Origin of the sequence: Glycomyces albidus (genome assembly GCF_009451885.1) — a bacterium.
GTDB lineage: Bacteria > Actinomycetota > Actinomycetes > Mycobacteriales > Micromonosporaceae > Glycomyces > Glycomyces albidus.
Window position 1 is genome coordinate 227,822 of sequence record NZ_WIAO01000002.1, and the last position, 114,445, is coordinate 342,266.

Here is a 114,445-nt window from a genome sequence, read left to right on the forward strand (position 1 = left end):
CAGCCCGGCCTCGCGGGCCTTCGTGATCACCTCGAGCGACCGCTCGTAGCGGAACGCGGGGCGGATGCGCTTGAAGATGCGCGGCACCGTCTCGACGTTGTGCGCGAGCACCTCGGGACGGGACGAGAAGACCTCGGCGAGCTGGTCGGGCTCGGCGTTGAAGTCGGGGATGAGCAGCTCGACGCCGCAGCCGGGGATCGCCGCGTGGATCTGGCGGACGGTCTCGGCGTAGAGCCACGCGCCGCCGTCGTCCAGGTCGTCGCGGGCGACACCGGTGACCGTGGCGTACTTCAAGCCCATCGTCTTGACCGACTCGGCGACCTTCATCGGCTCGAGCCGGTCGAGCGGGCCGGGCTTGCCGGTGTCGATCTGGCAGAAGTCGCACCGGCGCGTGCACTGGGAGCCGCCGATGAGGAACGTCGCCTCCCGGTCCTCCCAGCACTCGTAGATGTTGGGGCACCCGGCTTCTTGGCAGACCGTGTGCAGCCCCTCGCTCTTGACGAGGCCCCGCAGCTCGGTGTACTCGGGTCCGGTCTTGGCCTTGACCTTGATCCAGGAGGGTTTCTTCTCGATCGGGGTCTCGGCGTTGCGCACTTCGAGGCGCAGCATCCGGCGTCCTTCAGGCTGTACGGAAGTCACGGCACCAGCGTACGCCGCGGCGCCGCGGGGCGGCAGGTGTCGCTCGGCACAGCGGCGCCGCGCGCCAGACGTAGGATGACGTTCCCGCTGGTCTAATGGGCCCGTACACCAAGTGGGGGAGCAGCAGTGGAACTCATTCACCAGGGCAAGGTCCGCGACGTCTACGCCGACGGCCCGGACCTGATCCTCGTCGCGTCCAACCGCGTCAGCGTCTTCGACGTCATCCTCCCCACCGAGATCCCGGGCAAGGGCGCGCTCCTGACCGCGCTGAGCCTGTGGTGGTTCGAGCGGCTCGCCGACATCGTCCCCAACCACGTCGTCTCCGCCGAGGACGTGCCCGCCGAGTTCGCCGGCCGCGCCGTCCGCGTCAAGCGCCTCGACATGGTCAAGGTCGAAGCGGTCGTCCGCGGCTACCTCACCGGCTCGGGCCTCGCCGACTACCGCGAGACCGGCGCCGTCTGCGGCATCGCGCTCCCGGCCGGGCTCGAGGACGGCTCCCGCCTGCCCGAGCCGATCTTCACCCCGACCACGAAGGCCGACGTCGGCGAGCACGACGAGCCCGAGACGTTCGAGCAGACCGCCGCCCGCCTCGGCCCCGACCTCGCCGGCCGCGTCCGCGACCTCACCCTCGAGGTGTACCGGCGCGGCTCCGAGATCGCGCTCGCCAAGGGCATCATCATCGCCGACACGAAACTCGAGTTCGGCCTCGACGAGGACGGCGTCCTCACCCTCGCCGACGAGGTCCTCACCTCCGACTCCTCCCGCTTCTGGGACGCCGCCGCCTGGAAGCCCGGCCGGACGCAGCCGTCCTTCGACAAGCAGTTCGTGCGCGACTGGGCCATCTCCACCGGCTGGCGCCCCGACGACCCGGAGGCCCCCGAGATCCCCGAGCACATCGTCGAGGCCACGCGCGACCGCTACATCGAGGCGTACGAGCTCCTCACCGGCCGGCGCTGGTCCTAGCCCGCCCGGATTCTCAGGCAGGTCGTAGGCCTGTCCTGAACACCGGACCGGTCGTCCTCCGCCCGTCTGCGCGCTCGGCGGGCGCTGCCGAACGACCCGCTCACCGCACCGGTAGCCGGGTCGCCCGGCGCCTTGCGAGCGAACGGACTCGAGACCCACTCTCCCACCGGCCCTAGCCGCCCGCCGGCGGCAGCGTGAGGCGCAGCCGCCAGCCGCCGTCCCCGTCGGGCCCGTACTCGATCTCGCCGTCCAGCAGCTCGGCCCGCTGCCGCAGGCCCAGCAGCCCCACGCCGGAGCTCGGCAGCTCCACGACCGGCCGCGTCGCCCGCGTGTTCGCGACCTCCACGACCACCGAGCGGCCCGCGGCCGCCAGCCGCACCGACGTCGTCGCGCCCGGCGCGTGCTTGCGGACGTTCGTCAACGCCTCCTGCACCGTCCGGTACACCGCCCGCTGCGCCGGCGGGTCGAGCTCGGGCAGCGGACCGATCTCCAGCCGCGCGTCGATCCCCGAGCCCTCGACGAGCCGCTCGAGCTGCGCGATCGACGGCTGCGGCACCGGCTCCTCCCGACGGCGCCCGCTCGCGTGCAGCACCCGCACCATCTGCCGCAGCTCTTCCAAGGTCGTCACGCTCACCTCCCGGATGGCCTCCGCGGTCGTCCGCGTCCGCGCGTCCGGCGCCTGCAGCTCCAGCGCCCCGGCCTGCACCGCGATCAGGCTCACCTGGTGCGATACGACGTCGTGCATCTCCCGGGCGAGCTGCGCCCGCTCCGCCGCCAGCGCCTGCTGCGTCAGCAGCCGCTGCTCGTGCTCCCGGGCCTCGCCGATCTCCACGAGCCGGCCGGCCAGGCGCCGGCGCGTGAGCCGGCTGTACCCGAACAGCGTCGGCACCGCCGCCATCGCCACGTAGTACAGCGACGCGCGCAGGAAATGCCCGAGCGGCGAGACGAACTCCGGCAGGTACGCCACCGCCTCGTCGAACGGCGCCCGCCACTCGCCCAGAAACAGGTAGTGCAGCTGCATGCCCTGGAACACGAAGCAGACCGCGAGCATCGCCGTCGCGGCAATCGGCTTCCACGGCCGGCGGGCGGTGCTGGTGAGCGTGTAGAGCGCGATCATCGACGCGACCTTCTCGAACACCAGGAACGCCGCGGGGAGCGTCACCAGGAACACCAGGAATGGGTACCGCCTGCGCAGCAGCAGCGCCGCGACGCCGGCGATCGCGAACCCCGCGACCGGCTGGTTGTCCATGTCGATCACGAGCGCGAGGTGGACGACCGCGACCAGCATGACGCCGGCGTCCCAGGCCCACTGCGGGATCTGCGGCAGCTTCATCGCGTCCCGCGGTCCCCGGGCCCGTCCAGCAGCGCGGACCGCTCCGCGATGAGCGCCGCCTGGACCCGGTTCGACACCTCCAGCTTCGCGAAGATCGAGCTGACGTGGTCCTTGACGGTGCCGACGCCGAGGAACAGCTCTGCCGAGATCTCGCCGTTCGAGCGGCCCTCCGCGAGCAGGACCAGGATGTCCCGCTCCCGCTCGGTCAGCCGCTCCAGCCGCGGATCGGGCTCGGGGGCGCGGGCGGCCTCGAGGTACTTCGCGACGATCGAGCGCGTCACCTGCCCCGACAGCGCCGACCCCTCGGTGACCAGCGCCCGCACCTGGTGGATGAGGTGGGTCGGCTTGGTGTCCTTCAACAGGTAGCCGGCGGCGCCGAGGCGCAGCGCCGCGTCCACGTACTCGTCGGAGCCGAAGGTGGTGAGCACCGCGACCGCGGGCGGGCGCGACAGCTCCCGCATGCGCCGCAGGATCGTGAGGCCGTCGATGTCGGCCATGCGGATGTCGAGCAGGACCACGTCGGGGCGGAGCGCGACGATCCGGTCGAACGCGTCGCCGCCGGAGACGGCGTCGACCACCTCGATGTCGTCGGCGGTCCCGAGGATGTGGGTGAATCCGGACCGGATCAGAGCCTCGTCGTCGACGATGAGGACGCGGATCATGAGGCGCCTCCTCTCCTGTATGGGGCTTGTACGGGTCGGGGCCTGCCGGGAATACACCCCGGGCGGCACCATCGGTTGCATCCGAAGGTCGGGAACCGAACCCGCCGAAGGTCCGGGGCGGCCCGCCGATGGTCGGGCAACCGCCGCCGCCCGGCGGCGGTGCGACCGGAGACCTGGGCGGCCGGGTCGCGGACCTTCGGCGGAGGCGACGCCGCTCCGGCCGCACGAGCATGGGAGCCACTGACCCTTCCCAGCCTCTAGGAGCGCTCATGTGCGGATTCGTCGTCTGCGCGGGGGACCCCGCCGCACCGCCCGGCGGCGACCTGCCGGCCCTGCTCGAACTGCTCGACCACCGCGGCCCCGACGAGACCGCGTGCGACCCGCCCGGGCGGCGCGTCCGCATGGGCTTCAAACGGCTCGCGATCATCGACACCGCCGGATCCCACCAGCCGATGCGCAGCGGCGACGGGAAGCTCGCCATCGTCTTCAACGGCGAGATCTACAACTACCTCGAACTGCGCGACGAACTCGTCCGCGAGACCGGCGCGGTCTTCGCGACCCGCGGCGACACCGAGGTCGTCCTGGCCGGGTACCGGCACTGGGGCCCCGACGTCGTCCACCGCCTCCGCGGCATGTTCGCGTTCGTCGTCCACGACGCCGAAGCCGACCTGCTCTTCGCCGCCCGTGACCCCTTCGGGATCAAACCCCTCTACTGGACCCGCCGCGGCGGCACCCTCTGGCTCGCCAGCGAGAAGAAGGCCCTCCCCGGGCTCGACCGCGAGCGGGTGGAACCCGACGCGCTCGCCCACTACGCGACCTTCCAGTACGTCCCCGAACCGGCCACCCTCCACCGCGGCGTCCACCGCTTCGAAGCCGGCTGCAGCGCCCTGTTCCGCCCCGGCGCCGAGCCCCGGCCCACCCGGTACTTCCGGCCCCTGTTCCACCCCCGCAGGATCGACGACGAGCAGCGGCTCCACCGCGAGATCGAAGCGGCCCTGCGCGAGTCGGTGCGCCTGCACATGCGCTCGGACGTCCCCGTCGGGACGCTCCTGTCCAGCGGCATCGACTCGACGGCGGTGACCGCGCTGGCCCGCGAGGTCGACCCGCGGCTGCTGACGTTCACCGCCCGGTTCACCGACCCGGGACTGTACGACGAGCTCGAAGTGGCCTCCCGCTCGGCGGCCGAGCTCGGGGTCGTCAACATCCCCGCGCCGGTCTCGGCCGAGGACGTCATGGCCGAGCTGCCGCGGATCGTGTGGCACCTGGACGACCCGGTCGCCGACCCGGCGCTCGTGCCGCTGTACTTCGTCGCGAAGAAGGCCGCCGAGCACGTGACCGTCGCGCTCGGCGGCGAGGGCGCGGACGAGTTCTTCGGCGGCTACACGATCTACCGGGAACCGAAGTCCCTCAGGGCGGTCACGGCCCTCCCCGGGTCCGCGAAGCACCTGCTGCAGCGGGTCTCGCGGGCGCTGCCGGAGGGCGTCAAGGGCCGGGGCTTCCTCGAACGCGGCACCGCCGAGATCGAGGAGCGCTTCGTGGGCAACGCGAAGATCTTCACCGGCGACGCGAAGGAGCGCCTGCTGCGCCGCCCCGGTCCCGACGTCCGCGAGGTCACCGGTCCCGTCTGGGACGAGTCGGCACACCTCGACCCGGTCTCGCGCATGCAGTACCTGGACCTGTGCACCTGGATGCGCGGCGACATCCTCGTCAAGGCCGACCGGATGTCCATGGCGCACAGCCTGGAATTGCGCGTCCCGTTCCTCGACCGCGGCGTCTGGGAGGCGGCCTCCCGCATTCCCGCCGAGCACCGGCTCTCCGGCCCGCAGACGAAGGTGGCCCTCCGGCGGGCGCTCGCCGGGATCGTGCCGCCCTCGATCGTCGAGCGCCCCAAGCTCGGCTTCCCGACCCCGCACCGGCAGTGGCTCGCCGGGCCGATGTTCGCCTGGACCGACCAGGTCCTCGCCGAGGCCGCCTGCGGCCACCTCCTCGATCTCGAGTACGCGCGCGGCCTCCTGCGCGAGCACCGCGACGGCGCCGACCACGCCCGCAAAGTGTGGGCGGTCCTGGTGTTCTGCCTCTGGTACGGGCAGATCGGGGCCGAACCGCCGCCCCGGGCCGCCGCAGCGGTCCCGAGGCGGCTCCCTCCGCAGACGGCCGCAGCGCTGCTCGCAGCCTCCGCGATGCCCGAGGCGCCCGCCCCGGCGGCTCCGGTCACCGATCCGCCGGTTCCGCAACTGCCGGTGAGCGAAACGCCCGGGTTCGAAACGATCGGGTTTGAAACGCCTGGATTCGGAACGCCGGTTCCTGAAGCGCCGCAGACTGATTCGCAGCCGCAGCCGCAGCCGCAGCCGCAGCCGCAGCCGCAGCCGCAGCCGCAGCCGCATTCCCTTCAGCCGGCCCCGATCGCGGGAGCCCCCGGCACGGCCGTGGAGGTCGTGCCCGACTATGTGCCCGCGCCGCAGCGGGACTCGCCCGACGGGCTCGTCCCCGGCTTCTGACCGGGCCTCCGACAGGGGCGGGCGCCGTTCGGCGCCCGCCCCTTCGGCTCACGCCCGGAACAGGTCCGCGGCGACGAAGCCGCCTTCGGCCGCGCCCGGCGGGACCGCGAACACCCCCGAGCCCTCGGCGGTGATGAACTCCGTGAGCCGGTCCGAGGCGGCCATCTTCTCCTGCGCGTCGATGAACACCTGCGGGTCCGCCTGGAACGACACGAACAGCATCCCCGCGTCGTACGGGTGCTCGGCGTGCATGTGCCCGTCGAGGTGCCCGTCCGTCGCCGCGTCGGACGACACGTCGCCCTGGGTCAGGAACCCGTAGTCGTAGTTGAAGCCGCGCCGCACCATCGCCGCGTCGTGCACGACCGCGATGTGCGAATCGGCCGGAACCGCGGGCAGGCCCGAGGCGTCCAGGGCCGTGAAGTCCGGGTGGTCGAACTCGCCGCCGCCGCTGAGCGGCACCCCCGAGTCCCGCTCCCGCCCGAACGTCAGGTTCTGGTCCTCCGCGGACAGCATCGACCAGTCCGGCAGGCGCATCCGGATCTTGCGGAACACCAGGTACGTGCCGCCTTCGAACCACGACGGCTCCGCGTCGACCGCCCACACGCGGGCGTCGAACTCCTCACTGCCCGCCTTCGGGTTCGCGCTGCCGTCCTTGAACCCCATGAGGTTCCGCGGCGTCCCGCCGTCCGGCGCCGACGAGAACCCCTGCTGCACCCACCGCAGCGACCCCCGGCCCACGGCCCGCTTCCGCAGCTCCAGGAACGCGTTCGACACAACCTGCTGGTCGTCGCCGCACACCTGGAGCAGCAGGTCGCCGCCCGACCACGCCGGATTCAACTTGTCGCCGTCGAACTCCGGCAGCTCCGCGAGCTTCGACGGCCGCGCCGCCTCCAGGCCCGCCTTCGCGAACGCCGCCGGGCCGATCCCGAACGTCACCGTCAGCCGCGCCGGGTCCAGGCCCGCCGCCACCGCCTCCGCGTCGAACTGGTCGGGCCCGTCGATCGCGGCCTTCGGCGGCGCCTCACCGGCCGCCAGCGCAGCCGCGACCGCCGACCAGTCCTGAAGCAGCGCTCGCAGATTCGCGGCCACCGCGGCAGGGTCGAGCGCCGCACCGGACGCGAGATCCGCCGCCGCGAGGTCGAACGACGCGAACAGGGCGTGCCTCTGGCCCGGCGTCGCGATCCCCGCCTGCCGGTCCCCGTAGAACGGCTCCACGTCCGGGCCGCGGTCCTCGGCGCCGGACCCGTCGCCGCCGGTGCCGTTCGCGACCGCCATCCCGGCGCCCGCGCCGACCGCGGCCGAGACCGTCGCCGTCGCCAGCGCCGTCCGCCGCGTCACCGTCGCCTCGCCGGTCCCGTCCCCGGCGGGCGGCCTCCGGAATCGCCGCCACAGCCCGACGGCGACATCGACGGCCACGAACGCCGCCAACGAGATCCCCAGCAGCGGGAAGAACCAGCCGACCCCGGCCGCGACTGCGACGACCGCCGCGGCCACCGGCCACGGCAGCCGCCGCAGCCCGCCGCCCGGGTACGGCCGGCCCATGAGTGCGCCCTGCGGCCGCCGCTGCCACCACATCCGGTAGCCCCACACGACCATGAGGACCACGAGCACCATCGCGGCCGCCAGGACCACCTGGTTCGCCAGGCCGAACAGCAGGCCCATGTGCGCGGCGATGAGCACGTTCGTCGCCTGCGCCATCGCCGGCCAGTCCGCGAACCGCAGCTCCTCGGCCGCTTCCGGTGCGCCCGAAGCGGTGTCGACGATCATCTGGTCCTGCTCCAGCGGCAGCGACCGCCGCTGCTCGGCCACCAGGTACTGCGTGTCCGACCCGGTCGGCAGCGTGATCTGCATCGGGTCGCTCATTCCCGCGTCGAGCGCCGCGGCGTACACGCCGTCGAGGAGCGCCACCGCGAACGGCGACGCGCCCGCGGCGCCCGAGTGGTCGTGCTCGGCATGGTCGCCCGAACCCGCGCCCGAATCCAGCGTGAGCGACGGCGTCGTCCAGTTCAGCGCCTCCCGCAGCTCCGCGACGTTCTCGCCCGCGAACCGCGACCAGGTCACGCCCGTGACCGACAGGAAGAGCAGCACCGCGACGAGCCAGAGCCCGACCGGCCCGTGCCACGCGAGCGTCCGGTTCCGCCCCGAGCCCTGCGGTCTCGGCCGCCAGAAGCCGCCGCCGCGCCGCCGCCGCGCGATCCACAGGACCAGGCCGCCGAGCGCCACCACCCACAGCCAGCTCGCCGCCAGCTCCGAGTAGATCCTGCCCGGCTCGCCCAGGTGCAGGTTCCGGTGCAGCGTCGAGACCCACTCGCGGACCGGCCCGGCCTGCGAGGACCCGTACGTCGTCGAATCGCCGAGCACCTCACCGGTGTACGGGTCCACATAGACCACGGCGACGGCGCCCGACTCGCGGACGACCCCGTCGTCCACCAGCACCGCGGTCGACGCGGCGGCCTCGGCCGCGGGCCGCACCGCCGTCACCGTCCAGTCGGGGTGCGCTTCGGACACCGCGTCGACCTGGGCGGCGAGCGTCAGCGCCTCGCCGGCGGGCTCGACGGTCCGCAAATCCTCGTACAGGAAGTCCTCCAGCGGGTAGGAGAGTGCGTACGCCAGCCCGGTCAAGGCCGAGACCAGCAGGAACGGTGCGATCAATATCCCGGCGTAGAAATGCAGCCGGAGCAGCGGCCGCCGCAGGGCAGCCGAAATCCTCGGTGTAGACATGCTTCGCTTTCTGAGCAGCCCGGAGCAGCCGTGCACCGGGCAGGGGGTGGCGCCGGACGGCGCCGGGGGACGACAGGGATCAGAAAGCGAACCGCGGCGGACCGCGCCGCGAGATGGCCGCCGAGGCGACCGGGGCGGGACGCGGCGCGCGCGTCCGAACCGGGAACCGGCGCGGCCGGACCGCGACCGGGGCGTTCAGGCCCGTGATGCGCACCAGGCGCGCGAACCACAGCGTCAGCAGATCGAGCAGCGACGCGAACGCGGCGTCACCGCGCGACAGCCACGACGCCTGCGCCAGGGCCGCGGCGATGTGGACCAGCCACATGCTCACCCCGGAGCCGTGCGCGTGCGCGGCGGTCTCGGCCGCGCCTTGGAGCAGCGTCTCGTTGAAGAGCGCGCCTTGGAACAGCTCGTGCAGGCCCCACTGCGCCGCCAGGCACAGCGGTGCGAGGGCCGGGAAGCCGCGCTGGCGGCCTCCGGCGGCGAAGGCGACTCCGAAGACGAGACCGAACGCCGCGGCCGCCTGGAGCGGACCTGGGGCGTGCCCGCCGCTCCACAGGTGCAGCAGGAGCGAAGCCGACCCCGAGACCGCTGCGAACACGGCGGCCCGCAGCAGTCGGAACGGAATGTCGCTCACTTGCACGGCCGTATTCTGTCACGGGCCGGGACGCGCGGACGCCCCCGCGTCGGCGATCCGATGCGGGGGCGTCGCGGTCGGCGGTCAGGACCGCTTGCGGCCGTAGGTGAGGCGCCGCAGCAGCACTTCGAACGGCCCGCGCTTGCCGGCCCGGTCGAGCAGCACCGCGATGACCACGGTGGCCGCCCAGGTGCCGAAGGCGACGCCGAACGCGCCCAGGTAGCCCAGGTCCTCGCCGAGGCCGAGGCCCCAGGCGGCGAGCAGCGGGGCCATGATGAACGACTGGAGCAGGTAGCTCGTCAGCGACCGCTCGCCGACCGCGGCCAGTGCGCCGGGGACGCCGCGGCGGCCGTACCCGCGCAGCTTGTGCGCCAGCAGCCCGAACCCGCAGATGTAGCCGAACCCGGCGTACATGCCGCCGAGGAGCGTCAGGTAGACCGCGCCGATCCACACGCCGCGCGAGGGCTCCCAGGCGCCGAGGCCGACGAGCGCCACGGGAAGGGAGCTGAGGACGTTCACGACCATGCCCGAGATGAAGTACTTCTTGAGCTGCGGCAGGTGGTCCTCGGGGTGGTTGAGCCAGCCCGAGCGCTGGAGCATCATGCCGCCGATGATCGACGGGAAGAACGCGCCGACGAACACGGTCGCGACCGCGCCGACGGGCGAGACCATGGCGCCGGTGAGCATCTGGCTCAGGTAGGGCGGCAGGCTGTCGTCGCCGGGCGGCTGGGCGCTGCCGGTGAAGAAGAACGCGAACATCGTGTTGCCGATGAGCACGACGTAGGCGACGGTCGCCCAGAACCACCGCTTCAGCGCCTTGTCGGAGAGGTTGACGAAGAACAGGGCGATCAGGCCCATGGCGCCGTACGGGGCGAGGATGTCGCCGTAGAACAGGAACACGGCGTGCAGGAAGCCGAACGCGAGCAGCCACCAGGAGCGGCGGCGCAGGACCTTGCGGACGCCCTTGGGCTCCATGCCGCGGGCGAACATGCGCGAGGCCATGACGGCGATGCCGAAGCCGTAGAGGAGCGCGAACATCGGGCGCGAGCGCTCGGCGATGAGGAGCTGCTCGATGAAGTACGCGACGTGGTCGGCGGTCGACTGGCCGGTGAAGTGGTTGTACTTGTCGCGGTCCATGCCCCACAGGTGGACCGGGACGTTGGCGAGCGCGATGAACAGCAGCATGCCGCCGCGCGCGATGTCGGGCGCGAGCGAGCGCTCCGCCTTGGTGATCGGCGCCGGCGGGCCGGCCGGCCTCGGCGGGTCCTCTGTGGCGTAGGGGGTCGCGGTCACGGTGGGCTCCTTCGGGATCTTTTGTTTCCTCTGATGTGCGCGGTGGGGTCCGCTTTCAACAGTGTAGGAAAATGGCGCCCTCTTCACGGTAGTGCTGGCCCCCGGTTTCGGCTGCCGACCGTGGTACCGGGCGAGTCGTTCTGAGGGCGGATCACGTTCGATGGAATGTCGTACCCCGGGCGTATTTTTGATCCAGGGGACCCTCGTCCGTCCGATTTGTGGTAGGCGCTCCGAGACCCGCCGAGACACTCCCGATTCCCGTGGCACACGGAAAGGCCCCGCCGCTTTCGCGACGGGGCCTCCGATGTCGTTGCGTCACTTACGCCTTCGTGCTAGACCGCTGGTTCACTACGGCTACGCCTTCGGGCTAGACCGCTAGTTCACTACGGCTACGCCTTCGTCCTGGACCGCTAGTTCACTACGGCTACGCCTTCGCGAACAGCAGCGCCGCGTTGTGGCCGCCGAAGCCGAACGCCGTGTTGAGCGCGGCCTTCAGCTCCACCTTGCGGGCCTCGTTCGCGGCCACGTCCAGGTCCAGGGCGGGGTCGGGGTTCTCGAGGTTGATCGTCGGGGGGATGACCCCGTCGACGATCGCCATGATCGCCGCGATCGACTCGACCGCGCCCGCGCCGCCGAGCAGGTGCCCGGTCATGGACTTGGTCGCGGTGAGCACCACGTGGTCGCCGACCACGCGCTTGATGCCCTTGACCTCCGCCATGTCCCCGACCGGCGTCGAGGTGGCGTGGGCGTTCACGTGGCCGATGTCCTTCGGGTCGATGCCGGCCTGCTTGATCGCCGCCGCCATCGCCCGGCCGCCGCCCCGGCACTCCGGGTCGGGCTGGACGATGTCGTAGCCGTCAGAGGTCAGGCCGGAGCCCGCCACGACCGCGTAGATCTTCGCCCCGCGCGCCTCGGCGTGGTCGCGGCGCTCGAGGATCAGCGCGCCCGAGCCCTCGCCCATGACGAACCCGTCGCGGTCGCGGTCCCAGGGCCGGGAGGCGTGCTCGGGGTCGTCGTTGCGGGTCGACATGGCCTTCATCGAGGAGAACCCGGCCATCGGCAGGCCGCCGATGACCGCCTCGGCGCCGCCAGCCACGACCACGTCGGCACGGCCGGCGCGGATCATGTCGGCGGCCCAGGAGATCGCCTCGGCCGAGGTGGCGCACGCGCTGGTGGGGGCGTGCACGCCTGCCTGGGCGCCGAACTCCAGGCCGACCACGGCGGCGGGGCCGTTGGGCATGAGCATGGGCACGGTGAACGGGGAGACCTTGCGCGGACCGCTCTCCTCCAGGATGTCGTCCTGGGCGAGGAGGGTCAGCGCGCCGCCGATTCCGGAGCCGAAGACGACGCCGAGCCGTTCCTTGTCGAGGTCGTCGCTCAGCCCCGCGTCGTCCCACGCCTGCTGAGCCGCGACCAGCGCGATCTGCTCGGAGCGGTCAAGACGGCGCAGCCGCACCCGAGGCAGGACCTCGGACGGCTCGACCGCCAGCTCGGCGGCGATCCGGCAGGGGAGCTCCTTGGCCCACTCGTGCTCGAGCAGGTGGACACCCGACCGTCCGGCCACGAGTGCTTCCCAGGTCGACGCCACGTCCCCGCCGAGGGGCGTGGTCGCGCCGAGCCCGGTCACGACTACCTCAGTCACATTAACCCTTCTCGATGTAGGAGACGGCGTCGCCGACGGTCTTCAGGTTGGCGACCTCGTCGTCGGGGATCTTCACGCCGAACTTCTCTTCGGCGGCCACGACGACCTCGACCATGGCGAGCGAGTCCACGTCCAGGTCGTCGGTGAAGGACTTGCCGTCGGCGACATCGTCGGGGTTGACGCCCGCGACCTCTTCGAGAATGTCCGACAGACCTTCGCGGATCTCGTCACGAGACAGAGCCATGAGTTAATTTCCTCTCGATAGTTACGGGCAGCGGATGACCTGCCCGGCGTAGGTGAGCCCGCCGCCGAATCCGAACAGGAGGATCGGGGCGCCGGAGGCCACCTTGCCACTTTGTACCAACTTCGACAGCGCCAGCGGCACCGACGCCGCGGAGGTGTTGCCGGAGTAGACGATGTCCTCGGCGACGATGCACTCGTCGCTGAAGTCGAGGCGTTTGGCGATGCCCTGGATGATCCGCAGGTTCGCCTGGTGCGGCACGAAGGCCGCGAGGTCCGCGATCTTGACGTCGGCGCGCTCGGCGACCTTCTCGATGAGCGGCGCGAGCTGGGTGGTGGCCCAGCGGAAGACGGTCTGGCCGGCCTGCTTGATGTAGGGGACGTCCTCCTCGATGCGGATGACGTCGGCCATGGACGGCTCCGAGCCCCACACGACCGGGCTGATCGCCAGGGCGGGGTCGTCGGTGCCCTCGACCACGACCGCGCCGGCGCCGTCGCCGAAGAGGACGCACGAGGTGCGGTCCTCCCAGTCGGTGACCGCGGTGAGCTTCTCGGCGCCGATCACGATGGCGCGCTTGGCGCTGCCGACCCGGATGGCCATGTCGGCCTGGGCCAGCGCGTACTCGAAGCCGGAGCAGGCGGTGTTGACGTCCATCGCGGCGGGCGCGTCGATGCCGAGGGCCTCGGCGACGCGGCAGGCGGTGTTGGGGCAGACGTCCTTGGCGGAGACGGTGGCCACGATGACCATGTCGATGTCGCCGGGCTGGAGGCCGGCGTTCTCCAGGGCCTGCCGGGCGGCGTGGATCGCCATGTCGGCGACCTTCTCGTCGTCGGCGGCGATGCGGCGCTCCTTGATGCCGACCCGGGAGACGATCCACTCGTCGTTGGTGTCGACCATCTTGGCGAGGTCCTCGTTGGTGAGGACCTTCTCCGGCTGGTAGTGGCCGACGCTGACGACTCGCGTTCCGTTGACGCTCACTCGACTCCTTCGTTCCCTGCGAGTACGGCGGCCGCCGCGAGGTCGTCGGGGGTGTTGACGTTGTGTCGCTCCACGCCCTTGAGCGCCCGCTTGGCCAGTCCGGTGAGCGTCCCTGCCGGCGGCAGCTCGATCACCGCCGTGACGCCCAGTTCTCCAAGCGTACTCATGCAGGCGTCCCATCGGACCGGTGAGGTGACCTGGGCCACGAGCTGCTGCAAGGCGGTGGCGCCGGTGGTCACGGGCCTGCCGTCCCGGTTGGACAGGAGCGTCCGGGTCGGGTCGGCGGTCGCGATGTCGGCGGCGACGGCTTCGAGGGCCTCCTGGGCGGGGGCCATGTGCGGGGTGTGGAAGGCGCCGGCGACGCTCAGGGCGATGATCCGGGCCTTCTCCGGCGGGTCGCCGGCGAGCTTCTCGATGGCGGCCACGGGCCCGGCGGCGACGATCTGGCCGGCGCCGTTGCGGTTGGCGGGCCAGGCGCCGGACGCCTCGATGCGGGCGAGGACCTCGTCCTCGACGCCGCCGAGGACGGCGGCCATGGTGGTCGGCTCGATGTTGCAGGCGGCGGCCATCTCGCGGCCGCGGACGGCGGCGAGCCGGACGGCGGCCTCGGGCGTGAGCACCCCGGCGATCGCGAGCGCGGTCAGTTCGCCGACCGAGTGCCCGGCGACGACCGTGGCGGCCGCGTCGACGGCGGGGTCGGCGAGGAGCCGCTCGGCCGCGAGCAGGCCCGCGGCGACGAGCAGCGGCTGGGTGTTCGCGGTGTCGGTGATCTCGTCCTGGCCCGCTTCGGTGCCGAGGCGGACGAGGTCGAGGCCGATGAGATCGGACCATTCGCGCAGCCGCGAGGCGGCTGCCGGGTCTTCGATCCACGGCGTCAGGAACCCGGGCTTCTGCGAGCCCTGCCCGGGAGCGAGAATGGCAAGCACACTAGAACTTTCGCATCGATGGCATGGGATACGGGAGCAGTCAGAGGACTGAATGCCCGCGCGGTTCTTGTGGAGAATCTACAACACTCGTTGTCAACTGCGAGAACGCCGGGTCCCCGGCGAGCTCTCCAGGCGCCCTATGGTCAACCCCACACGCAGCACGAAGGCCTCATGCGGATCGGTGGGGGAGAAACCGGTCACCTCCTGGATGCGGCGGAGCCGGTACCGGACGGTGTTGGGGTGGACGTAGAGCTCGCGCGCGGTGCCTTCGAGGACGCCGCCGGAGGCGATGAACGCGTCCATGGTCTCCAGGAGTTCGCCGCCGGCGCGGCGCAGGGTCATGAAGACCCCTTCGCGCAGGCCGAGGCGGGCGGCCTCGTCGCCGGCGATGGCGCGCTCGGGGAGGAGCTGCATGGCGGTGACGGGCCGGGGCGCGTCGGGCCAGGCGGGGGCGGCGCGGTGGCCGGCGACGGCCGCGAGGGCCGACGAGGAGGCTTCGGCGAGTCCGGTCACGGTGGGGCCCACCACGATCGGGCCGTCGCCGAACTGGCCGGTGAGCTTCTCGACGATCTCGACGGGTTCCTTGACGCCGCCGAGGAGGAGCACGAGGCGGGCGCCGTGGACGCCCGCGAGGATGTCGAGCCCGAGCCGGCGGGCGGCCCGCTGGACGGAGTGGAGGACGAGGGTGGCCTCGCCGCCGGGGGTGGCGCCGCAGACGACGGTGATGGTCTGGGTCTCGGACCATCCGAGGGCGGCGGCGCGGCTGATGAGCTCGTCGGAGTTGTCGCCGCGCAGGAGGGCGTCGACGAGCATCGCCTGGAGGCGGGCGTCCCAGGCGCCGCGGGTCTCGGCGGCGCGGGCGTACACGCGGGCGGCCGCGAAGGCGATCTCGCGGCTGAAGCGCAGTACCGATTCGCGGAGCTGGTCCTCTTCGCCGTCGGCGGCGAGCTGGGGGACCTGCTCTTCGACGACGTCGATGACGACCTGGATGAGCGCGACGGTGTGCTGGAGGCTGATGGCGCGCGCCAGTTCGACGGGGGCGGCTTCGAACACCATGTCGGAGGAGCCGAGGTCGTCGCCCGAGGAGCGCAGCCACTCCAGGAATTGCCTGACGCCGGCCTGGGCCACCAGGGTCACCATCGAGCGCTGCTCGGCGGGGAGGTCGCGGAACCAGGGGAGGCGTTCGTCCATCCGGGTGAGCGACTGGGTCGTCAGCGCCGACGAGGAGCGTTCGATGTTCTGAATGGTCGTGGCCAGGTCCATGCCCTATAGCCTGCCAGACGTGGCGCGCGCCGCGCATCGACGTCGGGCGGAATACCGGGGGCGCCACTACTGTTGCGCGTGAGAGCACGAAATCAGCGAAGACAGAGAGGCGGTCCCATGGCCACCGTTGAACTGACCAAGGGCAACTTCGAGGAGACCGTCACCGGCAACGACATCGTGCTGGTCGACTGGTGGGCCGACTGGTGCGGCCCGTGCAAGATGTTCGCGCCCACGTACGAGGCCGCGAGCGAGAAGCACTCCGACGTCGTGTTCGGGAAGATCGACACCGAGGACCAGCGGGAGCTCTCCGCCGAGGCCGGGATCCAGTCGATCCCGACGCTCATGGCCTTCCGCGAGGGCATCCTCCTGTACAGCCAGCCGGGCGCGCTGCCGCCGGCCGCGCTGGAGGAGATCATCGGCAAGGTCAAGGAGCTCGACATGGACGCCGTGCGCGCCGAGATCGAGAAGGAAGAGGCCGGGGACCACTCCGGCCACGACCACTAGGTCTCCAGGGGCCCCGGGCGAGGGCGCTCGGGCACTGACTCGGACGGGCGGGACGCATCGGCGTCCCGCCCTTCGCCGTCCCCGGGGACGGCGAAGGGCCGCGGGCGCATCGCCCGCGGCCCCGTTTCGCTTGCGCGCGTTACGAGTCGCCGCCCGCTTCGCCGGCCTCGGCGGCCGTCGGGTCGGTGATCTGGTACTTCGCCGCGGCCTGTGCGGCCAGGCCCGCCTCGACCTCGCCGCGGGCGGCGAGCTGCTGGAGGGCGGCCACCGTCACGGACTCGGCGTCCACGTTGAAGTGGCGGCGCAGCGCCCCGCGCGTGTCGGAGTGGCCGAAGCCGTCGGTGCCCAGCGAGGTGTAGTCGCCCGGGACCCAGCGGCTGACGAGGTCCGGGACGGCCCGCTGGTAGTCGCTGACGGCGATGAACGGCCCGGTCGAACCCGAGAGCTTCTCGGTCACGTACGGGACGCGCGGCTCGGCCTCGGGGTGGCGCAGGTTGTGCCGCTCGGCCTCGATCGCGTCGCGGTTGAGCTCGGACCACGAGGTCACCGACCACACGTCGGCGGCCACGCCCCAGTCGTTCGCGAGCAGCTCGACGGCCTTCTGCGCCCACGACATCGCCGACCCGGAGGTCAGGATCTGTACTCGCGGACCGGTGCCCTCGGAGGCCGTCACCTTGTGGATGCCGCGCAGGATGCCCTCGACGTCCACGTCCTCCGGCTCGGCCGGCTGGATGATCGGCTCGTTGTAGACGGTCAGGTAGTAGAAGACGTGCTCGCCTTCGCCGTACATGCGCCGCAGGCCGTCCTGCACGATGTGCCCGATCTCGTACCCGTACGCCGGGTCGTACGAGATGACCGCGGGGTTGGTGTGCGCGATCAGGAGCGAGTGGCCGTCCTCGTGCTGGAGGCCCTCGCCGTTGAGCGTGGTGCGGCCGGCGGTGGCGCCGATGAGGAAGCCGTTCGCGAGCTGGTCCGAGGCGGCCCAGATGGCGTCGGCGGTCCGCTGGAACCCGAACATCGAGTAGAAGATGTAGAACGGGATCATCGGCTCGCCGAGGGTGTCGGCGGCGGTGCCGGCGGCGGTGAACGCCGCGACCGAGCCGGCCTCGTTGATGCCCACGTGCAGGAGCTGGCCCTGCTCGGACTCCTTGTACGACAGGAACAGGTCGCGGTCCACCGACAGGTACTGCTGCCCGTGCGGCGAGTAGATCTTCGCCGTCGGGAACATCGCGTCCATGCCGAAGGTGCGGGCCTCGTCCGGGATGATCGGGACCCAGCGCTTGCCGATCTCCTTGTCCCGCATCAGGTCCTTGAGCAGGCGCACCAGCGCCATGGTGGTGGCGGCCTTCTGCTTGCCCGAGCCGCGGCGGGTGGACTTGTACGCGTCCTCGCCCGGCAGGTTCAGCGGGATGACCGTGTTCCGGCGCGACGGGATCGACCCGCCGAGGGCCCGGCGGCGCTCCTGGAGGTACTCGTACTCGGCCGAGCCCTCCTCGGGGCGGATGTACGGCGGCAGGTACGGGCTCTTCTCGAGCTGCTCGTCGGGGACGGGCATCTCGAGCGCGTCGCGGAAGCCCTTGAGGTCCTCGAGCGAGAGCTTCTTCATCTGGTGGGTCGCGTTGCGGCCCTCGAAGGTCGAACCGAGCTTGTAGCCCTTGACGGTGTGGGCGAGGATCACCGTCGGCTGGCCCTCGTGCTCCATGGCGGCCTTGTACGCGGCGTAGATCTTGCGGTCGTCGTGGCCGCCGCGGCGCAGGTCCCAGATCTGGTCGTCGGACATGTTCTGGGCCAGGGCCTTGGTGCGAGTGTCGCGGCCGAAGAAGTGCTCGCGGATGAACGCGCCCGACTCGGCCTTGAACGTCTGGAAGTCGCCGTCGGGCGTGGTGTTCATGAGGTTCACCAGCGCGCCGTCGTGGTCGGCGGCCAGGAGCGGGTCCCACTCGCGGCCCCACATGACCTTGATGACGTTCCAGCCCGCGCCGCGGAAGTACGACTCGAGCTCCTGGACGATCTTGCCGTTGCCGCGGACCGGCCCGTCGAGGCGCTGCAGGTTGCAGTTGACGACGAACGTGAGGTTGTCGAGCTCGGCGCCGGCCGCGAACTGGAGCGCGCCGCGCGACTCGACCTCGTCCATCTCGCCGTCGCCGAGGAACGCCCACACCTGCTGCTGCGAGGTGTCGCGGATGCCGCGGTCGTGCATGTAGCGGTTGAACAGGGCCTGGTAGATCGCGTTGATCGGGCCCAGGCCCATCGACACGGTCGGGAACTGCCAGTAGTCCGGCATCAGGCGGGGGTGGGGGTAGGAGGGCAGGCCGCCCTGCGGGCGCGAGACCTCCTGGCGGAAGCCGTCGAGGTGGTCCTCGGTCAGGCGTCCCTCCACGAAGGAGCGGGCGTACATGCCGGGGGAGGCGTGGCCCTGGAAGAAGATCTGGTCGCCGCCGCCGGCGTGGTCGCGGCCGCGGAAGAAGTGGTTGTAGCCCACCTCGTACAGGTTCGCCGCGGAGGCGTAGGTGGAGATGTGGCCGCCGACGCCGATGCCGGGACGCTGCGCGCGGTGGACGGTCATCGCCGCGTTCCAGCGCACGTAGGCGCGGATGCGGTGCTCGACGGCCTCGTCGCCGGGGTAGTGGGGTTCGGCCTCGACGGGGATGGTGTTCACGTAGTCGGTGCTCGTGGACGCCGGTACGCCGATCTGGCGCTTGCGGGCGTGCTCGAGCAGCCGCTGCATGACGTAGCGGGCACGGGTGCGCCCGCCGGCGTCGAGGAGGCCGTCGAGGGATTCCAGCCATTCGCTGGTCTCCCCGGGGTCAGTGTCCGGCACTTGGGTCGGCAAACCGTCACTGATGGGCGGCCGGTTCTGTTCCGTGGTCACGGGCGATCCCTCGTTCTAAGACTGCGGCTGTGCAGGGTTTCTTTAGGCAGCAGAGTGTCATCGTTTTCTACCATCCTCCCTCGAATCTACCGCGCCCCTCGCCCGCCCACCCGGCATGATGCGACCGCGCCCACACTCCCTGCTACCTGCCACCGCGCTCACCTGCGCCGTCGCCCGCGGACGCGGCCGGCTTGAGATCACGACCACGTGAACGTTCCCTCACGTTCCCAGGTCGCGGGCGTGCGACCGCTTTCCGAGGCGGGTTCGCGAACGGGCGCGCGACTGCGCCATATGCCCCACCGAATATGCTCTACTTCATATGCTGTGGACTACAGGGCGGCGAGCTCTGGCATCCGACCTATGGAGGGGACAAGGTGAACGCTCCGAGCAGCCCGGCGGACGTGTCGAGCGTGGTGCAGCGACTCGGACTCGAAGGAGTCGAGGCGGTCATGGAGATCGGATTCGACACCGACGTGGACGCCGCACTGCGGACGGCCGTGATCGAGGCGGTCGGGGAGCTCCTCGACGAGGACTCCGACGAGATCGTCGGCGCGGTCCTCCTGTGGTGCCGGGTGGAGGACGGCGACCTCGTCGACCTCCTCCTCGACGCCCGCGATCCCCTCGCCGACGACGGCGTGGTGTGGCTCCTGACACCGAAGGCCGGCCGGCCCGGGCACATCGACCCGGCCGACATCGAGGAGTCGGCGGCCCTCGCGGGCCTGAAATCGACCAAGACGCTGAACGCCTCCCCGGACTGGGTCGCGTCGCGGATGGTCGTCGCCCGCCGCTAACGTACAGCGCGACAGACACCCGCGGCCCTCGCGCGAGGGCCCAGTGCAAGGAGCGCGCATGCCCATCGAGACCGGGGCCAAGGCCCCCGCCTTCACCCTGAAGGACCAGAACAACCAGGACGTCGCGCTCGCCGACTTCCTCGGCGAGAAGCACGTCCTCCTCGTGTTCTACCCGTTCGCGTTCACCGGGACCTGCGAGGGCGAGCTGTGCGGCATCCGCGACAACCTCGACGCCTTCCAGTCCGACGAGGTCCAGGTCCTCAGCGTCTCCGTCGACTCGCCGTTCGCCCACAAGGTGTGGGCCCAGCGCGAGGGCTTCGAGTTCCCGCTGCTGAGCGACTTCTGGCCGCACGGCGCGGTCGCCCAGGCCTACGGCGTCTTCAACGACGAGAAGGGCATGGCCAACCGCGGCACGTTCGTCATCGACAAGACCGGCGTCGTCCGCTTCGCCGAGATGAACCTGCCCGGCGAGGCCCGCGACCAGTCCCGCTGGCAGAAGGCCCTCGCCGAACTCCAGGGCTAGCCTTCGCAGCGCTCCGGGCGCGCCGATCTCCGGCGCGATTCCCCGGTCGCGCCGATCTCCGCGGGCGCACCGTGCAACCGCGCGGTGCGCCCGCGGCGTATAGGCGGGCATCAGCCCCTGAGAGAACGGGTTCCCATCGTGCCGCCGAAGACCCGAATCGCCGCCGCCCTCGCGATCCCGCTGGCCGCCGCCGGCTGCTCCTGGTTCGAGCCCGAAGCGGAGGACCTCGACTTCGCCGAGTACGAGCAGCAGCTCACCGAGACCTACAACGAGAGCGTGCGGCTGTCGGCCGAACTCGACGCCGCCGAACACCGGATCATCCAGTCGTGCCTGGAAGCCCAGGGCTTCACCGTCCACGACCCCTCCGAGTTCATCGTGTTCGAGGAGGAGCGGGACTCCTTCATGGACCAGCCGCCGTACCTGTGGTTCCTGCCCACCGCCGAGGAGGCCGAGCGGCGCGGGTTCTGGCAGTGGGCCGAACTCGGGACCGAGGACGTCGAGGACGGGGAGGCGCTGGCGGCCGAGAACGAGGCGTTCAAGACCGGGATGGGCTGGCTCGTGTTCGACGCCGAGGACCTGGAGCCGCAGGAGGGGCCGGAGTTCGACACCCTGTCCGAGGACGAGCGGTTCGCCTGGTACGTGGCCTACGGGGGCGAGGCGTGGGCGACGGCCATGCAGCCCGAGCTCGCCGGCGTCGAGGAACCCGAGACCGGCGAGGACGACGAGGGGGAAGCGGGCAACCCTCCGCTCGGCGGCTGCAAGCTCGAGATGATCGAAGCCGTCTACGGCGGCCTCGAGGAGGGCGAGGACGAGTACTCCGTCCGGCCGGACCAGCCCGACGGCAACTGGTCCGCCATGAACGAGCGGTACCGAGAGGGCACCGCCGAGGCCGAGAACGCGTTCCTCGACTGCCTCGACGGGCGCGGCCACGCCGGCTGGGAGTTCTACGAGGGCCAGATCCTCGTCCACTCCTACCTCGTGGAGGCCGGCGACGGCGAGTACCCGCTCACCTCCTACCCCGACGCCGGCGTGCGCTGGCCCGACCCGCCGACCGACGTCCCCGACGAGGGCGATGCCCAGGGCTGGCTCGACTTCGAGCGGGCCCTCGCCGTCGACTTCGCCGAGTGCGGCGACGAGTCCGGCTTCCGCAAGGCCGCCGAGCACGCCTGGCAGCAGGCGCAGCTCCGGTACTACCTCGACATCGAGGGCGCGACCTTCGCGTGGCAGGCCGAGATGAGAGACCTCATCGAGCGAGCCCAGGAGGTCATCGGGGGCTGAGTCCCGCGTCGCCGCCGTGCTCTGGTGAGGCATTGCCTCCGTCCACCGAGGGGGAGTCGCCGCCGTCCTGCAGAGGGGCGTCGCCCCAGGGGCTCAGGTACACGTACGTGATCTGCGGGTAGCGCTCGCGCAGTCGCGCTTCGGCGGCGCGGCTGGCCGCTTCGATCGCGGCGCCGTCGGCGCTGTCGCGGTAGTCGATCTTGGCCGCGACCAGCACCGAGGTCGGCCCGAGCTGGAGGGTCAGCAGCTCCTGGACGGCCGCGATCTCCTCTCCCGCTTCGAGCTGCGTCCGCACCGCCGCCTGGAAGCGCGGCGGCAGGCTCCGTCCGATCAGGAGCGACAGGTTGGCGTGGCCGAGCATCACCGCGACCACCAGCAGCAGCACCCCGATGAGGATCGAGGCGCCGCCGTCGAAGAACGGGTCGCCGGTGATCTCGGTGAGCGCCAGCCCGGCCGCGGCCAGCAGCAGGCCGATGAGCGCGGCGAGGTCTTCGAGGAACACGGCCTTCAGGCTGGTGTCGGGCGTGTGCTTCAGGAACCGGCTCGGGCGCACGTTCCACTGCCGCGACTCGCTGCGGAGCTGGACGATGGTCCGCCCGAACGAGACCGCCTCGAGGACGAACGAGATCCCCAGGACCACATAGGAGACGAGGAAGTCGGTCTCGCCCTCCGCGTCCATCGAGTGGAAGCCGTGCGTGATGGAGAACAGGCCGCCCGCGACGAACGTGAAGGCCGCCGCCAGCGCCGCCCACATGTACGCGGTCGAACCGTACCCGAACGGGTGCGCCTCGTCGGGCCGCTTCACGCTGTTGCGCAGGGCGATGTAGAGCATGATCTCGGTGACCGTGTCGGCCGCCGAGTGGGCGGCCTCGGAGACCATCGCCGCCGAGCCCGACAGGATCCCGGCGACGAGCTTCGCGACCGCGATGGCGAGGTTCATCAGGCCCGCCAGGAGCACGGTCAGGACGCTCTCCGACTTCACTTCGGTCGCATCGCTCATCCTCGGAAGCCTAGTGCGCGCCCGGGCCCGATGCGCCGGGCCGCGACGAGCGCTCGGCCCGGAGCTTGCTTGAGATGCCCGGGGCGGGGGAGGTGCACCGCGTCGGCGGCGGGCTTCAGCGGAGCTGGTCGAGGTGGAGGCGCAGGGCCGAGCCGGTGCGGGCCGTGTCGCCGGTGGCGAGGAGGTCGAGGATCGCGCCGCGCAGGACCGCGAGGACGAGGGTGCGCCGGGCCGGGTCGGCGCCGGGGTCGCACGCGGCGAGGACGCCGAGCCAGTCGTCCACTGTGGCTTTCGCGAAGCCGGCCCAGGGGCCGTCCGGTTCGACCAGGGAGCGGCCGTACGCCTCGACCCACAGCCGCAGCAGCGGGCGGTGCTCGGGAGCGGCGGCCCAGGCCCAGAGGCGTTCGGCGGCGGCCGCGAGGCCCACGGGCCCGTCGAGGCGGTCCAGGAGCACGAGCTCGTCGGCGCGGGCGCGGGCCAGCAGTTCGCGGATGAGGCCGTCCTTGCTGCCGAACAGGAACAGCAGCACGCGGGGGCTGGAGCCGATCGCGGCCGCGAGCGGGCGCAGCGACAGGTCGGTGAGGCCGCGGTCGAGCACGTACCGGTAGGCCGCTTCGAGGAGCTCGGTCCGGCGGGCGGAGGGGCTGGCGCTGTCCTGGGTCATGGCGCTAGCATAAAGGCACTGAAACAGTCGTTTCAGTTCCTTGTGAAGCCTGGAGGACTCCCGATGGCGCACATCGACATCCGCCGTGCCGACCGGCCCGGCGACCTCGGCTGGATCGTCATGGCCCAAGGTGCGGCCTACGCGGCCGAGTACGACTGGGACGCCGAGTACGAGGGCCTCGTCGCGCAGATCGTCGCCGACTACGCGGCCGCCCGCGCCGGCCGGGTCCCGGGGCGCGACCCCGACCGGGAGGCCGCGTGGATCGCCGAGGTCGACGGCGAGCGCGCCGGGAGCATCGCCCTCGTCGCCGACGGCCAGGGCGGGGACCGGACCGCGGCCCGGCTCCGGATCCTCTTCGTGTCCCGCGAAGCGCGCGGTCTCGGCCTCGGGTCGCGCCTGGTCGCGCAGTGCCTCGACTTCGCCCGCGCCGCCGGGTACGAGCGGGTCGTCCTGTGGACCTCGAGCCACCTCGGCGCCGCCCGCCGCATCTACGAGGCGAACGGCTTCACGCTCGTCGGAGCGGAGCCGCTCCACCGCTTCGGCCACGACCTCGTCGGCCAGGACTGGGTCCTCGAGCTCAAGCCTCGGTAGACGTTCCGCGCCTGCTGCGCGGCGCCTTCGTGGCTCGCGTCGACGCGCGCGCGGCCTCCGGGGTCCCGGATGCGGGCCCGAGGACCTGCCGCGGGCTCGGCGGCGCTTGCAGGACGCGAATCCGCGCCGCACGTCGTCGCACGGACTCGGAAGGCGCTTCCCGAGCGCATCGTTGCTCGACGCGCTTCAGTAGACCTTCCGTTCGCGGCGGCGCGGCGGGCGCCGGTGGTCGGCGATCCGCAGGTGCGGCCGGAACCGCGCCACCGCCGCCTCGATGTCCTTCATGCCCGAGGCGCTGATGGGCACGCTGCAGCGAGCCAGCGCCGTCGAGATGTGCGGCGGCACGCCCATGCGCACCCGCTCCTCGGCATACGCGCCCTCGAGCGCGTCGACCCGGCCCTCGCCGACCCGGGGTGGCCGCGGCGACGACCGCACCGGCTCGATGCCGGCCATGGTGACCAGGTGCGCGCCTTCGCGCTTGCGCCAGAAGACGATCGACCGGATCTCGGACCACTCGTACTCGACGGCGGGCCGCAGCTCCCGTGTATGGACGCCGGGCGCGGTCTCGCGGTACAGCCGCGCACCGTACCGGTCGAACTCGGCGGCCACGGGCCGCTTCGCCAGCCGCCGCCAGCGGCCTCCGGCCCACCCGACCGCTCCGGCCGCGGCCAGGATCGCCATCGGCCACCCGACGCTCGTGCCCGCGGCTCCCGCGGCGATCGCCCCGGCCGCGACCGCCGCACCCGCCCCGGACCGCACGCCGTCGCGCCAGTTGGGACGGTCGGTGACCTGCTCGATGTCGGGCATGCGGTCTCCTTCGGGCCGAAGGGCGGGGCCGGTTCCATGCTCCCACGGAACCGGCCCGCGGGGCCGGCGCCGAGGGCGCCGGGCCACCCGCCCGCCCCGGCCCGCCGCCGGCGAACGATACTGTCCGCTGACCAGGCAGGCGATTCGAGAGGACGGTGCCCCCATGGTGGAGGCGAAGCGCTGGCGGGTGCCGATGGCGACCCGCGACCACACGGAGGGCCACCGGCAGGCGACCTGGCTCGAACTGTTCTTCGACCTCGCGTTCGTCGTCGCCGTCGCGCAGGCGGCGGGCCAGTTCGAGCACGCCGCGGCCGAAGGCCACCTCGGCGAAGGGCTCGTCGGCTACCTGTTCGCGTTCGCCGCGATCTGGTGGATCTGGGTCTCGTTCACGTGGTTCGCGAACTTCTTCGACACCGACGACGTGCCCTACCGGCTCCTCATGATGGTCATGATCGCCGGATCGCTCGGCCTCGCCGCCGGCGTCCCGGCGGCGGCGCACCTCGACTTCCGCATCTTCGTCGTGTCCTATGTGGTCATGCGTCTGGCGTACGTCGCCCAATGGGCCCGCGTGTACCGCACCGGCGAGCCGGTGATGCGCCGGCTCGCCGGGCGCATCATCGTCCTCACCGTGCTGGTCCAGGCCGGCTGGGTCGCGTTCCTCCTCGTGCCCGCGGAATGGCGGGTCGAAGCCTGGATCGCCTGGTTCGCCCTCGACCTCGCCGTCCCGGCCCTCTCCCGCTGGAACCCGCGCCTGGGCGGCCACTGGGGCCACATCAAGGAGCGCTACGGCCTGTTCACGATCATCGTGCTCGGCGAGACCGTCGCCGCCGCCACGATCGCCGTCTCGCACGCCGTCGACTCCGGGCTCGACTTCGACACCGCGCCGCTGCTCACCCTCGCCGCCGCCGGGCTCGTCACCGTCTTCTGCCTGTGGTGGATCTACTTCGACTTCAGCGGCGGCCACGCCTTCGAGCGCGGCCCGGTCACCGTCTACGTGTGGGCGTACGCGCACTACTTCGTGTTCGCGGCCATCGCCGCGCTCGGCGCCGGCATCGCGCTGGCGGTCGCCCGGATCACCGATCCCGACCACGTCCACCTGAGCGACCGGGCGGTCGCCCTCGTCCCCGGCGTCGCCGTCGCGGTCCTGCTCGTCGTCGTCGTGGTCATCGAGTCGGTGAGCGAGCGCGGCATCGGCACCCGCCACCTGGTCTCCAAGCTCCTCGCCGCCGCCGTCTGCGTCGGCGCCGCGCTCCTCGCGCCGGTCCTCACCATCCCGGGCGCCGCCGTCGTCGGCTCGCTCGCGCTCGCCGGCCTCGTCGTGTACGGCGTGATCGAGCAGCACCGCCGCTACCGCCGCTCGCCCGGGACGGAGGCGGGCGCCGACGCATTACGATCGACCGACCACCGCCCTACGACCCCCGGGGAAACGACGTGACCGCCACCGCCGAAACCGAAGCACCAGTCCGCAAGCGCCGCAAGGGGCTGCGCGGCGCGATCATCGCCGCCGCGGTGGTCCTCGTGCTCGCCGCCGCCGGGCTCGCCGGCGCCGGCTGGTACTTCTCGAACGAGGTCCTCAAGCCCGACCACACCGGCACCGAGCCCTACCTGACCGTCGAGGCCGTCGACGCCGGCACCGTGACGCTGCCGCGCGACGAGCACACCGAGAAGCCCGGCACGTGGGGCCTGGCCTGGGACGACGGGCAGGCGCTCATCGGCGGCATCGTCGACGAGGACGACGACTCGGTGACCCGCGTGCTCGACCGCGTCCTCTTCGGCGACCTCACCGAGGGCACGAAGGTCCGCGTCGACACCTACGCCTACGGCGGCGACCCGCAGACCGCGCTCGGCCTCGCCTTCGAAGAGGTCCAGGTGCCCACCGAACTCGGCGACGCCCCCGCCTGGCTCATCCCCGGCGAGCGCGACACCTGGGTCATCACCGTCCACGGCCGCAACGCCTCCCGCGCCGAGACGCTCCGCGCCGACGAGGTCTACAGCGGACTCGGCTACCCGGTCCTCGCGGTCACCTACCGCAACGACGAGGGCGCGCCGGCCGCCGAGGACGGGCTGATGAGCCTCGGCGAGTACGAGAGCGACGACGTCCTCGCCGCCGTCGACTACGCGGTCGACAACGGCGCGCAGGACGTGATCCTCCACGGCATCTCCATGGGCGGGTCCACCGTGGCCATGGCCGCGCGGAAGATCGAGGACCGGTCGCTCATCCGCGGCGTCGTCCTCGACTCCCCGTGCATCGACTGGAACTCGACCCTCGACATGCAGGCCGCCGACCGGGACGTCATCCCGCCGATCACCTGGGCCGCCAAGCGCGTCGTCGAGTTCCGCGCCGACATCGACCTCGACCGGCTCGACCAGCGCAACCACGCCGACGAGTTCTGGATGCCGATGCTCCTGTTCGTCGACACCGCCGACGCCACGGTCGACCACACCGCGACCCTCGAGTTCGCCGAGCTCCTCGACCCCGAGCGGACCACACTCGTCGAGTCCGCCGCCGGCCACACCGCGACCTGGAACGAGGACCCGGCGACGTACGCGGCCGAACTCGAGACCTACCTCGCGTCGCTGTCCTAGCGGGCGTCGTAGAGCGGGTTCGCCCCGGGCGGCCGCTCCTCGGCCGCCACGGGGCCCGGCGGGGTCCCGTCGCCGAACGGCGAGCCGCCGAGCCGCTCGCGGCCGTGCTCGGACAGCCAGTTCGCGAGGTCGGGCCCGGCCGGGACGACCTGCGTCGGGTTGACGTCCTCGTGGACCACGTAGTAGTGCCGCTTGATCTGGTCGAAGTCGACGGTGTCGCCGAACCCGGGGGTCTGGAACAGGTCCCGCGCGTACGCCCACAGGTTCGGCATCTCGGTGAGCTTGTTCCGGTTGCACTTGAAGTGGCCGTGGTAGACCGCGTCGAACCGGACCAGGGTCGTGAAGAGCCGCACGTCGGCCTCCGTGAGGTGCGGGCCCATGAGGTACCGGCTGCCGGCGAGGCGGTCCTCCAGCCAGTCGAGGGCCGCGAACAGCCGCTCGTACGCGCGCTCGTAGGCGCGCTGCGACCCGGCGAACCCGGCCCGGTAGACGCCGTTGTTGACCTCCTTGAAGATCCGCTCGATCACCGGCAGCATCTCCTCGACCAGCGCCTCGGGCACCAGGTCCGGGGCGCCGTCGCGGTGGAACGGCCGCCACTGCGTCGACAGGTCGAACGTGATCTGCGGGTAGTTGTTGGTGACCACCTGCCCCGAAGGGACGTCGACGATCGCGGGCACCGTGATGCCCCGCGGATAGTCCGGGAAGCGCTTGAAGTAGTGCTCCTGGAGCCGCTCGGTCCCCAGCACCGGGTCGCGCCCGTCCGGCCCGAGGTCGAACGTCCACGACCGCACGTCGTGCACCGGTCCCGGCGTCGCCAGCGAGATCGCGTCCTCCAGGCCCAGGAGCCGGCGCACGATGATCGACCGGTGCGCCCACGGGCACGCCCGCGCCGCCACCAGCCGGTACCGGCCCGGCTCGACCGGCCACGCCTGCGCGCCCTCGGTCAGTCCCGCGATCCGCGGGTCGCCGATCGGCGAGTGCGCCTCCGGTCTCGCGGCCCGCGCCGCCGCCGGGTCGGCCACGATCCGGTCCTCGATGTAGTTCGTGTCCCGAGTGAACTCGCCGCCGGTCACGTAGGCGCCCTTGGTCGAGTGCTCGGCCTCCTTGCTCTGCTCTCCCATGGCTCCAGCCTACGCAAGTAGGCTCGGCGGGTCATCGAAGAGAGGAACCGCCTTGGACGACTTGACGATCGACGATGCGCTCGTGCGCTCGCTCCTGCACGACCAGCACCCCGACCTCGCCGGCCTCGAGCTGCGGCCCGTCGACGGCGGCTGGGACAACCGCATGTGGCGCCTCGGCGACGGCCTCGCCCTGCGCCTGCCCCGCACCGATCGCGCCCCGGTCCTGCTCGAACGCGAGCACCGGTGGCTCCCCGGCCTCGCCGCGGACCTGCCGCTCCCGGTCCCCGTCCCCGTCCGCCTCGGCGCACCCACCGAGCGCTTCCCGAAACCGTGGCTCGTCACCACCTGGGTCCCCGGCACGCCCGCCGACCTCGCGCCCGTCACCCGGGCCGAGTCCGCCGGGGCGCTCGCGGGATTCCTCGCCGCCCTGCACCGGCCCGCGCCCGCCGGCGCCCCCGAGAACCCCGACCGCGGCGTCCCCCTCAGCGCCTTCGCCGACACCATGGACGGCCTCGACGCGCCCCTGCGGGAGGTCTGGGACGACGCGCTCGCCGCACCCGCATGGGACGGGCCGGCGCTCTGGCTCCACGGCGACCTGCACCCCGCGAACGTCCTCACCGCGGACGGCGCGCTCACCGGCGTCGTCGACTTCGGCGACCTCTGCTGCGGCGACCCCGCCACCGACCTGTCCGCGGCCTGGCTGCTCCTCCCGGACCCGGAGGCGCTCTTCGAGCACTACGGGACCGACGACGCGACGGTCCGCCGCGCCCGCGGCTGGGCCCTCCGGCGCGCCCTCGGCCTGCGCCAGATCGGCCTCGCCGGCGAAGCGGGGAAGCACTGGGGCAAACCGACCTGGAGACCTGCGGGCGACGCGGCGCTGGAGCGGGTCCTGGCGTCCGCCGCCCGGTAGCGACGGCATGAGGGGGACGGGTCGTCGCCCTCGGCTCCCCGCGTCTCCCGGCCGACGAGTTCCCTTCCGGCGCACCGCTCCTCCCGGTCGCCGGCGATCACTGAGCCGCGATCACGCGGTCCTGCGGCATTGCCGGGACGCTTCGGCGGACGACCTCGATCTGCCGCCGCCGGCCTATCGGGGCGCCGGCCGCGCCCGAGTCGCCGAAAGACCGCTCAGCCGTCGGCGGCGCGGGCGGCGAGGATCGCGAGCGCGCCCGCCGCGTCCTGGATCTGCTCGTCGTCGACGTCGCAGCCGTGCTTCTCGAGCACGTCGAGCAGGTCCGCCACCATCGGCCCGGCGGCCTCGATCGCCCAGGACCGGTCGACCGGGTGCGCGTGGTCCGCGCCGCCGAGCCGCATCCCCTCGTGGTTCCACACCGCCGCGGCGGCCGCCGCGATCCGGCGCGCCCGCAACTCCGTGTCGCCGAAGCGCCCTTCGGATTCCGGTTCGTCGCGGACCAGCCGCGGCGCCGCGTACGTGGGCCGCGCAGGGGTCCGGTAGCGGTCGTCGCCGAACGACTCCCGGAAATCGCCGATGCCGTGCATGCCGCGCTCGCCTCCCCCCGCCTCTGACGGGTGATCCGTTCCTCTATTTGTACCGGTCGCTCTCCGGACGTCCCCCAGGGGAGTCCCCCGACCGGGTAGAACCGGGTTCGTGTTCCGCCCGAACATTGCTAGTCTTCCTCGTCGACCGAGGATTCTGGAGGGCCCATGGCCGCCGCACCGCGAACGTCCCGCGACATCCGCAGCGAGTCGCGGCTCATCGTCATGCGCGCCCTGCTCGCGGCGGGGGAGTCGACCCGGAGCGAGCTCGCCGAGGTCACCGGCCTGAGCCCCGCGACGGTCTCGACCGTGGTCGGCGACCTCCTCCAGTACGGCATCGCCGCCGAGACGCGACTGCTCAACGGCGCCGTCGGGCGGCCGACGACCGGCCTGCGCCTCAACGCGGACCGCGGCCGCGTCGTCGGCGTCTACGTCGAGGACCGGTACCTCCAGGCGACCGTGTTCGACACGGGGCTCGGGCGCCTCGCCACGGTCGAAGCGCGCGCCGACGAACCCGTCGAAGCGGCGGACGACGTGATCGACTGGATCGTCCGCGCCCTCGACTCCGCCCTCGAACGCGCCCAGGCGAACCGCGGCGACGTCCTCGGCGTCGGCATCCTCCTGCCCGGCGGCATGCAGCGCCCCGTGAAGGCCGCCCTCGTGCCTGACGCGATCTGGCTCCACCTCGACCGCCTCCGCGACCGCCTCGGCCTCCCGGTCGTCGTCGACAACCCCCTCAAGGCCGTCGGAACGGCGGAGCTGTGGCTCGGCGCCGGGCGCCGCGCCGCGAACGTCGTCGCCGTCAACCTCGGCTTCGGCGTGGGCGCCGGCATCGTCCAGGACGGCGCGCTCCTGCGCGGCGCCACGAACGCCGCCGGCGAATGGGGCCACAGCCTCCTCGTCTTCGACGGGTGGGAATGCGAATGCGGCCGCAGAGGATGCGTCGAGGCGTACATCGGCGTCCCGGGCATGCGGCGGACCCTCGCCGAGCTCGCCCCCGGCCATCCGCTCACCGAAGGGCCCGACCGGTTCACCTTCCTCGAGGCGCTGGCCGACGCCGCGCAGGCCGGCGACCCGGCCGCCGCCGCGACCATCGAGCGCACCGCCCACTACCTCGGCGCCGCGCTCACCGACCTCGTCGCCGTCCTCAACCCCGAGGTCCTCGCGCTGGCCGGATGGACCTCGTTCCCCGCGGCCGGCGAGCTGGCCCTGCCGATCGTCCGGCAGCGCATCCGCGACGACGCCCCAGGCGACGCCGCGGCCCACCTCGCGATCGAGCGCTCCACCAGCTCCGGCATGGAAGGGATCGCCGCGATCGCCTTGGAGCGCTTCATGAGAGACCTCGGCCTGGTCACCACCAGGGTCCTGCCCGCCTTGTTAGCGGGCGGCGGACCGGCGGCCGCCGAGCGCCGAGAAGCCGAGCAGCACGGCCCCGGCGAGGACTGCGGTCGCCGCGGCGGCGACCGCCGAGGTCGCGAGCGTCAGCGCCCCGCCGGCGACGGCCAGGCCGACGAGGATCCATCCGAGCGGCGTGAACACCGGCGCCGCGAAGGCCCGGGCGAACGGCAGGAAGTGCGCGCCGACGACCAGCACGACCCAGCAGACCGTCAGGTCCGGCTGCTCGAGCACGTTGTTGATCACCGAGGCACCCAACGGGATCGCGACGACTTCGGCCGCGACGCAGATCCAGTACGTCCGCAGCGCGCTCCGCGACGGCGGTTCGCCGGCCGCCGGCGGGCGGCGGAGCACGAGCCAGAGGACGAGCGCGAACGCCGCGGCCCCGGCGATGCGTGCGTGCACCGGCAGCGGGCCGGGGAGCCCGCCGGCGTTCACCAGGATGAAGACCAGTCCGCCGACGGCGCCGATCATCGCACCGATTCGCTCTCCTTGCACCGGGGCATTAAAGCACGCCTGTTCGAATCGTCGCTCTGTCGCGCCCCGGGCGCGCCGAAAGGCCCGGCGGCGGTCGCCGAGCCTTCGGGTCCGTTGCGGGCGTTAGTTTCCCGCGATGGCGCGGCCGGCCTCGCGCGCGGCCTCCAGCGCCTGCCGGTGCTGCTCGGCGGCGAGGTCGAGCAGGCCTTCCATGCCGGGCGTCGTGGCGGCGAGGGTGAGCTCGCGCTTGACGACCGTCAGGTCCGCGCCCCACAGGTCGCCGACGACGCGCTCGAGGTACGGCGTGGAGTGGTCCCAGCCCTCCCGGGGCGCGCCGGGGCCGTAGCCCCCGCCGATCGAGGTGACGAGCACTGCCGGCTTGCCCTTGAGGACCGGCGTCGTCGCCCCGGCGCCGGAGATGACCAGGTCGGCCCAGGTCTTGAAGTGCTGCGAGACACCGTAGTTGTAGAGCGGGACGGCCAGGATCGCCGCGTCGGCGGCCTGGACCTCCTCGGCGAGCCGGGCGGCCAGGTCGAGGGCCCGCCGGTGCGGCTCCTCGCGCTGGTCCTCGGGGGTGAACCCGGCGGCGACGGCGTTCGGCCACGCGTCGGCGGGCAGCGGGTCGGTGCCGAGGTGGCGGCGGACGACGGTGCCTCCCGGGTGGGCGGCGGACCATTCGGCCTCGGCCAGGTCGGCGATCTCGGCGCTGGTGGAGGTGCCGGGGAGGATGCTGGCGTCCAGGCGGAACAGGTTCATGAAAACGGCTCCTTGAAGCGGGTGGACCGCGCGGGGCGGTCGGGCGGGAAGGGCGCGGCGTCGGGCCCGTCGCCAATTAAACGGACTTTACCCCGCTTATATTTCCGCCAGGTAGATTGATGCCGTGGACCGACCCGTCGTACCTCTGGGCAGACCGCGCGCCGAACGCGCCGACGCCAAGCGGAACCGCTTGCGCCTCTTGGCGGTCGCGCGCGAGATGATCGCCGAGGGCGGCGTCGGGTCTGTGACGATGGACGCACTCGCCGAGCGGGCCGGGCTCGGCAAGGGCACCGTCTTCCGCCGCTTCGGCACCCGCGCCGGCATCTTCAAGGCCCTCCTCGAGGAGGAGGCCCACCGGTTCCAGGAGCAGGTCCTGAACGGCCCGCCGCCCCTCGGCCCCGGCGCCCGCGCCGAAGCGCGCCTCGTCGCCTACGGCCGGGCGCGCATCGACTTCCTCATCGACAACCTCGACGTCGCCCGCGCCGCGACGGACCGCGGCTTCGTCGCGGGCCCGCCCGCCGCCGTCGACATGACCCTGACGCACTTCCGGGTGCTCCTGCGCGAGGCCGGCCTCGGCCTGCGCGACCCCGAGATCCTCGCCGTCCAGCTCGCGGCCGCCCTCGAGGGACCCCTTCTCGGCTACCAGGCGCAAGGAGCCGGACTGCCTGCGCCGGAAGCGGGTCCGCGCCTCGCCGACGGCTGGCGGGACCTCGTCGAACGACTCTTCCGCGGCGAGCCGAATTAGCTCTCGATCCGGTCTCGCTTTTCCCCGCCCGCGGCGCTAGGCTGAGCGAGTTGCGTGTGCAATCCGACAACCCACATGAGCGGACTGCCCGTCACGGTCGAGGCCTGGAGCCACCCGTGAGGCAGGAGCACCGAACTTCCCGAAAAGCGCGGTACGCCTTTCGTCCATGATCCGACATCACCCGTAGTGAGTAATGTGACACTCACTTTGCGGATTCCTCCATAGGATTCGATCATGGTCCCCGCCATGATTCCCCCGCCGCACCCGGTCCCCGGACCGGCCGACACCAACACCTCCGCCGGTTCACCCGGCCGGACTCTCGCCGGAACACCGGCGCCCCCCACCGCCGCGGCACCGACCGGTGGCACCACCTGGACCCAGGAGGTCTAGACGTGGAACTCAGTTTCGACGGCGACTTCGTCCGACAGGCCGTCGCCATCCTCCTCAGCGCGAACCAGCTCATCGCCTACTGGCTCGCGGGAAACAAGAACAACCTCGGCTGGCTCCTCGGCGTGCTCGGCGGCGTGCCCTGGGCCGTGTTCATCATCGTCTGGGACGTGTGGGGCCTGGCCCCGCTCGTCATCGGGCTCCAATTCATCTACATCCGCAATCTGATGCGCTGGTGGCGTGAAAGCCGCAGCGCCGAACCGGTACTCGACCCGCCCGTGGTGGCGCCGGCCAAGGTCGGAGCGCCGTCCGCCACGTGACACGAGTCCGCCGGAGACGGCTGCGGAGGGACGGTCCCCGGACCGTGCAGCCGCCCCCGGCGCACTCGTGCCGCCGCCCGATCACCAGGGCCGCAACCGGTCCAGGAACGACCGCAGCGCCGCCGCCACCGCCTCGGGCGCCTCTTCCGCCATGTGGTGGCCCGAATCCACCACCGCCGTCCGCACCGGCAGCTCGCACCACGGCTCCCACACCGCCGCCGGATCCCCGTACAGCTCCTCCATGTCGTCGAACCGCGACCACATCACCAGCGCCGGCGCCCGCACCCGCCGGCCGGCGGCCCGGTCGGCCGCATCGTGCTCCCGGTCCCTCGTGAGCCCGGCCCGGTAGTCCTCGAGCATCGCCCGCACCGTCCGCGGATCCGAGACCGCGGCGACCGCGTCCTCGTAGTTCCCGCCGCCCATCGCGGCCTCGTCGAACCGGTACCACGCGAACGGATCCGCGTTGATCACGCGCTCGGCATGCGGCGAGGCCCCGAAGAAGAACCAGTGCCACCACTTCGCCGCGAACCGCGCGTCGGCGCGCTCCAGCGCCTCGACGATCGGCACGCCGTCGCACACCGCCAGGGCCGCAACCCGGTCGGGAAAGTCCATCGCGGTCCTGAACGCGGCGTAGGCGCCCCGGTCGTGCCCGGCGACCGCGAACCGGTCGTGCCCGAGCGCCGACATGAGCGACGCGGTGTCCGCCGCCATCGCCCGGTCGCAGTACACCAGGTGGTCGGGATCGGGTTCGGGCTTCGCCGACCGCCCGTAGCCCCGCAGGTCGGGGCAGACCACCGAGAACCCGGCCGCGGCAAGGGCCGGCGCGACCCGGTACCAGGTGGCGTGCGTGCGGGGATGCCCGTGCAGCAGCACCACCGCCGGGCCGTCCCGCCGGAGCGGCCGTGCAGCACGATCCCCGGGGAGACCTCGAGGTCCCACTCGTCGAATCCGGCGAACCAGTCGTCCATCCCGCCCGATTACCCGCCGATCGTTTCGACACACACCCGGCGCTGTGGCATCATCGCCTGATGCTCAAGCTCACCGATTTCATCATCGACTGCCCGGATCCGATGAAACTGGCGGCCTTCTACGCCGAGGTGACCGGCCGGGCACCCAAGCCCGACAGCCACGACGACTGGGCCGGCATCGTCTTCGGCGAGGTCGAGCTCGCCTTCCAGCGGATCGGCGACTACCGCCCGCCGACGTGGCCCTCCAGCGAACACCCCAAGCAGTACCACCTCGACTTCGAAGTGGACGAATTCGAACCCGAGCAGCGCCGCGTGACCGCCTTGGGCGCCACGCTGAAGCAGGAGTTCATCAACGACGAGGGCTACGGCTGGCAGGTCTACACCGACCCGATCGGCCACCCGTTCTGCCTGTGCCGCAACAAGGGCACCGTCTGGCCGTAGACGCGGGAAGCACCAGGGCGGCGGCCGCGCCGCTCGGGGCGGCCGCCGCCCCCGCCGGGGGGCCGGCCGCCCCCGCGCCCGCGTAGCGCGGGGGCGTCGCGACCTCGTGCTCGAGCTCCTGCCGGGTCAGGCGGAGCTGCTCCTCGGCGACCTCGACGGCCTCGAGGAAGCTGCGGGCCCGCACGAGCTGCCTGATCCGGTCCTCCGCAGCGCTGTCGCGGCGGCCCTCGTTCTCCCGGCGGTACTCGGCGACGGCCCGGTCGGCCTCCTCCTTGGCGCGCGCCTGCGTCTGTCGCATGAGCTCGGACGCCTGCGACCTCGCCTGGGCGATGATCTGCCGCGAGTAGTGCTGCGCCTGGTTGACGTAGCTTTCGGCCTGCTGCTGCGCCTGCGAGACCAGGTTGACCGCCGTCGAGGTCGGCGTCGCCGGGACCGGGGACTGGAGCCGCTGCGAGTTCTGCTGCGACTGCCAGGACCGCAGCGCCTCCTTCAGCTTCTCCGCGTCGGTCCGCAGGGCGGCCTCGCGCTGGTCGCGGCTGGCCAGTTCGTCGGCGACGAGCTCGAGGAAGCGGTGGACCTCGTCAGGCTGGTAGCCGCGCCGGGTCAGGCTCGTCATCGAGAACCTGGCGTTGTTGACCTGTCCGACGGTGACTTTCACATCGCGCGAACGATAGTTGTACATGATGGAACGTCCTCTCTCACGCGCCCGAGGGCTCGAAGTGGATGGCCTCCGACCGGATGCCGGTGTCGGCGAGGTACTTCCTGCTCGACTCCACCATCCCGGGCGGCCCGCACATGTAGATGTCGGCGCCCGCGCAGCGCCCGTGCGCCACGGCCAGGTCCGCCGGGGAGCCCACGCGGATCCCGGAGCCGAACAGGTCCTCGTCGACGCACGGCACCAGTTCGAGCCACTCGTACCGGGCCGACAGGGCGCGCATCTGGTCGAGGCAGTACAGGCCCGAGGGGTTTCGCGCGCCCCAGTACAGGCTGACCGGCCGCGGAGTGGCGGCGATCTGCTCGATGAGCGCCTTCATCGGGGCGACGCCGGTGCCGCCCGCGATCATCGCGACCGGGCCCGAGCCGGGGCGCAGCGTGAGCCCCGAGCCGAAGGCCGGTCCGACCCGGAGCGTGTCGCCGGGCCGCAGCAGGGACACCAGCGCGGTCGAGACCTCGCCGCCGTCGACGGCGCGGACGTGCAGTTCGATGGTGCCGTCGGGCCGGGGCGCGTTCGCCGGGGAGTAATGGCGCCAGGCCCGCGGCCGCAGGCTCGTGCACAGCGAGACCGACTGGCCGGGAAGGAAGTCGAGCCGGGTCTTGGGGTCGATGGTGATGACGGCGGTCTCGAGGTCGCGGCGCTCGTGGGCGACGACCTCGGCGTCCCACCAGGCCGGCGTGTAGTGGGCGGCCGCGTCGGCGGCGTCGGCCATCGTGGCGGCGACGAGTTCGTATGCCGCGGCCCAGTCCGCGGCGATCGCGGGCGTCCAATGAGGACCACTGAAGTGCTCGAGTGTGGACAGCAGCGCTTCACCGACGGCGGGGTAGTGGCCGCGCAGGGCGCCGAACTTGCGGTGGTCGCGGCCGAGCGCCTGGAGGGTGGGGACGACCGCCTCGATGGTGTCGACGTTGCTGACCACCGCTCCGAGCGCGTTCACGAGCTTGTCTCGCTGCGCGGCCATGTTCATGGGGAACAGGTCGCGCGTCTCGGGGTGGGTGAGGAACAGGGTCGAGTAGAAGTACAGCGGGACCTTGTCGCCGTGGGCGGCGACGAGGCTCCAGTTCTTCTTCAACCGGTCGGCGTCGATCATGCGCCTAGTCGACCGCCCCGATGACGTCGGGGGCGACCGATTCGAGGACCTTGCCGACGTGGTCGATGATGTCCTGCGGGACCTCGAGCTCTTCGAGGACGGCCGTGAGGTGCCCGCCGACGGCCTTGTACTGCCCGACGGAGATGTCCATGTTCCGGTGCGCCTCGGCGAGCTCGCGGCCGGCGTAAGACTTGGGCCCGTCGAGGACCTGCGAGATGAGGGCGACCTGGTGGCGCTTGAGCACGGTCAGGTCGGCGTCCTCGAAGAACGGGGCGAGCTCGTCGTCGGCCAGCAGGCGCCGGTAGAAGCGCTCCACCGCCTCGGTGACCGCGGGCGCCCCGCCGATGCGGTCATAGGCGGACATCGGCTGCTCTTCGGCTGTTTTCATGGTCAGTCGTCCTTAAACGTGATATCGGATACGCGCCAGAGCCTACCGACGATCGCTCCCAAGATCCATAGTGAAGCTCAGGTTTCAACGACTTCCCTTGTTGCGATAGTAAATCGTAAGTGGACGGTCACCGTTCGCGTTCGCGGCGCCCTCAGTCGAACTCGCGGAGTGAGTCCTGCGCAATTCGCCGATCCGGGTAAGTGAGCCCGAGACTCTCGGTGGTGCTCGTCAGGCGGCACTCCTGGTGGGGTGCAGGGCGTCCAGTACCAGGTCGAGCAGGCGCGCGGTCTGGTCGGCGTCGGTGCGGACGGGCATCAGGGCCCCGGCGACGAGGATGACGACGTCCTGGGGGTCCACATCGGCTCGGAGTGACCCTTCCTGCGCTCCGGCGTGCAGCATCGGGGTGATGGCGTCGGCGATGCGCTTGAGGGTGCGGGTGTGGTCCAGTGCCCCGGGGCCGGCGACGGCGCCGAACCCGAGGACTTCGACCATGCCCCGCTTCGCGGCCGCGAAGCCGGCGAACTCGACCAGCCACGACCGCAGCGCCTCCCGGGGAGGCATCCGGTCGGCCAGCTCTGCGGCGCGGGTGACCAGGCGGTCGACCTCGGCCTCGTAGACGGCCTCGACGAGCTGCTCGCGGTTGGCGAAGTTGCGGTAGAGCGTGCCGATCCCCACGCCGGCTTCACGGGCCACCGACTCGAGCGAGAGCGAGCCCTCGCCGCTCGACAGGGCCCGGCGGGCGGCCTCCACGAGGCGGTCGCGGTTGCGCCGCGCATCCGAGCGCCGGGGGCGACCTTCGGCGGGCGACGGCTCAGGGGACTGCGACATAGCGGAGGGTCCTCCGTTTCGTGTAGGCTCGAACGTAACGGAGGAACCTCCGCTTCTGGGGTTCCATGATGCCACGAAACGAGGACGAACCCATGCCTGCACGCTCCGAAGCCTCCGACCGGTCCGCGACACCTCGCCCCGGCGGCCTGTATTCGATGGCCGGACACGACCTCGCCCGCGTCGGGTACGGCACGATGCAGCTGCCGCGCCTCAAGGACGCCGCCGCCGCGCGCAAGGTCCTGCGCCGGGCGTTCGAGCTGGGCGTGAACCATTACGACACCGCGCACTTCTACGGCGACGGAGCGGCCAACGAGCACCTCGCCACCGAACTCGGCGCAGAGGACATCGTCGTCGTCACGAAGGTCGGCGCCCGTCCCGCCAAGCGCGGCCCCATGCCCCTGGTCCCGGCCCAACGCCCCGAAGAGCTCCGCCAGGAAGTCCACCGCAACCTCCGCAGCCTGCGGACCGACCGGCTCGACGTGGTCAACATGCGCCGCATCGCCCCCGGCTCGTTCCCGCTCACCCCGAGCCAGAAAGTCGCCTTCGACGACCAGATGGCCGCGATGGTCGCCATGCGCGACGAAGGACTGATCGGCGCGATCGGCGTGAGCACCGTGAGCCTGGCCGAACTGCGCCGCGCGCTCCCGGCCGGAATCGCCTGCGTGCAGAATCCGTACAGCCTCACCGCCCGCAAGCAGGAGCCCGTCCTCGAGCTGTGCCGCGCCGAGCACATCGCCTGGGTGCCGTACTTCCCGCTCGGCGGGGCCTTCCCCGGCTCGGCGAAGGTCACCCACGAGCCCGTCGTCCAGGAGATCGCCCGGTCCATGGGCGCCATGCCGGCCCAGATCGGCCTGGCCTGGCTGCTCCACCACGCCGAGAACACGCTGCTCATCGCCGGCACGTCCTCGGTCGACCACCTCGAGCAGAACGTCGCCGCCGGCGCAGTCCGACTCGACGACCAGATGATGGCAGCCCTCGACCGAATCCGCCCCGCCGCCGGACTCAGGGGCTTCCTCAAACGCTTCCGCCGCCCCTGAAACCCTTCACGGCCAAGCGCTTTGGAACACGCCGACATGTCGCCGAATCACGGCTTCTGAACTACGAATATGCGGTGGGTGCTACAGGGATCGAACCTGTGACCACCTCCTTGTAAGGGAGGTGCTCTACCGCTGAGCTAAGCACCCGTGGGGCGCGGTAGGGCGCGCCGAGCCTGAGAAAGGGTACCTGAACGGGGGCTTGGGCGCGAGTGCAGGGGGAGAGGCGCCGCACAGTCGGAATTCAGTGGAAGCTTCAAGTGTTGGTGCTGGCGTGACGACGCTTGAGAACAACACGCTGCGCGTGGACATCTGGTCCGACATCGCCTGCCCTTGGTGCTACGTCGGGAAGGCCCGGTTCGACAAGGCCGTGGAGCAGCTCGACGGGAAGGTCGCCGTGGAGGTGCGGCACCGGTCGTTCGAGCTCGACCCGGACCGCCGGCCCGGGGAGGTCGCCGAGGTCGTGCCGATGATCGCGAAGAAGTACGGCATCAGCCCGGCCCAGGCGCAGGCCAACGAGTACAAGCTCGGCGAGCTCGCCGAGCTGGAGGGACTCGAGTACCGGACCGAGGGCCGCGACCACGGCAACACCTTCGACCTGCACCGGGTGCTGCACCTCGCCGCCGACCGCGGGCTCGAGGCCGAAGTCTGGAAGGCGTTCTACACCGCGAACTTCGCCGAGGAGGCGTCGGTCTTCGAGCGCGACCGGGTCGTCGAGGTGGCCGTCGCCGCCGGGCTCGACAAGGACGAGGTCGTCGCGGTGCTCGACGACCCGGAGCGGTACCGCGACGCCGTCCGCGCCGACGAGGCCGAGGCCGCCGCGCTCGGGGCCACCGGAGTGCCCTTCTTCGTCATCGACCAGAAGTACGGCGTCTCCGGCGCGCAGCCGACCGCGCTGTTCGCCGAGATCCTCGAAAAGGCTTGGGACGAGAAGAAACCCGCGATCACGACCATCACCGGCGCCGACGGCGCCGACGCGTGCGGGCCGGAGGGCTGCGCGATCTGATCGAAGTGGCGAAACCTTCACGATTCGGAGGCAACGGGCATATCCTGAGGCGAATTCCGATCAACGAGGAGGCGGTAGCCATGCCCATGGATCGCGAGACGCAGCTCAGGCTGGTGAACCTGCGGGACGACGCCGGCGTGCTCTCGCTCTACGTCAACGCCGACCCCCGGCAGGAAGGATCGACCCCGCCCTGGAAGAACCGGCTCGATCAGGGCCTCAAGAAGCTGCTCGAAGCCGTCGAGAACGGCACCCGGCCCCTCCTGGGCCGGCGGCTCGAAGAGCTCAAGCTCGACCTCGAAGCGCTCGTCCGCCCCGGCTCGCCCGGGATCGGGCGGGCGCTGTTCGTCGCGCTCAGCACCGGCGACACCTACCGCGTCGAGATGCAGACGCCCCTGACCGACCGGGTCGCCCTCGCACCCCGCTCCCACATCGCCCCGATGTTCGGCGCCTGGGCCGAAGGCTCACCGGTCGGCGTCGCGGTCGTCGACGGGAAGGGCATGCGGCTGCTCGACAGCCGCTTCGGCAAGTGCGAGGAGGTCTCCGGTCTCGGCTTCGAACTCGACACCGACGAATGGCGGGTCATGAAGGGCCCCGCGGCCGTCCGCAGCGCTTACGGCAGCCGCGACGGCTACATCTCGTCGAACCAGCAGGACCTGTTCGACTACCGCGTCGCCGAGCACCTCCAGAAGTTCCTCGCCGCCGCGCACTCCACACTGGAGGAGCACGTGGCGACCTACGGCTGGGAGCTCCTGGTCGTCACCGGCGAGCCCGAACTCGTCGAGGCCGCCTCGAAGTCGCTGCGCAACGGCGTCAAGGCCGAGGTCGTCCCGTCGAAGCTGGTGCTCAGCCAGTCCACGCCCGCGCAGATCCAGCAGGCCCTCGCGCCCGAGATCGCCGCCGCCAGGCGGGCCCGGGACGAGCGGCTCGCCTCCGACTTCGCCGAAGCGCCGCCCAAGGCCGCGATCGGATCGGAGGAGGTCCTCGACGCCCTCCAGGCCGGCCGCGTCGACCGGCTGCTCATCGAGCGCGACTCCGCCTGGAACGGCCAGCGCATCCCTGCGGGCGCCGTACTCGCCGACGCGGTCGCTCCCGGCGAGCCCGAGGTCGCGACCGCGATCTCCGAGGCGCAGCTCGGCGAGGCGATGATCGAGATGGCGCTGGCGTCCGACGCCCGCGTGTCGATCCTCAGCGCGGGAGTCGACCTGGGGGAGAAGGCCGGCGGCGTCGGGGCGATCCTGCGCTGGTGACGGGGTTGAGTCGTGAGTTAGGTTATGCTAACCTATCTCCGGCAGTTCGAACTAGGGCCGCGAGTCTCTCACCTTCTCGCGGCCCTAACTGCTGTCCGGGGCCGTCCGGGCTTCTTCTGCGTCACATTGCCGCTGCGGGGCTTCCGCGCGCCGGAAATTCAACGTACATTGAATTCATCAAGCGATGAATTTCTGAACGCGGCTCACCCCTAGGAGAACGCCATGTCCGACCAGCAGCAAACCGAGGTCATCGTCGTCGGCGCCGGCCCCACCGGGCTCCTTCTCGCCGGCGATCTCGCCGAGGCCGGCGTCGCGGTGCTCGTGCTCGAGAAGCGCGGCGCCGAGATCTCGAACCTCTCCCGCGCCTTCGCCGTCCACGCGCGGACCCTCGAGGTCCTCGACGCCCGCGGCCTCACCGACGACCTGTCCGCGCTCGGCGGCAACCGCCTCAGCGAGCTCTTCCTCTTCGGCAGCGCCAAGATCGACCTGAGCGGCCTCGACACGCGCTTCCCGTGCGTGCTCATGACGCCGCAGTACAACGTGGAGCGCGTCCTGCGCGAGCGCGCCGCCGCGGCCGGCGCCGAGTTCCGCTTCGGGCACCGGGTCACCGGGATCGACCAGGCGGACGGCCGGGTCACCGTGCGCACCGACCGGGGCGACTTCACCGCGCCGTACGTCGTCGGCACCGACGGCGTCCACTCCGGCGTCCGCGAAGCCGTCGGCATCCCGTTCCCCGGCGAGGCCGTGCTGCGCTCGATGATGCTCGCCGACGCCGAACTCGACGCGCCGCCGGAGCACAGCCCGTCGGTCGGGAGCGCGAACGGCGCCTTCTGCTTCGTCGCCGAATTCGGGGACGGGACCTGGCGCGTCATCGCCTGGAACGCGGCCGACCAGCAGGACGACGACGCACCCGTCACGACCGGGGAGATTCGGACCGCGCTCAAGCTCGCCTTCGGCACCGACTTCGGGATGCGCGAGCCGCGCTGGTCCTCGCGGTTCCACTCCGACGAGCGACAGGCCCCGACCTACCGCTCCGGCAACGTGTTCCTCGCCGGCGACGCCGCCCACTGCCACTCGCCCGCCGGCGGCATGGGCATGAACACCGGCCTCCAGGACGCGGCCAACCTGTCGTGGAAGCTCGCCGCGGTTCTGCGCGGCGCCGATCCGGCGCTCCTGGACACCTTCGAGGCCGAGCGCCACCCCGTCGGCGCGGCCGTCCTGCGCACCAGCGGCCGGATCATCCGCGCCGCCGCCAACAAGTCCAAGGTCTTCAAGGCCGTGCGCGGCGTCGTCCTCGGCGCCGCGCTGCGCCTGGACCCGGTGATGCACAAGGTCACCGGCGAGATCAGCGGCATCGACGTCCACTACGGACACGGCCCCGGCGGGCACCGCCTCGTCGGCAGGCGCGCCGAGGACGTCGACCTCGCCGGCGGTTCGCGCCTCTACGAGGCCCTGCGTGGCGGCAGGTTCGTCGTCCTCGACAGCGCCGAACCCACCGGCGCGGTGGACGCCGCCTCGGCCGAACCCGACGGCCTGACCCGCGTCGTCCGCCCCGACGGCTACATCGGGTGGGCCGGCGAGGACGACCCGGCGGCGGTCCGCGCCTACCTGGAGGCGCACGCCGGAAGGCTTTGATCAGGAAACCGGGACGGCGGCGGGTCCAGGGCCCGCCGCCGCCGTGCTGCGCGCCCGCGAAGGCACCGTCGCTTGTGGGCGAACGCCCGCGTCGACATGAGTTCGTCGCGCGTTCACGAACTGAGGGTTGCACTCCCGCGGCATTTGTCGTGAACTTGCAGTCCACCCGGTTTCATCCTGAGATATAGAGGTTCAATGAGAAACGTCCTTAGTCGACGCGGCGTGCTCGGCGCCGGCCTCGCCGTCGGCGCGACGGCCGTCGCCACCGGTGTCCTCTCCGGAACCGCGCACGCGGAGGAGTCCTTCGGCGGCCCCCTGATCGGCGAGCCCCGCGGCGATCAACTCCACCTGCTCACCTTCAACCTCCGCTACGAGGGCGGCGACCCGTCGCCGCGCACCTGGGACGAGCGGCGCCCGCTCGTCAAGACCGTCCTCAAGCGGGAGAAGCCCTCGATCCTGTTCTCGCAGGAGGGCGTCTTCGGCCAGCTCCAGGACGTCCTGGAGGACCTCGGCGACAAGTACGACTGGATCCACCTCGGCCGCCTCGGCGGCTCGAAGTCGGAGGCCACCGCGATCTACTGGAACACCAAGCGCCTCAAGGTGGTCGAGTACGACCACCTGTGGCTCTCCGACACCCCGCTGCTCATCGGCTCCAAGAACTGGGGCAACAACGTGGTGCGCATGCTCACGTGGATCCGGTTCCGGGACCTGCGCACCGGCAAGGAGTTCTACACCGTCAACAACCACTTCGACCACCAGTCGGAGAACGCCCGCCAGCGCGGCGCGCAGATGAACCTCGACGTCATCGCGCCGTGGGTCGAGCAGGGCTTCCCGGTCGTCAGCGCCGGCGACTTCAACCAGGTCCCCGACACCCCGACCTACACGATCCTCACCGACGGCGGCCTGGTCGACTCCATGCTCGCCGCCGAGGAGCAGGTCACCCCGGTGTGGGGCACCTGGAACGGGTGGAACCCGGTCCCCAGCGAGACCGAGCGCCGCATCGACTGGATCCTCACCACCCCCGAGATCCGCATCCTCAAGGCCGCGGTGAACACCTACACCGAGGACGACCGCACCCCGTCCGACCACTGGCCGGCGCAGGCGCTCATCGAGCTGCCCTGACCCGCGAAGCGCTGACGGGGCGGCGGCGCCCGGGTTATGGTCGTTGACCATGAACGCCCTTCCGGCCGCCGCCCCGCAGGCGTCGGGCGCGGAGCCCGACGCGCCGCCGGTGCTGCGCGGCACGCCGCTGATCGGCCCGGTGGAGCCGCCGTTCGTGCACCTCATGACGTACAACCTGAAGTCCGCTTCGGGCGCCGCCCCGAACGCGTGGTGGAAGCGCCGCCCGCTGGTGAGCGGGCTCGTCGCCGCCGAGCGGCCCACGGTGCTGTGCACGCAGGAGGGCCGGTTCCGGCAGCTCCGGGAGCTGCGCGAGGACCTCGACGGCTACGACTGGATCCACTTGGGACGCGGGGGCGGCTCGCGCTCGGAGTCGACCGCGATCCTGTGGGACGCCTCCAGGCTGGCCCCGCTCGACTACGACCACCTGTGGCTGTCACGGCGCCCCGACCGGATCGGCTCGCGCTCCTGGGGCTCGGCCACGGTGCGGATGCTGACATGGGTCCGCTTCGAGGACAAGGCGACCGGGAAGGACTTCCATGTCGCGAACGTGCATCTCGACCACCGGTCCGAGAAGGCCCGCCGCAAGGGCGCGGCGATGTGCCGCGACGTGGTGCGCCGCTTCCTCGGCCCGGCGGTCCTGGCCGGGGACTTCAACTGCGGGCCCGACTCCAGGGCCCACGCCGTCCTCGCCGGCGGGGGCCTGTCGGACGCCTGGGCGGTGGCCGAGCGGCGGCTCACCCCGGAGTGGGGGACGTTCAACCGCTGGAAGACCGCGCCCGCCGAAGGGCCGCGAATCGACTGGATCATGGTGCGGTCCGGACCGCCCCGCGAAGAGCTCACGGTCCACCGGGCCGGCGTGAACGCCCGGACCGGGGACGAGCTGACCCCTTCGGACCACTGGCCGGTCCAGGCGGTGTTCACCATCGGCCGGGAGTGAAGGCCGGGCGGCCCGGTCAAGGAGCGGAGTCGGGAACCCCGGTCAGGACATCCGGTCGAGGTACTCGCGGATCTCCCGGACGGCCGCGCGGCCGGCCCGGTTGGCGCCGACCGTGCTCGCCGAGGGGCCGTAGCCGGCGAGGTGGATGCGGGGGTCGGCCGCGACCCTCGTGCCGTCCATGACGATCCCGCCGCCCGGCCCGCGCAGTTTGAGCGGTGCGAGGTGGTCGAGCGCGGCGCGGAAGCCGGTGGCCCACAGGATCACGTCGGCCGGCTCGAACCGCCCGTCGTTCCAGGCGACGCCGCCGGGTTCGATCCGGTCGAACATCGGATGGCGCTCGAGGACGCCGGCCTCGCGCGCGGCCCTGATCTCGGGCGAGAGCGGGACGCCGGTGACGCTGATGACCGACTGCGGGCGCAGTCCCTTCCGGACGCGCTCCTCGACCATGGCCACGACCTCGCGGCCGCGGTCGGGGTTGAAGTCGCCGGCGCGCCACTGCGGCGGGCGGCGCGTCACCCAGGTCGTCGCGGCCGCGTACGGGTGGATCTCCATGAGGTGCTGGATCGCGGAGATCCCGCCGCCGACGACCACGACCCGCTCGCCCGCGAACTCCCACGGCCCGCGGTATTGGGCGGTGTGGAGCTGGCGGCCTTCGAAGGCGTCCTGCCCGGCGTAGCGCGGCCAGAACGGGCGCTCCCAGGTGCCGGTGGCGTTGATCAGGGCCTTCGCGATCCACACGCCGCGGTCGGTGGCGACCTCGAGCCGCTTGTCCGGCAGCGAGCGCACCGACCGCACGGTGACCGGGCGCTGGACGCGCAGGTCGAATTCGCGCTCGTAGGCGGCGAAGTACTCGGAGATGACCCCGGCGACGGGCGTGGACTCGTCGGGTTCGGGCACCGGCATCCCGGGGAGCTGGTAGACCCCGTTGACGGTCTTGAACGTGAGGGTCGGCCACCGGAACTGCCAGGCGCCGCCCGCGTGCGGCGCGTGGTCGACGACGACGAACCCGGTTTCGGGCTCGAAGTGCTTGCGCAGGAAGTACGCGGCCGAGAGCCCGGCCTGACCGGCGCCGATGACGACGACTTCCACTTCGCGGATCACACCAGGCGAAACGCCTCAGGACGGACCCGGATTCCGCGAGGTGAGGCTCTTCACGCGCCGGCGGTGCGTTATGGCGCGGGCTTGCTTCGGCTTCGGCTTCGGGTTGTGCCTGCGGTTCGCTACGCGTTCGGCTTCGGGTTGTGACGCGGGTTTGCTGCGGCTTCGGCTTCGGACTGTGCCGCCGGTTCCCTACACCTCCGGCTTCGGACTCTGCCGCCGGTTCCCTACGCCTTCGGCTTCGGACTCTGCCGCCGGTTCCCTACGCCTTCGGCTTCGGACTCTGTCTCCGGTTCCCTACGCCTTCGGCTTCGGGAACTCCGCCTTGAGCGTGAACGCGTCGGCGGTCGGCCCCTTTTCGCGCAGGATCGTCAGGCGCTTCTCGGCGTCCTGGACCGTGGGCCGCTCGCCCGCGGGCACCCACCATAGGGCCGTGATCGCCTCCTTGAGGTGCTCGAACCATTCGCGGCGCCGCTGGAGGTACGGTCGGTGCACCGATCCGTATACATAGGACCGAAGAGCCTCGGGTGTGGCCCACACCGACATGTTCACGATGAGCCATTCGTCGCCCCAGAACCGGAACCCGGTGGCGCCGTCGCCTTCGCCGTCGACCAGCCGCCACACGAATCCGTCGGCGGCGTCCGCTGCGGCGTTGACCTCCGCGAGACCGTCCATGAAGTCCTTCATCACCGGTGAGTCCAGAGGCGCGCGCATTCGTCCGATGTTCACTTGGGCCAGTTCGTAATCCATGCACCGAGCCTGCCAGCGCCGCGTCCCGTGCGTCAACGACCGGGACCGAAACCCAGTCGACTGGGATTTCGCGACCGGGTGTTCCGCGGGCGCGAAAAAAGGGCGGGCCCGAAGGCCCGCCCTGTGGTGTCGGGTGTACTACCCGGCCAGGAGGCCGCGCAGCACGTACTGCAGGATGCCGCCGTTGCGGTAGTACTCGGCTTCGCCCGGGGTGTCCAGGCGGACCACGGCCTCGAAGGTCGTGACGGCGCCGTCAGGGCTGGTCGCGGTCACGGTGACGGTGTCCGGGATGCCCTCGTTGATGGCGGTGACGCCGGTGATCGAGATCGTCTCCTCGCCGGTGAGGCCGAGGCTCTGGTGCGACTCGCCCTCCGGGTACTGGAGCGGGAGGACGCCCATGCCGATGAGGTTCGAGCGGTGGATGCGCTCGTACGACTCGGCGATGACGGCCTTGACGCCGAGCAGGCGGGTGCCCTTCGCGGCCCAGTCGCGGCTGGAGCCGGTGCCGTACTCCTTGCCGGCCAGGACGACCAGCGGGGTGCCCTGGGCGGCGTAGTTCTGGCAGGCGTCGTAGATCGTCGAGACCGGGCCGCCGGCCTGCGTGAAGTCGCGGGTCCAGCCGCCCTCGGTGCCCGGCGCGAGCTGGTTGCGCAGGCGGATGTTCGCGAACGTGCCGCGGACCATGACCTCGTGGTTCCCGCGGCGCGAGCCGTAGGAGTTGAAGTCGGCCGGGGACACGCCCTGCTCCTTGAGGTACTCCCCGGCGGGCGAGTCGGCCTTGATCGAGCCGGCGGGGGAGATGTGGTCGGTCGTGACCGAGTCCCCGAGCTTCGCCATGACGCGCGCGCCCTCGATGTCCTCGACCGGCTCCGGGGTCGCCGGCATGCCGTCGAAGTACGGGGCCTTGCGCACGTAGGTCGAGTCGTCGTCCCACTCGAAGGTGTTGCCGGTCGGGATCGGCAGCGACTGCCAGGTCTCGTCGCCGTCGAACACGGAGGCGTACTCCTTGAGGAACATGTCGCGGCCGATGTGGCCGTCCACGACCTCGCGGATGTCCTCGAAGGTGGGCCAGATGTCGCGCATGTACACGTCCTGGCCGTCCTTGCCCTTGCCGATCGGGTCGGTCGTGAGGTTCACGTCCATGGTCCCGGCGAGCGCGTAGGCGACGACCAGCGGCGGGCTGGCGAGGTAGTTCATCTTGACGTCGGGGTTGATGCGGCCCTCGAAGTTGCGGTTGCCCGAGAGGACCGCCGCGACGGCGAGGTCGCCGGCCTGGATCGCGGCCGAGGTCTCCTCGGGGAGCGGGCCGGAGTTGCCGATGCAGGTGGTGCAGCCGTAGCCGACCAGGTTGAACCCGAGCTTGTCGAGGTACGGGGAGAGCCCGGCGCGCTGGAGGTACCCGGTGACGACCTGGGATCCGGGCGCGAGCGAGGTCTTGACCCACGGCTTGGTGACGAGGCCGGCCTCGACGGCGTTCTTGGCGAGCAGGCCCGCGCCGACCATGACGTACGGGTTCGAGGTGTTGGTGCACGAGGTGATCGCGGCGATCACGACGGCGCCGTGGTCGAGCTCGAACTCGCCGGTGTCGCTCTTGACGGTCTGGGGGTTGTGCGGGCGGTCGCCGTTGGGCGACTGCGCGGGGGCGTCGGAGCCCGGGAAGGACTCCAGGCCCGGCTCGTCCCGGACGTAGTTGGCGACGTCGCGCCGCCACTGGTGCCCGGCGTTGTCGAGCTGGATGCGGTCCTGCGGGCGCTTGGGGCCGGCGATCGAGGGCACCACGGTCGACAGGTCGAGTTCGAGGTACTCGGAGTACTCGGCCTCCTGCGCCGGGTCGTGCCACATGCCCTGGGCCTTGGCGTACGCCTCGACGAGCGCGATCTGCTCCTCGCTGCGGCCGGTCAGGCGCAGGTAGTCGATCGTGCGCTCGTCGATCGGGAAGATGCCGCAGGTGGAGCCGAACTCGGGCGACATGTTGCCGAGGGTGGAGCGGTCGGCCACGGGCACCGAGGCGACGCCCTCGCCGTAGAACTCGACGAACTTGCCGACCACGCCGTGGTCGCGGAGCATCTCGGTGATGGTGAGGACGAGGTCGGTGGCGGTGGTCCCGGCCGGGAGGTCGCCGGAGAGCTTGAAGCCGACCACGCGCGGGATGAGCATCGAGATGGGCTGGCCGAGCATCGCGGCCTCGGCCTCGATGCCGCCGACGCCCCAGCCGAGGACGCCGATGCCGTTCTCCATGGTGGTGTGGGAGTCGGTGCCGACGCAGGTGTCGGGGTAGGCGACGCCGTCGCGGGTCATGACGACGCGCGCCAGGTGCTCGATGTTGACCTGGTGGACGATGCCGGTGCCGGGCGGGACGACCTTGAACTCGTCGAAGGCGGTCTGGCCCCAGCGCAGGAACTGGTACCGCTCGCGGTTGCGCTCGTATTCGCGCTCGACGTTGCGCTTGAAGGAGTCGGGGTGGCCGAAGAAGTCGACGATCACCGAGTGGTCGATGACCATCTCGGCGGGCGCGAGCGGGTTGACCTTGGCCGGGTCGCCGCCGAGGTCGCGGACGGCCTCGCGCATGGTGGCGAGGTCGACGACGCAGGGGACGCCGGTGAAGTCCTGCATGATCACGCGGGCGGGGGTGAACTGGATCTCGGTGCTGGGCTTGGCGTTCGGGTCCCAGGAGCCGAGGGCGCGGATGTGGTCGGCGGTGATGTCGGCGCCGTCCTCGTTCCGCAGCAGGTTCTCGAGGAGGACCTTGAGGCTGTACGGCAGCCGCTGGTGGCCCTCCACCTTGTCGATGCGGTAGATGTCGTAGTCGTGTTCGCCGACCCGCAGCGTGTCGCGGGCGCCGAAGGAGTCCGTACTCACCATGAGAGCTCCTCGAGTCAGAACTGAAGGTCGGTCTCAGTCTGCCGCAACCCGAGAGGTCGGGAACCGCGGTCGGGCAGAGCCGCCGACTCTTAAACAGTACGTCCGTCTTATTTAACGGGTCCAACTGTAGCACCCGGTGTTCCGAGGGCGTTGCCCAGCCGAGCCTAATGACGGCTGCGGGTGCGGGTGCTCTTGCGCGCGTGGGCGTCCGGGCCGAAGGGCTTAAAAGGCCGGCGGCGGCTGGCGGTTGTGTGCGGTGATGTCGCCGCCGCCGGCCCGGTGCGGTGGATATAAGTCTTAAATCGGACTATACGCGTTGGGCATTCAGGACCTTCAGCGGCCCTTCGATACTAGGTGTCACCTGCGGATACGTCCTACTCGCCCGCGAGCCGGGGCCCGGCCTCGCGCTGCTCGGCGAGCCAGGTCTCGACCTCCTCGGACGAGCGCGGGAGCCCGTCCGAGAGGTTCTCGCAGCCGTCGGCGGTGACCCGGACGTCGTCCTCGATGCGGATGCCGACGCCGCGCAGCTCCACGGGGACCAGCTCGTCGTTGGCCTGGAAGTACAGGCCGGGCTCCACGGTGAGGACGTAGTCCTCCTGGACGGCGCCCTTGTAGTAGTGCTCGGCGCGCGAGGCCGCGCAGTCGTGCACGTCGAGGCCGAGCATGTGCCCGAAGCCGTGCAGCGTCCAGCGGCGGTAGATCAGGGAGTCCTTGTCCATCGCCTCGTCGACCGAGCCGGGCAGGATGCCCAGGTCCTTGAGGCCCTCGGCCAGGACCCGCATGCAGGTCTGGTGGATCTCCTGGAACTCGGTGCCGGGCTTGATGACGTCCATGCCCGCCTGCTGCGAGGCGTGCACGATGTCGTAGACCTCGCGCTGGAGCGGGGTGAACCGCCCGTCGACCGGGATCGTCCGGGTGATGTCGGCGGTGTAGAGGTGGTGGTTCTCCACGCCCATGTCCATCAGGAGCAGCTCGCCGGTCTTGGTCGCGCCGTCGTTGGTGGTCCAGTGGAGCGTGGTCGCGTGCGAGCCGGCGCCGACGATCGAGTCGTAGCCGAGGCCGTTGCCCTCGAGGCGGGCGCGCGAGCGGAACACGCCTTCGATGAGCCGCTCGGAGACCGAGCCGGTGGCCGGGATGATCCGGGCCACGTCCTCGAAGCCGCGCACGGTGATGTCGACCGCGTCCTGGAGCTGCTCGAGCTCCCACGAGTCCTTGCGCAGCCGCAGCTCCGCGAGCACGGCCGCGAGCTCGCCGTCGCGGGTCAGCCCGTCCGCGGAGGGGTCCTCCTTGGGGAACCGGGCGTCGAGCGCCGCGTCGAAGCCGCGCAGCAGCCGCGTCCGCGACCGCTCCGCGCCCTGGAGCGCCTCCCCGAGCCCTTCGACGTCCTTGCACGGCAGGCCCAGGCGCACCTCGGTCTCCTCGAGCGAGTGCTTGCGGCCGATCCACAGCTCGCCGTACTTGGCCGAGCGGAAGAACTCGTCGGACTCGGTGCCCTTGCGGGGCCGGCGGTACAGGACGGCCTCGTGCCCGCCGCCGCTCGGGTGCAGCACCAGCACGCCCTCGGGGTCCTGGTCGCCGGTGAGCCACACGAAGTCCGAGCCGGCCCGGAACGGGTAGAAGGTGTCGTTCGAACGCACCTTCTCCTCACCCGTGGGGATGATCAGCACCTCGCCGGGGAAGGCCGCCGAGAGCGCCTCGCGGCGCCGCGCGGTGAAGGCCGCCTGCGGCAGCGGGGCCGCGTCCAGGTCCAGCGGCCCCCACCCGGAGCGCATGAACTCCAGGAACTTCTCGGGGAACTTCGGGTCGTGGGGGCGCTCCCCGGACTTCGTCTCGGCCATCGCCGTTCCTTTCTCAACAACCTGTCGCGCGGCAAGGGTCGCTTGCACCCCGACCGTACCGCGTCGGTGCGGACGCGGTGCCCGCGAGCGCCGCCCAGTCGAGGGCGCCACCGCGGTCGCCCGTTTCGCGACGGCACCGCTACCCTGAGAATCGTGACCGATCGCGCCAATTCGTCGCTCAACCCGCCCCCCAAACAGGGGGCGGCCCCCTCGCGCTCGAGCGTCACCCTCTCCGAAGCCCAGCTCGAGCAGATCCGCCGCCTCGTCGCGGTCGGCCGGGCCGAGTCCGTCGACGAGTACGTCGGCGCCGCCGTCGCCGAGCGCCTCGAACGCGACCGCTCCCTCACCGAACTCCAGGACCTCTTCGAACGCAAGGGCCAGGGCCCGAGCGAGGAGCACCTCGCGTGGGCGCGCGAGGTCCTCGGCGTGGAGGACAAGGACGCGGAGGGGCGTACATGATCGGTGGCCGCATCCTGGACGTGTCGGCCATCGTCGGATTCGCCACCTCCATGCCCTATCCGCAGGCCGTGGTGTTCACCGCGCTCGAGCAGAACGTGGTCCTCGCGATCCCCTCAGGCGCGCTCGCGGAAGCCTGGTCGCAGGCCCGCCGCCGCGACCGGGACGCGCTGCTGGTCCTGCTCGGCCTGCCCGTCACGGTGGTCATGGACCTCGACCAGAAGTCCGCCCGCGACGTCGGGCTCATGCTCTCGCGCTCGCGCCAGCACGGGAACATCGCCGCCGGGCACGTCGCCTGGTGTGGCCTGAACCGCCCCGGGTGGCCCATCGTCACCGGCGAGCCGAAGACCCTGCTTGCATTCGATTCCAGCCTGGAGATCGACCAGCTTCCGTGAGCGGTCGCCCGAGGGACAATAGAGGAGCAACGTGACCGCCGTACAGGAGCAGGGATCCATGCCCACGACCGACCCACTCGACGGAGCCTTCGAATACCGCCCCCGCAAGTCCCGGATCGGCGCCTGGATCGGCGCCGCCGTCGCCTTCGGCGGGTTCACCGCCCTCTCGTTCACGCTCGGCTCGACCACCGTCGAGGGCGGCACCGTCACCTGGGCCGACCAGGCCGCGATGATCGGGCTCGGCGTCATCGGCGCCGGGATCGCCCTGAGCTTCCTGCGGCTGCGCGTGCGCGCCGACGAGAAGGGCATCGAGGTCACCAACGTCGCCCAGAAGCGCTTCTTCCCGTGGCAGGTCGTCACCGCGATCAACTTCACCGACAAGATGACTTGGGCCACGGTCGAACTCGCGGACGACGACGAGATGTCGATCATGGCCGTCCAGGTCAGCGACAAGCAGCGCGCTGTGGCGGCGATCAAACACCTCCGTGCGCTCCTGGAGCAGTCCCGCAGCTAGGTGCTACCATTGCGTGTCGATCGCGTGCGCTCAGCGCATGCGACAGCAAGCGGAGTCCAGCTCCCACCCGCAGCCGGGTCCACTGGGTCGAGTACCCGGGACCGACAGGCGAACGGGTCACAAGACGGCGATCAGTTCGCCGTGCTTTGGAGTGGACCCCGGCATACGCTGGGGTCTTTCTTTGTTGGGACCTCATGCCCGAGGCCGCTGGGTCACGCTTGCGCGACAAGCCGCCGACGCACCCGCGCCGGCGACCCGAACGCCATAGGGGCGCCGGCGCGAACGCGCCGGCGAGAATCGCAACCAAGGAGGCCCCATCAGCGATTTGCGCGTGAACGACCAGATCCGGACCAAGGAAGTGCGTCTGGTCGGCCCGCAGGGTGAGCAGGTCGGCATCGTGTCGATCGACAAGGCCCTGCAGCTGGCCGCGGACGTCGACCTGGACCTGGTCGAAGTCGCACCCACCGCCCGTCCGCCGGTCTGCAAGCTCATGGACTACGGCAAGTACAAGTACGAGTCCGCTCAGAAGGCCCGTGCCTCTCGCCGCAACCAGCAGCAGACCGTCATCAAAGAGATGAAGCTCCGGCCCAAGATCGACAAGCACGACTACGAGACCAAAAAGGGTCACATCGTGCGCTTCCTGACGGCCGGGGACAAGGTCAAGATCACCATCATGTTCCGCGGGCGCGAGCAGTCGCGTCCCGAGCTGGGACGCCGCCTGCTGGACAAGCTGGCGGAGGAGATCTCGGACCTCGCGGTCATCGAGTCCGCCGCGAAGCAGGACGGCCGCAACATGATCATGGTCGTCGCCCCGATCCGCCCCAAGGGCGAGATCAAGGGCGGCGGTCGCAAGGGCCGCGACCGCGACGAGTCCGCGGCCGACGAGGCCCCGGCCGAGCAGGCGCCGGCCCAGGCCGATGCCCCGGCCGAGGCGCCCGATGAGCAGCCCGAGTCCTAGCACCCTGGCGAACGGACGGGCCGGGCGCGGCGACGCGCCCGACCTCGTCCGTCTGAACTAAGGAGAAGCACGATGCCGAAGATGAAGACCCACAGCGGTGCCAAGAAGCGGTTCAAGGTGACCGGCTCGGGCAAGCTGATGCGCCGCAGCGCCGGCAAGAACCACCTCATGGAGCACAAGAGCGGACGCTTCAAGCGCGAAGCGCAGGGTCGCTCGGAAGTGTCCCCCGCCGACCAGAAGCAGGTCCGGAAGCTGCTGGGCCGCTAGCCCGCACTCCGATCGACCGCCAACCGCTCGTAACGCAAGGAGACTGAACTGTGGCACGCGTCAAGCGTTCAATGAACGCCAAGAAGAAGCGCCGCGTCGTACTCGAAGAGGCCAAGGGCTACCGCGGGCAGCGCTCGCGGCTGTACCGCAAGGCCAAGGAGCAGCTGCTCCACTCGTACACCTACGCCTACCGCGACCGGAAGGCGCGCAAGCGCGAGTTCCGCAAGCTCTGGATCACCCGCATCAACGCCGCGGCCCGCCAGAACGGCATCACCTACAACCGCTTCATGCAGGGCCTGTCCCTCGCTGAGGTCGAGGTGGACCGCAAGATCCTCGCCGAGCTGGCCGTCTCCGACGCGGCGGCGTTCACCGCCCTGGTCGAGGTCGCCAAGGCCGCGCTCCCCGAGGACGTCAACGCCCCGGTCGAAGCGTAAATGCTGCCCCGTGAACCCGGGACGGACGCGCTCACGGCGCGATCGTCCCGGGTTGTCGCCGCCCGGAAGCTCCAGCGCCGCCGCGGCCGCGACAAGGCCGAGCGCTTCCTCGCCGAAGGCCCCCAGGCCGTCCGCGAGGCCGTGGCCGCCGGCGCCGTCGAGGACCTGTTCTACGACCTCGACGCCGACGCCCGCCACTCGGACCTGATCGACGCCGCCGTCGCCGCGGGCGCCCACGTGCACCCGTGCACGGACGACGCGCTCGCCTCGCTCGCCGAGACCGTGACCCCGCAGGGGCTCGTGGCCGTTTGTCACTTTCTCGAGAAGCACGGTCTGGACCAGCGGGTCCCCTTCGCGGAGGCGAAGCTCGTCGCGGTCCTCCACGGCATCACCGACCCCGGGAACGCCGGGACCGTCCTCCGCGCGGCCGACGCCGCCGGGGCCGACTGCGTGGTCTTCGGGACCGACTCGGTCGACCCGTACAACGGCAAGTGCGTGCGCGCCTCCGCCGGCAGCCTGTTCCACCTGCCGGTCGTCCGCGCCGCCGACACCGCGGACATGCTCGACCTCTTCGTGCACGCCCAGATCCTCGCGGCCGCGGCCGACGGGGAGGACCTGTACGCCCTCGACGCCGCAGGCGAGCTCGACGCGCCGACGGTGTGGCTCTTCGGCTCCGAGGCCCACGGCCTCGACGACGCCACGGCGGCGCTCGCCCACCGCAGGGTCGGCGTCCCCATCTGGGGCAAGGCCGAGTCGCTGAACCTCGCCGTCGCCGCGGGCGTCTGCCTCTACGCCTCCGCCGCCGCGCAGCGGCGCGCGTCATGAGCGCGGCCGCGAACGCCGATGCTCGGCGCAGGAAGTAGAATGGCCTCATGTCGAACGGCTACCGCGCATTTATCCAGCCCGCCGGGTGCGGGCTGTGGCGTTAGTCGACCACTTCCTCTCCGGCGGGCTGCGGCCGCGCCGCGCGCCTTCCTTAGACTTCTTGAGGTCCCGCACGGAGAGAGACAGATGAGCACTGAGAACGAGGCTGGCCTGCTCCAGCCCGAGGCCCTTGCCAGGGCCGTGAAAGACGCCGCCGCCGTCATCGAGGCGGCCGCGAACCTGGCCGAACTCGCCGCCGCCAAATCCGCCACCCTCGGCGACAAGGCACCGGTGTCCTTGGCGCGCAGGGCGATCGGTTCGATCCCCGGTCCCGAGCGGGGTGAGGCCGGCCGGAACGTCAACGCCGCCCGCTCCGAGATCACGGCCGTGTACGAGGCCCGCGAGGAGGTCCTGAAGGCCGCCGAGGCGGCCCGGATCCTCCGCGAGGAGACCGTCGACGTCACGGCCCGCACGCCGCGCCGTCGCGAAGGCGCCCGCCACCCGATCAACGTGCAGATGGACCGCATCGCGGACCTGTTCGTGGCCATGGGCTACGAGATCGGCGAGGGCCCCGAGGTCGAACTCGAGTGGTTCAACTTCGACGCGCTCAACATCCACCCCGACCACCCTGCCCGGACCATGATGGACACGTTCCACATCGCCGACGGCAAGGGCGGGTACGGGTCGAACATGGTGCTGCGCACCCACACCTCGACCGTGCAGATCCACACCATGCTCACGCAGGAGCCGCCGATCTACACGGTCGCGCCCGGCCGCGTGTACCGCACCGATGAGGTCGACGCGACCCACTCGCCGGTGTTCCACCAGACCGAGGGCCTCGTGGTCGACCGGGGCATCACCATGGCCGACCTCAAGGGCACCCTCGACCACTTCGCGAAGTCCGTGTTCGGGCCCGACGCGATCACCCGCCTGCGGCCCTCGTACTTCCCGTTCACCGAGCCCAGCGCCGAAGTGGACGTCTGGTTCGCGGCCCACAAGGACGGCCCCCGCTGGATCGAGTGGGGCGGCTGCGGCATGGTCAACCCGCGGGTGCTGCGCGCCTGCGGCATCGACCCCGACGTGTACTCGGGCTTCGCGTTCGGCATGGGGGTCGAGCGGGCGCTCATGCTGCGCCACGGCATCACCGACCTGCGCGACATCATCGACGGCGACGTCCGGTTCCCGGCCGGCCTGCGAGTGGAGGAGTAGACGATGAGGATTCCCGTTTCCTGGCTCGCCGAGTACGCCGCCCTGCCCGCGGACCTGACCACGGAGGCGCTCGATTCCGCGCTGGTCGAGTCCGGTCTCGAGGTCGAGGAGGTCGACGACCTCCGCGGCCGCGTCACCGGCCCGCTCGTGGTCGGCCGGGTCGCCTCGATCGAGGAGCTCACCGAGTTCAAGAAGCCGATCCGCCACTGCCACGTGGAGGTCGGCGAGGCCGAGCCGCGCTCGATCATCTGCGGCGCGAGGAACTTCGCCGAAGGCGACCTCGTCGTGGTCGCGCTGCCCGGCGCGGTGCTGCCGGGCGGGTTCGCGATCGGTTCGCGCAAGACCTACGGGCGCCTGTCGGACGGCATGATCTGCTCGGCCCGCGAGCTGGGCGTCTCCGACGACCACGACGGCATCATCGTCCTGCCCGAGGGGACCGTGGGCGAGGACGCGCGGCCGCTCGTCGGGCTCGACGACGTCGTCTTCGAACTGGCGATCACTCCGGACATGGGCTACTGCTTCTCGGTGCGCGGCATCGCCCGCGAGGTCGCGCACCGCCTCGGGGCCGCCTTCGCCGACCCGGCCGCGAAGGCCGACGAGCCGAAGACGACCGACGTCCCGCCGTACCCGGTGCGCGTCGAGACCGACGGCTGCACCCGGTTCACGCTGCGCGAGGTGCGCGACGTGGACGCGAACGCCGAGTCGCCCGAGTGGATGGCGAAGCGGCTGGTCCAGGCCGGGATGCGCCCGCTGGGCCTCGCGGTCGACGTCACGAACTACCTGATGCTCGAGCTCGGGCACCCGCTGCACGCGTTCGACCGGGACGCCCTCGAGGACGTCATGGTGGTGCGCCGCGCGCAGCCCGGCGAGACGCTCACGACCCTCGACGGCGTGGAGCGCCGGCTCGACCCCGAGGACATGGTCATCTGCGACGCGACCGGCCCGCTCTCGCTGGCCGGGGTCATGGGCGGCCTCACCTCCGAGGTCGCGCCCGGTACGCGGAACGTGCTCATCGAAGCGGCCCACTGGGACCCGGTGTCGATCGCGCGCACGTCGCGGCGGCACCGGCTGACCTCGGAGGCGTCCAAGCGCTACGAGCGCGGCGCCGATCCTGCGATCTCGCTGCTCGCCGCCCAGCGCGCCGCGGACCTGCTCGTCGAGTACGGCGGCGGGACGCTCGTCGACGAGGTGGCCGACATCGACCGCCGCACGCCGGCCGAGCCGATCGCGGTCCCGGTCGACCTGCCCTCGCGGACCGTCGGCGTCGACTACGACCGGGCCACGGTCGTGTCGATGCTCGAAGCCGCCGGGTGCACTGTGGACGGTGAGGGCGACGTGCTGTCGGTGACGCCCGCGTCGTGGCGACCGGACCTGACCGACCCGGCCGACCTGGTCGAGGAGGTCGTGCGGCTGCACGGCTACGCGCACGTCCCGTCCGCGACGCCCCGCGCGATCGCCGGGACGGGCCTGACCGCCGCGCAGCGGCGCCGCCGCCGCGTCGCCCGCGCCTTGGCGGACAACGGGTTCGTCGAGACCTACACGTTCCCGTTCGTCTCCCGCGACCGCGCCGACGAGCTGGGCCTGGACGAGAAGGACCCGCAGCGCGAGGCCGTCGCCGTGCTCAACCCGCTCGACGACGCCGCGCCGCTGCTGCGCACCACCGTGCTCGCGAGCCTGGTGAACGCCGTCAAGACCAACCTGGCGCGCGGCGCGAGGGACCTCGCGGTCTTCGAGGAGGGCCTGGTCTTCCAGCCCGCCGAGGGCTGGACCGAGCTCGACCTGGTGACGCTGCCGGTGTCCAAGCGCCCCGAGGACGAGGCCATCGCGGCCGCGATCCGGCGCCTGCCGGTGCAGCCGCGCCACGTCGCCGCGGTCCTGTGCGGCCAGGCGGTCCCCGTCGGGGTCGACGAGCCCGGCCGCGCCGTCGACTGGGCCGATGCGGTCGAGGCCGCCGAGATCGTGGCCGAGGCCGCCGGGGTGGAACTCCAAGTCGCCCAAGGGGAGGCCGCGCCGTGGCACCCCGGCCGCTGCGCCGAGCTGCGTGTGGACGGCGTCGTCGTGGGCCACGCCGGCGAGCTGCACCCGGAGGTGTGCGACCGCCTCGGGCTGCCGCGCCGCACCGCCGCGATGGAGCTCGACCTGACCGCGTTGCCGCTGCCGGACCTGGCGCCCGCGCCGGTGATCTCGCACTTCCCGGCGACGCTCATCGACGTCGCCGTGGTCGTGGCCGAGTCCGTCCCGGCCGGGCAGGTCGAGGCCGCGCTCCGCGAAGGCGCGGGGGAGCTGCTCGACTCGCTGCGCCTGTTCGACGTCTACCGCGACCCGAAGCTCGGCGAAGGCCGGAAGTCGCTGGCGTTCAAGCTCGAGCTGCGCGCGGCCGACCGGACCCTCACCAACGAGGAGGGCGTCGCGGTCCGCGACGCCGCCGTCGCGGTCGCCGCCGAGCGCTTCGGAGCCGGCCTGCGCGAGTAGGCCGCGCGAAACAGAACAGTCCGCATGAAAGAAGGGCGCGGTATCACCGGAGTGGTATCGCGCCCTTACTGCGTGTCCGGGCCGCCGGTGTTTTCGGGATAAAGCCGGAGCCGCGGCTTGTCGCATGGTCCGCGCCTTTTAAGGTACGTGGTGTGAATAACGGGAACCCCTCTCGCGTCGGCAGGCGGCGGAGGCGGACCGGCTCGGAGGGCGGACCGTCCCGAAGCCACCGGGCCGGTGCCCGCGGAGCCGGATACAGCGGCAAGCGCCGTGCGGCGTCGTCGCTCCCGGTGCCCGAACGACTGCGCGGCCTGCGGTTCACGAAGCTGCACCTCGCCGTCGGCGGCGCGGTCGCCCTCGTGGTCGCGGTCGGCGTGTCCATCGTCCTCGGCAACCTCCCCGACGGCGGCGGGGCCGCCCAGGACAACGAGGACGCCGCGCTGCTCTACAACGACGGCAGCGCCGTCCCCGCCGACTTCGCCGACACCCACCCGACCCTGGCCGAGCGCATCTACACCGAACTCGAGACCCGCTACGGCATGACCGCCGACGAGCTCTACGACGCGTCGTCCCGCCCCGACGGCTACCGTGTCGTCCTCACCCTCGACAAGGCCCTCCAGGACGCGGCCGAGGAGACCACCGGCGAGGCCGGCGTCGTCGCGATCGAGCCCGGCACCGGTGCGGTCCTGTGCTACTACGGCGCCGAGACCGCCACCGAGGCCGGCGTCGACCTCGTCAGCGCCGCCGCCCCGCACCCGCCCTCATCCGTGTTCGACATGATCACCGCCGCCACCGCCCTCGAAGCCGGCGCCTCCATCGAATCCTGGTGGAGCGACGACGACGCCGATGTCACCCTCGCCCAGGCCGTCAGCGAGGGCCGCGACGCCGCCATGGACACCGTCGCCGGCGAGTACGGCGCCGAGACCGTCCTCGAGACCGCGAACGGCATGGGCCTCACCGCGATCGCCGACGCCGAGGGGACCGTCCGCGACCTCGCCTCGGGCGACTACTCCGGGTTCAGCGCCGCCGAGTTCGGCTCCTACCCGGTCCCGGTCGTCGACATGGCGAGCGTCTACGCGACGATCGCCGCCGGCGGCAAGTACGCCGAGACCCACGTCGTCGGGTCCGTCATCGGCTCGGACGACCAGGAGATCGCGGCCGAGCAGGGCGTGCGCACCGAACAGGCCATCGCCGAGACCACCGCCCAGGACCTCCAGTACATCGGCCTCGGCGACAGCGAGGTCATCGAGGACCGCGACTTCTTCGGCGTCGCCGCCGACTACCACGGCCAGACCACCGAGTCCTGGTTCGTCGGCGCCATCCCGCAGCTCAGCGTCGCCGCCTGGGCCAACGGATCCGCCGCCGACGATGGCGGTATCCCCTTGTGGCGCAACGTCATCGACACGGCCATCGAGACCAACGGGTACGAGGCCGAAGAACTCCCCGGCGCCTCGGGCGCCGGCGAGGACCTCACCGACGGCATCGCCGACGGCACGCTCGACCCCGACAGCGAGTACTGCCGGGCCAACCCCGACGACGCCGCGTGCAGCGCCTCGCCCTCGCCGAGCGAGGCCGAGTCCTCCAGCGAGGAGCCCGAGGAGACCAGCGAGGAACCGGAGGAACCGGAACCGACCACTTCTGAGGCCCAGGAGCCCGAGCCGACCACCTCGGAGCCCGAGGAGACCACCAGCGAGTGCAACTCCTGGCCCTTCTGCTGAGCCCCCGGCGGGCGCCTCGACTACCATGCAGCCCATGACTCCCAACGGCTTCCCGAAGTCCCGCCTGGTACTCGTCCTGGCGGTCCTGGTCCCGCTGGGGGTCCTCGGGGACGCGCTCTGGGTGCGCCTCGCCGGAGACGACGGCCCGCCCTGGCACGGGCTCGACGAGTGGTGGAACGGCCTCGTCGGCGGCCCCGCCGACGGCGTGCGCTGGCAGCTCGCGCAGCTCCTCAACCGCCTCGGCGGCGAACCCGGGCTCGCGCTCCTCGCCATCGCCGTGGTCGCCCTGCTCCTGATGCGGCGCTGGCGTTCGGCCGTGTTCGCGTGTGCGACCGTCGCCGCCACCTCGATCGCGATCGACCTCATCAAACGCGTCGGGGAGCGGCCGCGGCCGGCGGACGTCATGATCGAGACGGGCCCGTGGGCGTTCCCCTCCGGGCACGCCGCCCGCATGGCCGCGTTCGTCATGATCGTCGCGGTCGTCTGGATCCCGGCCCGGCACCTGCGGAACTGGTGGCCGGTAGCGGTGTTCCTCACCGTCCTGATGATGGGCGCCCGCACCTGGCAGCACGCCCACTGGCTCACGGACACGATCGGCGGCGCCGCCGTCGGCTGGGCCGTCACCGTGCTCGTCTGGCGCGCGTGCGCGCCGCTGCTCGACCGCGAGCGGACCGACCGCGAGGCCGCCGACGCCCCCGTGCTCGCGGAACCCGCGGCGGGCGACGAGCACTTAAGCTGAGGTGACCAGGAACGACCGAGAGGTGCCCGATGTCAACGCCCGACCCCGCCAACCCCGAGCAGCAGCCGCCCCCGCCGCAGTACTACGGCCAGCCGCCCTACGCCCCGTACGGGGCCTACCCGCCGCCGTACGGCTACCCGTACCCGCCGCCGAAGCCGGTCAACGGGATGGCGATCACCGCGATGATCCTCGGCATCGTCGGCGCCTGCAACCCGATCGGCGTCCTCGGCCTCATCTTCGGGCTGATCGCCAAGCGCCAGATGGCCGAAAGGAACGAAGGCGGCGACGGCTTCGCCACCGCCGGGATCGTTCTCGGCTGGATCGGGGTCGCCTCGATCGTGTTCTGGATCGGCTACGTCCTGTTCTTCGCCACCGTCTTCGGCACCGCCTTCGAGCAGCTCGAAGACCTGCCGACCGACGACCCGACCTGGGACTACAGCGTCCTCACGCCGGCCGGGGTCGCCTGACGTACGTCGTCACCGCCGTGTTCGCCGCCGCGAGCACCGCGAACGCGATCGCCGCGGCCGACAGGCCCAGGCCCCACAGGGCGGCCGCGCCGGCCCCGAACGCGAGCGCCTTCACCGCCACGGTCCCGGCCGCCGGCAGCGGCACCCGGGCCTTCGGGGACGCGAACGCCCCCCACAGCACCACCAGCGCCCCGACGGCGGCGACCGCGATCAGCAGCCGCGTCCACAGGGCGTCGTCCAGTGCGAGGGCCCACCAGGCGACGAACACGAGCATGGCCAGTTCGAGCGCGAACGCGAGGAACGCGTTGCACATCACGAGATTGCGCAGCACCCCGCTGTACCGGTCCCATTCGGGACGGGGCGCCTGAGGAGGATTCGGTTGGGTCACCCGAACATGATGAACCGTGCGGGTCTCGCGGGGTGCGTTGGGTGCGACCAAAGTCGGAGGCCGGTTCCCCTCCCGGACTGAGGCCGCGGGCACGCGGACGTGATGGGATGGGGGCATGACCAGTCCGCCCGGCCTCCTCGCTCGCGTTCGCAGAGGCGACCTCATCGCCGCCGTGCTCCTGTTCCCGGCCGGGTCGCTCCTGATCGGACTGGGCAACATCGAGCAGTACATGCCCGAGGTGCCGCTGGCCGTGCGGTTCATCCCGCTCGCGCTGGTCTGCCTCGGCGTGGTCGTTCGGCGGGCCGCCCCCGCCTGGTGCCTCGCCGTCGGCACGGTCGGCTTCGGCATCGAGATCGGCATCGGCCTCACCCTCGCCACGGTCTGCGTCTACACCGACAACCTCTACGCGTACGCGCGCTACGGCCCTCCCCGCAAGGTCCGCGTGCTCCTGCCCACCGTCGCCGCCGGGGTCCTGGTGCTCAGCGCGCTCACGATCCTCGACGGCGGCGACGCGGGCGAGGTCGTCTCGGTCGTCGCGATCGGCGCGGTGGTCCTGCTCTCGCCGATCGCCACCGGCGTCATCGTGCGCCAGGCCCACGACCGCGCCGAGCTCGAACGCGAGCGCGCCGAGCAGACGGCGCGCCTCGCCGACGTGCGCCGCCGCGAAGCGGTCCTGCGCGAGCGCACCCTCATGGCCCGCGAACTGCACGACACGGTCGCCAACTTCCTGTCGGCGATCGCCTTGCAGTCCACGGCGCTCCAGTCCCGCAAGGACCTCGAATCCGACGCCGTGCGCGGCTCCATCGACGCGATCCGCGCCTCCAGTGTCGACGGTCTCGCCGAGCTGCGCCGCATCATCGGCATCCTCCGTGCCGGCGACGAAGGGGAGGAGCTGGCCTCCTACCGGATCGACCAGATCCCCGAACTCGCCGAGCGGATGCGCGCGGTCGGCCTCAAGGTCGACTTCCACGTCGAGGGCCCGCCGCGCGACCTGCCGGGCGAAGTCGAGCTGACCGCCTACCGGGTCGTCCAGGAGGCGCTCACGAACGCCCTCAAGCACGGCCGCGACGCGGAGGCGACCGTGCGGTTCGTGCCCGGCGCGCTCGTCGTCTCCGTCGTGAACGCCTTGGGGGACAATGAGACGCCTGTTCCGGGAGCCGGCGCCGGCCTGGTCGGGATGACCGAGCGGGTCCGCCTCCTGGGCGGTAAGGTGCACGCCGGACCGGAAGGCGAACACTGGACGGTCCGCGCCGAGATCCCCACGGGAGGCGACCACCGGTCCGCTCCCGGCTCGATCGGGACCGCCGATGACGCGGACGTGCCGCCGCGCCGGACCGGCTCGCCGAGCCCGCCTCGCTCGGAGCAGGAGTGAACGCCGATGCGCCCGGAGCCCGCCGCAACCCGGCGCCGCTCCGGAGCGCAAGCCACCGCCCACCCGCCTTTCTGTCGAACCGGAGTGAACACGAATGACCAGGGTCCTGCTGGCCGACGACCACGCGGCCGTCCGCGCCGGGCTGCGGATGCTGCTCGACAGCGCCGACGACATCGAGGTGGTCGGCGAGGCCGCCGACGGGGTCGAGGCGGTCGCGCTGGCGCACGAGCTGCGGCCCGACGTCGTCGTCATGGACATCCGGATGCCCCGCAAGGACGGCATCGCCGCCGCGGCCGAGCTCCGCGGCACCGCCGACGTCCTCGTCCTCACCTCGTACGGCGACGACGCGAACGTCTTCGACGCCCTCCGCGCCGGCGCGAGCGGGTTCCTGCTCAAGGACGCCGACGCCGAGACCCTCGTGGAGGCCGTGCGCACCATCGCCCGCGGCGACGGCCTGATCTCGCCCGCGGTCACGCGCGGCCTCATCGCCGAGTTCGCGCGCTCGCGGCCGGCCTACGCCCCGATCGAGGTCGACGGCGCCGGACTCGCGGCCCTCACCCCGCGCGAGACCGAAGTGCTCTCGCTCATAGGTGAAGGCATGTCGAATGCCGAGATCGGCGCTGAACTCGGCATGGCCGAGGCTACGGTGAAATCGCACGTCACGCGCGTGCTCGCGAAGCTCGGCCTGACCAGTCGCGTCCAGGCCGCCATCTTCGCCCGCGAACAGGCCCGCTAGGGGAGGGGCCTCGCGTCCGCGTCCAGGAACGATGAACACGACGCGGGGCGTGACTTCCCGGGTCAGCGGTCGCGCGTCGCGTGGGAACAGACCGGTTGCGGGAGGAGCCGCGGCGGTCGTCGGTCGCCCGCGAACAGGCTGGGCCGGCCGGCCGCGCCACCGCACTCTGCGCGCGTCCCGCGAATCGCGGCGACGGTCACATCCCACTCACCGGAATATCCGCTTCGCGGTCTCATTGAATGCTGATACAGTTCTCTGCATAGTCATTCAAGACGGAGGTTTCCAGTGACGTTCAAGGTCGCCGTGGCGGGAGCCAGCGGTTACGCGGGAGGCGAGGTGCTCCGGCTGCTGGCCGACCACCCGCAGCTCGACGTCGTCGCCGCGGGCGCGCACAGCAACGCCGGTGAGTACATCACCGCGGTCCACCCCCACCTGTCCGCGTACGGCGACCGACGCTTCACCCCGACCACCCCGGACGCCTTCGACGGCGCCGACCTGGTCGTCATGACCCTCCCGCACGGCCAGTCCGCCGCGCTCGCCGCGCAGCTCCCCGCCGGGCAGAAGATCGTCGACCTCGGCGCCGACCACCGGCTCGAAGACGCCGCGGCCTGGGAGTCCTACTACTCCGGCCCGCACGCCGGCGCCTGGACCTACGGCCTCCCCGAGCTCCCCGGCCAGCGCGAGCGCATCGCCGCCGCCGACCGGGTCGCCGCGACCGGCTGCTACGCCGTCGCCACGATCCTCGCGCTGCGCCCGCTCCTGGACGCCGGGATCGCCTCGCCCGAGGACGTCGTCGTCGTGGCCGCCTCCGGCACCTCCGGCGCCGGCAACGCCCCGAAGAAGCACCTCCTCGCCTCCGAGGTCATGGGCGCGATCAGCGCCTACAAGGTCGGCGCCCACCAGCACGTCCCCGAGATCAAGCAGGCCACCGGCGCCGCGTCGCTGTCGATGACCCCGCTGCTCGCCCCGATGCCCCGCGGCATCCTCTCGACGGTGACCGCCAAGGCCGCCGCCGAGACCGCCGCGGAGGACGTGCGGGCCGCGCTGGCGAAGGCGTACGACGGCGAGCACTTCGTGCACGTCCTGCGCGGGGGCCAGTGGCCGACCACGGCCGCCGTCTACGGCACCAACGCCGTGCAGCTCCAGGGCACGGTCGACAAGGACTCGGGCCGGATCATCGTCACCGCCGCGATCGACAACCTCGGCAAGGGCGCGGCCGCGCAGGTCGTGCAGTGCGCGAACCTCATGCTCGGCCTCCCCGAGGCCGCGGGCCTCACCGTGAACGGGGTGGCGCCGTGACCGTGACGTCCCCCAAGGGCTTCCGGGCCTCCGGCGTGACCGCCGGCCTCAAGCCCTCCGGCAAACCCGACATGGCCCTGGTCGTCAACGACGGCCCGCTCCAGGTCGCCGCGGGCCGGTTCACCGGCAACCGCGTCAAGGCCGCCCCGGTCAAATGGTCCCAGCAGGTCCTGACCACGGGCGCGCTGAAGGCCGTCATCCTCAACTCCGGCGGCGCGAACGCCTGCACCGGCCCGGAGGGCTTCCAGGACACGCACGCCACCGCAGAGAAGACCGCCGAGGTTCTCGGCTGCGGCGCGGTCGAGGTCGCGGTCTGCTCGACCGGGCTCATCGGCGAGCGGCTCCCGATGGACAAGCTCCTGCCGGGCGTCGAGGCCGCCGCGAAGGCCCTCGCCGCGGACGGCGGCGAGCAGGCCGCCACCGCGATCATGACCACCGACACCGTCGCCAAGAACGCCGCGATCACCAGCCCCGCGGGCTGGACCGTCGGCGGCATCGCGAAGGGCGCGGGGATGCTCGCGCCCGGCCTGGCGACGATGCTGGTCGTCCTCACCACCGACGCGGTCGTCGGGCAGCCGCTCGCGGACGCCGCGCTCGGCACCGCCTGCCGGTACTCGCTCGACCGGCTCGACTCCGACGGCTCGATGTCGACCAACGACACCGTGCTCCTGCTCGCCTCGGGCGCCTCCGGCGTCGAGGCCGCGGCCGACGAGTTCATCGCCGCGCTCACCGACCTGTGCAAGGACCTCGCGCACCAGCTCCTGTCGGACGCCGAAGGCTCCACGAAGGACGTCGCGATCACCGTCTCGGGCGCGGCGAGCGAGGACGACGCGGTCGAGGTCGCCCGGATCGTCGCCCGCGACAGCCTCGTCAAGACCGCGCTGTTCGGCTCCGACCCGAACTGGGGCCGCATCCTCGCCGCCGTCGGCACCGCGAAGGCGCCGTTCGACGCCGACGCGGTCGACGTCGCCGTCAACGGCGTGTGGATCTGCAAGGCCGGCGCCGCCGGCGAGCCGCGCGACCTCGTGGACCTCAAGGGCCGCGACGTCGCGATCGACATCGAGCTCCACCACGGTGCCGCCTCGGCCACGATCTGGACCAACGACCTGTCCCACGACTACGTCCACGAGAACTCGGCGTACAGCACATGAGCAGCACTGACATCAGCGAACTCGCACCGCACCTCCAGGCGGCCCTCGGCAAGGCCGAGACGCTCATCGAGGCACTCCCGTGGCTCCAGCGCTTCACCGGCTCTATCGTGGTGGTCAAGTACGGCGGCAACGCCATGATCAACCCCGAGCTCCAGGCCGCGTTCGCCGCGGACATGGTGTTCCTGCACTACGTCGGCATCAAGCCGGTCGTCGTGCACGGCGGCGGCCCGCAGATCTCCGCGATGCTCAAGAAGCTCGACATCGCCTCCGAGTTCAAGGGCGGCCTGCGCGTCACCACCCCCGAGGCCGCCGACGTGGTCCGGATGGTCCTGGTCGGCCAGGTCGGCCGCGAACTCGTGGGCCTGATCAACAACCACGGCCCGTTCGCGGTCGGCATGTCCGGCGAGGACGCGCAGCTCTTCACCGCCAAGCGCCGCTGGGCCGAGGTCGAGGGCGAGCGGGTCGACGTGGGCCGGGTCGGCGACGTCGCGTCGGTGAACACCGCCGCGGTCGACGACCTCATCGCCGCCGGGCGCATCCCGGTCGTCTCGACCGTCGCGCTCGACCACGACGGCATCCTCTACAACCTGAACGCCGACACCGCCGCGGCCGCGCTCGCGGAGGCCCTCGGCGCGCAGAAGCTCATCGTCCTCACCGATGTCGAAGGGCTGTACGAGAACTGGCCCGAGAAGGACTCGCTGCTGCGGCAGATCACCACGGACCGGCTCGCGGAGATCCTCCCGTCCCTCCAGTCCGGGATGGTCCCGAAGATGGAGGCGTGCCTGCGCGCCGTCAAGGGCGGCGTCCCGCAGGCCCACGTGATCGACGGCCGCGTCCCGCACTCGACCCTGCTGGAGATCTTCACGACCGACGGCGTCGGCACCATGGTCCAGGAGGCGAAGTGACCTATTCGGAGCAGATCAAGGCCCGGTACGCCGAGGCGCTCATGGGCAACTACGGGCAGCCGCCCGTGGCCCTGCGCGAGGGCACCGGCAGCATCGTGACCGATGTGGACGGCAACGCCTACCTCGACATGATCGGCGGCATCGCCGTCTCCAGCCTCGGTCACAACCACCCCGCGCTCGTGGAGGCGGTGAGCACCCAGGCCGCGCGGATCGCCCACACCTCGAACCTGTTCTTCCACGAGAAGGAGGTCGAGCTCGCCGAGAAGCTCCTCGAACTGTGGGGCAACCCGGGCCGGGTCTTCCTGTGCAACTCCGGGACCGAGGCCAACGAGGCCGCGCTCAAGCTCGCGATCCTCCACGGGAACGCGACCGGCAAGGCCAAGGTCGTCGCCACCGAGCACGGCTTCCACGGCCGCACCCTCGGCGCGCTCTCGATCACCGGGAAGGCCGCGATCCGCGAGCCCTTCGGGCCCTTCGCCCGCGAGGTCGCGTTCGTGCCCTACGGCGACGCCGACGCCCTCAAGGCCGCCGTCGACGCCGACACCGCCGCCGTCTTCCTCGAACCCACCCAAGGCGAGACCGGCGTCGTGCCCTCCCCGCCCGGATACCTCACGGCCGCAAGGGAACTCACCGCCTCAGCCGGTGCGCTCCTGATCCTCGACGAGATCCAGTCCGGCTTCGGCCGCACCGGCGCCTGGTTCGCCCACCACGCCGAAGGCGTCGTCCCCGACGCCGTGACCCTCGCGAAGGGCCTCGGCGGCGGCGTCCCCATCGGCGCCGTCCTCGCCGGCGAGGCCACCGCGGCCCTGTTCACCCCCGGCACCCACGGCTCCACGTTCGGCGGCAACCCGATCGCGTGCGCGGCCTCCCTCGCCGTGATCGACACGATCGAGCGCGAGCACCTGTTCGACAACGTGCTCGCCCTCGGCGCGCACCTCGAGGCCGTGCTCCTCGCCGACCCCCGGATCACCGAGGTCCGCGGCCAGGCCCTGTGGCGCGGCATCGGCCTCACCGAGCCCGTCGCCGCCGAGGCCGTGAAGCACCTCCTCGGCCTCGGCGTCCTCGCCAACGCCCCGCGGCCCGACACGATCCGGATCGCGCCCCCGCTCACCATCTCCCAGACCGAGCTCGACGCCTTCTGCGCCAAGCTCGTCGAAGCCCTCGACGCCGTCACCCCGGCTCCTGGAGGACGACCGTGACCCTTCCGAAGCACTCGGCTCCGCCGAACCAGAAGCACTTCTTGAAAGACGACGACCTCACCCCCGCCGAGCAGGCCGAGGTCCTCGACCTCGCCGCCAAGCTCAAGCACGACCGGTACGGCCACCGGGCGCTCGCCGGACCCAAGTCCGTCGCGGTCGTCTTCGAGAAGCCCTCCACCCGGACCCGGATCTCCTTCGACGTCGGCATCGCCGAGCTCGGCGGCCACTCCGTCGTCATCGACGCCCAGTCCACCCAGCTCGGCCGCGGCGAGACCGTCGCCGACACCGCCCGGGTCCTCTCCCGGTACGTCAGCGCCATCGTGATCCGCACCTTCGGCGACGACCGGCTCGCCGAGCTCGCCGAGCACGCCACCGTCCCGGTCGTCAACGCGCTCACCGACGGCTGGCACCCCTGCCAGCTCCTCGCCGACCTCCAGACCATCGCCGAGCACAAGCCGCTCAAGGGCACCAGCATCGCCTACGTCGGCGACGCCGCCTTCAACATGGGCAACTCCACCGTCATCGCCAGCTCCCTCGCGGGCATGCACGTCCGCATCGGCGCCCCCACGGGCTACCAGCCCGCCGACGACGTTCTCGAGCGCGCCGCCCAGATCAACGCCGCCACCGGCGGCTCGGTCACCGTCACCGCCGACCCGGTCGAAGCCGTCGCCGGCGCCGACGTCGTCTCCACCGACGCCTGGGTCTCGATGGGCATGGCCGACAGCGCGAAGCGCTTCGGCGACCTCCACCCGTACCAGCTCAACGCCGACCTCCTCGCGCACGCCGCCGACGACGCGATCGTCCTCCACTGCCTCCCCGCCCACCGCGGCGAGGAGATCACCGACGACGTGATCGACGGCCCGCACTCGCGCGTGTTCGACCAGGCCGAGAACCGGCTCCACGCCCAGAAGGCCCTCCTCGCCTGGATCCTGCGGGAGACCGCGTCATGAACCAGCCGACCACCAAAGCGGCGCGCCAGGCCCGCATCGTCGAGATGATCTCGACCCGCTCCATCCGCTCCCAGACCGAACTCGCCGCGCTCCTCGCCGCCGACGGGATCGAGGCCACCCAGGCCACGCTCTCCCGCGACCTCGAAGAACTCGGCGCCGTCAAGGTCCGCGGCACCGACGGCGGCTCCGCCGTCTACTCGATCTTCGCGGAAGGCGAACGCCCCCTTCGGGACGCCGAGGCCGCACCCGACCGGCTCCAGCGGCTCCTGCGCGAGCTCCTCGTCGGCGCCGACCACTCGGCGAACATGGCCGTCCTCCGCGTCCCGCCCGGCGCGGCCCAGTACCTCGCCAGCGCGATCGACCGCTCCGGCCTCGCCGACGTCATCGGCACCATCGCCGGCGACGACACGATCGCCGTCATCGCCCGCGACGGCGTGCTCGGCGCGCAGGTCGCCGAGCAGTTCCTGACTTGGGCCGGCAAAGCGCCCGACCCGTACGACGCCACGAATGCAGCAATCAAGGAGAACCAGCAATGACCGAGAAGGTAGTCCTCGCCTACTCCGGCGGCCTCGACACGTCCGTCGCGATCCCGTACCTCGCCGAGCAGCTCGACGCCGAGGTGATCGCCGTGGCCATCGACGTCGGCCAGGGCGGCGAGGACATGGAGGTCATCCGGCAGCGCGCCCTCGGCTGCGGCGCCGTCGCCGCCGAGGTCGTCGACGCGCGCGAGGAGTTCGCCGCCGAGTACTGCTTCCCGGCCGTGGCCGCGAACGCCCTCTACATGGACCGCTACCCGCTCGTCTCCGCGCTCTCGCGGCCGCTCATCGTGAAGCACCTCGTGGCCGCCGCCGAGAAGCACGGCGCCACGATCGTCTCCCACGGCTGCACCGGCAAGGGCAACGACCAGGTCCGGTTCGAGGCCGGCCTCGCCGCCCTCGCCCCGCACCTCAAGGTGGTCGCCCCCGCCCGCGACTTCGCCTGGACCCGCGACAAGGCCATCGCGTTCGCCGAGGAGAAGAGCCTCCCGATCGACGTGACCAAGAAGTCCCCGTACTCGATCGACCAGAACCTGTGGGGCCGCGCCGTCGAGACCGGCTTCCTCGAGGACATCTGGAACGGCCCCATCGAGGACATCTACGACTACACCCGGAACCCGGCCGAGGAGCGCGAGCCCGACGAGGTCGTCATCACCTTCGTGTCCGGCCGGCCCGTCGCCCTCGACGGCGTCGAGAAGTCCGCGTTCGCACTCGTCAAGGAGCTCAACGAGCGCGCCGGCGCCCAGGGCATCGGCCGGATCGACATGGTCGAGGACCGGCTCGTCGGCATCAAGTCCCGCGAGGTCTACGAGTCCCCGGCCGGCATCACCCTGATCGCCGCCCACATGGAGCTCGAGAACGTCACCATCGAGCGCGAGCAGGCCCGGTTCAAGCGCACGGTCGACCAGCGCTGGGGCGAGCTCGTCTACGACGGCCTCTGGTTCTCCCCGCTCAAGCAGAGCCTGGAGGCGTTCATCGCCGACGTCCAGACCCACGTCACCGGCGAGGTCCGGCTGACCCTGCACGCCGGCAAGGCCACCGTCACCGGCCGGCGCTCCGAGGCCAGCCTCTACGACTTCGACCTCGCCACCTACGACGAAGGCGACACCTTCGACCAGTCCAACGCGCGCGGCTTCGTCGAGCTGTGGAGCCTCCCGGCCAAGCTCGCCGCCGCCCGGAATGAGCGGATCAAGGCCGAGGCCGAGTAATGGCGAAGCTCTGGGGAGGCCGCTTCACCGGCGGCCCCGCCGCGGCCCTCGAGGCCCTGAACGCCTCCATCGGCTTCGACTGGCGGCTCGCACCGTACGACCTCAAGGCGTCCAAAGCCCATGCGCGCGTGCTGTGCCGCGCCGGGCTCCTGACGGACGGCGAGCTCGCGCAGATGCTGGCCGCACTCGACGCGCTCGGCGACGACGTCGCCTCCGGCGCCTTCACCGGGACCGTCGCCGACGAGGACGTCCACACCGCGCTCGAACGCGGCCTCGTGGAGCGCCTCGGCGACCTCGGCGGCAAGCTCCGCGCCGGCCGCAGCCGCAACGACCAGATCGCCACCGACCTGCGCCTGTACTGCCGCGACCACGCCCGGGGCCTCGCCGCCGACGTGACCGCGCTCGTCGACGCGCTGGCCGTCCAGACCGAGGCGCTCGTGGACGCGCCCGCACCGGGCATGACGCACCTCCAGCACGCCCAGCCGGTCACCTTGGGGCACCAGCTCCTCGCGCACGCCCAGGGCCTCCTGCGGGACCTGGACCGCCTGCGGGACTGGGACAGGCGGGCCGCGGTGTCGCCGCTCGGGTCCGGGGCGCTCTCGGGCTCGTCGCTGCCGCTCGACCCGGTCGCGGTGGCCGAGGAGCTCGGTTTCGACGCGGCCGCGGCGAACTCGATGGACGGCGTCTCCGACCGCGACTTCGCGGCCGAGCTGCTGTTCGTGTGCTCGATGATCGGGATCCACCTCTCCCGCCTGGGGGAGGAGGTCATCCTCTGGTCGAGCCAGGAGTTCGGCTGGGTCACGCTGGACGACGCGTTCTCGACCGGCTCGTCGATCATGCCGCAGAAGAAGAACCCGGACGTGGCCGAGCTGGCCCGCGGCAAGTCGGGCCGCCTGGTCGGCAACCTGACGGCGCTGCTGGTGACGCTCAAGGGCCTGCCGTTCACGTACAACAAGGACCTCCAGGAGGACAAGGAGCCGGTCTTCGACTCCCTGGACAACCTGGCGCTGCTGCTGCCCGCGGTGACCGGCATGGTCGCGACCATGCGGTTCAACGCCGAAGTGCCGCGCGAGTCGGCCCCGAAGGGCTTCAGCCTCGCCACGGAGATCGCGGACTGGCTGGTTCGCAAGGGGATCCCGTTCCGCTCGGCGCACGAGATCGCGGGCGCCTGCGTGGCCCACTGCGAGTCGCGCGGCATCGAGCTGCACGAGATCGCCGACGCCGACCTGGCGTCGATCTCCGAGCACCTCGACCCGTCGGTGAAGGCCGTCCTGGACGTCGACGGCGCGCTCGCGGGCCGCACGACCCCGGGCTCGACCGGTCCGAAGGCCGTGGCCGACCAGCTCGCCGAGGTCCGCGACCAGATCGCGGCGTGGCGCGCCTGGTCCGGGTCGCACGGGTCTTGAGCGTGCGGGGCGCCGCGGCGCCCCGCACGCCTCACATCTCGGTGCACCGGTGCCCGTCGGCCCACACCTCGAGGTGCGGCGGCGCCTGATACGGGCCTGAGACCAGGAATCCGAACGCGGCGCTGCCGCCGGCGGGGATCTCCCGGTTCCACGGGGCCGGACCGATCGCGAGCTCCGAGCCGTTCCGGGTCGCGGTGGCGTTCCAGATGTGGGCGAGCGTCTGGCCGCCGGGGAGGGCGACGATGGCGTGCCAGTCGCGGATCGCCTCGATCGCCGTGATGGTCACCTGCATCGCGTACCCGGTGCCCCACTGGCCCGTCACGTCGGCGGTGAACGTGCAGTGCTCTGAAGCGGCCCCCTGCTCGATGACGATGTTGGGCCCGCAGCGGCCGAGCCACTCCGAGCCGTCGGCGCGGCGCTCCTGGCAGATCTTCATCGTCACGTACTCGATCGGGGCGCCGCCGGGGGCGACCAGGTCGAAGGCGTACGTCTGGTCCGCCGAGCCGAGCGGCATCGGCACGATGTGCTCCACCGCCGCCCAGTCGTTGACGTGGCCGGTGAACTCGATCTGCCGGTCGGCGGGGATCACCGGCAGGCACGGGTTGCCGTCCGAGCCGTCGCGGATCACCGCGACGCCGCTGACGGCCACGCGGTGCTCCTCGGGCGGGTGCACGGCGGGCCAGGAGGCCTCGCCGGAGGTCTCGAAGAGCGTGCATCCGTCCTCGCCCCGGACGCTGTTGTAGAACGGGGTGGGGGCCTGCTCGGGGTGCTCGGCCGCGGCCGGCGCGGCGAGCGCGCCCGCCGTCAGCAGTCCGGTCAGGACGGCGAGCGCTCGAAGGAGGCGTGGCGGTCGTTTCATGGGAACTCCCAAGGGAAGTGGGGCGCTCCCAACCGCGGCGGTCCGCACGCCTGCGCCGACGTTGGATCTAAATATCCAAATGTAACGGTCTATTGTCAAGTCCCCGGCCGCTGCCAGCCGGTGGCGTCGAGGACCGTGCGCTCCACGAACGGCGCCAGCGTGGCCGCGTACGTGTCCGTCAGGTGCGAGGTGTCGCGGTAGACCAGGATGTTCCCGATCGCCGCCGGGCACTCGCCGTCGGGGCACACGTACGGCGTGAGGTCCGCGAACGCGACGTTGTCCGGGACGTCCTCGAGGGCCGCGCTCGGGTCGGTCGGGTCGTGGCTCGGTTCGGCCTCGAACACGCAGGCGCCGGCGCCGATGCGCGCCACGCATTCGGGCACCGGGTCGGGGAACCGCGGCAGGTCCCGCAGGGCGAGCACCGGGATCCCCCAGGCGTCGAGTTCGCGCCACCGGTCGACGAAGCCGGGGTAGGCCCGCTCGTCGTCGGTGTGGGCCCGGCCCGAGAGCGTCACGACCAGGTCCGGCCGCTGCTCCTCGAGCTGCCCGAGCGCCCACTCGTTGTACTCGGCGCAGTCGGCGTCGAACTCCCCGCGCACCTCTTCGATCCCCGGCTCGGACGTGAACTGGCAGCTGCTCTTGGACAGCACCAGGAGCCGCCAGCCGTTGCCGAGCGCGGCCTGCTCGAACGCCGGGAAGTAGTGCGCGATGCGCGAGGCCCCGACGAGCGCGACCGTGCGCTGCCCCTCGGCGTCGCCGAAGACGCACAGGCGCCGGGCGCCGTCGCAGTCGTCCTCGCCCTTGTAGACGCGCGGGAGGTCCTGCGCGACGGTCTCCAGCGGCGGCAGGAGCGGCATGTCCTCGGGGAGCGACTCGGCGAGGGCGGGGTCGTCGAGGACGGCCGCACCGGGGTAGGCGTCGCCGTCCTCGAGGGCTTCGGCGATCTCGGCCTCCAGCCGCTCCTGCCGCTCGGCGAGCTGCGCCTGGGCCGCGCCGGCGGTGACGACCACCGGGACGAGGAACGCCGCCGCAACCGCGACCGACCAGCGGCGGGTGCTGGTGCGCCGCGGGGCGGTCCGGTCCTCGACGAACCGCTTCGTCAGGTACGCGGCCGCGAGCGAGAGGCCGAGCACGAGGACGCCGCCGAGGACCGTGGCGGTCGAGCGGCCCGCGATGTACAGGTAGGCGACGAGGATCGGCCAGTGCCACAGGTACAGCGAGTACGAGTGGTCGCCGACGGCGGCGAGCGGCCGCCAGGTGAGCAGCCGGTCGGCGCCCCAGCGGCTCCCGGTGGTGCCCGAGACGATCACGAGCAGCGCCGCCCCGGTGGGCCACAAGGCGATCCATCCGGGGAACATGGTCGAGACCTCCAGGAGCGCGCCGCACGAGAGCAGCGCGGCGAGTCCGGTCCAGCCGAGCACGACCCGGACGCGTTCGGGGAGCTTGAGGAACGGCAGCGCGATGGCGAGCATCCCGCCGAGGGCGAACTCCCACAGCCGCGCCCCGGTGTCGAAGTACGCCCACTGCTGCCGCTCGGCGGTCGCGGCCACCGAGTACGCGAGCGAACCGGCGAAGACGGCGGCGCAGCCGGCGAGCACCGCGGCGCGCGGACTCGCCTTGAGCGCCTTGGCGGCGGCCGCCGCGAGCGCGACGAGCACCAGCCAGGCCAGGTAGAACTGGCCCTGGATCGACAGGGACCAGAAGTGCTGCAGCGGGCTCAGGGGCTTGTCGCGGGCAAGGTAGTCCACAGTGTTGCTCGCGAGCGTCCAGTTCTCGAAGTACAGGGCCGAGGCGACGGTCTCGCAGGCCACGTCGTACTGGCGCGTCCCGGGCAGCAGCAGCCAGCCCATGAGGAGCACGGCGAGCAGGACCACCGCGGCGGCCGGGAAGAGCCGGCGGGCGAGCCGGGCCAGGAACGCGACGGGCTGGACGCGCCCGTCGCGTTCGACGCCGCGAAGCAGCGAACCGGTGATGAGGAAGCCGGTCAGGAACAGGAAGACGTCGACGCCGCCGGACACCCGGCCGAACCAGATGTGGTAGACGGCGACCAGCAGGACCGCGAAGGCGCGCAGTCCCTGGATCTCGGGGCGGTACACATGCGAGGACGGCACGCGAACAATCTACGCAAGTACCGCAAAGCCTGCGTTGTCCCGGTCTGCACTCGCGGTGAACAGGACGTGGCGGCCCGGTCAGATCTCCTGCGAGAGCCGGCGCAGCCGCACGCTCGTGACGACCGTGAGCAGGCCCCAGACCACCGCGAAGAACCCGATGGTCACCACCAGCGCGATCGCGCCCTCCTCGGGGTCGGCGAGCAGCAGGATCCCCAGGATCACCCCGGCGAGTCCGGAGAGGATGAACAGCCAGCGGCCGCCGGGGTCGCCGGCGAGGCCGACCCCGCTCACGATCGAGCCGATGCCGGTCACGATGGCCCAGAACGCGATCACGTACAGCAGCGCGAGCGCCGAGATCCCCGGCCAGACGAGCGCTATGATGCCTGCGACGACGCCGAGCACGCCGACGCCGATGAGGACGGCGCGGCCGGTGTGCCGCCGCATGCCCATGGCGATCGCGGTGGCGCCGTCGACGACCGCGTACGCGCCGAACAGGATCACCATCGCGATGAGCGTGATCCCGGGCCACAGGATCGCCAGCGCCCCGAACAGGATCGTGACGATCCCGCGCGCCAGCACCCAGGCCCAGTTCCTGGCGAGCAGCTCGAGCATTCCGACCACCCCGTTCCACCTGCGGCGACGCCCTACCAGCCACGCTAGTCCCGACCGCCCCGGGCGATGCCGTTTCCACGGAAACCGGGCCGCCGGATCGAGCCGCAACGCCGGACCCGGATGCTCGTCGACCGGATGCGGACCATCGACACCCGTTCCGTGACCGGTGACCTGGTGGACTTCCTCAACCCGGAGGACATGGAGCAGGTCGAGTACGCCGTCGTCCGCTATCTCGGCCTGATGGGCTGAGCGAACGCGGCAGGGCCCCGGCGCCGCGCGCCGGGGCCCTCGGTCTCCTTTCAGACCCGGGCGGGTTCGCGGGCCGGTTCGGGTTCGGGTTCGACCGTGACGTGGGGGAGGACCCGGTCGAGCCACGCCGGCATCCACCAGGCGCCGCGGCCCATGACCTTCATGATCGCGGGGACCAGGAGGACCCGGATGACGAAGGCGTCGATGAAGATCGCCGCGGCCATGCCGACGCCGAACTGCTGGAGCATCCGCGACTCGCTGAAGATGAACGCGCCGAACACGGCGATCATGATCGCGGCCGCGGCGGTGACGACCCCGCCGGTGGATGCGAGGCCCTTGCGGACGGCCTCGGTGGCGTCGCCGGTGCGCACCCACTCCTCGCGCATGCGGGACATGAGGAACACCTCGTAGTCCATCGAGAGCCCGAAGATGATCGCGAACGACATGACGGGCACGAACGCCTCGATCGGCCCCGGCTCGGCGCCGAGGGCGCCGTCCTGGAACATCCAGGTGACCAGGCCCAGGCTCGCGCCGATGGTCAGCAGGTTGAGGATCGCGGCCTTCACGGGGATGAGGATCGAGCGGAACACGACCATGAGCAGGAGCATGGACAGGCCGACGACGAGGATCAGGAACAGCGGGGCCCGCTGCTCGATGATGTCGCTGAAGTCGATCGCCGCGGCGGTCGCGCCGCCGACGAGTTGGTCGCCCGCGGCCTCGTCGAGGACGTCGCCGCGCAGCTGGTGCACCAGGTCCACGGTCGCCTCGTCGCTGGGCCCGCCGGTGCCGATCACGGTCGACATCCACAGGTCGTCGCCGATCGGGAACGCCGGCGTCACGAACTCCACGGTGTCCAGTTCGTCGATCGCCCGGTAGGCGGCGTCCGCCTCGGTCGCGGTCCCGTCGGTGACGACCAGGAGCGGCCCGTTGAAGCCCTTCCCGAAGCCCTCGGAGAGCAGGTCGTACGCCTGGCGGCTCTGGAGCTCCTCGGCCTCGGTGCCCGCGTCGGCGAACCCGAGCCGGACGCCCGTCAGCGGTGCCGACAGGGCGACCAGGCCCACGGTGACGAGGACGATCGCGAGCCACGCCTGCTTCTCGACCAGGCGGGACCACGCGTTCCAGCGCCGCCCCGGCACGCCCTTGGCCTTCGCCGCGTGCTTCCTGACGCGCTTCTCGATCCGCTTGCCGAACAGCGCCAGCAGCGCCGGCAGCAGCGTCACCGACGCGAGCATCGTCACCAGCACCACGAGCGCCACCGCGACGGAGACCGACTGCAGTGCACCGAGACCCAGCGCGTACAACCCGATGAGCGCCACGATGACGACGGACCCGGCGAACAGGACCGACCGGCCCGCGGTGTCGAGCGCGGTCGCCGCCGCGTCCCGGCGGCTCGCGCCGCCGAGCAGCTCGGAGCGGAACCGCGCGAAGATCAGCAGCGCGTAGTCGACGCCCACGCCCAGGCCCACCAGGAACAGGATCGGCGTCAGGTACGTCGGCAGGGTCGTCGCATGGGACACGATCTGCGCCAGGCAGAACGTGGTCCCGACCGCGAACACCGCGGTGATCAGCGGCAGGCTCGCGGCCAGGAACGACCCGAACATGAGCACGAGGATCACCAGCGCCGCGAGGATGCCGATGCCCTCGGCGGCCCCGCCGCCGCCCTCCTCGGCCTCGCGGACCGGGTCGCCGCCGAGCGCGACCTCGAGGCCGTCCCCGGAGGCGTCCTCGGCGACCGGCAGCAGCGCCGCGGCCTGCTCGGTGGTCCCGTCGAACGCGGCGGTCGCGTACCCGACGGTCCCGTCCGCGCTGATCGCGCCGGGCTCGGTGAACGGGTCGGTGACGTCGCCGACGCCGGGCATGGCGGCGATCTCGTCGAGCAGCGCCGCGACGCGGTCCTGCTCGGCCGCGACCGAGTCGGCCGCGAAGACCACCTGCACCGAGACCTGGTCGGCCTCGGGGGCGCGGTCGGCGAGGAGGTCGGACAGCTCCTGGGACTCGGTCCCGGGCATCGAGTAGTCGTCCTCGAACGCGGAGCCGATCGCCGCGGCGGCGCCGATCGAGCCGGCGAACACGAGGACCCACAGGAGGAGCGCGATCAGCGGGCGCCGCTGGGTCCGGTCGGACAGGCGGGCCATCGCCGAACGTCGTGAGGCAAGGTCTGGTTCCATGCCGCGACTCTCCCGGCGGGCCGCCCCGCCCCGCATCGGCCGCGCAGCGGCAATCGCGCTACACCCGCAGGATCACGACCGGCCCGGACCGTACCTCCCCGGTAGCATCACGGCCCGCCGGTCCGCGCGGGGTGCACCGACCAGACCCCGGACGCGGTCGCCACCGGCGCACCCGGGCGTTCCGCCGAGCGAGCCGAGACGCAACGCCCGTCCCGTCGGCGGCGGCCCCGGCCGCATATGCGACATCAATCCACAGAGGGCGGACCTGGTCTCGTACGCGGTCGCCACCGACTTCTCGGCGCGGCGGGCGGCTTCGGGGATGGCGGCCATGAGGGCGCCGACGTCGGCTTTCGTGGCGGGCCGGCCGAGCGCGAACCGCAGGAAGGAACGGACGTCGTCGGGGTCGGCGCCCATGGCGAGCAGCACGCGGGCGGGCTGGGCGATCCCGGCCGATTCCCGTCCGGGTGCGCGGCCGGCGAATCGAAGCCGACCGCCCGCCTCCTCAGCGGCCGTCTCGCGGCATCATTCGCCTTCGGTCCACGTCGGACGGACCAGCCCGGCCTCGTACGCGGTCACCACGAGCTGCGCCCGGTCCCGCGCCGACAGCTTCGACATGATGCGGCTGACGTGCGTCTTCGCCGTCGCCGGCGACAGGAACAGCGTCTTGGCGATCTCGTCGTTGCTCATGCCCGTCGCCACGAGCTTGAGGACCTCGGTCTCCCGCTCGGTCAGCGCGCCCAGCTTCGAGCTCGGCTCGGGCCGCGCGACCCGCCCCGCGAACTCGGCGATGAGCCGCCGCGTCACCTTCGGCGAGATGAGCGCCTCGCCCGCCGCGACCACGCGGATCGCGTGCAGCAGCTCGTCCGGGTCGGTGTCCTTCACGAGGAACCCGCTCGCGCCGGCCCGCAGCGCCCGGTACACGTAGTCGTCCTCGTCGAACGTCGTCAGGATGACGACCTTGACGCCGTCGAGCTTCGGGTCCCGCCCGATCCGCTCGGTCGCCTCCAGGCCGTCCATGCGCGGCATCCGGATGTCCATGAGCACCACGTCGGGCCGCTTGCTGCGCACCAGCTCCAGCGCCTCCGAGCCGTCGCTCGCCTCGGCGACCAGCTCGATGTCCTCCTCGTCGCCGAGGATCGACGCGAACCCGGCCCGCACCAGCCGCTGGTCGTCGACGAGCATCACCCGGATCACTTCGCTACCTCCAACGGCCACGTGGCCTCGACGATGAAGCCGCCGTCCTCGCGCGGCCCCGCGTCGAAGGTACCGCCGAGCCCTTCGGCCCGCTCGCGCATCCCCGTCAGACCGTTCCCGGCCGCCTTCTGGCCCTTGGCATCCCCAACGCCGTCGTCGGCGACCGCGACCGCCAGCGTCGACGTCCCCGTCACCACCCTGACCTGCACCCGGGACGCCCGCGCGTGCCGCATCACGTTCGTCAGCGACTCCTGCACCACCCGGTACGCGGCCGCGTCCACGGCCGCCGGCAGCTCCGCGCTCCCGTCGACGCGCAGCTCCACGTCGAGCCCCGACGCCCGCGCCGCGTCCACGAGGGACGGCAGGTCGTCCAGGCCCGGCCCCGGCCCGGTCGGCGAGTCCTCACCGGCCTCCCGCAGCACCCCGACCATCGCCCGCAGCTCCCGCAGCGAGAGCTGCGTGGTCTCCGCGACGATCGCCAGCACGTCCTCGGTCCGGTAACCGGGGTCCTTGCGGAGCTTGCGCAGCGCGGCCGCCGTCTGCACGTTGATGAGCGACAGGTGGTGCCCGACCGCGTCGTGCAGCTCCCGCGCGATCCGGATCCGCTCCTCGGCGACGCTGCGCCGCCGCGCCTCGTCCAACGCGATCAGCGTCTCGGCCCGGTAGCGCCGGTAGTGCGCCACCACGGCCCCGATCGCCGGGACCGCGACGATCCACCCGCCGAGCATGAGCGTCTCGCTCACGGTCATGTGCGCGAAGTTCGAGACGACCTCGGAGACCACGACGATCACGAACGTGGCCGCCGCGATCACCGACGCCGCGACCAGCCGCCCCAGCGACGCGAGCGTGTACAGCGCGATCACGAACGCCGACAGCATCGGCCCGTCCGTCGACGACGACGGGTAGTACACGATCGTGGCCGCCCACGTGGCCACCGTGACCGCGAGCGGGTACGCCGAGCGGAAGAACAGCACCACGACCGACACCGACATCGCGATCCAGCCGAGGTTCTCGCTGAGCCCCTGCACGTCGATGCTCTTGAGCTCCCACTGCACCAGCGACCAGGCGATGACGACCACCGCGTTGACCGACCCCACGACGAGGTCGATCGGCCGGAACAGGGAACCGAACGTCACGCCGCCAAGCCTAGGACGGCCGAGGGCGGCCCCGGGAGCGCCCGGGTCCCGGGCGCTCCCGCCGGTCACTTCGCGAGCCCCGCGCGGCGCAGCGCCTCGGCCATGGCGCTCTCCGGCGCGGCCTGCCGTCCGCCGCGCTGGCTCGGCTGCTGCCGTCCGCCGCCCTTGCCGCCCTTCGGGTTCGGGCCCTGGCGGCGCTGTCCCCGGCCTTGGCCCCCGCCGGTCTCGGGCTCGTCGTCGAGGCGCATCGTCAGCGAGATCCGCTGCCGGGCGAGGTCCACGGAGAGGACCTTGACCTTGACGACGTCGCCGGGCTTGACGATCTCGCGCGGGTCGGCGACGTACCGGTTGGCGAGCGCGGAGATGTGCACGAGGCCGTCCTGGTGGACGCCGATGTCGACGAACGCGCCGAACGCGGCGACGTTCGTGACGGCGCCTTCCAGGAGCATCCCGGGCTTGAGATCAGCGACCTTCTCGACGCCCTCCTTGAACGCGGCGGCCTTGAACTCGGGCCGCGGGTCGCGGCCGGGCTTTTCGAGCTCGGCGAGGATGTCGGTGACGGTGGGGACGCCGAAGCGGTCGTCGGCGAAGTCGCCGGGCTTGAGCTTGCGGAGGGTCTTCGCGTCGCCGACGATCCCGTTGACGGTGGCGCCGGTGGCGGCGAGGATCCGCTCGACCACCGGGTACGCCTCGGGGTGGACCGCGGAGGCGTCGAGCGGGTTCTCGCCGCCCGGCACCCGGAGGAACCCGGCGGCCTGCTCGAACGCCTTGGGGCCGAGCCGGGGCACGCTCAGGAGCGCCTTGCGGTCGGGGAAGCGCCCGTGCTCGTCGCGGTAGGCGACGATGTTCGCGGCGACGCTCTCGCTCAGGCCGGACACGTGGGACAGGAGCGGCACGGAGGCGGTGTTCAGGTCGACGCCGACGGCGTTCACGGCGTCCTCGACGACCGCTTCGAGCGACCGTGTGAGCTTGGACTCGGTGAGGTCGTGCTGATATTGGCCGACGCCGATGTGCTTGGGCTCGATCTTGACGAGTTCGGCGAGCGGGTCCTGGAGGCGGCGGGCGATCGAGACGGCGCCGCGCAGCGACACGTCCATGCCCGGGAGCTCCTTGGTGGCGTATGCGGACGCCGAGTAGATCGAGGCGCCGGCCTCGGAGACGACGATCTTGGCGATGTCGGCCGTGCCGGCGAACGCCTTGACGAGCTCGGTCGCGAGCCGGTCGGTCTCGCGGGAGGCGGTGCCGTTGCCGATGGCGATGAGCTGCACGCCGTGCTTCTTCACCAGGGCGCCGAGGACGGCGAGGGCGTCGTCCCAGCGGTTCTGCGGCTGGTGCGGGTAGATCGCGGTGGTGTCGAGGACCTTCCCGGTGGGGTCGACGACGGCCACTTTGACGCCGGTGCGGTAGCCCGGGTCGAGGCCCATGACGGCCTTCGGCCCGGCGGGGGCGGCGAGCAGTAGGTCCTTGAGGTTCGCGGCGAAGACGCGGACGGCCTCGTCCTCGGCCTGCTGCCAGAGCCGCATCCGCAGGTCCACGCCGAGCTTGACGAGGATCCGGGTGCGCCAGGCCCACGAGACGGTCTTCGCGAGCCACGCGTCGGCGGGCCTGCCCTCGTCCCGGATGCCGAACTTCGCGGCGATCACGGCCTCGCAGTCGGCGCCGTCGGTCTCGGCCTCGCCCGGCTCCAAAGACAGCGAGAGGACCTCTTCCTTCTCGCCGCGGAACAGCGCGAGCACCCGGTGCGAGGGGAGCGTGGTGAACGTCTCTGCGAAGTCGAAGTAGTCGGAGAACTTCGCGCCCTTCTCCTCGGCGCCGTCGCGGACCTTGGAGACGACCCGGCCCTTGCGCCACATGCGCTCGCGCAGGTCGCCGATGAGGTCCGCGTCCTCGGAGAACCGCTCGGTGAGGATCGCGCGCGCCCCGGCGAGCGCGGCGGCGGCGTCGGCCACCTCCTTGTCCGGTGCGACGAACGCCGCGGCGGCGGTCTCCGGGTCCTGTGAGGGATCACTCAGCAGCAGGTCGGCGAGCGGCTCCAGGCCGGCCTCGCGGGCGATCTGGGCCTTGGTGCGGCGCTTGACCTTGAACGGCGCGTAGAGGTCCTCGAGCCGGGCCTTCGTGTCGGCCGCGTCGATCTGCGCGGTGAGCTCCGGGGTGAGTTTGCCCTGCTCGGCGATCGATTCGAGCACCGCCTTGCGACGTGCCTCCAGCTCCCGCAGGTACCCGAGGCGCTCTTCGAGCGCGCGGAGCTGCTCGTCGGAGAGGCCCCCGGTGGCCTCCTTGCGGTACCGGGCGATGAACGGGACGGTGGAGCCGTCGTCGAGGAGCGCGACGGCCGAGCGGACTTGGTGGGCGCCGACCGAGAGTTCTTCGGCGATGCGTTGATCGATAGCTTGAGCCACGGAAGGATTCTGCCAGAGCGCTGCGACAACACGGGCCGAAGCCGGAAGCCCCACCCCCCGGTGGACGCTTCGCCGGGCGTTGGGTAAAGTTCTATCCCGTCGCCGGGGGAACGGAAGAACTCCTGGAAGACATGCGGACGTAGCGCAGTTGGTAGCGCGACACCTTGCCAAGGTGTAGGTCGCCGGTTCGATCCCGGTCGTCCGCTCGGAGCTCGAAAGAGCGCTATCCCGGACGATTAGCTCAGCGGGAGAGCACTCCCCTGACACGGGAGAGGTCACTGGTTCAATCCCAGTATCGTCCACCAGAGCGGGAGCCCAGGCTCACAAGGCCTGGGCTTTTCTCACCTCATGGTGGGTTGGCCGAGTGGTTAGGCAGCGGCCTGCAAAGCCGTCCACACGGGTTCGACTCCCGTACCCACCTCCACCGAAGAATCGACGGATCAGAGCCCGGGAGACCGGGCTCTGTCCCGTTTCCGGCCGTGCCGCCCGGCCTCCACTCCAGAGCCTCGTTCGCGCGGCCGCCCTCGATGCGCACCGGCGCCGCCCGAGCAGGCGCGGTGTTCGCGGGCGCGATCCGCGGGTACTCCCGGCCCGGGTTCGAGGGAGGCGACATGGCACGACGGCAGCCGGGCGCGCAGGAGTGGGTGCCGGACGGCGCCGGCATCGCGGAGCTGCGGCGGGCAGCCCGGTCCTGCGAAGGCTGCGACCTGTACCGCGACGCGACGCAGACGGTGTTCGGCGAAGGCCCCGAGGACGCCCGGCTCTTCCTGGTCGGCGAGCAGCCGGGCGACATGGAGGACCGGGAGGGCGAGCCGTTCGTGGGTCCGGCCGGGCGGCTGCTCGACGAGGCGCTCGAGGAGGCCGGCATCGACCGCTCCGGCGTCTACGTCACCAACGCCGTCAAGCACTTCAAGTTCACCGAGTCGGAGCGCAGCAGCCGCCGCCTCCACAAGAAGCCGGGCCGGACCGAGGTGGTCGCCTGCCATCCGTGGCTGCGCGCCGAACTGGCCGCGGTCCGGCCGGCGCTCGTGGTCGCGCTCGGTGCGACCGCGGCGCAGGCCCTGATGGGTCCGCGGTTCCGGGTCAGCACCCAGCGGGGTGAGCGCTTCGAGCTGACGCTCGACGGATCCGAGGAGGCGTGCGGCTTCCTGGCCACCGTCCACCCGTCCTCGATCATCCGCCTCCAGGGCGAGGACCGCGCGAAGGCGTTGGCGCAGTTCATCGCCGACCTCCGCACGGCCGCCGCGGCCGTCGACCGCTGAGGACGCGCGAACGGCCCCGGGGGTCCCGGGGCCGTTCTGTGCGCGTCGTCGTGTTGCTGTGCTGTCCTGTTACTCCGCGTCCTCGGCGGTCGCCTCAGCCTCGATCTCGACCGGGGCGCCCGTGACGGGGATCCGCTGCGCGGTCGGGGCGGGCTTGACCGCTCCGGCGACGCGGACCGTCAGGATGCCGTCGGCGACCTGGGCGCTGAGCTGCTCGGCGGTGACGCCGTCCGGGAGCGTGAACTCGCGGCGGAACGTACCGGCCGAGAGGCCGCGGACGAGGTAGCGGTCGCCTTCGGCGGTCTCGCGGGCCTTGCGCTCCGCGCTGATCGACAGGCGGCGGCCTTCGAGCTCGACGGTGACGTCCTCGGCGCTGACGCCCGGGACGGCGGCGCGGACGACCAGGTCCTCGCCCTCGGTGTAGACGTCTGCCCGGAGGGTGTACTGCACGGCGCCGCGGCCGAAGCCGAGGCGGACGAGCCGCTCGAACTCGCGGTCGAACTGCCGGAACGCCGCGTAAGGGTGCTGGTAGCGAACGATCATGGTGTGGTCTCCTTACCCTCTCGGTTAGCACTCTCGGGTGTCGAGTGCTAACGACCTTACAGACGCCGGCGCCCCGCCGAATATTTCAGCAGTGACGGGCGTCACGGGACGGCCGCGGGCGGGCGGCCGCGCGGGCGGCGATCACCGCTGGTGCTCTGACCGGAAACACGATTGCCGCCGCGTGCGCGGGGCCGTCAGAATGTCGCCATGGAGATCGCGATCCGCCCCCGCCTCGACCGCGCCGACGCGGAGGCCCTCGTCCGGGATGCGCTCGGCGCCGACCTGGAGTTCACCGGCCACGAGGAGTTCAAGGACGGGTTCTTCAACGCCGCCCACGCGCTCGAACTCGCCGACGGCCGGCACGTGGTCGTCAAGGTCGCCCCCGACAAGTCCCACAAGCTGCTGCGGTACGAGGTGGACCTCATGGCCACCGAGATCGAGTGCTTCGAGCGGGGCCTGGCCGCGGGCGTGCCGATGCCGCGGCTGTGGCACGCCGACCCCGAGGGCGGGGTCATGATCATCGACCGCCTCGAGGGCGTTCCGCTGCCGAAGGTCCGCGACACGATCCCCGCAGCCGAGCTCCTGGTGCTCCGCAAGGAGATCGGTGCGGCCGCCGCCGGATTCGCGACCGTCACCGGCGAGCGCTTCGGCTACCCGCGCAAGAGCGGGCGCACCATGGCCGACACGTGGTCGGCGTCGTTCCAGGCGATGGTGGACGACGTCCTCGACGACATCGAGGAGCAGGGTGTCGCCCTGCCGCGCCCGATCGCGGCCGTCAGGGCGCTGGTCCGGGCCGAGCACGCCCTCCTCGACGAGGTGACCCGGCCCGCGCTGGTCCACTTCGACCTGTGGGACGGCAACATCTTCGTGAAGCGCGACGGGGACGGCTGGGCCTTCGAGGCGTTCATCGACGGCGAGCGGGCGTTCTACGGCGACCCGATCGCCGAGCTCGTGTCGCTCCAGATGGTCCCGGAGGAGGAGTTCCCGGCGGCCGTCGACGGGTTCCTCGGCCGTCCCATGACCGCCGCGGAGGAGCGGCGGCTCGCGCTCTACCGGTCCTACATCATGCTCATCCTGATCGCCGAGTGCCGGGTGCGCGGGTTCGACGCCGAGCAGGAGGCGAACCAGCGCAAGTGGGCGACCGAGACGCTCGAACGGGACTTCACGGCCTTCGGCATCTGAGGGCCCGGACGGGCCCTAGGCGTGCTCGTGGTCGTGGTCGTCCGGGTCGGTGCGCGCCGCTTCCTTCTCCTTGGTGGCGCGTGCCAGCCCGTACGGCGGCATGTTGATGTACGAGGTCTCGTACGCCCCCTTCGGCACCTGATACAGCTCGTGCCACAGGCCGACGTCGCCGTTGCTCTTCACGTTGCGGTTGAACCACTTCCAGAACCCGCGGTGGGCGTGGGCCTGGGAGTGGGCGTACCGCTCGAGGTGGTCCTCGCTGCGCCAGTACTGGACCGCCATGATCACGCGGCCGCTGACGGCGAACCGGGAGTCGAGCAGGCCCAGTTCCGGGTCGGCTTCGAGCTCGCGCAGCATCTTCGGCAGCGAGCCGAGCACCGGCAGCCACTTGTTGACCTTCCACAGCCGGTTGATCCGGAGGCCGACCGTGAAGACCACGAGGTCCTCGCCGTAATCGACCACGACGCGTCCGGGCCTGATCTTCGCCACGTGAGGACCTCCAAGGGGTGAGCGGGAATGCCTCCCCTAACAGGTTAACGAAGCGTAGGCGTACCGCGTCAAGCGGTCGCGACGGCGTCTCCCACCGCTTGCGTTGCGGCGCAAGCTAACCCGGCCAGCTCCAGTTCGCGACCTCTGGGATGTCCTCGCCGTGCGCCCGCGTGTACTCGCGGGCGGCGCTGCGGGCGTCGGCCATCCGCTGCCGCAGGCCGGCCGCGTCGGCGCCCAGGCCGGGGACCCGGTCGACGACGTCCATGACGAGCTTGTACCGGTCGAGGTCGTTGAGCATGACCATGTCGAACGGCGTGGTCGTGGTGCCCTCCTCCTTGTATCCGCGCACGTGGATGTTCTCGTGGTTGGTGCGCCGGTAGGTGAGCCGGTGGATGAGCATCGGGTAGCCGTGGAAGGCGAACAGGACCTGCCTGTCCTTGGTGAACACGGTGTCGAACTGGCGGTCGCTCAGGCCGTGCGGGTGCTCGGTGTCGGGCTGGAGCCGCATCAGGTCCACCACGTTCACGACCCGGACCTTCAACGCCGGCAAGTGCTTTCGCAGCAGGTCGGCCGCGGCCAGGACCTCCAGTGTGGGCACGTCACCGGCGCACGCGAGCACGACGTCCGGCTCCTGCCCGTCGTCCGTGGAGGCCCAGTCCCAGATGCCCAGGCCCCGTTCGCAGTGGCGCACCGCCTCGTCCATGCTCGTGTACTGAAGCGCCGGCTGCTTCCCGGCGACCACGACGTTCACGTACTGGCGGCTCCGCAGACAGTGGTCCATCGTGGACAACAGCGTGTTGGCGTCCGGCGGCAGGTACACCCGCACGATGTCCGCCTTCTTGTTCATCACATGGTCGATGAACCCCGGGTCCTGGTGCGAGAAGCCGTTGTGGTCCTGGCGCCACACATGGCTCGACAGCAGGTAGTTCAGCGACGCGATCGGCCGCCGCCACGGGATGTCGCCCGAGGAGTCGAGCCACTTCGCATGCTGGTTGAACATCGCGTCCACGATGTGGATGAACGCCTCGTAACTCGTGAACAGCCCGTGCCGGCCCGTCAGCAGGTACCCCTCGAGCCAGCCCTCGCACAAGTGCTCCGACAGGACCTCCATGACCCGCCCGTGCGGCGCCTGGTGCTCGTCGGTCGGCAGCAGCTCCGCCTGCCACTGCCGGTCGGTCGTCTCGAAGACCGCGCCGAGCCGGTTCGACTCGACCTCGTCGGGCCCGAACAGCCGAAACCGGTCCGGGTTCGCGGCCATGACGTCCCGCAGCCACGCCCCGAGCGTCCGCGTCGCCTCGGCGACCGTGGCGCCGTGACCCTCGATCGCGACCCCGTACTCGCGGTAGTCCGGCAGCACCAGGTCCCGCAGCAGCAGCCCGCCGTTCGCGTGCGGGTTCGCGCTCATCCGCGCCTCGCCCTCCGGCGGCAGCTCCAGCAGCTCCGGCACCGGCGACCCCGTCGCGTCGAACAGCTCCTCGGGACGGTACGAGCGCATCCACTCCTCAAGCATCGCAAGGTGGTCCGGATCGGACCGGACCGACGACAGCGGTACCTGGTGCGCCCGCCACGTTCCCTCCACCGGCACACCGTCCACTTCGACCGGACCGGTCCAGCCCTTCGGCGTCCGCAGGACCACCATCGGCCACCGCGGACGCACCGGACGACCGTTCGCCCTGGCGCGCGCGTCGGCCCGGATCTCCGCGATCCGGTCGAAGCACCGGTCCAGCGCCGCCGCGAGCCGCTGATGCACGTCCGCCGGATCGTCCCCGTCCACCAGGATCGGCTCGTACCCCGCCCCGCGCAGGAAGCTCGTCCGGTCCTCGTCCGAGATCCGCGCGAACACCGTCTGGTTCGCGATCTTGTACCCGTTCAAATGCAGGATCGGCAGGACCGTGCCGTCCGAGACCGGGTTCAGGAACACGTTCGAGAACCACGAGCCCGCCAGCGGACCGGTCTCCGCCTCACCGTCGCCCACCACGCATGCCACCGTCAGCCCCGGGTTGTCGAACGCCGCCCCGTACGCGTGCGACAGCGCGTACCCCAGCTCCCCGCCCTCGTGGATCGACCCCGGCACCTCCGGCGCGACATGCGACGGGATGCCGCCGGGGAACGAGAACTGCCGGAACAGCCGCCGCATGCCCTCCTCGGAATGGTTCACCGACGGATGCAGCTCCGGGTACGTCCCCTCCAGCCACGTGTTCGCGACCATCGCCGGACCGCCGTGCCCCGGACCGCACACATAGATCATGTCGAGCCCGCGGGACTTGATGCAGCGGTTCAGATGCGCGTAGATCAGACTCAGCCCCGGACTGGTGCCCCAGTGGCCCAGCAGCCGCGGCTTGACGTGCTCGGCGCGCAGCGGCTCCCGCAGCAGCGGATTGTCGAGCAGGTAGATCTGCCCCACGGTCAAGTAGTTCGCGGCCCGCCAGTAGGCGTCGATGCGCGCGAGCTCCTCGTCGGAGAGCGGGGCCGTGGAGTGTTCGGTCTTCGCGGTGTCCATGCGTCAGAGCGTGCCCCATCACGCGCAGATTGACCGCGATTCGGGAGAATTCTTCGCGCCGTGGTCAGTCGCCCTCTTTGAGCAGCCGCTCCACCGACGCCAACCGCGTCTTGATCTCGATCAGCGACGCCTGGATCTCCGTCGCGTCCGCACTCGCCTTCTCCGCCAGCTCCCGGTAGTGCGCCTCCCGCGACGCCGACGCACGGGCCTTCGAAGCCGAAGCGGCATAAGCGATTCCGGTGATGATGATCGCCGTCACCAGCAAGAACATCCCGAAGACGAACAGCATCCCCGACTGGCCCATGTTCATGCCGCAGCCTCCCTCTCCACCGAACGCATCACCGGAAGTCTAGGCGCCGCACCCCGATAAACCCTTTGCCGTCCCGACCCGCCCCCGCCAGAATCGGACCATGCTCGCCGACCACCTGCCGATCCTGCGCCTCCGCCTGCGCACCGACCGCCTCGAACTGCGGCTCCCCTCGACCTTCGACGAGGTCGCCGACCTCGCCGACACCGCCGCCGCAGGCGTCCACGACCCGGACTTCATGCCCTTCTCCATCCCCTGGACCGAAGGCGGCCCCGAAGCCACCGCCCGCAGCGTCGCCATCTGGTACCACCGCGCCATCGGCCGCTGGGACGCCCAGGACTGGAGCTTCCCGTTCGTCGTCTTCCACGAGGGCCGGGCCATCGGCGTCCAGGGCCTCCACGCCAAGTGGTTCGCGGTCACCCGCGAAGTCGGCTCCGGCTCCTGGATCGGCCAGGCGCACCAAGGCAAGGGCATCGGCACCGAGATGCGCGCCGCCGTCCTCCACCTCGCCTTCGCCGAACTCGGCGCCGAGTACGCCACCAGCGGCTCCTTCGTCGGCAACCACGCCTCGGCCGCGATCTCCCGCCGCCTCGGCTACCGCCCCGACGGCATCAAGCACGCCGTCGTCCAAGACGAACGCCGCGCGGAGGAGCGCTGGCGCCTCACCCGCGACGACTGGGAGGCCCACCGACGGCACGACGTCACCGTCGACGGCCTCGACCCCGACGTCCTGGAGATGCTCGGACTCGACTGACCCTCCCGCGGAGCCGCCCGGGCCGACCGCTGCATCGGGGCCGACATCCGAGGCCGACCGGTCCCGGCCCGCCGGGCTCGACCGATCGACCACGGTTGTCGGGCCCGACCGGCACAATCGGGGCCATGCTCGCCGACTACCTCCCGGCCTACCGGATCCGACTGCGCACCGAGCGCCTCGAACTGCGCCTGCCCGACCTCGACGACCTCGCCGCGCTCGCCGAGCAGGCCGCCTCCGGCGTCCACGGCCCCGACTTCCAGCCGTTCAAGAACGCCTGGACCGAGGAGGAACCCCTCGCCCGCGGCCGCACCGCGATCCTCTGGAACCTGCGGCTGCTCTCCTCGATCACACCCGAGTTGTGGTGCCTGCCGTTCGTCGCCGTCCACGAGGGCCGCGTCATCGGCAAGCAGGACCTCGCCGGCAAGCAGTACGCGATCACCCGCGAAGCCACCACCTCCTCTTGGCTCGGCCAAGCCCACCACGGGCATGGCCTCGGCACCGAGATGCGCGCCGCGGTGCTCGCGTTCCTCTTCGAGGGCCTCGGCGCCGACTACGCCCTGAGCGACTGCCTCGAAGGCAACGGCCCCTCCATCGGCGTCTCCCGCAAACTCGGTTACCGGCCCGACGGCGTCGAACTCCAGATCTACAAAGGAAAACGCGTCACCAGCCTGCGCTGGCGCCTCGCGCGCGAGGACTGGGAGGCGCACCGCACGCACGAGGTCGCGATCGAAGGACTCGACGCCGACGCCCGCGCGATGCTCGGCCTCGGCGCCTCGCAGGCGTGATCTGAGCCCCAATCGGGCCGTAGGTCCTGTGAAGTCCGGTTGAACGATGCGCTAAGGTATTGTTCGTTCGCAGGGCAGACCTGCGAAATGCGGACGTAGCGCAGTTGGTAGCGCGACACCTTGCCAAGGTGTAGGTCGCCGGTTCGATCCCGGTCGTCCGCTCAGCTCGTGAAGGCCCGGCCAGTCGGCCGGGCCCTTTCGTTGTCCTGGGGTCTTGGGGCGGGCTCGGGGCGGACGTAGCGCAGTTGGCTGTGCCGTTGGCAGCGCTTCGCGCTGGTGCGACACCTTGCCAAGGTGTAGGTCGCCGGTTCGATCCCGGTCGTCCGCTCAGTTTGCAAGGCCCGGCCAGTCGGCCGGGCCCTTTCGTTGCCCTGGGGTCTTGGGGCGGGCTCGGGGCGGACGTGGAAGGGCCTCCTGATTGGGAGGCCCTTTCTCATTCCTTCACGCCCTTGGGGATCCATCGGGCGCCCATTTCCTCGTCGGTCACGGGGCTGCCGGGGAGCGGGGCCGCACCGGGGGCGCGGAGGGCTTGGAGGTGGAGCTCGAGGATCCGGAGGCGGGCCTCGCGCGTCCGTTCGGCGTCGCCGATGGTGATCGAGGAGACGGATTCGGTGACCATCTGGAGGTCGCCGTTCTCGACGTCCTCGCGGAGCACGCCGGCGCTCTTGAACCGGGCGAGCATCGCCTTGTTTAGGGCGTCGCCCTCCATGGCGGCCTGGAACATGTCCGGGCTCGGCGTGAACGTGCCCGCCAGGCGCACCGTGATCGACGGCGTGTCGGCGACGACCACCGCCCGCATGAACGTGCGGAACGCCTCCCAAGGCTCCGCTTCCGACTCGACCGCCTCGCGCGCCAGCTCCATGTACCGGCGCAGGCCGTCGCCCGCGAGCTTGCGGAGCAGGTCCTCCTTGCTCGGGTAGCGCCGGTACAGCGCGCTGATGCCGACCCCGGCGCGCTTGGCGACCTCGGCGATCGGCGCCTCCGGGTCGTTGACGAACACCTCGTGGGCGGCCTCGAGGATGAGCTTGTCGTTGCGGGCGGCCTGGGCCTTGCGCCCGCTGAGCGGCTTGTCGGTCATGGCGTGCATCCTATCCGGAACAGAGCGGTTCATTCTGTTGGTGTTTCGTGCGGGTACGCCGGTGCCGGCCGCGCCCGAAGGCACGACCGGCAGGGCGTCAGGAGGGATCAGTGCTCGGCCTTCGCCTGCTTCGGCAGGCCGAACGCGACCAGGAACGCCACGACCGTGAGCAGGACCGTCAGCCCGGTCACGAGCTGCGCGGCGTGCATCGCCTCGGCGGCGCCGGCGCCGATCGCGAACCGGCCGAAGAACACCGTCCCGAGCCCGGCGACCCCGAGGGCCGAGGCGCCCTGCTGGAAGGACTCCAGGAGCCCCGAGGCCGAACCGACCTCGTGGTCCTCGAGGTCGCCGGTGATGATCCCGAACAGCGGCACGAAGATCACGCCCATGCCGATCCCGAAGACCAGGAACGCGGGGGAGAGCGCCCAGGTGCCGGGGGTCGCGTCGGCGCCGAACTGGAACCACAGGACCGCCAGGCCGGCGGCCATCGTGACGAGGCCGAGGTGCAGGATGCCGCGGCCGAGCTTCGGGGCGAGCGCCGCACTGGAACCGGAGCCGATGAAGGCGCCCACCGCCCACGCCGCCATCGCGAGGCTCGCTTCGAGCGGGCCGAAGCCGAGGCCGAGCTGGAGGAACAGGCCGACCGCGAGCGAGAAGCCGGTGACCGCACCGAAGAAGACGACCACGAAGGCGATGCCGGAGGTGTAGGAGCGCTTCTTGAAGACGCTCAGCTCGACCAGCGCGGTGCGGCCGGAGCGGGCGCGGCGGGCCTGGGTCCAGGCGAACAGGGCCAGCACCGGGACGGAGGCGACGAGCATCGCGATCGACCAGGCCGGCCAGCCGAGCTCGCGGCCTTCGACCAGCGGCACGAGCAGCAGGCACATCCCGGCGGCGGCGAGGAGCGCGCCGCCGAGGTCGAGCTTCAGGCCCTTGACGGCCGGGGCGCCGGCGGGGAGGATCTTCGCGCCGAGGGCGATCGCGGCGGCGCCGAGCGGCAGGTTGATCAGGAAGATCGAGCGCCAGCCGGTGCCGAGCAGGTCGGCGTCGACCAGGACGCCGGCGACGACCGGTCCGGCGATCGTGGCGAGCCCGATGGCCGGACCGAACAGCGCGTACGCCTTGCCCATGTCGCGGCCGAACATGTCGCGGATGAGTCCGAAGCACTGCGGCACCATGACTGCGGCGAAGACGCCCTGGACGACGCGGGCGGCGAGGAGCACCTCGATCGTGCCGGCGGCGCCGCATGCGAGCGAGGCGGCGAGGAAGCCGGCCAGGCCGATCATGAGGACCCGCTTGCGGCCGAACATGTCGCCGAGCCGGCCGCCGGTCAGGAGGCCGACCGCGAGGGCGAGGGTGTAGCCCGCCGAGAGCCACTGGAGCGTCGCGGCGGTGCCGCCGAGCTCGGTGCGGATCGCGGGGGCCGCGACGTTGACGATCGAGGCGTCGAGGAGGTTGAGGAGCGTCGCGGAGAGGATCGCGATGAGACCGAGCCAGCGGTGCGGGAAGACCTTCGGTTGGCTTGCGGCGGAAGGTGAGTCCTCGACCTTGCGGTCGGGGGCGGGGGTCTCGAGGATGGTGGTCACGGTTGCCTCCGGCTGATCCGAGTTCTGCGGAACGGAACGTTTGATTCCACTATAGCAGACCGGAATGATCTGTTCCGCTTACGGGGCGAAAAAATCCCGCAGCGCGGTTCATGACACCGCTGAGCTGCGGGAATAGGCTGCTTGCGCTGCCGCTAGGAGGTCTGCTGACCGGCGTTCAGGTAGCCGAAGATGATGATCATCGCGACCGCGACGATCACCAGCCACAGCGTCGCCTTGCGGAACTTGTGGCGCGCGCCGGGGGAGAACCACATGACCGCCGCCATGATGAGCAGGACCCCGACGACCACGCCGGGAGCGGCGCCCAGATTATCTTCCATCTTCTGACCAATCGCCTCTGAGAGTGACCGTGCAGGGACCGTTGTACCGGTCGCGCGTTCCATCATTCAGGCCGGGGCCCGGGCGGTCAACCCGCATCGCCCCGCTCACCACTCGCACGTGGTGCCCTCGGCTTGGCGTTCGTGGTAGGACAGCGTGATCCGGTCGGTGTGGTCGGCCTGCGAGCCGGGGGTCGGCGACTGCTGCATCACGGTGCAGTGCTCGGGTTCCGGCGTGTACCAGTAGTAGCCGACCGAGGCGACCGTATTGGTGAACCCGAGCTCCGCCAGGTAGTCGCGGGCGGCGAACGTGGTCATGCCGGTGACGTCCGGGACCTCGCCGCTGCTCGCCGCCGGCTGGTGATCCGGCCCCGAGTTCACGCCTTCCGTGTCCTCGTCGTCGACCTCGGCACCGCCTTCCTCGCCGCCCCCCTCGGCCGTCGACTCGGACTCCTCGGCCACCGGGGACTCGGTTGCGGACGCCGACGGCTCCGGCGAGCCGGTCGCGGACGGGGTCTCGACGCCCTCGGCCGCGGCCTCCGCAGTCGAGCCGTCGCCGGCGTCCGCACCGGGGCCGGTCGGCGAGTCGCCCGCCCACGAGCCCCAGAGCACGACCGCGACCAGCGCGACCACCGTCGCGATCGCGGTCGTCAAGAGCGCCAAGCGCTTTCGGGAGCGCGGCCGGTCCTCGACCGCCCCAGGATCCGCAGCCCGCCCCGGCTCGCGTTCCGGTTCCGGCGCGGGCGGCGGCACCGTGATCTCGCCGGTGACCGCGGTCCGGCACGCCGCCGCGAACGCCTCGCCCGACTCCCAGCGCTCGTCCGGCGCCTTCCGGAGCGACCGGTGCACCACCGAGGCGATCTGCGGCGGGATCGAGTCCGGGAGCGGCGGCGGCTCCTCGTACAGGTGGCTGTGGATGACCGCCATCGGGTCCCGGGCGGGGAACGGCGGCGTCCCGGTCAGGCACTCGTACGCGACCGCGCCGAGCGAGTACAGATCGGAGCTGCCGGTGACGTCTTGGTTCCGCAGTCGCTCGGGGGAGACGTACGGGACCGTGCCGAGCAGCTCCGTGCTGTCGGTCATCCGCGACTCGTTCACCAGCAGCGAGATGCCGAAGTCCACCACCCGGACCCGGTCGTCGGCGTCGATGAGGAGGTTCGCGGGCTTGACGTCGCGGTGGACGACACCGAGCCGGTGCGCCGCGCCGAGCGCGTCGGCGGTCTCGGCGATGATCCGCATGGTCCGCTCGGGGTCGAGCCGCTCCTCGCGGGCGAGCACCCGCGCCAGCGAATCGCCCTCGACCAGCTCCATCACCAGGAACTGGACGGTGCGGTCGCCGTCGAGCTCCTCGCCGAAGTCGTACACCTCGACGTAGTTCCCGCCCTTGAGGCTCGCGAGGGTCTCGGCCTCCCGCTTGAACCGCTTCCCGGCGCCGTCGACGCCGTGCAGGAGGATCTTGACCGCGACGTCGCGCTTGAGCAGCTCGTCGCGGGCGCGCCAGACCTCGCCCATGGCGCCGGAGTCGATGCGCCGGTCCAGGCGGTAGCGGTCGGAGAGGAGGGTTCCGGAATCCACGTGCAAACCTCGTTCGGAGCGTCCTGCGAAGCCCTGGACGGAGCCGAGGGCCGCTCTAGAAACCTGTTCTGCACCAGTCTGACGGCAGCGCGTCGGCGGCGGGTCCCCGGGTCGCGTTCGGACCCCTTGCCCGCGAAATCCCGTAGGCTGTCAAGCGAACCGAGCGGAGGAGGACCCAATGCCCGAATTCATCGAAGTCCCCAAGGGCCTCGACCGCGTCATCGTCGCCGACACCGAGATCGGCGACGTCCGCGGCGAGGAGGGCTTCTACCACTACCGGCAGTACAACGCCGTCGAGCTCGCCGAGCGCTGCTCCTTCGAGCAGGTCTGGTACCTCATGACCCACGCCGAACTGCCCACCCGCGAGCAGCTCGACGCCTTCAAGGCCCAAGTGGCCCCGTACCGCACCCTCACCCCGGAGCTGCGCGAACTGCTCCCGCACCTGGCCGCCGCCTCTCCGCTCGACGGCCTGCGCACCGCCCTGTCTGCCGCGTGCGCCGCCCGGCCGATGCGGCCGCTCCTCGACATCGACGAGGCCGCCCGCGCCGACGACGCGCTCTTCGCGTGCGCGGTCACCCCCGCGATCCTCACCGCCATGTGGCGCCTCGGCCAGGGGCTCGACCCGCTCGACCCGCGCGAGGACCTCGGCTACGCGGCGAACTACCTGTACATGATGACCGGCGAGGTGCCCTCTCCCGAGGCCGCGCGCGCGATCGAGCACTACCTGATCCTCACGATCGACCACGGGTTCAACGCCTCCACGTTCACCGCCCGCGTCATCGCCTCCACCGGCGCCGACCTCGGCGCGGCCCTCGTCGGGGCCGTCGGCGCCCTCTCGGGCCCGCTCCACGGCGGCGCCCCGGCACGGGCCCTCGACGCGCTCGACGCGATCGGCGGGCCCGACAACATCGACACCTGGATCCGCGGCGAGCTCGAGGCCGGGCGGCGCATCATGGGCTTCGGGCACGCGGTCTACAAGACCGACGACCCGCGCTCGCTGCACCTGCGGGAGGTCGCCGACCAGCTCGACGGGGACATCGTGGACTTCGCCAAGACCGTCGAGCGCCGCGTGGTGGAGATCCTCGCCGAGGTCAAGCCGGGCCGCAAGCTCTACACGAACGTCGAGTTCTATGCGGGCGTGGTCATGGAGCTCGCGGGCGTGCCGCGCCCGATGTTCACGCCGACCTTCACGACCAGCCGCGTCGTCGGCTGGAGCGCGAACATCCTCGAGCAGGCCCGCGACTCCAAGATCATCCGCCCCCGAGCCCGCTACGTCGGCACCCCGCCGCCGGTGCCCGTCCCCGACGGCGGCTTCGCCGGCTAGGCGCCGCGCCGGCCGGCGACGTCGGCGCCAGCCGTGCGCCACCGGGTCGGCGCCCTGCTCACGGGCGATCACGGCGAGTCTCACAAGTGAGCCGCCGCGCAGATCCCCTGCGGGGCGCGCACGGGGTGGATAGCGTTGGAGCCGTGGCTCAAAGTCTCTACCTCGCCAGCCTGGACCCCGGCAGCGGCAAGTCGACCGTGGCCGTCGGCGTCATGGACCTGCTCACCCGGCGCGCCGGGTCGGTCGCGGTCTTCCGCCCCATCGTCCGCGACGACCACACGGTCACCGGCGACCCGATCATCTCCCTCCTCCGCGAGCAGTACCGCCTGCCCGCCTCGTACGAGTCGTCGGTGGGCGTGACCTATTCGGACGTCCGCACCGACGCCGACGCCGCGCTCACCCGGATCGTCGAGCGCTACCACGAACTCGCCGACAAGCACGACGTCGTCCTCGTCGTCGGCTCCGACTTCTCCGACGTCTCCTCGCCGGTCGAGTTCGCCTACAACACCCGCGTCGCGGTCAACCTCGCCTCGCCGATGCTCCTCGTCGTCACCGGCCACCGCAAGAGCCCCGCCGACATCGCCGCAGCGCTCCGGTTCGGCACCGCCCAGGCCGAAGCCGACCACGCGACCGTGCTCGGCTCGATCGTCAACCGCGTCGACCCCGCGGACGCCGCGCTCGTCAAGGAGGCCCACCCCGGCACCGGCGTCGTCGCCGACGACCCCGACCTCGTCGCCCCCACGGTCGGCGAACTCATCGAGGCCGCCGACGGGACGCTGCTCTCGGGCGACCCGGACGTGTTCACCCGCACCGTCGGCGACATCGTCGTCGCGGCCATGACCCTCCCGAACCTCCTCACCCGCCTCGCCGACGACAAGGCCGTGATCCTCCCCGGCGACCGCTCCGAAGTCCTCCTCGGCCTCATCGCCGCCCACCTCGCCGAAGGCACCCCCAGCCTCTCGGCGGTCTTCCTCACCGGCGGCCTGCGGCCCCAGCCGCAGATCCTCGACATCGTCGCCGGCCTCGACTCGAAGCTGCCGATCGCGCTCGTCCAGCACGACACCTTCGACATGGCCAACCTCGTCGGCGACGTCACCGGCTCACTCGCCGCCGGCGGCCAGCGCAAGATCACCCGCGCCCTCGAGGACTTCGCCGCCGGCGTCGACGGCGACGACCTGCTCGACCGGCTCGCGCTCTCGAAGCCGACCGTGGTCACCCCGATCATGTTCGAGCACTCGATGCTCGGGCGCGCCAAGGCGCTCGACAAGCACATCGTCCTCCCCGAAGGCGCCGAGCCGCGGATCCTCAAGGCCGCCGAGATCCTCATGCGCCGCGACGTGGCGCGCCTGACGCTCCTCGGCGAGGAGTCCGAGATTCGCTCGCAGGCCGCGCAACTGGGCGTCGACATCACCGGGGCCCACATCCTCAACCCCGGCGACCACGAGATCCGCGAGCGGTTCGCGAAGGAGTACGCGCGGCTGCGCGCCCACAAGGGCGTCACCGTCGAGGCCGCGTACGACCAGGTCGCCGACGTGTCCTATTTCGGCACCATGATGGTCCACACCGGCATGGCCGACGGCATGGTCTCCGGCGCGGTCCACACCACCGCGCACACCATCCGGCCCTCGTTCGAGATCATCAAGACCAAGCCGGACGTCGCCGTGGTCTCCTCGGTGTTCTTCATGTGCCTCGAAGACCGGGTGCTCGTCTACGGCGACTGCGCCGTCAACCCGAACCCCGATGCCGAGCAGCTCGCCGACATCGCGCTATCCTCGGCAGGCACCGCCGCCGAGTTCGGCGTGGAACCGCGGGTGGCGATGCTCTCGTACTCGACCGGTACCTCGGGCCACGGCGAGGCCGTGGACAAGGTCCGGGCGGCGACCGAGATCGTCCGCGCCCGCAGGCCCGACCTCCCGGTGGAGGGGCCGATCCAGTACGACGCCGCCGCCGACGCCGGCGTCGCGGGCACGAAACTCCCGGACTCCCAGGTCGCCGGGAAGGCCACCGTCTTCATCGTCCCCGACCTGAACACCGGCAACAACCTGTACAAGGCCGTGCAGCGCTCGGCCGGCGCGATCGCCGTCGGCCCGGTGCTCCAGGGCCTGCGCAAGCCGGTCAACGACCTGTCGCGGGGCGCCACGGTGCCGGACATCGTCAACACGGTCGCGCTCACCGCGATCCAAGCGAGCCAGACCGCCTGAGCGGGCGGGCGCTCTAGAGGGGAAAGTGCCATGAGCGCACCGGTCCTGGTGATCAACTCCGGTTCCTCGTCGATCAAGTACCAGCTGGTCGACGGCGACACGATGGAGGCGTCGACCTCGGGCCTGATCGAGCGCATCGGACAGTCCGGTTCCGTCCTCACCCACAAGCACGCGGGCGAGAAGACCGAGCGGGAGGGCCGCTTCGCCGACTACGCCGCCGGACTGGAGGCGATGGTCGCGGCCTTCGACGAGCACGGGACGCCGCTGGCCGAGGCCGGGCTCATCGCGGTCGCGCACCGCGTCGTCCACGGCGGCGAGCGGTTCGTGCAGCCCGTCGTCGTCGACGACGAGGTCGAGCGCGCCATCGACGAGCTCTCGGCGCTCGCGCCCCTGCACAACCCCGCGAACCTCGAGGGCATCCGGACCGCCCGCAAGCTCTTCCCGAAACTGCCGCAGGTCGCCGTGTTCGACACCGCGTTCCACGCCACGGTGCCCGAGCGCGCCCACCTGTACGCGGTGCCCTCGTCGTGGCGCGAGGACCACGGGGTGCGCCGGTACGGCTTCCACGGCACCTCCCACGCGTACGTCTCCCGAAAGGCCGCCGAGATGCTCGGCAAGAGCCCCAAGGAGGTCAACGTGATCGTCGCGCACCTCGGCAACGGCGCCTCCGTGACCGCCGTCGAGCGGGGCCGCTCGATCGACACGTCGATGGGCCTCACCCCGCTCGAGGGCCTGGTGATGGGGACGCGGTCGGGCGACATCGACCCGGCGATCGTCTTCCACATGCACCGCCGGACCGGCGCCAGCTTCGCCGACCTCGATGCGGCCCTGAACAAGCAGTCCGGGATGCTCGCGCTCAGCGGGCACAGCGACAACCGCGCGATCGAGCGGGCCGCCGCGGCGGGCGACCGGGCCGCGCAGACGGCGCTCGAGATCTACTGCTACCGGATCCGCAAGTACATCGGCTCCTACATCGCCGCGCTCGGCGGAGCGGACGCGATCGCGTTCACCGCCGGCATCGGCGAGAACAGCGCCGAAGTGCGCGCCCGGGCCCTCGGGTCCCTCGTCGCCCTCGGCGTCGACCTCGACGAGGCCGCGAACGCCGCGGGCGGGCCGGTCATCTCCACACCCGACTCGCCGATCACGGTGATGGTCATTCCGACCAACGAGGAAGGCGAGATCGCCGCCCAGACGGCGGCGCTGCTGCGCAGCTGACCGGGCGTCACGGGAGGGTCCGGGCAAAACGGGCAACCGGCGGGCCCCGATTCGACAACCCTGACAGCCGGGTCCGACAAGCCGGCCGGGATGGTCGATCGGCGACACGGCCCCGCGAACGGGTCTCCGGTCCGCCTTTTCGCCGCGCCGCTCGGCGATTTCGGCGAACTTCGATACCCATCGTGTGCTTATCATCACCCTCAGTACGGGTCCCTGAACTCGGCCAGAAGGGCACACTGATGAGACTTCTCTACCGCATCCTCGCGTTCATCATCGCCGTGGAGGTCGCGATCCAGGCGGCGGTCATGGTCTGGGCCGTCGCCGGCCTCTACGTCTGGGTCGACGGCGGCGGCGTGCTCGACTCGGCGGTGCTGCAGAGCGAGGAGGCCCCGCCGTTCGACGAGGCGCTCGGGTTCATGCTCCACGGCATGAACGGCATGATGGTCATCCCCGCGCTCGCGCTGATCCTCCTGATCGTGTCGTTCTTCGCCAAGGTCAGGGGCGGGATCGTCCGCGCCCTCGTCCTCCTGGTCCTCATCGTCCTCCAGGTCTTCCTCGGGCTGTGGGGCCACGAGGCCGCGATCCTCGGCCTCTTCCACGGCCTGAACGCGTTCCTGATCTACGGCGGCGCCCTCATGGCCGGCATCCGGGCCCGCAAGCCCGCCTCGGAGCCAGTGACCGGGAATGCGACTCAGTAGACGCGCCAAGATCCTCGCGGCCGTGGCCGCGACGGTCGCGGTCCTGGGCCCCGTGGCCTGGTTCTGGCACTCCAGCCTGCTCCCCGACGCCTACTCGGTCACGGACATGGGATACCACGACCGCGGCGGCGGGCCCGACCACGACGCGTCCACCGCCCCGCAGGCGGTGGACGCGCTCACCGTGCCCGACGGCCTCGAAGCCGACGTGCGCGTCACCCTCACCGCCGAGCGGCGGGAGTTCACCCTCGCCTCCGGCAGGCGCGTCGACGGCTACACCCTCAACGGCTCCTCCCCGGGCCCGGAGATCCGCGCCGAGCACGGCCAGCTCATCGAAGTCCGGCTCCTGAACGAGTCCGTCCCCGACGGCGTCACCCTCCACTGGCACGGCGTCGACGTGCCCGGCGCCATGGACGGCGCCGCGGGCGTCACCCAGGACGCCGTCGGCCCCGGCGGCGAGTTCGTCTACCGCTTCTTCGCCGACCAGGTCGGCACCTTCTGGTACCACTCGCACCAGGTCTCCCACGAGCAGGTTCGCGGCGGCCTGCTCGGGCCGCTCGTCATCACGCCCGCCTCCGGCCCGCCCGCGGACGTGGACGCGGTGGCGCTCGTGCACCACTACGACGGGCGGCGGACCGTCAACGGCCGCGAAGGCGTGGACCGGGTGGCCGCCGCGCCGGGCGACACCGTCCGCGTCCGGATCGTGAACACCGACTTCGAGGTGATGCGGGTGTGGGTCGACGGCGCCCGGTTCCGCGTGGCCGCCGTCGACGGCACCGGGCTCCACGAGCCCGCGGAGGTCGAGGACGTCACCGTCATGGTCGCCGCGGGCGGCCGGAACGACCTCGAGTTCACCGTGCCCGCGCGCGGCCCCGTCCGCGTCAACCTCGGCGCCACGGCAGCGCTCCTCGTCGGCGACGGCACGACCGCGGCCTCCGAACGGCCGCAGGAGGTCCTCGATCTGCTCCACTATGGATCACCGCGGGGGATCGGGTTCGATCCGGGCGCGCCCGACCGCGAGTTCGCGTTCGGCATCGGCCGCCGCCCCGGGTTCCTCGACGGCCGGCCGGGGGTCTGGTGGACCGTCAACGGCGGCCTGTTCCCCGACGTTCCGATGTTCACCGTCGCGTACGGCGACATCGTGCGGATGCGGATCACGAACGACAGCGGCGAGTCCCATCCGATGCACCTCCACGGCCACCACGCGGTGGTGCTCTCCCGCGACGGCGTCGCCGCGACCGGGAGCCCCTGGTGGATCGACTCGCTCGAGGTCGGCGACGGCGAGACCTACGAGATCGCGTTCGAGGCCGACAACCCCGGCATCTGGATGGACCACTGCCACAACCTGCCCCACGCCGCCGAGGGCCTGGTCGCGCACCTGGTCTACGAGGGGATCACCGAGCCGTTCCTCATCGGCGGCGACGCGCACAACCACCCGGAGTGACAGGACGCGCGATCCACGCGGCAGCCGCGGCGACGCGAAGGCGCGCAGTTGCGGCTGAGAGCGCCCGGAGCACCGCGAGGGCGGACCGGAGACCCGGTCCGCCCTCGCGGTCGTCGGCAGGGCTGGGAGGCCGCGCTAAGACACCCCCGGCCAGGAGCTTCGTGAGGGTCGTGTCCATGTCGACGTAACCCGATTCCCGGCCGCGGGGGACCAGGCTGTAGGCCCGGCGGAGGAAGCGCTGCACCACGCCGCGGTTGATCTCGAAGAGGGCGTTGCCGTCGGGCGAGGAGAGGGCGAGGGCGACCGATTCCCCCCGCGGAGTCGTCCAGGGCCAGACGCGCACGTCGCCGATGCCGGTGGGCTCCTCCAGCCCCTTCGCGAGCAGTTCGCGGGAGAACGACCAGGCCACCTGGTCGGCGTCCGTCCCGTCCGGATGGAACATCACGCAGACCGCGTAAGGGTCGTCCGGGTCGTATCGCAGACTCGCGCGCACACTCACCGTCGCGAAATCGGGCGCGACGAGCCGCATGGTGGTGCCGATATCGACAGTCGCCGATCGTGCCATGCTCATAGCGTTACCCCCCAGTGTGCGACCGGGCTCCCCCGAAGCCGGCCGTCGTTCCAGCCCGCCGCCGCACCGGATGAAGCCGGTTTCGCGGCCGCGAACAAGTCGTGATTCAGGTCTATCATTCAAGCCGTTGCACCGTACGACGATCGGCAAGACCGAGCCCGGCGCGTTCAGCTGATTCAGGGGCAAAATCCGACAAAAGGCCACTGTCGAGCATCCGTCGATGTCGTAATTACAACAACCGGCTTCACCCATTCGCGGTACTATTCCCGGCCCGCGACGCGGGCGGCCTGATAGCGCGTTCGTCCCACTCGACTGGAAAGTCCGAATTTAACGGAGCGAGTCCGGTCAGGGGGCGGTGATAGCGTTTCATCGACGTTCTCGGACCCGTCGGAAGGGGCGAAGCAATGGGCCAGGGGCAATGGACCGAAGTCGACGCGTTCCTCGGATCGCTGCTGGTCGGTGAGGACGAGGTCCTCGCCGGGGTGACGACCGCGGCCCAGAAGGCCGGGCTGCCGCCGATCTCGATCTCGCCCGCGCAGGGCAAGCTCCTCTACCTGCTCGCGAAGACCTTGGGCGCCAAGCGGATCCTCGAGATCGGGACGCTCGGCGGCTACAGCGCGATCTGGATGGCGCGGGCGCTGCCCTCGGACGGGCACCTGATCAGCCTCGAGTACAGCCCGCGGCACGCCGAGGTCGCCAGCGGCAACGTCGCGCGCGCCGGACTCGTCGGCACCGTGGAGATCCGCGTGGGCGCCGCCGCCGAGACCCTGCCGAAGCTCGCCCAGGAGGGCGTCGGCCCGTTCGACATGGTGTTCATCGACGCCGACAAGGGCGGCTACCCCCGCTACCTCGACTGGGCGCTCGAGATGACCCGGCCGGGGAGCCTCATCATCGCCGACAACGTGGTGCGCGGCGGGGCCGTCGCCGACGGGCTCAGCCGCGACCCGAACGTGCAGGGGGTCCGGTCCTACCTGGAGAAGGTCGCCGCGAACCCGAAGCTGGAGGGCACCGTCATGCAGACCGTCGGCGTCAAGGGCTACGACGGGCTCTCGATCGCCCGCGTCCTCGACTAGAACGCCTATCGCGCAGGGGCGGCGGGGTCTCCCGCCGCCCCTGTCGCGTGCCCGGGCCTGCGGTTCCGTCTGCACTGGACGATCAGAACCGATTCAGCGTCGATCACGACGGCGACCACCTCATCGCCACGCGTTGACATCGACATATTCCGATGTCTATGATGAGGATCGCTTAACCGATTCAGTGCCTGTTTGTCCGTTGATCCAGGTCCAACCCCTCCAGCGAGGGCTCAGCGTGTCGAAGGAGACGCAAGTGCCAGACTCCTCCCCCCGTGCGCCGAGGCGCGCGGTCATCGCCATGGGCGCCGCCGCGGCCGCCGTGGCCGGCCTGCCGGTCCCGGCATCCGCCGCCGGCCGGCCCACCCCCGTGGACCTCGTCGACGACAAGGCCACCCGCGAGACCCGGGCCCTGTTCCAGTACCTGCGCGAAACCCAGGGCCGAGGGATCATGTTCGGCCACGAGCACTCCCTCTCCGACGGGTTCACCTTCACCGAGATGGACGGCTACGCGTCCGATGTGGAGGCCGTCACGGGCGACTACCCGGCCGTGTTCGGCTGGGACACCCTCATCCTCAACGGCTTCCAGAAGCCCGGCGTCTACGGCGGCACCGTCGAGGAGAACATCGCGGCGCTCAGCCACGCGTTCAAGGAGAGCGACGCCCGCGGCGGGATCAACATCCTCAGCGCCCACCTCTACAACTTCGTGACCGGCGGGAACTTCTGGGACACCGCCGGGCGCGTGGTCAGCCAGATCCTCCCGGGCGGTTCCGAGCACGCCGAGTACAACGAGTTCCTCGACCGCATCGCGGCCGGCGTCAAGGGCGCCCAGCGCGCCGACGGCACCCTCATCCCCGTCATCTTCCGGCCCTTCCACGAGAACAACGGCGGCTGGTTCTGGTGGGGCGCCGGGCATACCACCTCGGCCGAGTTCATCGAGATCTTCCGCTACACCGTCGAGTACCTGCGCGACCGCAAGTGCGTGCGCAACCTCCTCTACTCGTACTCGCCGAACTCGAGCTTCGGCGGCGACCCCACGAACTACCTCAAGACCTACCCGGGCGACGAGTTCGTCGACGTCCTCGGCTACGACGCCTACGACTCCACCGCCGGCTCCGCCGAATGGCTCGCCGCCACGGTCGAGGACCTCGCGATGGTCGTCGGCCTCGCCGAAGAACGCGGCAAGATCCCCGCGTTCACCGAGTTCGGCGAGTCCGGAGAGGAGGGACGCGACCTCACCTGGTTCACCGACCTCCTCGCCGCCCTCAAGGCCGACCCCGCCGCGAGCCGCGTCTCCCACATGCTCACCTGGGCGAACTTCGGCGGCACCAACCGCGCGTACGTGCCCTTCCCCGGGCACGCCCTCGAACCGGACTTCGTCGCCTACCACCAGGACCCGTACTCCCTCTTCGCGTCCGATCTGGACGGCGTCTACGACGCCCGCACCGCGGCCGTCCCCAACGCGCCGTTCCTCCACCTCGCCACCCCCACCGACCGCCAGCGCATCACCGAGCCCCAGGCCGTGATCCGCGTGCGCCTGACCGCCGGGACCGCCCGGAAGGTCACGTATGCGATCGACGGCGGCGCCCCGGTGGCGCTGCGCCTCGACGACGCCGGCTACTACTCCGGCACCTGGGACATCGATCCGTCCTGGCTGGACAACCGCAAGGTCACGATCGCGGTGAGCGCCAAGCTGCGCAGCGGCCGGACGCTCACCGACACGGCCGACGTGCTCCTCGGCGAGGTCGTGCCGCTCCCGCCCGGCTGGGTCGACGACTTCGAGGGCTACGCGGGCGACGACCAGTCGCTCAGCGAGGCGTACAGCCACGTCAACGCCAACACGACCGCCCACTCGGCCGACCGCAAGGGCGGCGGGGACTACGGCCTGGCCTACTCCTACGACTTCACCGGCGCCGGCTACACCGGCATCGGGAAGTCCGTGGTCGCCGACTGGACCGCGTTCAGCCGCTTCGTGGTCTGGATGCAGGGCGACGGCTCGACCAACGGCGCCACGTTCCAGATCGTCGCCAAGGGCGCCTACTTCGAGTACAACGTCGGCCTCGGCGACACCGCCGCGAAGGAGGTCACCGCGCCGTTCGCGGACTTCCGGCCCGCGCCGTGGGACACCGGCCACGCCGGCGAGCTGCTCGACGCCGAGCACCTGGCGGAGGTCTCCGCGTTCTACCTGTACCTCGGGTACGGCGGGTCGCAGGCCACCGGCACCGTCCACTTCGACGACATCCGCGCCGAGTAGCCGACAGGGCCCCGCTCCGGCGGGGCCCTACTTGAGCTGGTAGTCCGCGAACCGCTTGAGGACCAGTCCGATCAGGAGGGTCATGAGCTTGCGCGGGCGCCGGGGCATCAGGTGCGCCTCCGGCCAGTTCCGCGCGTCGGGGACGACGTAGCCGCGGTCGCGGTCGAGGGCCCGCAGCGACTGCCGGACGATCCGCTCGGGGTCGGCCAGGAGCCAGCCGAGGCGGCGCCGGTCGTACTTGATGCCGTTCGCGATCGGGAAGCCGGTGTCCACCGGCCCGGGGCAGACCGCCAGGACCTTCACACCGGTCCCGCGGGTCTCGGCCCACAGCCCGAGGCTGTAGTTCACGACGAACGCCTTCGTGGCCGCGTACAGCGCCATGTACGGCTGCGCCTGGAAGCCCGCCATGGACGCGACGTTCACGACCGCGCCGCTGCCGCGCTCGCACATCGCCGGAAGGAACCGCTTGACGAGGTCGACGACGGCGACCACGTTCACCATCGCGGTGTCGCGGCCGAAGTCGGCGCCGATGGCGGTGTCGCGCCCGAACGCGCCGATCCCGGCGTTGTTGACCAGGACCTCGACGGTGATCCCGGCGGCGTCGACGGCCGCGCCGACCCGCTCGGCCGCGCCCGGCCGGGCCAGATCCTGCACGACGACCAGGGCCTCGGCGCCGTGGCGCTCCCGCAGGAGCGCGGCGAGCGCCTCGAGTCTGGCGCCCGAGCGGGCGACGACGACCACGTTCATGCCCCGCGCCGCGAGCTGGTGCGCGAAGGCCGCGCCGATGCCCGACGACGCACCCGTGACGAGCGCCCACGACCTCATGCCGAACCCCCTTTTCGCCGCCCCAGCCTAGCGTTCTGTTCGCGCGGCAGGTCGCGTCGCAGGTCGCGGCGGTTGTGAGGGTAGGCTTGCCCCACCATGTCGATGCCGGCCAATCCCATCACGCGGCGACTGGCCCTTCCGGGCTGGTCGGTCCTGCGCTTCAGCCTGACGCTCATAGCGGCGGCCCTCCTGGTCGCGGCGATAGCCACCGGGGTCCTCGTGGTGTTCTGGATCGGCATACCGGTCGCGGTCGCGGTCTTCCTCGCGATCCGCGTCTGGGCCAACGCGCAGCGGCGGATCATAGGAGAGCAGCTCGGCGTCGTCATCCCGGTGCCCTACCGGGAGCGGCCCAAGGGCGCCCGCATCGACCACCAGGCGCTCCTGCTCGTCCGCGAGGCCGCGACCTGGCGGGACTTCGCGTGGCTGGCGATCGACGCGACCCTCGGGTTCCTCGTCAACCTGCTCTACCTGAGCGTCTTCGGCGTCGCCGTCTACTACCTCGTGCAGCCGGTGCTGCTGGTGACGCTCTTCCGGGCGTCGCCGAACCCGGTCGTGAACGACTTCGGGTTCTACGACTTCGACACCCCGATGAAGACCCTGCTGCTGGTGCCGCTCGCGCTCGGCTGCGGCGTCGCCTGGTGGCGCTGGGGCGAGCTGTTCCTGCGCTGGTACTCCCACCTCGGCGTGCTCCTGCTCGGCCCGACCGCGAAGGCCCTGCTCACCGCCCGCGTCTCGGAGCTGCGCCAGGCCCGCGACCAGGCCACCGACCATGCCGCCGCCGAGCTGCGGCGGATCGAACGCGACCTCCACGACGGCGCTCAGGCCCGGATCGCCGCCCTCAGCCTCACCCTCGGCATGGCCGAGGAGCTGCTCCACCAGAACCGGCCCGAGCAGGCGGTCGGCCTCGTCTCCGAGGCCCGCCAGACCTGCTCGGACGTGCTCGACGAGATCCGCCAGCTCGTGCGGGGCATCCACCCGCCCGTGCTCGCCGACCGCGGCCTCACCGGCGCGCTCCAGGCGATGGCCCTCGACCACCCGCTGCCGGTCTCGGTCGTCGACCGGCTCGGCGAGCGGCTGCCCGCCCCGGTCGAGGCCGCCGTGTACTTCGCGACGAACGAGGTCCTCACCAACATCACCAAGCACGCCCTGGCCGGCCAGGTGCAGATCGTCGTCACGCACGTGGACGGCCTCGTGAAGGTCGAGATCCGCGACGACGGCCGCGGCGGCGCGGTCATCGCGCCCGGCGGCGGCCTCGACGGGGTGCGCCGGCGCCTCGCCGCGTTCGACGGCACCCTCGACCTCGACAGCCCCGAGGGCGGACCGACGACCGTCACCCTGACCATCCCCGCCCTCTCGGTCGGCGCGTCGGGCGACGACAATGGGCGCGCGGCCGGCCGCTGAGCCCGGAACCCGAATCGAAGGAGGCTCCATGGACGTCGTCCTCGCCGAAGACCACTCACTCCTGCGAGACGGCCTCACGCGGATGCTCGAAGCGCACGACTTCACCGTCGTCGAAGCCGTCGACAACGGACCCGCGCTCACCGCCGCGCTGCTCAAGCACCGCCCCGACGTCGCCGTCGTCGACATCCGGCTGCCCCCCACGTTCAAGGACGAGGGGCTGCGCGCCGCCATCGAGGCCCGCCGCCACATCCCGGCCCTGCCGATCCTCGTCCTCTCCCAGTACGTCGAGCAGCTCTACGCCCGCGAACTCCTCGGCGACCGCCGCGGCGGCGTCGGCTACCTGCTCAAGGACCGCATCTCCAACGTCGGCGAGTTCATCGAGGCGCTCCGGCGCGTCGCCGCCGGCGGCACCGCCATGGACCCGGAGGTCGTCGCCCGGCTCCTCGGCAAGCAGGCCAACCGCCTCGACGCGCTCACCCCGCGCGAGCACGAGGTCCTCGGGCTGATGGCCGAGGGCCGCACGAACGCCGCCATCGCCGCCTCCCTCTACATCACCGAGAAGGCCGTCGGCAAGCACTCGGCGAACGTGTTCCGCAAGCTCGGCCTCGGCCAGTCCGAGGACGACAACCGCCGCGTCCTGGCGGTCCTCGCCTACCTCGAGGGGAACTAGCGCCCGCCCGGTGCATCAGCACGGTCTGATCGCCGCTGTCACCGAACACCGATGTCCGCGGGGCCCTCCGCCTCGCGAGCGAGCGAACGGCCTCGCCCTGACGTACAGGACAGGCCCTGGCCCGGCGGAGCGTCGGGGGACTGTGCGATCGTTGGGGCGTGGAACTGGAGGACCTCGTCCGGCTGCGCCGGGCCCGCGACATGATGGACCGCGACTACGCGAAGCCGCTCGACGTGCCCGCGCTCGCGAAGGTGGCGCTCATGTCGTCCGGGCACTTCTCGCGGAGCTTCCGCGCGGCGTACGGCGAGACCCCGTACTCGTACCTCATGACGCGGCGCATCGAGCGGGCGAAGGCGCTGCTGCGGCGCGGCGACCTGTCGGTGACCGAGGTGTGCTTCGCGGTCGGCTGCACCTCGCTGGGCACGTTCTCGACCCGGTTCACCGAACTGGTGGGGGAGAGCCCGAGCGCCTACCGGGCCCGGAACCACGACGACGGCGCGTCGATCCCGGCGTGCATCGCGAAGGCGTACACCAGGCCGGTCAGGAATCGAGAAGCGAAGCCCTCCGGAGCCTCGTAGGTTGGTCCCATGAGCATCAACCTTTCCCAGTGCTTCATCGCCGTCGACGACCACGACAAGGCCATCGCCTTCTACCGGGACGTCCTGGGCATGGAGGTCCGCAACGACGTCGGCTTCGAGGGGATGCGGTGGGTCACCGTCGGCTCCCCCGACCAGCCGGACGTGAACATCGTCCTCGAACCGCCGCTCGCCGACCCGAACGCCTCGGAGGCCGACCGGCAGACCATGAACGAGCTCCTCGCCAAGGGCCTGCTGCGCGGCGTCATCTTCGAGACCGACGACGTCGACGCCACCTTCGAGCGGATCAGCGCCGCCGGAGCCGACGTCCTCCAAGAACCGATGGACCAGCCGTACGGGGTGCGCGACTGCGCGTTCCGCGACCCGGCCGGCAACATGCTCCGGTTCAACCAGCCTCGTAAGTAGACGGGGCGCTAGTCGTAAGCAGATCCGGGGCCGTCGGTCCCCGCCGGTAATCTCGGCGGCGGGCCGTTTCGGCCCCGGAACCGGATGGAGACCTCAACGACCATGGCCACCAGCAAGAAGACACCCGCGGAAGCCGACAGCCACGACCTGATCCGGGTGCAGGGCGCCCGCGAGAACAACCTCAAGAACGTCAGCGTCGACCTCCCCAAGCGCCGCCTCACCGCGTTCACCGGCGTCTCGGGTTCGGGCAAGAGCTCGCTCGTGTTCAGCACGATCGCCGCCGAGTCCCAGCGGCTCATCAACGAGACCTACAGCGCGTTCGTGCAGGGCTTCATGCCCACCCTCGCCCGCCCCGACGTCGACGTCCTCGAGGGCCTCACCACCGCGATCATCGTCGACCAGGAGCGCATGGGCGCGAACATCCGCTCCACCGTCGGCACCGTCACGGACGCGAACGCGCTGCTGCGGATCCTGTTCAGCCGCCTGGGCGACCCGCACATCGGCGGGCCCGGCGCGTTCTCCTTCAACGTGCCCTCGGTCTCGGCCTCCGGCGCGATCACCGTCGAGCGCGGCGGCAAGACCATCGCCGAGAAGGCCACCTTCAACCGGCTCGGCGGCATGTGCGCCCGCTGCGAGGGCGTCGGCTCGGTCAACGACTTCGACCTCACCGCCGTCTACGACGAGGACAAGTCCCTCAACGAAGGCGCCATCATCATCCCCGGGTACTCCATGGACGGCTGGTACGGGCGGATCTACCGCGCCTCGGGCTTCTTCGACCCCGACAAGCCGATCAAGAAGTACAACAAGCGCGAGCTCCACGACCTGCTCTACAAGGAGCCCACCAAGATCAAGGCCGAAGGCATCAACGTCACCTTCGAGGGCCTGATCCCCAAGATCCAGAAGTCCATGCTGTCCAAGGACATCGAGGCGATGCAGCCCCACATCCGCGCGTTCGTGGAGCGGGCCGTCACCTTCCAGACCTGCCCCGAGTGCGAAGGCACCCGGCTCGGCCCCGAGGCCCGGTCCTCCAAGATCAAGGGCGTGTCGATCGCCGACGCCTGCAAGATGCAGATCTCCGACCTCGCCGAATGGGTCGCCGGCATCGAGGACCCCTCAGTTGAGCCCCTGCTCAAGGCGCTGCGCGACCTCCTCGGGTCCTTCGTCGAGATCGGCCTCGGCTACCTCTCGCTCGACCGGCCCTCCGGAACCCTCTCGGGCGGCGAGGCCCAGCGCACCAAGATGATCCGCCACCTCGGGTCCTCGCTCACCGACGTCACGTACGTGTTCGACGAGCCCACCGTCGGCCTCCACCCCCACGACATCGAGCGGATGAACAACCTCCTGCTCCAACTGCGCGACAAGGGCAACACCGTCCTCGTCGTCGAGCACAAGCCCGAGGCGATCGCCATCGCCGACCACGTGGTCGACCTCGGCCCCGGCGCGGGCACCGAGGGCGGCACCGTCTGCTTCGAAGGCACCGTCGAGGGCCTGCGCGCCTCCGGGACCCTCACCGGCCGCCACCTCGACGACCGCGCGACCCTCAAGGCCGAGCTGCGCCAGCCCACCGGGAAGCTCGCCGTCCGCGGCGCGAACGACAACAACCTCCAGAACGTCGACGTCGACATCCCGCTCGGCGTCCTCACCGTCGTCACGGGGGTCGCCGGCTCCGGGAAGTCCTCTCTGATCCATGGGTCGGTCGCCGGCCAGGAAGGCGTGGTCGCGATCGACCAGAGCGCCATCAAGGGCTCGCGCCGGTCCAACCCCGCCACCTACACGGGCCTGCTCGAACCGATCCGCAAGGCGTTCGCCAAAGCCAACGGCGTCAAACCGGCCCTGTTCAGCGCCAACTCCGAAGGCGCCTGCCCGACCTGCAACGGCGCCGGCGTCGTCTACATGGACCTCGGCATCATGGCCTCCGTGTCGACCACCTGCGAGGACTGCGAAGGGAAGCGGTTCCAGTCCGCAGTCCTGGAGTACAAGCTCGGCGGGAAGGACATCAGCGAAGTCCTCGGCATGTCGGTGGCGCAGGCCGAGGCGTACTTCGCCGAAGGCGAGTCGAAGATCCCCGCCGCCCACAAGATCGCCCGGCGCCTGCACGACGTCGGCCTCGGCTACATCAAGATCGGCCAGCCGCTCACCACCCTCTCCGGCGGCGAGCGCCAGCGCCTCAAGCTCGCCACCCACCTGGGCGAGAAGGGCGGCGTGTACATCCTCGACGAGCCGACCACCGGCCTCCACCTGGCCGACGTCGAGAACCTCCTGGGCCTGCTCGACCGCCTCGTCGACTCCGGCAAGTCCGTGATCGTCATCGAGCACCACCAGGCGGTCATGGCCCACGCCGACTGGATCATCGACCTCGGCCCCGGCGCCGGCCACGACGGCGGCCGGATCGTCTTCGAAGGCACCCCGGCCGAACTCGTCAAGCGCCGCGACACCCTCACCGGCAAGCACCTCGCCGAGTACACGGGAGCCTGAGCCCCCCGGGCGGGCCGCGACGCGGCCCGCCCGCCCCGCGCCCATCGCATCCAGGCACGGCAGCACGGCCACCCGGTAGGCGTACACCCCCTGTGGCAGGGGGCGCCCGCAGTCCGAAAAGCACCGATCCGCCCCACTGCGTTTCCACGCCCGCGCGCCCACGATAGAAGGGACGAATCGAAAGCGAGGTCCGCGATGGCGACATTGACTCCGACCGCCCCGGTCCCGGCCGCACCCAAGGCCGGACCCCGGCCCATCCACGGCGAGAAGCGCGACGCGGGACGCCAGTCCCTCGTCTACCTCTTCCTCCTCGTCCCGATGGCCGCGCTCGCCGCCGCCGTCCCCTTCGCCTGGTCCACCGGGCTCCTCTCGTGGACCGACATCGCCCTGACGGTCGGCTTCTACCTCCTGACCCTCCACGGCATCACCGTCGGCTACCACCGCCTGTTCACGCACGGCTCGTTCAAGC

The 114,445-nt window shown here is 71.5% G+C and carries 102 protein-coding genes, 6 tRNA genes and 2 pseudogenes (2 of these 110 cut by a window edge); 64 read left to right on the forward strand and 46 right to left on the reverse strand.

The genetic code is table 11. The features are described 5' to 3' along the window. Positions 1-609 carry the 5' portion of a lipoyl synthase gene (lipA, locus tag GFD30_RS02760; protein ID WP_153023798.1) on the reverse strand. It extends 300 nt beyond the left edge of the window, so only the first 609 of its 909 coding nucleotides appear in the window; its start codon is at positions 607-609; the stop codon falls past the left edge of the window. Between the two features lie 156 nt (positions 610-765). Here lipA and GFD30_RS02765 point away from each other — a divergent pair, with 156 nt between their 5' ends. Beyond that, positions 766-1,602: a phosphoribosylaminoimidazolesuccinocarboxamide synthase gene (locus tag GFD30_RS02765; protein ID WP_322632881.1), complete on the forward strand. Its 837-nt coding sequence runs from the start codon at positions 766-768 to the stop codon at positions 1,600-1,602. 172 nt (positions 1,603-1,774) lie between these two features. Here the strand turns inward: GFD30_RS02765 and GFD30_RS02770 are convergent, their stop codons facing one another. Together GFD30_RS02770 and GFD30_RS02775 are read right to left on the reverse strand one after the other, a co-directional pair. After that, a complete protein-coding gene (locus GFD30_RS02770; RefSeq protein WP_153023671.1) occupies positions 1,775-2,935 on the reverse strand; it encodes a sensor histidine kinase in 1,161 nt (386 codons plus the stop codon). Then, positions 2,932-3,597, reverse strand: a complete 666-nt coding sequence (locus GFD30_RS02775; RefSeq protein WP_153023672.1) for a response regulator — start codon at positions 3,595-3,597, stop codon at positions 2,932-2,934. Before GFD30_RS02775 ends, GFD30_RS02770 begins: the two co-directional genes overlap by 4 nt. Before the next feature lie 269 nt (positions 3,598-3,866). On the opposite strand from GFD30_RS02775, the gene asnB reads away from it, so the two are divergent. Continuing rightward, positions 3,867-6,095, forward strand: coding sequence for an asparagine synthase (glutamine-hydrolyzing) (asnB, locus tag GFD30_RS02780; protein ID WP_194201823.1), 2,229 nt, complete (start codon positions 3,867-3,869; stop codon positions 6,093-6,095). Between the two features lie 48 nt (positions 6,096-6,143). Here asnB and GFD30_RS02785 read toward each other — a convergent pair whose 3' ends face one another. The 8 genes from GFD30_RS02785 to GFD30_RS02820 all read right to left on the reverse strand — a co-directional run bounded on the left by GFD30_RS02785 (position 6,144) and on the right by GFD30_RS02820 (position 15,796). Further along, the gene (locus tag GFD30_RS02785) at positions 6,144-8,816 is read right to left on the reverse strand and encodes a Dyp-type peroxidase (RefSeq protein WP_153023674.1); all 2,673 of its coding nucleotides are present in this window, start codon (positions 8,814-8,816) and stop codon (positions 6,144-6,146) included. 79 nt (positions 8,817-8,895) lie between these two features. Continuing rightward, on the reverse strand, positions 8,896-9,453 hold the full coding sequence (locus tag GFD30_RS02790) for a hypothetical protein (RefSeq protein WP_153023675.1): 558 nt from the start codon (positions 9,451-9,453) through the stop codon (positions 8,896-8,898). An 84-nt stretch (positions 9,454-9,537) separates the two neighbouring features. After that, positions 9,538-10,746 carry a DUF418 domain-containing protein gene (locus GFD30_RS27755; RefSeq protein WP_153023676.1) on the reverse strand — a complete coding sequence of 403 codons (1,209 nt, stop codon included), beginning with the start codon at positions 10,744-10,746 and terminating at the stop codon, positions 9,538-9,540. 424 nt (positions 10,747-11,170) lie between these two features. After that, positions 11,171-12,388 carry a beta-ketoacyl-ACP synthase II gene (gene fabF, locus GFD30_RS02800; protein ID WP_322632882.1) on the reverse strand — a complete coding sequence of 406 codons (1,218 nt, stop codon included), beginning with the start codon at positions 12,386-12,388 and terminating at the stop codon, positions 11,171-11,173. 1 nt (position 12,389) lies between these two features. Further along, positions 12,390-12,626 (reverse strand): acyl carrier protein, encoded by a 237-nt coding sequence (locus GFD30_RS02805; protein WP_030159099.1) that lies wholly within the window; start codon positions 12,624-12,626, stop codon positions 12,390-12,392. 27 nt (positions 12,627-12,653) lie between these two features. Further along, positions 12,654-13,607, reverse strand: coding sequence for a beta-ketoacyl-ACP synthase III (locus GFD30_RS02810; protein ID WP_322632883.1), 954 nt, complete (start codon positions 13,605-13,607; stop codon positions 12,654-12,656). Beyond that, complete coding sequence (locus GFD30_RS02815; protein WP_322632884.1) at positions 13,604-14,533, reverse strand: ACP S-malonyltransferase; 930 nt, start codon at positions 14,531-14,533, stop codon at positions 13,604-13,606. The genes GFD30_RS02810 and GFD30_RS02815 overlap by 4 nt, the downstream gene beginning before the upstream one ends. Before the next feature lie 93 nt (positions 14,534-14,626). Next, positions 14,627-15,796, reverse strand: a complete 1,170-nt coding sequence (locus GFD30_RS02820) for a PucR family transcriptional regulator (RefSeq protein WP_153023677.1) — start codon at positions 15,794-15,796, stop codon at positions 14,627-14,629. 117 nt (positions 15,797-15,913) lie between these two features. Here GFD30_RS02820 and trxA point away from each other — a divergent pair, with 117 nt between their 5' ends. Further along, positions 15,914-16,300, forward strand: a complete 387-nt coding sequence (trxA, locus tag GFD30_RS02825) for a thioredoxin (protein ID WP_153023678.1) — start codon at positions 15,914-15,916, stop codon at positions 16,298-16,300. Positions 16,301-16,439: 139 nt separating this feature from the next. On the opposite strand, the gene aceE is transcribed toward trxA, so the two are convergent. Then, the gene (gene aceE / locus GFD30_RS02830; RefSeq protein ID WP_407648952.1) at positions 16,440-19,172 is read right to left on the reverse strand and encodes a pyruvate dehydrogenase (acetyl-transferring), homodimeric type; all 2,733 of its coding nucleotides are present in this window, start codon (positions 19,170-19,172) and stop codon (positions 16,440-16,442) included. Between the two features lie 374 nt (positions 19,173-19,546). On the opposite strand from aceE, the gene GFD30_RS02835 reads away from it, so the two are divergent. The 3 genes from GFD30_RS02835 (at position 19,547) to GFD30_RS02845 (ending at position 21,764) form a co-directional block, all read left to right on the forward strand. Continuing rightward, the gene (locus tag GFD30_RS02835; protein ID WP_322632885.1) at positions 19,547-19,963 is read left to right on the forward strand and encodes a DUF3052 domain-containing protein; all 417 of its coding nucleotides are present in this window, start codon (positions 19,547-19,549) and stop codon (positions 19,961-19,963) included. A 58-nt stretch (positions 19,964-20,021) separates the two neighbouring features. Further along, positions 20,022-20,486 (forward strand): peroxiredoxin, encoded by a 465-nt coding sequence (locus GFD30_RS02840; protein WP_153023681.1) that lies wholly within the window; start codon positions 20,022-20,024, stop codon positions 20,484-20,486. 138 nt (positions 20,487-20,624) lie between these two features. Continuing rightward, positions 20,625-21,764 carry a hypothetical protein gene (locus GFD30_RS02845; RefSeq protein WP_153023682.1) on the forward strand — a complete coding sequence of 380 codons (1,140 nt, stop codon included), beginning with the start codon at positions 20,625-20,627 and terminating at the stop codon, positions 21,762-21,764. Here GFD30_RS02845 and GFD30_RS02850 read toward each other — a convergent pair. Further along, a complete protein-coding gene (locus tag GFD30_RS02850; RefSeq protein WP_153023683.1) occupies positions 21,751-22,764 on the reverse strand; it encodes a cation diffusion facilitator family transporter in 1,014 nt (337 codons plus the stop codon). The genes GFD30_RS02845 and GFD30_RS02850 overlap by 14 nt on opposite strands. Before the next feature lie 115 nt (positions 22,765-22,879). Then, positions 22,880-23,428, reverse strand: coding sequence for a TetR/AcrR family transcriptional regulator (locus tag GFD30_RS02855; protein WP_153023684.1), 549 nt, complete (start codon positions 23,426-23,428; stop codon positions 22,880-22,882). Positions 23,429-23,491: 63 nt separating this feature from the next. Between GFD30_RS02855 and GFD30_RS02860 the strand changes: the two genes are divergently transcribed. Next, the gene (locus tag GFD30_RS02860; RefSeq protein WP_153023685.1) at positions 23,492-24,019 is read left to right on the forward strand and encodes a GNAT family N-acetyltransferase; all 528 of its coding nucleotides are present in this window, start codon (positions 23,492-23,494) and stop codon (positions 24,017-24,019) included. Positions 24,020-24,205: 186 nt separating this feature from the next. Here the strand turns inward: GFD30_RS02860 and GFD30_RS02865 are convergent, their stop codons facing one another. After that, on the reverse strand, positions 24,206-24,826 hold the full coding sequence (locus GFD30_RS02865; RefSeq protein WP_153023686.1) for a hypothetical protein: 621 nt from the start codon (positions 24,824-24,826) through the stop codon (positions 24,206-24,208). A gap of 163 nt (positions 24,827-24,989) precedes the next feature. Here GFD30_RS02865 and GFD30_RS02870 point away from each other — a divergent pair, with 163 nt between their 5' ends. After that, positions 24,990-26,261 carry a low temperature requirement protein A gene (locus GFD30_RS02870; RefSeq protein WP_194201825.1) on the forward strand — a complete coding sequence of 424 codons (1,272 nt, stop codon included), beginning with the start codon at positions 24,990-24,992 and terminating at the stop codon, positions 26,259-26,261. Next, a complete protein-coding gene (locus GFD30_RS02875) occupies positions 26,258-27,412 on the forward strand; it encodes an alpha/beta hydrolase family protein (protein ID WP_153023688.1) in 1,155 nt (384 codons plus the stop codon). The genes GFD30_RS02870 and GFD30_RS02875 overlap by 4 nt, the downstream gene beginning before the upstream one ends. Here the strand turns inward: GFD30_RS02875 and GFD30_RS02880 are convergent. Further along, positions 27,409-28,533 carry a glutathione S-transferase family protein gene (locus tag GFD30_RS02880; protein WP_153023689.1) on the reverse strand — a complete coding sequence of 375 codons (1,125 nt, stop codon included), beginning with the start codon at positions 28,531-28,533 and terminating at the stop codon, positions 27,409-27,411. The genes GFD30_RS02875 and GFD30_RS02880 overlap by 4 nt on opposite strands. A gap of 52 nt (positions 28,534-28,585) precedes the next feature. Between GFD30_RS02880 and GFD30_RS02885 the strand changes: the two genes are divergently transcribed. Beyond that, positions 28,586-29,443, forward strand: coding sequence for an aminoglycoside phosphotransferase family protein (locus GFD30_RS02885; RefSeq protein WP_227995765.1), 858 nt, complete (start codon positions 28,586-28,588; stop codon positions 29,441-29,443). Positions 29,444-30,252: 809 nt separating this feature from the next. Continuing rightward, positions 30,253-31,290, forward strand: a pseudogene (locus tag GFD30_RS28165) (ROK family transcriptional regulator); the annotation flags it as partial. A gap of 114 nt (positions 31,291-31,404) precedes the next feature. Here the strand turns inward: GFD30_RS28165 and GFD30_RS02895 are convergent. Then, positions 31,405-31,920, reverse strand: a complete 516-nt coding sequence (locus tag GFD30_RS02895) for a hypothetical protein (RefSeq protein WP_153023691.1) — start codon at positions 31,918-31,920, stop codon at positions 31,405-31,407. 102 nt (positions 31,921-32,022) lie between these two features. Next, a complete protein-coding gene (locus GFD30_RS02900; RefSeq protein ID WP_153023692.1) occupies positions 32,023-32,655 on the reverse strand; it encodes an FMN-dependent NADH-azoreductase in 633 nt (210 codons plus the stop codon). Between the two features lie 124 nt (positions 32,656-32,779). Between GFD30_RS02900 and GFD30_RS02905 the strand changes: the two genes are divergently transcribed. Together GFD30_RS02905 and GFD30_RS02910 are read left to right on the forward strand one after the other, a co-directional pair. Continuing rightward, the gene (locus GFD30_RS02905; RefSeq protein ID WP_322632886.1) at positions 32,780-33,400 is read left to right on the forward strand and encodes a TetR/AcrR family transcriptional regulator; all 621 of its coding nucleotides are present in this window, start codon (positions 32,780-32,782) and stop codon (positions 33,398-33,400) included. 392 nt (positions 33,401-33,792) lie between these two features. Continuing rightward, on the forward strand, positions 33,793-34,107 hold the full coding sequence (locus GFD30_RS02910; protein WP_153023693.1) for a hypothetical protein: 315 nt from the start codon (positions 33,793-33,795) through the stop codon (positions 34,105-34,107). An 81-nt stretch (positions 34,108-34,188) separates the two neighbouring features. Here the strand turns inward: GFD30_RS02910 and GFD30_RS02915 are convergent, their stop codons facing one another. Next, entirely contained in the window at positions 34,189-34,983 is a 795-nt protein-coding gene (locus GFD30_RS02915) for an alpha/beta hydrolase (protein WP_322632887.1), read from the reverse strand. A 152-nt stretch (positions 34,984-35,135) separates the two neighbouring features. Between GFD30_RS02915 and GFD30_RS02920 the strand changes: the two genes are divergently transcribed. Further along, positions 35,136-35,516 carry a VOC family protein gene (locus GFD30_RS02920; RefSeq protein WP_153023694.1) on the forward strand — a complete coding sequence of 127 codons (381 nt, stop codon included), beginning with the start codon at positions 35,136-35,138 and terminating at the stop codon, positions 35,514-35,516. On the opposite strand, the gene GFD30_RS02925 is transcribed toward GFD30_RS02920, so the two are convergent. The 4 genes from GFD30_RS02925 to GFD30_RS02940 all read right to left on the reverse strand — a co-directional run bounded on the left by GFD30_RS02925 (position 35,425) and on the right by GFD30_RS02940 (position 38,537). Continuing rightward, positions 35,425-36,174, reverse strand: a complete 750-nt coding sequence (locus tag GFD30_RS02925) for a DivIVA domain-containing protein (RefSeq protein WP_194201826.1) — start codon at positions 36,172-36,174, stop codon at positions 35,425-35,427. The genes GFD30_RS02920 and GFD30_RS02925 overlap by 92 nt on opposite strands. 40 nt (positions 36,175-36,214) lie before the next feature. After that, a complete protein-coding gene (locus GFD30_RS02930; protein ID WP_153023696.1) occupies positions 36,215-37,321 on the reverse strand; it encodes a globin domain-containing protein in 1,107 nt (368 codons plus the stop codon). Positions 37,322-37,325: 4 nt separating this feature from the next. After that, on the reverse strand, positions 37,326-37,709 hold the full coding sequence (locus tag GFD30_RS02935) for a group I truncated hemoglobin (protein WP_153023697.1): 384 nt from the start codon (positions 37,707-37,709) through the stop codon (positions 37,326-37,328). Between the two features lie 228 nt (positions 37,710-37,937). Beyond that, entirely contained in the window at positions 37,938-38,537 is a 600-nt protein-coding gene (locus GFD30_RS02940) for a TetR/AcrR family transcriptional regulator (protein ID WP_153023698.1), read from the reverse strand. A 92-nt stretch (positions 38,538-38,629) separates the two neighbouring features. On the opposite strand from GFD30_RS02940, the gene GFD30_RS02945 reads away from it, so the two are divergent. Further along, on the forward strand, positions 38,630-39,574 hold the full coding sequence (locus tag GFD30_RS02945) for an aldo/keto reductase (RefSeq protein ID WP_153023699.1): 945 nt from the start codon (positions 38,630-38,632) through the stop codon (positions 39,572-39,574). A 75-nt stretch (positions 39,575-39,649) separates the two neighbouring features. On the opposite strand, the gene GFD30_RS02950 is transcribed toward GFD30_RS02945, so the two are convergent. Further along, positions 39,650-39,721: transfer RNA gene (locus GFD30_RS02950), tRNA-Val, on the reverse strand. Positions 39,722-39,869: 148 nt separating this feature from the next. Here GFD30_RS02950 and GFD30_RS02955 point away from each other — a divergent pair. The 5 genes from GFD30_RS02955 (at position 39,870) to GFD30_RS02975 (ending at position 45,518) form a co-directional block, all read left to right on the forward strand. After that, a complete protein-coding gene (locus GFD30_RS02955; RefSeq protein WP_153023802.1) occupies positions 39,870-40,577 on the forward strand; it encodes a DsbA family oxidoreductase in 708 nt (235 codons plus the stop codon). An 80-nt stretch (positions 40,578-40,657) separates the two neighbouring features. Continuing rightward, complete coding sequence (locus GFD30_RS02960) at positions 40,658-41,824, forward strand: VLRF1 family aeRF1-type release factor (RefSeq protein WP_153023700.1); 1,167 nt, start codon at positions 40,658-40,660, stop codon at positions 41,822-41,824. A gap of 222 nt (positions 41,825-42,046) precedes the next feature. Beyond that, a complete protein-coding gene (locus GFD30_RS02965) occupies positions 42,047-43,459 on the forward strand; it encodes an FAD-dependent oxidoreductase (RefSeq protein WP_153023701.1) in 1,413 nt (470 codons plus the stop codon). A 195-nt stretch (positions 43,460-43,654) separates the two neighbouring features. Next, positions 43,655-44,581, forward strand: a complete 927-nt coding sequence (locus tag GFD30_RS02970; protein WP_153023702.1) for an endonuclease/exonuclease/phosphatase family protein — start codon at positions 43,655-43,657, stop codon at positions 44,579-44,581. Between the two features lie 49 nt (positions 44,582-44,630). Next, positions 44,631-45,518, forward strand: coding sequence for an endonuclease/exonuclease/phosphatase family protein (locus tag GFD30_RS02975; RefSeq protein WP_153023703.1), 888 nt, complete (start codon positions 44,631-44,633; stop codon positions 45,516-45,518). Between the two features lie 42 nt (positions 45,519-45,560). Here the strand turns inward: GFD30_RS02975 and GFD30_RS02980 are convergent, their stop codons facing one another. The 4 genes from GFD30_RS02980 to GFD30_RS02995 all read right to left on the reverse strand — a co-directional run bounded on the left by GFD30_RS02980 (position 45,561) and on the right by GFD30_RS02995 (position 52,066). Then, positions 45,561-46,616 carry an NAD(P)-binding domain-containing protein gene (locus GFD30_RS02980; protein WP_407648956.1) on the reverse strand — a complete coding sequence of 352 codons (1,056 nt, stop codon included), beginning with the start codon at positions 46,614-46,616 and terminating at the stop codon, positions 45,561-45,563. A gap of 297 nt (positions 46,617-46,913) precedes the next feature. Then, positions 46,914-47,366 carry a DUF3291 domain-containing protein gene (locus GFD30_RS02985; RefSeq protein ID WP_153023704.1) on the reverse strand — a complete coding sequence of 151 codons (453 nt, stop codon included), beginning with the start codon at positions 47,364-47,366 and terminating at the stop codon, positions 46,914-46,916. A 138-nt stretch (positions 47,367-47,504) separates the two neighbouring features. Next, a complete protein-coding gene (gene acnA, locus GFD30_RS02990; RefSeq protein ID WP_407648957.1) occupies positions 47,505-50,225 on the reverse strand; it encodes an aconitate hydratase AcnA in 2,721 nt (906 codons plus the stop codon). Between the two features lie 377 nt (positions 50,226-50,602). Continuing rightward, entirely contained in the window at positions 50,603-52,066 is a 1,464-nt protein-coding gene (locus GFD30_RS02995; RefSeq protein ID WP_153023706.1) for an aminopeptidase P family protein, read from the reverse strand. Between the two features lie 153 nt (positions 52,067-52,219). On the opposite strand from GFD30_RS02995, the gene GFD30_RS03000 reads away from it, so the two are divergent. The 12 genes from GFD30_RS03000 (at position 52,220) to GFD30_RS03055 (ending at position 62,559) form a co-directional block, all read left to right on the forward strand. Beyond that, positions 52,220-52,525, forward strand: a complete 306-nt coding sequence (locus tag GFD30_RS03000) for a hypothetical protein (RefSeq protein ID WP_153023707.1) — start codon at positions 52,220-52,222, stop codon at positions 52,523-52,525. Continuing rightward, positions 52,522-52,917 (forward strand): hypothetical protein, encoded by a 396-nt coding sequence (locus GFD30_RS03005; RefSeq protein ID WP_112140276.1) that lies wholly within the window; start codon positions 52,522-52,524, stop codon positions 52,915-52,917. The genes GFD30_RS03000 and GFD30_RS03005 overlap by 4 nt, the downstream gene beginning before the upstream one ends. Before the next feature lie 31 nt (positions 52,918-52,948). Then, complete coding sequence (locus GFD30_RS27760; protein WP_153023708.1) at positions 52,949-53,431, forward strand: PH domain-containing protein; 483 nt, start codon at positions 52,949-52,951, stop codon at positions 53,429-53,431. A 331-nt stretch (positions 53,432-53,762) separates the two neighbouring features. After that, positions 53,763-54,389: a translation initiation factor IF-3 gene (gene infC, locus GFD30_RS03015; RefSeq protein ID WP_322632890.1), complete on the forward strand. Its 627-nt coding sequence runs from the start codon at positions 53,763-53,765 to the stop codon at positions 54,387-54,389. 72 nt (positions 54,390-54,461) lie between these two features. Beyond that, positions 54,462-54,656: a 50S ribosomal protein L35 gene (gene rpmI / locus GFD30_RS03020; RefSeq protein ID WP_153023710.1), complete on the forward strand. Its 195-nt coding sequence runs from the start codon at positions 54,462-54,464 to the stop codon at positions 54,654-54,656. A gap of 50 nt (positions 54,657-54,706) precedes the next feature. Beyond that, on the forward strand, positions 54,707-55,090 hold the full coding sequence (gene rplT / locus GFD30_RS03025) for a 50S ribosomal protein L20 (protein WP_322632891.1): 384 nt from the start codon (positions 54,707-54,709) through the stop codon (positions 55,088-55,090). Then, positions 55,091-55,915 carry a TrmH family RNA methyltransferase gene (locus GFD30_RS03030; RefSeq protein WP_153023711.1) on the forward strand — a complete coding sequence of 275 codons (825 nt, stop codon included), beginning with the start codon at positions 55,091-55,093 and terminating at the stop codon, positions 55,913-55,915. It begins immediately after the preceding gene. A 186-nt stretch (positions 55,916-56,101) separates the two neighbouring features. Then, on the forward strand, positions 56,102-57,163 hold the full coding sequence (pheS, locus tag GFD30_RS03035; protein ID WP_153023712.1) for a phenylalanine--tRNA ligase subunit alpha: 1,062 nt from the start codon (positions 56,102-56,104) through the stop codon (positions 57,161-57,163). Positions 57,164-57,166: 3 nt separating this feature from the next. Further along, positions 57,167-59,635: a phenylalanine--tRNA ligase subunit beta gene (gene pheT / locus GFD30_RS03040; protein WP_153023713.1), complete on the forward strand. Its 2,469-nt coding sequence runs from the start codon at positions 57,167-57,169 to the stop codon at positions 59,633-59,635. Between the two features lie 290 nt (positions 59,636-59,925). After that, entirely contained in the window at positions 59,926-61,353 is a 1,428-nt protein-coding gene (locus GFD30_RS03045; RefSeq protein WP_153023714.1) for a penicillin-binding transpeptidase domain-containing protein, read from the forward strand. A 34-nt stretch (positions 61,354-61,387) separates the two neighbouring features. Continuing rightward, entirely contained in the window at positions 61,388-62,092 is a 705-nt protein-coding gene (locus tag GFD30_RS03050; RefSeq protein ID WP_153023715.1) for a phosphatase PAP2 family protein, read from the forward strand. 29 nt (positions 62,093-62,121) lie between these two features. Continuing rightward, positions 62,122-62,559 (forward strand): DUF4190 domain-containing protein, encoded by a 438-nt coding sequence (locus tag GFD30_RS03055; RefSeq protein WP_153023716.1) that lies wholly within the window; start codon positions 62,122-62,124, stop codon positions 62,557-62,559. Here the strand turns inward: GFD30_RS03055 and GFD30_RS03060 are convergent. After that, positions 62,537-62,947 (reverse strand): YrdB family protein, encoded by a 411-nt coding sequence (locus GFD30_RS03060; RefSeq protein WP_322632892.1) that lies wholly within the window; start codon positions 62,945-62,947, stop codon positions 62,537-62,539. The two genes, GFD30_RS03055 and GFD30_RS03060, sit on opposite strands and share 23 nt — an antisense overlap. Positions 62,948-63,062: 115 nt before the next feature. Between GFD30_RS03060 and GFD30_RS03065 the strand changes: the two genes are divergently transcribed. From GFD30_RS03065 to argH, 10 genes are all read left to right on the forward strand, one after another. Then, complete coding sequence (locus tag GFD30_RS03065; protein ID WP_153023717.1) at positions 63,063-64,319, forward strand: sensor histidine kinase; 1,257 nt, start codon at positions 63,063-63,065, stop codon at positions 64,317-64,319. 94 nt (positions 64,320-64,413) lie between these two features. Continuing rightward, positions 64,414-65,055 (forward strand): response regulator, encoded by a 642-nt coding sequence (locus GFD30_RS03070; RefSeq protein ID WP_153023718.1) that lies wholly within the window; start codon positions 64,414-64,416, stop codon positions 65,053-65,055. Positions 65,056-65,340: 285 nt separating this feature from the next. After that, the gene (gene argC / locus GFD30_RS03075; protein WP_322632893.1) at positions 65,341-66,354 is read left to right on the forward strand and encodes an N-acetyl-gamma-glutamyl-phosphate reductase; all 1,014 of its coding nucleotides are present in this window, start codon (positions 65,341-65,343) and stop codon (positions 66,352-66,354) included. Then, on the forward strand, positions 66,351-67,505 hold the full coding sequence (argJ, locus tag GFD30_RS03080) for a bifunctional glutamate N-acetyltransferase/amino-acid acetyltransferase ArgJ (protein WP_322632894.1): 1,155 nt from the start codon (positions 66,351-66,353) through the stop codon (positions 67,503-67,505). Before argC ends, argJ begins: the two co-directional genes overlap by 4 nt. After that, complete coding sequence (argB, locus tag GFD30_RS03085; protein ID WP_153023720.1) at positions 67,502-68,410, forward strand: acetylglutamate kinase; 909 nt, start codon at positions 67,502-67,504, stop codon at positions 68,408-68,410. Before argJ ends, argB begins: the two co-directional genes overlap by 4 nt. Further along, positions 68,407-69,609, forward strand: a complete 1,203-nt coding sequence (locus GFD30_RS03090) for an acetylornithine transaminase (protein WP_322632895.1) — start codon at positions 68,407-68,409, stop codon at positions 69,607-69,609. Before argB ends, GFD30_RS03090 begins: the two co-directional genes overlap by 4 nt. Further along, complete coding sequence (gene argF / locus GFD30_RS03095) at positions 69,606-70,559, forward strand: ornithine carbamoyltransferase (RefSeq protein WP_322632896.1); 954 nt, start codon at positions 69,606-69,608, stop codon at positions 70,557-70,559. The genes GFD30_RS03090 and argF overlap by 4 nt, the downstream gene beginning before the upstream one ends. Next, positions 70,556-71,095: an arginine repressor gene (locus tag GFD30_RS03100; RefSeq protein WP_153023721.1), complete on the forward strand. Its 540-nt coding sequence runs from the start codon at positions 70,556-70,558 to the stop codon at positions 71,093-71,095. The genes argF and GFD30_RS03100 overlap by 4 nt, the downstream gene beginning before the upstream one ends. Then, complete coding sequence (locus GFD30_RS03105; RefSeq protein WP_153023722.1) at positions 71,092-72,303, forward strand: argininosuccinate synthase; 1,212 nt, start codon at positions 71,092-71,094, stop codon at positions 72,301-72,303. Before GFD30_RS03100 ends, GFD30_RS03105 begins: the two co-directional genes overlap by 4 nt. Beyond that, a complete protein-coding gene (gene argH / locus GFD30_RS03110; protein ID WP_153023723.1) occupies positions 72,303-73,709 on the forward strand; it encodes an argininosuccinate lyase in 1,407 nt (468 codons plus the stop codon). Before GFD30_RS03105 ends, argH begins: the two co-directional genes overlap by 1 nt. A 31-nt stretch (positions 73,710-73,740) precedes the next feature. Here the strand turns inward: argH and GFD30_RS03115 are convergent, their stop codons facing one another. The 7 genes from GFD30_RS03115 to GFD30_RS03150 all read right to left on the reverse strand — a co-directional run bounded on the left by GFD30_RS03115 (position 73,741) and on the right by GFD30_RS03150 (position 84,437). Further along, on the reverse strand, positions 73,741-74,568 hold the full coding sequence (locus GFD30_RS03115; protein WP_153023724.1) for a cellulose binding domain-containing protein: 828 nt from the start codon (positions 74,566-74,568) through the stop codon (positions 73,741-73,743). 95 nt (positions 74,569-74,663) lie between these two features. Then, positions 74,664-76,679 carry an acyltransferase family protein gene (locus GFD30_RS27765; RefSeq protein WP_322632897.1) on the reverse strand — a complete coding sequence of 672 codons (2,016 nt, stop codon included), beginning with the start codon at positions 76,677-76,679 and terminating at the stop codon, positions 74,664-74,666. A 78-nt stretch (positions 76,680-76,757) separates the two neighbouring features. Continuing rightward, complete coding sequence (locus GFD30_RS03125; RefSeq protein WP_227995799.1) at positions 76,758-77,291, reverse strand: HdeD family acid-resistance protein; 534 nt, start codon at positions 77,289-77,291, stop codon at positions 76,758-76,760. Between the two features lie 299 nt (positions 77,292-77,590). Further along, entirely contained in the window at positions 77,591-79,708 is a 2,118-nt protein-coding gene (locus GFD30_RS03135) for an MMPL family transporter (RefSeq protein WP_153023726.1), read from the reverse strand. 522 nt (positions 79,709-80,230) lie between these two features. Next, the gene (locus tag GFD30_RS03140) at positions 80,231-80,902 is read right to left on the reverse strand and encodes a response regulator transcription factor (RefSeq protein ID WP_322632898.1); all 672 of its coding nucleotides are present in this window, start codon (positions 80,900-80,902) and stop codon (positions 80,231-80,233) included. Then, a complete protein-coding gene (locus GFD30_RS27770) occupies positions 80,899-82,038 on the reverse strand; it encodes a sensor histidine kinase (protein ID WP_153023727.1) in 1,140 nt (379 codons plus the stop codon). The genes GFD30_RS03140 and GFD30_RS27770 overlap by 4 nt, the downstream gene beginning before the upstream one ends. Positions 82,039-82,103: 65 nt before the next feature. Next, on the reverse strand, positions 82,104-84,437 hold the full coding sequence (locus GFD30_RS03150; RefSeq protein WP_322632899.1) for a Tex family protein: 2,334 nt from the start codon (positions 84,435-84,437) through the stop codon (positions 82,104-82,106). A 133-nt stretch (positions 84,438-84,570) separates the two neighbouring features. Here GFD30_RS03150 and GFD30_RS03155 point away from each other — a divergent pair. From GFD30_RS03155 to GFD30_RS03170, 4 genes are all read left to right on the forward strand, one after another. After that, positions 84,571-84,643, forward strand: a tRNA-Gly gene (locus GFD30_RS03155). Between the two features lie 24 nt (positions 84,644-84,667). After that, positions 84,668-84,742 (forward strand) — tRNA-Val (locus GFD30_RS03160). A 45-nt stretch (positions 84,743-84,787) separates the two neighbouring features. Then, a tRNA-Cys gene (locus GFD30_RS03165) sits at positions 84,788-84,861 on the forward strand. A 187-nt stretch (positions 84,862-85,048) separates the two neighbouring features. After that, positions 85,049-85,699 (forward strand): UdgX family uracil-DNA binding protein, encoded by a 651-nt coding sequence (locus tag GFD30_RS03170; RefSeq protein ID WP_153023728.1) that lies wholly within the window; start codon positions 85,049-85,051, stop codon positions 85,697-85,699. A gap of 69 nt (positions 85,700-85,768) precedes the next feature. Here GFD30_RS03170 and GFD30_RS03175 read toward each other — a convergent pair whose 3' ends face one another. Beyond that, entirely contained in the window at positions 85,769-86,242 is a 474-nt protein-coding gene (locus GFD30_RS03175) for an Hsp20/alpha crystallin family protein (RefSeq protein ID WP_153023729.1), read from the reverse strand. A gap of 207 nt (positions 86,243-86,449) precedes the next feature. On the opposite strand from GFD30_RS03175, the gene GFD30_RS03180 reads away from it, so the two are divergent. Further along, the gene (locus tag GFD30_RS03180; protein WP_153023730.1) at positions 86,450-87,424 is read left to right on the forward strand and encodes a phosphotransferase family protein; all 975 of its coding nucleotides are present in this window, start codon (positions 86,450-86,452) and stop codon (positions 87,422-87,424) included. A gap of 15 nt (positions 87,425-87,439) precedes the next feature. Here GFD30_RS03180 and GFD30_RS03185 read toward each other — a convergent pair whose 3' ends face one another. The 3 genes from GFD30_RS03185 to GFD30_RS03195 form a co-directional block, all read right to left on the reverse strand. Further along, entirely contained in the window at positions 87,440-87,913 is a 474-nt protein-coding gene (locus tag GFD30_RS03185; RefSeq protein ID WP_322632900.1) for a DUF4188 domain-containing protein, read from the reverse strand. 115 nt (positions 87,914-88,028) lie between these two features. Beyond that, a complete protein-coding gene (locus GFD30_RS03190; RefSeq protein ID WP_153023731.1) occupies positions 88,029-90,413 on the reverse strand; it encodes a phosphoketolase family protein in 2,385 nt (794 codons plus the stop codon). Positions 90,414-90,477: 64 nt separating this feature from the next. Next, positions 90,478-90,723, reverse strand: coding sequence for a hypothetical protein (locus GFD30_RS03195; RefSeq protein ID WP_153023732.1), 246 nt, complete (start codon positions 90,721-90,723; stop codon positions 90,478-90,480). Positions 90,724-90,823: 100 nt separating this feature from the next. Between GFD30_RS03195 and GFD30_RS03200 the strand changes: the two genes are divergently transcribed. The 4 genes from GFD30_RS03200 (at position 90,824) to GFD30_RS03215 (ending at position 92,587) form a co-directional block, all read left to right on the forward strand. Continuing rightward, on the forward strand, positions 90,824-91,474 hold the full coding sequence (locus GFD30_RS03200; RefSeq protein ID WP_153023733.1) for a GNAT family N-acetyltransferase: 651 nt from the start codon (positions 90,824-90,826) through the stop codon (positions 91,472-91,474). Between the two features lie 125 nt (positions 91,475-91,599). After that, entirely contained in the window at positions 91,600-92,259 is a 660-nt protein-coding gene (locus tag GFD30_RS03205; RefSeq protein ID WP_153023734.1) for a GNAT family N-acetyltransferase, read from the forward strand. Between the two features lie 89 nt (positions 92,260-92,348). Beyond that, a tRNA-Gly gene (locus GFD30_RS03210) sits at positions 92,349-92,421 on the forward strand. Positions 92,422-92,489: 68 nt separating this feature from the next. Then, positions 92,490-92,587, forward strand: a tRNA-Gly gene (locus tag GFD30_RS03215). 105 nt (positions 92,588-92,692) lie between these two features. Here GFD30_RS03215 and GFD30_RS03220 read toward each other — a convergent pair. The 4 genes from GFD30_RS03220 to GFD30_RS03235 form a co-directional block, all read right to left on the reverse strand. Further along, positions 92,693-93,337, reverse strand: a complete 645-nt coding sequence (locus tag GFD30_RS03220; protein WP_153023735.1) for a TetR/AcrR family transcriptional regulator — start codon at positions 93,335-93,337, stop codon at positions 92,693-92,695. Positions 93,338-93,444: 107 nt separating this feature from the next. Further along, complete coding sequence (locus GFD30_RS03225) at positions 93,445-94,920, reverse strand: MFS transporter (protein WP_322632901.1); 1,476 nt, start codon at positions 94,918-94,920, stop codon at positions 93,445-93,447. Between the two features lie 152 nt (positions 94,921-95,072). Continuing rightward, on the reverse strand, positions 95,073-95,258 hold the full coding sequence (locus tag GFD30_RS03230; RefSeq protein ID WP_153023736.1) for a hypothetical protein: 186 nt from the start codon (positions 95,256-95,258) through the stop codon (positions 95,073-95,075). A 105-nt stretch (positions 95,259-95,363) separates the two neighbouring features. Further along, positions 95,364-96,830: a serine/threonine protein kinase gene (locus tag GFD30_RS03235; protein ID WP_153023737.1), complete on the reverse strand. Its 1,467-nt coding sequence runs from the start codon at positions 96,828-96,830 to the stop codon at positions 95,364-95,366. Between the two features lie 178 nt (positions 96,831-97,008). On the opposite strand from GFD30_RS03235, the gene GFD30_RS03240 reads away from it, so the two are divergent. The 5 genes from GFD30_RS03240 to GFD30_RS03260 all read left to right on the forward strand — a co-directional run bounded on the left by GFD30_RS03240 (position 97,009) and on the right by GFD30_RS03260 (position 103,709). After that, positions 97,009-98,154, forward strand: coding sequence for a citrate/2-methylcitrate synthase (locus GFD30_RS03240; RefSeq protein ID WP_153023738.1), 1,146 nt, complete (start codon positions 97,009-97,011; stop codon positions 98,152-98,154). Positions 98,155-98,297: 143 nt separating this feature from the next. Beyond that, positions 98,298-100,355 (forward strand): phosphate acetyltransferase, encoded by a 2,058-nt coding sequence (gene pta, locus GFD30_RS03245; protein ID WP_322632902.1) that lies wholly within the window; start codon positions 98,298-98,300, stop codon positions 100,353-100,355. 30 nt (positions 100,356-100,385) lie between these two features. Further along, positions 100,386-101,570 carry an acetate/propionate family kinase gene (locus GFD30_RS03250; RefSeq protein ID WP_153023739.1) on the forward strand — a complete coding sequence of 395 codons (1,185 nt, stop codon included), beginning with the start codon at positions 100,386-100,388 and terminating at the stop codon, positions 101,568-101,570. A 239-nt stretch (positions 101,571-101,809) separates the two neighbouring features. Next, positions 101,810-102,268 carry a DUF6220 domain-containing protein gene (locus GFD30_RS03255; protein WP_153023740.1) on the forward strand — a complete coding sequence of 153 codons (459 nt, stop codon included), beginning with the start codon at positions 101,810-101,812 and terminating at the stop codon, positions 102,266-102,268. Beyond that, positions 102,255-103,709 (forward strand): multicopper oxidase family protein, encoded by a 1,455-nt coding sequence (locus tag GFD30_RS03260; RefSeq protein WP_153023741.1) that lies wholly within the window; start codon positions 102,255-102,257, stop codon positions 103,707-103,709. The genes GFD30_RS03255 and GFD30_RS03260 overlap by 14 nt, the downstream gene beginning before the upstream one ends. A 145-nt stretch (positions 103,710-103,854) precedes the next feature. Here the strand turns inward: GFD30_RS03260 and GFD30_RS03265 are convergent. Next, a pseudogene (locus GFD30_RS03265) lies at positions 103,855-104,280 on the reverse strand (SsgA family sporulation/cell division regulator); the annotation flags it as partial. 404 nt (positions 104,281-104,684) lie between these two features. Between GFD30_RS03265 and GFD30_RS03270 the strand changes: the two are divergent. Together GFD30_RS03270 and GFD30_RS03275 are read left to right on the forward strand one after the other, a co-directional pair. Continuing rightward, a complete protein-coding gene (locus GFD30_RS03270; RefSeq protein ID WP_153023743.1) occupies positions 104,685-105,353 on the forward strand; it encodes an O-methyltransferase in 669 nt (222 codons plus the stop codon). Between the two features lie 253 nt (positions 105,354-105,606). After that, positions 105,607-107,604 (forward strand): glycosyl hydrolase, encoded by a 1,998-nt coding sequence (locus tag GFD30_RS03275; protein ID WP_322632903.1) that lies wholly within the window; start codon positions 105,607-105,609, stop codon positions 107,602-107,604. 27 nt (positions 107,605-107,631) lie between these two features. On the opposite strand, the gene GFD30_RS03280 is transcribed toward GFD30_RS03275, so the two are convergent. Next, on the reverse strand, positions 107,632-108,429 hold the full coding sequence (locus GFD30_RS03280) for an SDR family NAD(P)-dependent oxidoreductase (RefSeq protein ID WP_153023744.1): 798 nt from the start codon (positions 108,427-108,429) through the stop codon (positions 107,632-107,634). Between the two features lie 102 nt (positions 108,430-108,531). Between GFD30_RS03280 and GFD30_RS03285 the strand changes: the two genes are divergently transcribed. From GFD30_RS03285 to GFD30_RS03310, 6 genes are all read left to right on the forward strand, one after another. Next, entirely contained in the window at positions 108,532-109,830 is a 1,299-nt protein-coding gene (locus tag GFD30_RS03285; RefSeq protein WP_194201827.1) for a sensor histidine kinase, read from the forward strand. Between the two features lie 28 nt (positions 109,831-109,858). After that, positions 109,859-110,500, forward strand: a complete 642-nt coding sequence (locus GFD30_RS03290) for a response regulator (protein WP_153023746.1) — start codon at positions 109,859-109,861, stop codon at positions 110,498-110,500. 200 nt (positions 110,501-110,700) lie between these two features. Beyond that, entirely contained in the window at positions 110,701-111,078 is a 378-nt protein-coding gene (locus GFD30_RS03295; protein ID WP_153023814.1) for a helix-turn-helix transcriptional regulator, read from the forward strand. Between the two features lie 9 nt (positions 111,079-111,087). Next, positions 111,088-111,501, forward strand: a complete 414-nt coding sequence (locus GFD30_RS03300; protein ID WP_153023747.1) for a VOC family protein — start codon at positions 111,088-111,090, stop codon at positions 111,499-111,501. Positions 111,502-111,603: 102 nt separating this feature from the next. Continuing rightward, complete coding sequence (locus tag GFD30_RS03305) at positions 111,604-113,976, forward strand: ATP-binding cassette domain-containing protein (RefSeq protein WP_194201828.1); 2,373 nt, start codon at positions 111,604-111,606, stop codon at positions 113,974-113,976. A 195-nt stretch (positions 113,977-114,171) separates the two neighbouring features. Then, positions 114,172-114,445 carry the beginning of an acyl-CoA desaturase gene (locus GFD30_RS03310; protein WP_153023749.1) on the forward strand. Its footprint extends 686 nt past the window's final position, so only the first 274 of its 960 coding nucleotides appear in the window; it begins with the start codon at positions 114,172-114,174; its stop codon lies off the right edge, out of view.

What these genes read in the sequence shown, in the direction of transcription:
- GFD30_RS02770 (WP_153023671.1), bottom strand. Translation starts at nt 2,935, where the DNA reads ATGAAGCTGCCGCAGATCCCGCAGTGGGCCTGGGACGCCGGCGTCATG.
- GFD30_RS02775 (WP_153023672.1), bottom strand. Translation starts at nt 3,597, where the DNA reads ATGATCCGCGTCCTCATCGTCGACGACGAGGCTCTGATCCGGTCCGGA.
- asnB (WP_194201823.1), top strand. Translation starts at nt 3,867, where the DNA reads ATGTGCGGATTCGTCGTCTGCGCGGGGGACCCCGCCGCACCGCCCGGC.
- GFD30_RS02785 (WP_153023674.1), bottom strand. Translation starts at nt 8,816, where the DNA reads ATGTCTACACCGAGGATTTCGGCTGCCCTGCGGCGGCCGCTGCTCCGG.
- GFD30_RS02820 (WP_153023677.1), bottom strand. Translation starts at nt 15,796, where the DNA reads ATGGACCTGGCCACGACCATTCAGAACATCGAACGCTCCTCGTCGGCG.
- trxA (WP_153023678.1), top strand. Translation starts at nt 15,914, where the DNA reads ATGGCCACCGTTGAACTGACCAAGGGCAACTTCGAGGAGACCGTCACC.
- GFD30_RS02840 (WP_153023681.1), top strand. Translation starts at nt 20,022, where the DNA reads ATGCCCATCGAGACCGGGGCCAAGGCCCCCGCCTTCACCCTGAAGGAC.
- GFD30_RS02850 (WP_153023683.1), bottom strand. Translation starts at nt 22,764, where the DNA reads ATGAGCGATGCGACCGAAGTGAAGTCGGAGAGCGTCCTGACCGTGCTC.
- GFD30_RS02855 (WP_153023684.1), bottom strand. Translation starts at nt 23,428, where the DNA reads ATGACCCAGGACAGCGCCAGCCCCTCCGCCCGCCGGACCGAGCTCCTC.
- GFD30_RS02860 (WP_153023685.1), top strand. Translation starts at nt 23,492, where the DNA reads ATGGCGCACATCGACATCCGCCGTGCCGACCGGCCCGGCGACCTCGGC.
- GFD30_RS02865 (WP_153023686.1), bottom strand. Translation starts at nt 24,826, where the DNA reads ATGCCCGACATCGAGCAGGTCACCGACCGTCCCAACTGGCGCGACGGC.
- GFD30_RS02870 (WP_194201825.1), top strand. Translation starts at nt 24,990, where the DNA reads ATGGTGGAGGCGAAGCGCTGGCGGGTGCCGATGGCGACCCGCGACCAC.
- GFD30_RS02880 (WP_153023689.1), bottom strand. Translation starts at nt 28,533, where the DNA reads ATGGGAGAGCAGAGCAAGGAGGCCGAGCACTCGACCAAGGGCGCCTAC.
- GFD30_RS02900 (WP_153023692.1), bottom strand. Translation starts at nt 32,655, where the DNA reads ATGAACCTGTTCCGCCTGGACGCCAGCATCCTCCCCGGCACCTCCACC.
- GFD30_RS02920 (WP_153023694.1), top strand. Translation starts at nt 35,136, where the DNA reads ATGCTCAAGCTCACCGATTTCATCATCGACTGCCCGGATCCGATGAAA.
- GFD30_RS02930 (WP_153023696.1), bottom strand. Translation starts at nt 37,321, where the DNA reads ATGATCGACGCCGACCGGTTGAAGAAGAACTGGAGCCTCGTCGCCGCC.
- GFD30_RS02935 (WP_153023697.1), bottom strand. Translation starts at nt 37,709, where the DNA reads ATGAAAACAGCCGAAGAGCAGCCGATGTCCGCCTATGACCGCATCGGC.
- GFD30_RS02940 (WP_153023698.1), bottom strand. Translation starts at nt 38,537, where the DNA reads ATGTCGCAGTCCCCTGAGCCGTCGCCCGCCGAAGGTCGCCCCCGGCGC.
- GFD30_RS02945 (WP_153023699.1), top strand. Translation starts at nt 38,630, where the DNA reads ATGCCTGCACGCTCCGAAGCCTCCGACCGGTCCGCGACACCTCGCCCC.
- GFD30_RS02960 (WP_153023700.1), top strand. Translation starts at nt 40,658, where the DNA reads ATGCCCATGGATCGCGAGACGCAGCTCAGGCTGGTGAACCTGCGGGAC.
- GFD30_RS02965 (WP_153023701.1), top strand. Translation starts at nt 42,047, where the DNA reads ATGTCCGACCAGCAGCAAACCGAGGTCATCGTCGTCGGCGCCGGCCCC.
- GFD30_RS02970 (WP_153023702.1), top strand. Translation starts at nt 43,655, where the DNA reads ATGAGAAACGTCCTTAGTCGACGCGGCGTGCTCGGCGCCGGCCTCGCC.
- GFD30_RS02975 (WP_153023703.1), top strand. Translation starts at nt 44,631, where the DNA reads ATGAACGCCCTTCCGGCCGCCGCCCCGCAGGCGTCGGGCGCGGAGCCC.
- GFD30_RS02985 (WP_153023704.1), bottom strand. Translation starts at nt 47,366, where the DNA reads ATGGATTACGAACTGGCCCAAGTGAACATCGGACGAATGCGCGCGCCT.
- GFD30_RS02995 (WP_153023706.1), bottom strand. Translation starts at nt 52,066, where the DNA reads ATGGCCGAGACGAAGTCCGGGGAGCGCCCCCACGACCCGAAGTTCCCC.
- GFD30_RS03005 (WP_112140276.1), top strand. Translation starts at nt 52,522, where the DNA reads ATGATCGGTGGCCGCATCCTGGACGTGTCGGCCATCGTCGGATTCGCC.
- rpmI (WP_153023710.1), top strand. Translation starts at nt 54,462, where the DNA reads ATGCCGAAGATGAAGACCCACAGCGGTGCCAAGAAGCGGTTCAAGGTG.
- GFD30_RS03030 (WP_153023711.1), top strand. Translation starts at nt 55,091, where the DNA reads ATGCTGCCCCGTGAACCCGGGACGGACGCGCTCACGGCGCGATCGTCC.
- pheS (WP_153023712.1), top strand. Translation starts at nt 56,102, where the DNA reads ATGAGCACTGAGAACGAGGCTGGCCTGCTCCAGCCCGAGGCCCTTGCC.
- pheT (WP_153023713.1), top strand. Translation starts at nt 57,167, where the DNA reads ATGAGGATTCCCGTTTCCTGGCTCGCCGAGTACGCCGCCCTGCCCGCG.
- GFD30_RS03050 (WP_153023715.1), top strand. Translation starts at nt 61,388, where the DNA reads ATGACTCCCAACGGCTTCCCGAAGTCCCGCCTGGTACTCGTCCTGGCG.
- GFD30_RS03055 (WP_153023716.1), top strand. Translation starts at nt 62,122, where the DNA reads ATGTCAACGCCCGACCCCGCCAACCCCGAGCAGCAGCCGCCCCCGCCG.
- GFD30_RS03065 (WP_153023717.1), top strand. Translation starts at nt 63,063, where the DNA reads ATGACCAGTCCGCCCGGCCTCCTCGCTCGCGTTCGCAGAGGCGACCTC.
- GFD30_RS03070 (WP_153023718.1), top strand. Translation starts at nt 64,414, where the DNA reads ATGACCAGGGTCCTGCTGGCCGACGACCACGCGGCCGTCCGCGCCGGG.
- argB (WP_153023720.1), top strand. Translation starts at nt 67,502, where the DNA reads ATGAGCAGCACTGACATCAGCGAACTCGCACCGCACCTCCAGGCGGCC.
- GFD30_RS03100 (WP_153023721.1), top strand. Translation starts at nt 70,556, where the DNA reads ATGAACCAGCCGACCACCAAAGCGGCGCGCCAGGCCCGCATCGTCGAG.
- GFD30_RS03105 (WP_153023722.1), top strand. Translation starts at nt 71,092, where the DNA reads ATGACCGAGAAGGTAGTCCTCGCCTACTCCGGCGGCCTCGACACGTCC.
- argH (WP_153023723.1), top strand. Translation starts at nt 72,303, where the DNA reads ATGGCGAAGCTCTGGGGAGGCCGCTTCACCGGCGGCCCCGCCGCGGCC.
- GFD30_RS03115 (WP_153023724.1), bottom strand. Translation starts at nt 74,568, where the DNA reads ATGAAACGACCGCCACGCCTCCTTCGAGCGCTCGCCGTCCTGACCGGA.
- GFD30_RS03125 (WP_227995799.1), bottom strand. Translation starts at nt 77,291, where the DNA reads ATGCTCGAGCTGCTCGCCAGGAACTGGGCCTGGGTGCTGGCGCGCGGG.
- GFD30_RS03135 (WP_153023726.1), bottom strand. Translation starts at nt 79,708, where the DNA reads ATGGAACCAGACCTTGCCTCACGACGTTCGGCGATGGCCCGCCTGTCC.
- GFD30_RS03170 (WP_153023728.1), top strand. Translation starts at nt 85,049, where the DNA reads ATGGCACGACGGCAGCCGGGCGCGCAGGAGTGGGTGCCGGACGGCGCC.
- GFD30_RS03175 (WP_153023729.1), bottom strand. Translation starts at nt 86,242, where the DNA reads ATGATCGTTCGCTACCAGCACCCTTACGCGGCGTTCCGGCAGTTCGAC.
- GFD30_RS03180 (WP_153023730.1), top strand. Translation starts at nt 86,450, where the DNA reads ATGGAGATCGCGATCCGCCCCCGCCTCGACCGCGCCGACGCGGAGGCC.
- GFD30_RS03190 (WP_153023731.1), bottom strand. Translation starts at nt 90,413, where the DNA reads ATGGACACCGCGAAGACCGAACACTCCACGGCCCCGCTCTCCGACGAG.
- GFD30_RS03195 (WP_153023732.1), bottom strand. Translation starts at nt 90,723, where the DNA reads ATGAACATGGGCCAGTCGGGGATGCTGTTCGTCTTCGGGATGTTCTTG.
- GFD30_RS03200 (WP_153023733.1), top strand. Translation starts at nt 90,824, where the DNA reads ATGCTCGCCGACCACCTGCCGATCCTGCGCCTCCGCCTGCGCACCGAC.
- GFD30_RS03205 (WP_153023734.1), top strand. Translation starts at nt 91,600, where the DNA reads ATGCTCGCCGACTACCTCCCGGCCTACCGGATCCGACTGCGCACCGAG.
- GFD30_RS03220 (WP_153023735.1), bottom strand. Translation starts at nt 93,337, where the DNA reads ATGACCGACAAGCCGCTCAGCGGGCGCAAGGCCCAGGCCGCCCGCAAC.
- GFD30_RS03230 (WP_153023736.1), bottom strand. Translation starts at nt 95,258, where the DNA reads ATGGAAGATAATCTGGGCGCCGCTCCCGGCGTGGTCGTCGGGGTCCTG.
- GFD30_RS03240 (WP_153023738.1), top strand. Translation starts at nt 97,009, where the DNA reads ATGCCCGAATTCATCGAAGTCCCCAAGGGCCTCGACCGCGTCATCGTC.
- GFD30_RS03250 (WP_153023739.1), top strand. Translation starts at nt 100,386, where the DNA reads ATGAGCGCACCGGTCCTGGTGATCAACTCCGGTTCCTCGTCGATCAAG.
- GFD30_RS03255 (WP_153023740.1), top strand. Translation starts at nt 101,810, where the DNA reads ATGAGACTTCTCTACCGCATCCTCGCGTTCATCATCGCCGTGGAGGTC.
- GFD30_RS03260 (WP_153023741.1), top strand. Translation starts at nt 102,255, where the DNA reads ATGCGACTCAGTAGACGCGCCAAGATCCTCGCGGCCGTGGCCGCGACG.
- GFD30_RS03270 (WP_153023743.1), top strand. Translation starts at nt 104,685, where the DNA reads ATGGGCCAGGGGCAATGGACCGAAGTCGACGCGTTCCTCGGATCGCTG.
- GFD30_RS03280 (WP_153023744.1), bottom strand. Translation starts at nt 108,429, where the DNA reads ATGAGGTCGTGGGCGCTCGTCACGGGTGCGTCGTCGGGCATCGGCGCG.
- GFD30_RS03285 (WP_194201827.1), top strand. Translation starts at nt 108,532, where the DNA reads ATGCCGGCCAATCCCATCACGCGGCGACTGGCCCTTCCGGGCTGGTCG.
- GFD30_RS03290 (WP_153023746.1), top strand. Translation starts at nt 109,859, where the DNA reads ATGGACGTCGTCCTCGCCGAAGACCACTCACTCCTGCGAGACGGCCTC.
- GFD30_RS03295 (WP_153023814.1), top strand. Translation starts at nt 110,701, where the DNA reads ATGATGGACCGCGACTACGCGAAGCCGCTCGACGTGCCCGCGCTCGCG.
- GFD30_RS03300 (WP_153023747.1), top strand. Translation starts at nt 111,088, where the DNA reads ATGAGCATCAACCTTTCCCAGTGCTTCATCGCCGTCGACGACCACGAC.
- GFD30_RS03305 (WP_194201828.1), top strand. Translation starts at nt 111,604, where the DNA reads ATGGCCACCAGCAAGAAGACACCCGCGGAAGCCGACAGCCACGACCTG.